Genomic DNA, 115343 nt, shown 5'->3' with positions numbered 1-115343 from the left:
CCTGAGATTTTTTGCGTGGGGTTCTGCTAGGCCATTTTCCCAGGCAGAGTACGTCTTTCTGGAAATTCCAAGCTCTTGGTAAATGGAAGACTGAGTCAGATTAAGCTCCAGCCGGCGTTTTTTTAATTTTTCATGCGAAAACATATCACACCTCCTATGTAACGTTTTGAAAGTTACGTATAGTATAACAGATGAAATCGAGAAAAGCAAGCTCTTTATTGAGTATTGTTATTTCTTGCAAGAGTGTGGTAAACTGTAGGGAGGAATATAACCTGGAGGTAGCGAGATGTTTCCTATGACAGCAAAAACGACCATGACAGAAGAAGCTTATCGCCGTTTCGCTTGGGCCAACTTTTGGTATCGAAAGACTGGGCTCTTTCCTCTAATCATTGGTGAAGTGGCTTTGTTAGCAGTGGATTTGTCTATTTTAAGAATGCTCTTGGTGTCAACATGACTGTCAACAAGCTTAAACAAGATGAACAGCTTGTCATTGAAACTGAGAATCTTGAAACAGACATAAAATAAAAGACAAATGTCTGTTGAGAATTTGTCTTTTTCGATTTAAATAGTTGCTGTTAATGTGTAGATAAAATTGAGATTTATTCTTCAGAGTCTTGTCTGAAGTGTTGGCCTTGAAGTTCTTGATAATCATACCCCTCAGGAATTTCAACTTTTTCACTTGGGAAACAATTTAGCATAATTAAAAGAAACCAGCCGATAAAGGGAATAAGTGGTAAGAAAATACAAATCGAGTGTTTACCAGCATCACGCAAGCGACGAACTTGAAGGGCAATGGATGGTAGAAATAATACTAAACCGAGAATGATGTAGAATCCACCAAAGGATGAAAGAGCTTGAAGAGCTTCTGCACTGTTGTTATTTGCTGCTGCACTAAAATATGAAAAGTTAAAAGGCAATAGAATAATATTGTGAATGAGAACAACCCACCAGTAATCGGAACGCGTTGAGCGACCAGAAAAGTTTAGGTAATTCTTCCAGAAATTTTTATAAGCTTGAATCATAATGATCTCCTTAATATTTTATACTTCTTATAATATACTATATTGTGAAAAAATACGCAATTCTTTCATTATTTTTTCATAATGATTTAAGATAGCTTTATTCCTTTGGGTATTGTTATTTTTAGCAAGAGTGTGGTAAACTGTAGGGAGGAATATAACCTGGAGGTAGCGAGATGTTTCCTATGACAGCAAAAACGATTATGACAGAAGAAGCTTATCGCCGTTTCGCTTGGACCAATTTCTGGTATAAAAAGAATGGCATCTTCTCACTGATTCTCCCTGAGATAGTGGTGCTGATATGCAGTGCAATCTGTTTTTTCATCGGGGAACCTTTGCCAGGCGTAGCTTTTCTTGTTACTGTGGCAGTCCTTCCTTTTCTTTACTATCTGTCCATGAATCGACATATTAAAAAGTTTTATAGAGGCAACCCCCTCTGGCATGATATAGAGCAGGAGTTTAGCTTCTATGAGACAGAATTTCGTGTCGTTAATCGGAATAACAATGCCAGATTTGACTATCAAGATATTGTGGCCATTATAGACAAGCCAGAAACTTTTTATATCATGGTTGGCCGGTCAATGGGACTGATCTTGGATAAGGCAGACTGTCAGCCTGAATTAATTGATTTTTTACTAAAACTAAAAGAAAGCAGAAGTCTCTAATTTGGGGGACTTCTGTTTTTTATCTGTCAAGTTTTCAAAAAATTGGCCTCTTGTGCGATGTGTGTTATAATGTTTTTTATGAGAGTTGTGGCAGGTAAATATGGGGGCAGGCCCCTCAAGACTTTGGACGGCAAGACGACTAGGCCTACGACCGATAAGGTCAAGGGGGCGATTTTTAATATGATTGGTCCCTATTTTGACGGCGGTCGGGTGCTGGATCTTTATGCTGGGAGCGGGAGTTTGGCCATTGAAGCTATTTCGCGAGGTATGGAGACAGCTGTCTTAGTCGAAAAGGATCGCAGAGCTCAGGCTATCATTTCAGAGAATATTCAGATGACCAAGGAGCCGGAACGTTTTGACTTGCTCAAGATGGAGTCTGGCCGAGCCCTAGAAATGTTGACGGGGGCTTTTGACTTAGTCCTCTTGGATCCGCCTTATGCCAAGGAGCAGATTGTGGCTGACCTTGAGAAGCTGGAGGAAGGCCAGCTCTTGAGCCAAGATGTCCTAGTAGTCTGTGAGACAGAAAAGGAAGTTGAATTACCTGAGGAAATTGCAGGGCTGGGCATTTGGAAGCAGAAGATATATGGAATTTCAAAGGTGACGGTGTATGTCAGATAAAATAGGACTATTCACAGGGTCTTTTGACCCGATGACCAAGGGCCATGTGGACCTGATTGAGCGGGCCAGCAGGCTCTTTGATAAGCTCTATGTAGGAATTTTCTACAATCGGGAAAAGTCTGGTTTTTTCACAATTGAAGCCAGAGAGCGCATGGTCAAAGAAGCTCTAGAACATTTGGATAATGTCGAGGTCATCATTTCGCAGAATGAGCTAGCAGTGACAGTGGCCAGAAGACTGGGAGCACAGGCCTTTGTGCGCGGTCTCCGAAATAGTCAAGATCTAGACTATGAAGCCAATATGAACTTTTTCAATCATGAACTAGCAGGAGAGCTGGAAACGATTTTCTTGCTCAGCAAGCCGGCCTATCAGCATATCAGTTCATCACGTATTCGTGAGCTGATTGCTTTTCAGCAGGATATCGCGGCCTATGTGCCTCAAAGTGTAATCAAAGAATTAGAAAGAATCAACAATGAAAAGAATTAAGAAGTTTATATTGCCGACGGTCATTGGCGTCACTATTGCCTTTTTTATAGCAGCTCTTTACGTTCGTCTGCCTTATTATATAGAAGTTCCTGGTGGTGCCGAGGATGTTCGTCAGGTCTTGCTGGTTGATAATAAGGCCGACAAGGAAGCGGGTTCCTACAACTTTGTGACGGTCGGAGTAGAGCAGGCAACCTTTGCTCATCTGGTCTATGCTTGGCTGACCCCTTTTACAGATATTTATTCTGCCAAGGATATGACGGGTGGCTCCACGGATGAGGAATTTAATCGGATCAACCAGTTTTACATGGAAACATCGCAAAATATGGCCAAATATCAAGGGTTGACGACAGCTGGTAAAGAGATTAAAATGGACTATCTAGGGGTTTATGTCCTGCAGGTGGCAGATAACTCAACTTTCAAGGGAGTTCTCAATATTGCTGATACGGTAACTGGTGTCAATGACAAGACATTTGAAAGTTCTGAGGAGCTGGTCAAGTATGTCAACTCGCAGAAGCTTGGGGATAAAATCAAGGTAACTTTCCAAGAGGATGGCCAGGAGAAATCGGCAACCGGCAAGATTATCAAGTTGGAGAACGGTAAGAACGGGATTGGGATTAGTCTGATAGACCGGACGGAAGTCAGCAGCAGTATTCCGATTACATTTTCAACTGAAGGTATTGGCGGTCCCAGTGCTGGTCTCATGTTCAGCCTAGCCATTTATACCCAGTTGGCTGATCCGACCCTTCGTGATGGCCGCGATATTGCAGGGACCGGCAGCATCAGTCGTGAAGGCGAAGTTGGTGAAATCGGCGGAATTGATAAGAAAGTTGTTTCAGCGGCCCAAAGCGGAGCAGATATCTTCTTTGCACCGAACAATGAACTGACAGAGGAAGAGAAGAAGCTTTCTCCTAATGGGAAAAACAACTACCAAACGGCTTTGGAGACAGCCAAGAAGATTAAAACGGATATGAAAATTGTTCCAGTTAAAACGCTGCAGGACGCCATTGACTATCTGAAAAAGAACAAGTAAGATCTTAGCTTTTGCTAAGATTTTTCTTGTGAAACAGACAAAATCAGCTGGTCTTCTCTGCTTTAAATCGTCTGACTTTTTTCAGAAAGATATTTTTGATGAAAAGTCCGCGAAATACTGGCTGATTTATGATAAAATAAAGTGTTGTAGATAAACTATCCAAGAGTGTTAAAGGAAGAGTATGCGTAAAGATATTTCACCTGAATTGTATAATTATAATAAATTCCCAGGACCGGAGTTTAAACAGATTGATAGCAAGATTGTTGCAGAAAAATTCGAGTTTGAATTGATTGAGAACTATAAGGAAGGCTTTGACTTGACTGCCTTTCATCAGCGTTTTTCAGAAATTCTCACCAAGTTTGACTATATTGTCGGCGACTGGGGCAATGAGCAGCTACGCCTGCGCGGTTTTTACAAGGACGAGCGGGCTAATGAAAACGATGAGAAGATCAGCCGCTTAGAAGACTATTTGCTGGAGTACTGCAGCTATGGCTGTGCTTATTTTGTCTTGGAAAATCCAAATCCCCAGCGCGCTTCCTTTGATAAAAAATCGCATGGCAAGAAAGAGTCAGAGGGGCGGTCAAAACGTTCTCGCAACAGCCGTTCAGGCGGCAACCGCAATCGCAGAAGCGAGCGAGACCGAGACAGCCGCTCTAAAAGGGACAATAAGCGCTCTCGCAACAATTCCCAGCAAGATAGGCAGAAAAAGCAAAAAGACAGCAATCGCCATTTTGTAATTCGTCAGAATAGAGGAGAAAAATGAAACCATCTATTTATAGCTTAACGCGTCAGGAAATGATTGAATGGGCGGAAGCTCAGGGAGAAAAGAAATTCCGTGCTGCCCAGATTTGGGAGTGGCTCTATCGTAAACGGGTTCAGTCTTTTGAAGAGATGACTAATCTGTCCAAGGACTTGATTGCCAAGCTAAATGATCAGTTTGTCGTCAATCCGCTTAAACAGCGCATTGTTCAAGAGTCGGCTGACGGTACGGTCAAGTACCTCTTTGAGCTGCCGGATGGTATGCTGATTGAGACGGTGCTCATGCGCCAGCACTATGGACTTTCTGTCTGTGTGACCACCCAAGTTGGCTGCAATATCGGCTGCACTTTCTGTGCCTCCGGCTTGATTAAAAAGCAACGCGACCTCAATAACGGTGAGATTGTAGCTCAGATTATGCTGGTTCAGAAGTATTTTGACGAGCGTGGCCAGGATGAGCGGGTCAGCCATATCGTGGTTATGGGAATCGGCGAGCCATTTGATAACTATGACAATGTGCTCAAGTTTGTCCGGACGGTCAATGATGACAAAGGTTTGGCTATCGGTGCCCGCCATATCACGGTTTCGACATCAGGGCTGGCTCATAAGATTCGTGACTTTGCCAATGAAGGTGTGCAGGTCAATCTAGCTGTATCCCTACATGCCCCAAATAATGATCTGCGGACTAGCATCATGCGAATTAACCGGTCCTTCCCTATCGAAAAGCTTTTTGCGGCTATCGAATACTATATTGAGACGACGAACCGTCGTGTGACCTTTGAGTACATCATGCTCAATGAAGTCAATGACGGGATAGAGCAGGCCAAGGAACTGGCAGAATTGCTGAAAAATATCAAGAAGCTATCTTATGTCAATCTCATTCCTTACAACCCCGTTAGCGAGCACGACCAATACAGCCGCAGTCCCAAAGAGCGCGTGATGGCTTTCTATGATACCCTCAAGAAAAACGGAGTCAACTGCGTGGTTCGTCAGGAACATGGAACGGATATTGATGCAGCCTGCGGTCAGCTGCGTTCCAATACTATGAAGCGTGATCGCGAGAAAGCATTGGTAGAAAATGTTCAGCCTTAAGAACTATCTGACTTCAGCTGGTGAGCTGACTGCTAAGGGACGGAAATTGCTGGTAGGGGGAAGCTGGCTCTATTTCTTGATGCTTTGCATCCTGTGCTTTATTCCTCAGGTTCCGGAGCCGGGAATGGAGACGCCGGGAGTCCAGTATTTTGGCCGAATAGTGGTTTTGTTAATCCCTTTTAACTCCTTTGTCAATATTGGAGAGATTACTTCTTGGATTCAGCTGGTCAAGGTCTTTATCCAAAATCTAGCCAATATCTTTCTGCTATCGCCCTTAATTTTTCAATTGCTTTGCCTCTTTCCGAAATTGCGGAAGACCAAGAAGATTGTATGGCTGAGCTTTGGGATGAGTCTGTCTATCGAAGTGACTCAGATTCTGCTGGATCTTCTTATCAACGCCAATCGAGTCTTTGAAATCGATGATCTCTGGACCAATACTTTGGGTGGTTATCTGGCTTGGCGGGCTTTTCAGCTTGGTCAAAAAATCTGGAAAAATCGTTAAGGCGACGCTTTCAAAAGAGACTAGCAAGAGAAAGGTTCGGATTTAGAAGAAAAAATAAAATTTTTTCTTGACAAGAAAAAGGGAAAGGCCTATAATAAAATAAATCATCAGAAAAGTAATAATTTTTTCTACTTTCAGGGAGCCTGTGGTTGGTGGAAACAGGCAGTGGAAGATTATGAAGTGGGCTGATGCAAAAAATGAATTTGAAGCAATAAAAATTCGGTGAGCACACCTTACAGTGCAGCTTGTTGTTAGACAAGACAGAGATATGGAGGCAGTCTATACTTTGCTCCATAATTGAGGTGGCACCGCGATTTTACGCCCTCACACAGATTTTTCTGTGTGTGGGCTTTTGTTTTGTTTGAAAATAAAGAAAAGAGGCAATCAAGATGACAGAAACTAAAGGATATTTTGGACAATTCGGCGGCTCCTTTGTACCGGAGCCTATCCAAGCCTTGCTGGATGAATTAGAAGCGACTTTTGAGAAGTATAAGGATGACCCAGAATTTTTAAATGAATACCGGCATTATTTGGCAGATTATTCAGGCCGGGAAACTCCGCTCTACTTTGCAGAAAGTCTGACTCAGCATCTGGGCGGAGCTAAGATTTATCTGAAGCGGGAAGATCTCAATCATCTGGGCTCTCACAAGCTCAATAATGTTTTGGGGCAGATTTTACTAGCTAAGCGCATGGGCAAGACCCGAGTCATCGCTGAAACTGGAGCTGGCCAACATGGTGTGGCAACTGCGGCAGCCGCAGCTAAGTTTGGTATGAAGTGCGATGTTTACATGGGTGCAGAGGATGTAGAACGCCAGCGCCTCAATGTTTTCCGCATGGAAATGATGGGAGCGACTGTTCATGCAGTGGAAACAGGCACCAAAACCCTCAAGGATGCTGTTGACGCAGCCTTTGGGGCTTGGATGAATGATTTGGAAGCCTTCTATGTTTTGGGTTCGGCTGTCGGACCTCATCCTTATCCGACGATTGTCCATGAGTTCCAAAAGGTGATCAGTGAAGAATCTCGCCAGCAGATTTTGGACAAGGAAGGCCGCTTGCCGGACTATGTTATTGCCTGCGTAGGTGGCGGCTCCAATGCTATCGGCGCCTTCTCTCAGTATGTGGCAGATGAAGAAGTTAAGTTAGTGGGAGTTGAAGCAGCTGGGCGTGGTCTTGATACAGACCAGCATGCAGCGACCATGACCAAGGGAAGTGTCGGAGTAGTGGATGGTATGAAGACTTACGCTGTCTTTGCTGAAGATGGTCAGGTGGCGCCGGTTTACTCGATTTCAGCAGGCTTGGACTATCCTGGAGTTGGTCCCGAACATGCTTTCTTTAAAGATTCTGGTCGAGTAGAATATGTAGCCGCGACAGATGATGAAGCTGTGGATGCCTTGCTCCTCTTGACACAAAAGGAAGGGATTTTGCCGGCAATCGAAAGCTCTCATGCCATTGCTGAAGCTATCAAGCGAGCTCCGCAATTGTCATCTGACCAAATCATCATTATCAATGTATCCGGTCGTGGAGATAAGGATGTGGCAGCCATTGCCGACTATCTAGAAAAACGAAAATAAAATACCCAGCAGAAGAGTAGTAACATCCCTCCTTTTAGAGAGTCTGTGGTTGCTGTAAACAGGCAGGAGAAGTTATGAAATGGGCTGCTGGAGTCAAAATTTAGTCCTTTAGTTGATCTTTTATCATTTTGTTAGCATGCTTTGCTGTAAAATAGTATGCTGCCTTCTACTAAAAGGAATCTAAATGACTGTAAATAAGTAAATGAGATGTGGAGCCTAAAAACTCCATAACTGAGGTGGCACCGCGATGATACGCCCTCACAGGATGAACTGTGCGGGCGTTTTTCTGTAGTTTTGGAGCAAGTTATGACCGTGGACAGGTGCTATCTGTTCTTGTGAATGCAGTCATGGCTAGCAGATTGTTCCTCCTTAAACGTTTTTGATTAAATAGAAAGAAACATTATGCAAAAGATTTTACCAGCTGATATTTTATCGCCGATTTTGGCTTATATGCGGATTCAGGGCGACCACAAGGTGATTTTGGAAAGTATTCCGAGAGATAGCGAGACGGCTCGCTTTTCTATCCTAGCCTATAACCCAGTCTTTGAAATCCGCTATGAAAATGGCCTGTTAACAAAGAACGGGCAAGTAATTGAGGCAGATCCATTGGACTATCTGCATGAGTTGGCAGTAAAGAAAAATCATCATTCAGACTTGCCTTTTGGTGGTGGAACCATCGGTTTTGTTGGCTACGATATGATTTCCCTCTATGAGGAGATTGGTCAGATTCCAGCTGATGTGATTGGGACGCCGGATATGCACTTTTTCGTCTATGAGAGTTACATGGTTTTTGATCATAAAAAAGACAAGGTCTATATCCTTGAGGAGGCGCTCTACAGCGACCGAAGCGAAGCTGATTTGGCTGCTAGTCTGGAGAGGATTATGGTTGAGCTGGCGCAGCCAGCGGTAGATGAATTTTCACCACTGGAACTGTCCAGTTTGAACTTCCAGAGTCACATCGAGCAGACCGCTTTTGAAAAAATGGTGGAAGAAGCGCGTAGCTTGATTCGGCAGGGAGACATGTTCCAATGTGTGCTCAGTCAGCGGTTTTCAGCAGAATATTCTGGTAGGCCGCTGGATTACTATCGCAATCTGCGTGTGACCAACCCTTCCAACTATCTCTACTTTTATGATTTCGGGGATTATCAGATTATCGGAGCCAGCCCAGAAAGTCTGGTCTCTGTCAAGCAGGGGCAGGTTACGACCAATCCTATCGCTGGGACCAGACCGCGCGGGCAGGATGAAAGAGAAGATAAAGCCTTGGCGAAGGAGTTGCTGGCTGACGAGAAGGAAGTGGCGGAGCACCGTATGTTAGTTGATTTGGGGCGTAATGATATCGGTAAAATTGCCCAGAATAACAGCGTGGAAGTCACTAAGTACATGGAGGTAGAGTATTTCCGCTATGTCATGCACCTGACCAGTGTGGTCCGTGGTCAGCTTCTGCCTCAACTGACAGCTATGGATGCGCTCAAGTCAACCCTGCCGGCCGGCACCGTCTCGGGTGCGCCTAAGATTCGAGCCATGAAGCGAATTTATGAGTTGGAGCAGGAAAAACGTGGCGTTTATGCGGGGGCTATCGGCTATCTGTCTGCGACAGGTGATATGGATTTTGCCATCGCTATTCGGACCATGATTTTGAAAAATGGCAGAGCTTACGTTCAAGCTGGAGCGGGTATTGTTTATGACTCGATCCCTGCTAATGAATACCAAGAAACCATCAATAAGGCCAAATCAATGACCAAGATAGGAGAGATGCAATGATTTTATTGATTGATAATTATGATTCTTTTACTTACAATCTAGCCCAATATATCGGCAATTTTGCAGAAGTTAGGGTCTTGCGAAATGATGATGCAGGTCTTTATCAAGCGGCAGAAGAAGCAGATGCTTTGGTTCTGTCTCCAGGTCCAGGCTGGCCAGCAGATGCAGGACGGATGGAAGAGCTTATCCGCGATTTTACTGGTAAAAAGCCGATTTTGGGGATTTGCTTGGGGCACCAAGCCATTGCAGAAGTATTTGGCGGCAAGCTAGGTTTGGCTCCTAAAGTCATGCACGGCAAGCAAAGTATTCTGCGCTTTGAGGGGAATTCTCCTATCTATGAGGGTCTAGAGGATGAGCAACCAGTCATGCGCTATCATTCGATTTTAATCGAAGAGATGCCGGAGGACTTTGAAGTGACGGCTCGGGCGGCTGATGATAACTCGATCATGGCTATCCAGCACAGGAGTCTGCCTATTTATGGTTTTCAGTATCATCCAGAAAGTATTGGCACGCCGGACGGCTTGTCGTCTATCAAGAATTTCATCGATTTAGTAAAATAAAGGAGTATGTATGAAAGAGATAATTGCAAAACTAGCTGATTTTAAGGATTTAAGCAGCGCTGAGATGACAGATGTGATTGAGCGTATTGTCACTGGACGGGTGACAGAGTCTCAAATTGTAGCTTTCTTGCTGGGGCTTAAGATGAAGGGGGAGACGATTGAGGAACGAACTGCTTTAGCTCAGGTAATGCGAGGCCATGCTAAGCAGATTCCGACCACTATTCGCACTGCCATGGACAATTGCGGTACCGGCGGAGACAAGTCTTTCAGCTTCAATATTTCGACTACGGCAGCTTTTGTACTGGCAGGTGGCGGGATTAAGATGGCTAAGCACGGCAATCGCTCCATTTCTTCTAAGTCAGGCTCAGCTGATGTCTTAGAAGCTCTGGGTATCAATCTAGACTTGGATGCTGCTAGCTTGGGCAAGGTTTTTGAGCAGACAGGTATCGTCTTTCTCTTTGCAAAGAATATGCACCCAGCAATGAAATATATCATGCCAGCCCGCCTTAGTCTCGGCATTCCCACTATCATGAATCTAACCGGTCCGCTCATCCATCCCATGAGTCTAGAAACTCAGCTTTTGGGAACCAGCCGGCCGGATATGCTAGAGAGCACAGCAGAGGTCTTGAAAAATATGGGCCGCAAACGTGCAGTAGTCGTGTCGGGGCCGGATGGTCTTGACGAGGCGGGTCTTCATGGTCGTACCCAGTATGCTCTGCTGGCAGATGGGCAAATCAGCCTGCACAGCTTTCTGCCGTCAGATATTGGCATGAAAGAGATACCTCTTGAAGCGATTCGTGGAGGCAATGCCAAGGAAAATGCAGAAATTCTGCTATCTGTCCTGCAAAATCAAGCCAGCCCCTATCTAGAAACGACAGTTCTGAATGCGGGAATGGGTTTCTACGCTAATGGAAAATCAGACAATATAGAAGCAGGAATAGCTTTGGCCCGCCAAGTGATCGCCAGCGGCGCAGCCTCTGAAAAACTCAAGCAACTACAGGAGTATCAAAAATGAGCAAAGAATTTCTCCCGACCATTCTAAAGCAAAAAGAGCAGGAAGTGGCTGCTATGTCCTATGAAGAGCTGCAACCTCTGCGCTCGACCTATTCCCTCTATGAATATCTTAAAAACCATCCTCAAGAGCTGCAGTTAATTGCTGAGGTCAAAAAAGCCAGTCCAAGTCTGGGAGATATTAATCTCGGTGTGGATATTGTTGAGCAGGCTCGCACCTATGAACGATGCGGTGCAGCTATGATTTCGGTTTTGACAGATGAGATTTTCTTCAAAGGACATCTGGATTACCTGAGAGAGATTTCCAGTCAAGTGACCATTCCGACCCTCAATAAGGACTTTATTATTGATGAAAAGCAGATTGTTCGTGCCCGCAATGCCGGAGCGACAGTTATTCTTCTGATTGTGGCTGCCTTGTCTGAAAAGCGGCTGCAAGAACTTTATGATTTTGCGGCAGGTTTAGGCCTGGAAGTTCTGGTCGAAACTCATAATCTGGCGGAGCTGGAAACTGCCCATAGAATAGGAGCTCGGATTATCGGTGTCAATAACCGCAATCTAGTCACTTTTGAGACAGATATCAATACAAGTCTTCAGCTATCTGCCCATTTCAAAGATGACAGGGTTTACGTATCAGAGTCAGCGATTTTCAGCAAGGAAGATGCTGAGCTAGTAGCTCCTTATTTCCATGCGGTTCTAGTCGGAACAGCCCTGATGCAGGCAGAGGATGTGGCAGAAAAAATTAAGGAGCTGAAAATTGACAAAGGTTAAGATTTGCGGCTTATCAACGGCTAGCGCTGTGGAAACAGCATGCCAGGCTGGTGCAGATTACATTGGCTTTGTCTTTGCTGAGAGCCGTCGGAGGGTCAGTTTGGAGCAAGCTCAGAAGCTAGCTGTCTTGGTGCCGCCTGCTGTCCGAAAGGTAGGAGTTTTCGTCTCTCCGAGCTTGGCAGAGCTACAGGAAGCTATTTCAGTGGCAAATCTCGATTTGGTGCAGATTCATGGCGATTTTAATGAAGATCTTCTGACTGAGATTGGCCGGCCGGTTATTCGAGCTTATCAGGTCAAGGGAGCGTTAAAAGATGTCAGCCAACAAGCGGACTACCTGCTCTTTGATGCACCTCTTGCTGGTAGTGGTCAGACCTTTGATTGGCAATCTTTTGACAAGAATCAAATCCACCAGCCCTTCTTTATTGCCGGTGGTTTGAATGCAGGAAATGTCCGAGAAGCGATTCAGCACTTTGCCCCTTACGCAGTTGATGTCTCAAGCGGGGTCGAAACTGACGGCCAGAAGGACTTAGAGAAAATAAAAGAATTTATAGAAAGAGTGAAACATGGCATATAATCAACCCAATCAAGAAGGATTTTACGGTGAGTTTGGTGGGCGCTTTGTTCCTGAAACGCTGATGACAGCAGTTTTGGAGCTGGATAAAGCCTACCGTGAGAGTAAAAAAGACCCAGCCTTTCAGGCTGAGCTGGACGAGTTGCTGAAGCAGTATGTAGGGCGAGAAAATCCTCTCTATTTTGCTAAAAATCTGACAGCCTATGCTGGCGGTGCTAAGATTTATCTGAAGCGGGAAGACCTCAACCATACCGGGGCACATAAAATCAATAATGCCCTAGGTCAGGTTCTATTAGCCAAGCGAATGGGCAAGAAGAAAATCATTGCGGAGACTGGTGCGGGTCAGCATGGAGTAGCTACAGCCACTGCTGCAGCCCTTTTCAACATGGACTGTACTATCTACATGGGCGAAGAAGATGTCAAGCGCCAAGCCCTCAATGTCTTTCGGATGGAACTTCTGGGAGCCAAGGTAGAGTCTGTGACCGATGGCTCTCGAGTCCTCAAGGATGCAGTCAATGCCGCCTTGCGAGCTTGGGTGGCTCAGGTTGATGATACTCACTATATTATGGGCTCAGCTTTAGGACCCCATCCTTTCCCAGAGATTGTCCGTGACTATCAGAGTGTGATTGGGCGTGAGGCCAAGCGCCAGTTTGCTGAGCAAAATGCAGGGGCATTACCAGATGCTTTAGTCGCCTGTGTTGGCGGTGGTTCTAATGCTATTGGACTCTTTTATCCCTTTGTAGACGATAGCTCAGTGGCTATGTATGGAACAGAAGCAGCTGGGCGAGGCATCGATACAGATGAACATGCTGCGACCTTAACCAAGGGCCGGCCGGGTGTTTTACACGGTGCCTTGATGGATGTCTTGCAGGATGAGCAAGGGCAGATTCTGGAAGCTTTCTCTATCTCTGCTGGGCTGGACTATCCGGGCATCGGTCCCGAACATTCTCATTTTAATGCTATTCAGCGCGCGACTTATGTCCCAGTCACAGATGAAGAAGCCTTGGAAGCCTTCCAACTTCTGTCTCGTATTGAAGGGATTATTCCTGCTCTAGAGTCTAGTCACGCTATTGCTTACGCAGTTAAGTTGGCTAAGGAGTTGGGACCAGATAAATCAATGATCGTCTGCCTATCCGGTCGTGGTGACAAGGATGTCGTTCAGGTAAAGGAACGCTTGGAAAGTGAAGCGGCTCAAAAAGGAGGTGCCCATGACTAAAACACTCACTCAGCATTTAGAAACCATCAAAAGAGAAGGCAAGGGAATTTTCCTTCCATATATCATGGCTGGTGATCACGAGAAAGGTTTGGCAGGATTACCAGAAACCATCTCATTTTTGGAAAACTTGGGTGTGTCAGCTATTGAAATCGGTCTGCCTTTTTCAGACCCTGTTGCAGATGGGCCAGTTATTGAAGAAGCCGGTCTGAGAAGCCTGGGTCACCATACTTCGGCTAAGTCTTTAATCGCAAGCTTGCAGAATTTGGACACTCAGCTTCCTCTCATTATCATGACCTACTTCAATCCTATTTTCCAGTACGGTCTCAAAGATTTCGTCAAGGACTTGGCTACGACGCCGGTTAAAGGATTGATCATTCCGGATTTGCCCTACGAGCACAGAAATTTCATCTTGCCTTTACTGGAAGATTCAGATCTTGCTCTTATTCCTTTAGTGAGCCTGACGACTGGACTAGAACGTCAGCAGGAGCTGATCAAGGAAGCTGAAGGTTTTATCTATGCTGTAGCCATCAACGGTGTGACAGGTAAGAGCGGAAGCTACCGCAATGATTTGGACCAGCATTTGAGCAAGCTCCATGATATTGCTGAGATTCCAGTGCTGACAGGTTTTGGCGTTTCAACTTTAGAGGATGTTGATCGCTTCAATCAAGTCTCAGATGGAGTCATTGTCGGATCTAAGATTGTCAAAGCTCTTCATGAAAAGGACGCCAGTATAGCAGGCTTTATTCAAGCAGCAGCAGCTTATAAGAAATAAGAACTACAACACCAAACAAAAGACAGGGTACAAATGCCAGCCTGTCTTTTTTCTTTTTAAAGCAGAAACAGGCGAGGCCAGAGAAACTAGCGATTTGGATCAGGATGAGAGTCTCCGTCAGGCTGAAAATGGCTGAGCAAGACGCCAGAAAGAGAAAGTCACCAGCTCCAATACGAAGATTATAAAAGAAGGCTAGAAGTCCTAAGGCTAAAAAGAAGAGCATGAGAAGGTTGACGCCTGCTGTCATCAGCAGCAAAAGCTGAAAAATCAGCCAGACCATCAGGGGATATTGCTGCTCTCTTTGATCGTAGATGGCCAGGGTCAAGCCCATGGTGAATAGTAGGAGTTGACTGATGGAAATCGTGCCAAGCGAAGTTGCTAGAGAAAGACCGCCCAAGAGACATTCAAAAAATAAATAGCGTAAGGGAATCTTGTCTCCACAGAAGCGGCAACGAAGACGGTTCATGACTTGAGAAAAAATAGGAATCAAATCACGCGGTGCCAATCTTTTCCCGCAGGCATTGCAATGGCTAGCGGGAGTGATGATAGACCGCTCTGGGAAGCGGTCGATGACCAAGCCTAGGAATGAGGCAAAGACAGTGCCAATAAGAAAAAAGTATAGATGAATCATACTTATTTATTCGTAATTTTAAACAGAAAAATTCTGAAATTTTGCAACTTTTCTAATAAAGTCTTTTTTTGAATCTTTTGTCTTGACTTTCTTATTTAGAAGCATTATAATTAAACCATAATCTAAAAAGATTAGAATCATTATAAATAAAAACGAGGTAAATACAATGACACAAGTAAAAAATGGTGCCGCAACTGACGTAGCAACTTTCAGCAATCAAAAGGCTTTGCCAAAGACTAAGGCTATTCTTAATCAAGTTGTGGCAGATCTTTATACAGCTCATATCGCTCTTCACCAAGTTCACTGGTATATGCGTGGCGCAGGCTTCATGGTTTGGCATCCAAAAATGGATGAATACATGGAAACTTTGGATACAACTTTGGATGAAGTCAGCGAGCGCTTGATTACACTAGGAGGCAAGCCTTATTCTACGTTGACCGAGTTTATCCAACACAGCAATATTGAAGAAAAAGCTGGTGAATTCAGCAAGGATGTAGAAGAAAGCCTGGCGCGTGTGATTGAGATTTTCCGTTATCTGACAGGGCTTTACCAAGAAGCTTTGGATGTAACAGACGAAGAAGGGGACGATGTAACCAATGATATCTTTGTCGGTGCCAAGGCAGACCTTGAAAAGACTATCTGGATGCTGACAGCTGAAATTGGTCAAGCACCAGGTTTATAAAAATGATCCATGCGAAGCAGAAAGGGAACAGGCTTTCCTTTCTGTTTTTTCATCTTGAAAAGCGCTGGAAAATCTGATAAAATATAGCTCATGAAAACCCTGTATGATGTTCAGCAATTTCTTAAAAGTTTCGGAATCATTATCTATATGGGCAAGCGCCTTTACGATATTGAGATGATGAAAATCGAGCTGAAGAGAATTTATGATGCTGGTCTAATGGATAAGCTAGCTTATTTTGAGGCAGAGGCAGTCTTGCGCCGAGAACATCGCTTAGAGTTAGAATATTTAGAAAAGAAAAAGGAGACTTGAGATGACAATTTGGATTTTGTGGGCGGTACTTTTGGGAATAATTGGCTGGATGGGCTTTAATTATCTACGCCTTCGTCAGGCGGCAAAAATCGTGGATAACGGAGAATTTGAAGACTTGATTCGCCAAGGGCAGTTGGTTGATCTGCGGGATCCATCTGATTTTCACCGGAAGCATATCTTAGGCGCTCGCAATATTCCATCTCAGCAGCTCAAGGAAAGTGTCGGTGCACTTCGCAAGGACAAGGCTGTTCTCCTCTATGAAAATAGTCGTGGTCAGCGCGTAACCAATGCGGCTCTGTATCTGAAAAAACAAGGATTTAAAGAAATCTATATTCTTTCTTATGGGTTGGATTCTTGGAATGGCAAGGTGAAGGCTAGTTAACATAAATCAAAAATTTGTCGCATTATATATACAAAGCCAGTTTCTTATGTTATAATAAATTAATATTAATTTTAAGGAGTTTTTAGAACATGCAAGAAAAGAAAAAATCTTCACTTGTTTTAGGTATCCTATCTATCATCTTTGGTTTTTTCATTCCATTGGTAGGTCTTATTTTGGGTATTATCGGTTTGGTGTTGGCTAATTCACACCAAAAAGAGTCTAAATTAGACTATAAAACAGAAAAAATTCTGGGTATCGTAGGGATTGTAATTTCCGTAATTGTTTGGATTCTAAATGTTATGGTACTTATGAATGGAGCAGGCTACTAACAAAAAAGCTTTATTATTTAAAGCTTTTTTGTTTTACCGACTTTTCTCTAAATATTCTTTAATGATCTCTAATTCTTCTTGGTTCAAAGCACGGTAATCGCCTTTTGCTAGATCTGGGTCTAATGTAAAATCTCCGAATTGAATCCGCTTGAGATAAATGACCTTGACACCAACTGCCAGAAACATCTTTTTAATCTGGTGGAATTTCCCCTCAGAAATCTTGACGGTAGCACGGCTCAGACTGGAGCTGCTGGAGAGGATAGAGAGCTGGGCGGGCTGACAGATGGTACCGTCTAAAAAACGAATGCCCTCTTGAAAGGAAGAACTGTCGTTAGGAGTTAAAGGTCCATTGACTTCTACATAGTAAGTTTTTTCAACGTGGTATTGAGGGTGCAGCAGCTGAAATCCCAGAGGGCCATTATCGGTAATCAGAAGAAGCCCCTCAGTATCTCTATCCAGCCGTCCAATAGAGTAAAGATTTTCTTTCTCTATCTCCTTATCCAGCAAATCCAGAACGGTCAATTTTTCAGCGTCGCGATTGGCAGTGACTGCACCTGCGGGTTTATTCAGCATGTAGTAACGGTGGGCAGGGCAGCTGACCTGCTTTCCTTGAAAAGTAATCTGCTGTAAGCCGGTATCAACATTTTGGCTGAGTTTGCAGGCGGGTTTACCATCCACTAAAATCTGTCTTTGTAAAAGGTTTTGTTTCATCTTTTTTCGGCTGATATGATTGGCAGCCAGCAGTTGGTCGAGGCGCATCTGTTTTCCTTGTTTTTTTCTAAATCATATCATAAATTTTCAGGATGGGAAATGCAAATACTCATGCAGCTCCCATATTTTTTAATGAAAACATTTACACTTATCAAAGCCGTGTTTTTTGCCTGCGTCTGTGGTATAATTGTTCAGTTAGAAATAAAATTTAAAAATTCAGAGGAAATCATGACAAAATTAAGAGAAGATATCCGTAACATTGCGATTATCGCCCACGTTGACCATGGGAAAACAACCCTCGTTGACGAATTATTGAAGCAGTCTGAAACTCTTGATGCTCGTACAGAGTTGGCAGAGCGTGCTATGGACTCAAACGATATCGAAAAAGAGCGCGGTATTACGATCCTTGCTAAAAATACAGCCGTTGCTTACAACGGGACTCGTATCAACATCATGGATACACCAGGACACGCGGACTTTGGTGGAGAAGTTGAGCGTATCATGAAAATGGTTGACGGTGTTGTTTTGGTGGTAGATGCCTACGAAGGAACCATGCCACAAACTCGTTTCGTATTGAAAAAAGCCCTTGAACAGAATCTTGTCCCAATCGTTGTTGTCAACAAAATTGACAAACCATCAGCTCGTCCAGCAGAAGTAGTGGACGAAGTATTGGAACTCTTCATTGAGCTTGGTGCAGATGATGACCAGCTTGATTTCCCAGTTGTTTATGCTTCAGCTATCAACGGAACATCTTCACTTTCTGATGATCCAGCTGATCAAGAAAAAACAATGGCACCAATCTTTGATACTATCATCGACCATATCCCAGCGCCAGTGGACAACTCAGATGAGCCTTTGCAGTTTCAAGTCTCACTCTTGGACTACAATGACTTCGTTGGCCGTATCGGTATCGGACGTGTCTTCCGAGGGACTGTTAAGGTTGGGGACCAAGTTACTCTGTCTAAACTAGACGGTACAACGAAGAACTTCCGTGTCACAAAACTCTTTGGTTTCTTTGGCTTGGAACGTCGTGAAATCCAAGAAGCCAAAGCGGGTGACTTGATTGCGGTATCAGGCATGGAAGATATCTTTGTCGGTGAGACGATTACACCGACAGATGCCATTGAGCCTCTTCCAATCCTTCACATCGATGAGCCAACGCTTCAAATGACCTTCTTGGTAAACAACTCACCATTTGCTGGCCGCGAAGGGAAATGGGTAACTTCTCGTAAGGTTGAAGAACGCTTGCAGGCCGAACTGCAAACAGACGTATCCCTTCGTGTTGACCCAACAGATTCACCAGACAAGTGGACAGTTTCAGGTCGTGGCGAATTACACTTGTCAATCCTAATCGAAACCATGCGTCGTGAGGGATATGAGCTGCAAGTATCTCGTCCAGAAGTTATCGTGAAAGAAATCGATGGCGTTAAGTGCGAGCCATTTGAGCGTGTCCAAATTGATACTCCAGAAGAATACCAAGGATCTGTTATCCAAAGCCTTTCTGAACGTAAGGGCGAAATGTTGGATATGATTTCAACTGGTAATGGTCAAACTCGTTTGGTCTTCCTCGTTCCAGCGCGTGGTTTGATTGGTTACTCAACTGAGTTCTTATCCATGACTCGTGGTTACGGTATCATGAACCATACCTTCGACCAATACTTGCCATTGATTCCAGGTGAAATTGGTGGACGTCACCGTGGTGCGCTTGTTTCCATCGATGCTGGTAAGGCAACGACCTACTCTATCATGTCTATCGAAGAGCGCGGAACTATTTTTGTCAACCCAGGTACTGAGGTTTACGAAGGAATGATCATCGGTGAAAACTCTCGTGAAAATGACTTGACTGTTAATATCACCAAAGCTAAACAGATGACTAACGTTCGTTCTGCAACCAAGGACCAGACAGCAGTTATCAAGACACCTCGTATCTTGACCTTGGAGGAATCTTTGGAATTCTTGAACGACGATGAGTACATGGAAGTAACGCCAGAATCTATTCGTCTGCGTAAGCAAATTTTGAACAAACAAGAACGCGAAAAAGCCAATAAAAAGAAAAAATCAGCTGCAGCTGAATAAGCAAAAGGGAAAGGAGCAGCAAGATGGTTTATCTTATCATTGGGATTTTAATCCTCTTTTTCTACATTTTTGCTGTTCCATCCAGTATTAAAGGGACTGTTAATGCAGTGACTATGGTGCTACTGATTGTAGCCTTAATTATCTTATTTGGCTTAGGCATTTTTAAAATTTTCCAGTTGCCAGCTGAATATTTTGTAGGTTTCGGCCTATCCGTAGTGACCGTCTTGGCTTTGCGGGACATTAACCGTCTAAAGCCGCCAAAGAAATCAAAAAAGAATTTTGATGAAGAATAATAAATGAGCAAAAACTTAGAAAGTCGGACAGACTTTTTGAGTTTTTGCTCTTTTTCTTTACAAAAACAATAGGTTTATGTTACAAAATATTTCAAATAGATGAAAACATATCATTTTTTTCAAAACTTGCTTACAGTCGAAAATAAAAGACTCCTATGTCTTTTTTATTTTCAAAAAAAAAGGTAAAATAGAATGAAGTATGAATGGAAGAGGTTGCTTATGAAAAATATAGCAAATTTTGCCAATAAGAAGGTCTTGGTCCTAGGATTGGCCAAGTCGGGTGAGTCAGCTGCTCGCCTTTTAGATAAATTAGGAGCTATCGTGACAGTTAACGACGGTAAACCTTTCGAGGAAAATCCTGCTGCTCAATCCTTGCTAGAAGAAGGTATAAAAGTGGTGACAGGAGGCCATCCTTTGGAGTTATTGGACGAAGACTTTGAATTGATGGTGAAAAATCCGGGTATTCCTTATGACAATGCCATGGTCGTTCGAGCTCTTGAAAAGAAGATTCCTGTTATCACTGAAGTAGAGTTGGCTTATCTAATTTCAGAAGCACCGATTATTGGTATTACGGGTTCAAATGGTAAGACGACGACCACAACCATGATTGCGCAAGTCTTGACGGCTGGCGGTCAAAACGGTTTGTTGTCTGGTAATATTGGCTTTCCTGCTAGTCAGGTAGCCCAAACAGCCAGCAGCAAAGATACGCTGGTCATGGAATTGTCTTCTTTCCAATTGATGGGGATTGAGGCTTTTCATCCACAAATAGCTGTTATTACCAACCTCATGCCGACTCATTTGGATTATCACGGATCTGTTGAGGAATATGCAGCAGCCAAGTGGAATATCCAGAAAAACATGACAGCTGATGATTATCTGGTTTTGAATTTCAATCAGGACTGGGCCAAGGAAATGGCTAGCCAAACTCAGGCAGCTGTTGTGCCTTTTTCAACGACTGAAAAGGTGGATGGTGCCTATTTAGAGGGTGATGTCTTGACCTTCCGTGGAGAAGCGATTATGCAGGCGGCTGAAATCGGCGTTCCTGGCAGTCATAATGTCGAAAATGCTCTGGCTACGATTGCTGTGGCCAAGCTGCGTGGCATTGACAATCAGACGATCAAAGAAGTCTTGTCTGCTTTTGGTGGTGTTAAGCACCGCCTCCAGTATGTGGGGCAGGTCAATGAGGTTGCCTTTTACAATGACAGCAAGTCTACCAATATCTTGGCAACCCAGAAAGCCCTATCTGGTTTTGACAATAGCAAGGTGATTCTGATTGCAGGTGGCTTGGATCGTGGCAATGAATTTGACGAGTTAGTGCCTGACCTCAAAGGTCTTAAGAAAATGGTTATCTTAGGACAATCAGCTGCGCGTGTAAAGAGGGCGGCTGATCAGGCTGGTGTTTCTTATCTGGATGCGACTGATGTCCGGGATGCGGCTCATAAGGCCTTTGCTCAAGCGGAGCCAGGAGACATTGTCTTGCTTAGTCCTGCCAATGCCAGCTGGGATATGTATAGTAATTTTGAAGTCCGTGGCGATGAGTTTCTCGCTGCATTTGAAGAATTAAAAGGTTAAAATGAAAAAGATTGTATTTACAGGCGGAGGAACGGTTGGGCATGTAACTCTCAACCTTCTCCTGATTCCGAAATTTATCAAAGAAGGCTGGCAGGTCCACTATATTGGTGATAAGCATGGTATTGAGTATCAGGAAATCCATAAGTCAGGATTGGACGTGACCTTCCATTCGGTAGCTACGGGTAAGCTTCGCCGCTACTTTTCTTGGCAGAATCTGTTGGATGGCTTTAAGGTCGTCTGGGGGATTTTCCAGTCGCTGGGCATCATGCTCAAGGTGCGGCCGCAGGCGCTCTTTTCTAAGGGAGGCTTTGTATCCGTTCCGCCCGTGATTGCAGCACGACTCTCCGGAGTGCCCGTCTATGTTCATGAATCAGATCTATCCATTGGCTTGGCCAATAAAATTGCTTATAAGTGTGCGACCAAGATGTATGCGACCTTTGAGCAAAGTTCCAGTCTGACCAAGATTGAGCATGTCGGAGCTGTAACCAAGGTCGGCAGTCAAGAGTCAGTCCTACCGCAGGAGTTAGAAGAAATCCGTCAGTATTTTGATAAAGAGCTGCCCACCCTGCTTTTTGTCGGTGGTTCTGCTGGTGCTAAGGTCTTTAATGACTTTGTCAGCAAAAATCAAGCTGCGCTGACCGAGCGTTATAATATCATCAATCTGACTGGTGATGAGAGTTTGGATGTTCTGTCTGACCGTCTCTTTCGCAGAGCCTATGTAACCAACCTCTACCAGCCTTTGATGGACTTGGCAGATGTAGTGGTGACACGCGGCGGTTCCAATACAATCTTTGAGCTCTTGGCCATGGCCAAGCTGCATATTATCGTTCCTCTGGGACGCGAAGCCAGCCGCGGCGATCAGATTGAAAATGCCGATTATTTTGTGAAAAAGGGATATGCCAAGCAATTGGCAGAGGAACAGCTGGATATGAGCAATTTACAGACAGCCCTTGATGACCTTTTGGCTAACCAAGCTTCTTATCATCAAGCTATGAAAAATTCTCAGGAAATCAAGTCTGTAGATGAATTTTATGCTTTATTGAAGGCGGATATTGACAAAGGAAAGAAATGAGCAAGAAAAACCACGATGAGCCAAAGGAAGAGGTAAGTGAGCCCCTCTCTGAATGGCAGAAACGCAACAAAGAATATCTTGAAAAGAAGGCTCAGGAAGAGGCCAGCAAACAAAAGGAGCTGGAAGAAGAGGAAGCAAAAGAAGCTGAAGCTGAAGACTCAATCGAAGGCGGAGAAATAGCTGAAGAGACGGAAGAAGATGACTCATCTTATGAAGAGGAAGAAACAGAATATTTGGAAGAAGACTCAACTGAAGCTGAGCTAGAGACTGAATTGAGCGAGAAAGAGCGCAAAAAACTGGAGAAACTTCAGAAAAAGGCAGAAAAAGAAGCTGCCAAGGTTCATATCTCGAGGATTCATATTTATCGAGCGCTGCCGGTTTTGCTAGGCAGTGGCTTGATTTTTCTCCTGTCAGTTTATTTTTTGACGCCACTAGCAACCATGAAGACAATCAAATTTTCAGGGAATCAAATGGTCAGTCAGGAAGACCTGCTCAAAAGCAGTAAGATTGATGAGAAGGACTATACTTTAACAACCTTTATCAATGGCGGTAATCATATCCGCAATATGAAAGCATCTAGTCCTTGGATTAACAATCTGGAGATGGCTTATCAGTTTCCGATTACTTTTCAGGTAAAGGTCAAGGAGTACGGAGTTCTGGCCTATCTGCATGAGGGTGGTCAGTATTATCCTATTCTGACAAATGGGCAGGTTATTTCGGACCCGACTGCTGCAGATTCTTTGCCAGAAACCCATATTTCGATAGAGTTTTCAGATAAAAAATTGATTAAGGAATTTGCCCTTCAAATTGAAAAGGTACCGGCTTCGGTTAAGAAAAATATTAAGACAGTTCAGCTGACTCCAAGCAAGGTGACACCGGACTTGGTTACGCTGACCATGCATGATGGCAATAAAATTTTGGTACCAATTTCGCATATTGCCAAAAAACTGCCATATTACAAGGGAATCCAATCGCAGCTGGAAGAGGGTGTACCTAGTGTTGTAGATATGGAAGCAGGGATTTTTAGTTATGTTGAAGGAGCTCAAAACGAGTCGTCTTCTTCTGACGAAGAAAAGCAAAAAACAGAAGAGGAACCGACGGGACGGCCAACAGAACAAGCGGCTGAGCAGGTGACAGAAAGTCCGGAAGAAGAACCTGCAGAGCCGCAAAATTCGACAGAAAACCCGGTAAATAACGAAAATCGCTAAATTATATGTAGAAAAACTGCACATTTTCATTTTCTTTATGTTATAATAAAGCTTGGATAACTCTAATTTTTAGCGTTATTAGTATAGACCGGAAACATGGAAGATAGAGAGGACTGGTGTAATGGCTAGAGACGGCTTTTTTACTGGATTAGATATAGGAACTAGCTCAATTAAAGTGTTGGTGGCAGAGCACATCAACGATGAAATGAATGTTATTGGAGTCAGCAACGCAAAAAGCGCTGGCGTTAAAGATGGAATTATTGTTGATATTGAGGCTGCTGCTGCTGCCATTAAGACAGCTATTTCTCAAGCAGAAGAAAAGGCAGGCATTTCAATTGGTTTAGTTAATGTCGGACTTCCGGCTAATCTCTTACAGATTGAGCCTACTCAGGGTATGATTCCTGTGACTAGTGATTCTAAGGAAATCACAGATACAGATGTAGAGAATGTTGTTAGATCTGCTCTGACTAAGAGTATGACTCCTGACCGCGAAGTGATTACTTTCATCCCAGAAGAGTTTGTAGTGGATGGTTTCCAAGGAATTCGTGACCCACGTGGTATGATGGGGATTCGCTTAGAAATGCGTGGACTTCTCTACACTGGACCACGGACTATTCTCCACAACCTCCGCAAGACAGTGGAGCGCGCGGGAGTTCAGCTTGAGAACGTTATTATCTCCCCATTGGCAATGACTAAGTCAATTTTGAACGAAGGGGAACGTGAGTTTGGCGCAACTGTTATTGATATGGGCGGCGGCCAAACTACAGTGGCTTCTGTTAGAGGTCAAGAACTTCAATATACGAATATATACCAAGAAGGCGGCGACTACGTAACCAAGGACATCTCCAAGGTTTTGAAGACTTCGCAAAAGTTGGCTGAAAGTCTCAAGTTTAACTATGGATCTGCTTATGTTCCTGAAGCTGGTACAGAGTCCTTCCAAGTAGAAGTGATTGGAGAGATTGAGCCGGTTGAAGTAACTGAAAAGTATCTGGCTGAAATTATTTCTGCTCGTATCCAACATATTTTTGAGCAAATCAAACGCGATTTGGATAGAAGGCATCTCCTCGAGTTGCCAGGCGGCATTGTGATTATTGGTGGAGCAGCTATTCTTCCAGGAGTGGTTGAGCTGGCTCAGGAAGTGTTTGGCGTGAATGTCAAGCTTTATGTGCCAAATCAAATCGGCATTCGCAATCCAGCCTTTGCACATGTTATCAGTTTGTCAGAGTATGCTGGAAACTTAACAGATGTGGATATGCTAGCTCAGGTTGCTGTTCATGGTGATGAGCAACTGCGCCATCGACCTGTATCCTTTGAGCGTCCTGCTCAGTCAGTACCACGCTTTGAACCTCAACCAGCTGATGAGATTCCTGAGGAGCCGGTCCAAGAAGTTCCAGTTGCCAGTGCTGATGTGCCAAATCAAGAACCAAAAACTGGTATTACAGATCGGATGCGCAACCTAATTGGCAAAATGTTTGATTAAGGAGAATACAGAGAATATGACATTTTCATTTGACGCTGCTGCTGCACAAGGCGCAGTAATTAAAGTTATTGGTGTCGGTGGAGGTGGCGGTAACGCCATCAACCGAATGATTGATGAAGGTGTTGCTGGTGTTGAATTCATCGCAGCAAATACAGATGTTCAAGCTCTTAGCAGTGCCAAAGCTGAAACAGTTATTCAGCTCGGTCCTAAGCTGACTCGCGGACTTGGTGCCGGAGGTCAGCCTGAAGTAGGTCGTAAGGCTGCTGAAGAAAGCGAAGAAGTCCTGACCGAAGCTCTGCAAGGAGCAGATATGGTCTTCATCACTGCTGGTATGGGTGGTGGATCTGGGACAGGTGCTGCTCCAGTGATTGCTCGTATCGCAAAAAATGTTGGTGCTCTGACTGTTGCTGTAGTTACACGTCCTTTCGGTTTTGAAGGAAGTAAGCGTGGAACATTTGCAGTAGAAGGAATCAACGAACTTCGCGAGCATGTAGACACACTCTTGATTATCTCAAATAACAACTTGCTTGAAATTGTAGATAAGAAGACTCCGCTCCTTGAAGCTCTTAGTGAAGCAGATAATGTTCTTCGCCAAGGTGTCCAAGGGATTACCGACTTAATTACCAGCCCAGGACTGATTAACCTTGACTTTGCCGACGTGAAAACAGTTATGGCAGACAAGGGTAATGCTCTGATGGGAATTGGTGTTGGTAGCGGTGAAGAACGCGTTATCGAAGCTGCTCGCAAAGCTATCTACTCACCTCTTTTGGAAACAACCATTGATGGTGCAGAGGACGTGATTGTCAATGTTACTGGTGGCTTAGATATGACTTTGATTGAAGCTGAAGAAGCTTCAGAAATTGTCAACCAAGCAGCAGGTCATGGTGTGAACATCTGGCTCGGTACTGCGATTGATGAGTCCATGAAGGATGAAATCCGCGTGACTGTTGTGGCTACTGGTGTACGTCAGGACAAGGTTGAAAAGGTCAGCGGTATTCGTCAGACACAGCAGCCTACTGGCCCAAGCCGTCCGCAGCAAGTTGAGCCAAATCGCGAAGTTCGCTCAGGACAGTTTGAACGAAACTTTGATATGACCGAAACAGTTGATATTCCTGCACCAAGCCGTCAAAGAACGGATACACCTAAAGGTTCAGCCTTTGGTGATTGGGATCTTCGCCGTGAAGCAATTGTTCGTCAGGCAGAACCAAGTTCCTCAGCCCGCGTAGAGCGCTATGCAGAAACTAATGAAGATGATGATGAGTTGGAAACACCTCCATTCTTCAGAAATCGTTAATCTAGATCATGAATTTGCAGAATAATAAAGAGTTGGTCTTTCAATCCGTCGCTCAGGCGGCGGAGCAAGCCCAGCGTTTGAATGATTCGGTAAATATCATTGCAGTCACTAAATATGTTGACTGCGAAACAACTCAGGAGCTTGTCCGTACAGGTATTCAGCATATCGGAGAAAATCGGGTAGATAAATTTCTAGAAAAGTACCGTGCTCTGAAAGATGAGAATCTGACCTGGCACCTGATCGGCAGTTTGCAGAGGAGAAAAGTCAAGGATGTGATTAACTATGTTGATTACTTTCATGCTTTAGATTCTGTGAAATTGGCCAAGGAGATTGACAAACGAGCCCAACATGTGATTAAATGTTTCCTGCAGGTGAATATTTCTAAAGAAGAGAGCAAGCATGGCTTTTTGGTTGAAGATCTAGAACTTGTCCTGCCTGAGCTTGAAAAATTAGAAAACATTCAAATTGTGGGATTGATGACTATGGCTCCGTTTGAAGCTAGTCATGAGGAGCTGAATCAAATTTTTGAAAAGGCTCAGCAACTACAAAAAGAACTAAAAAAGAAACAGTTAAATAATATGCCCTTTTCTGAGTTAAGCATGGGAATGAGCCGTGATTATCCAGAAGCAATTGCCCATGGCTCGACCTATGTCAGAATTGGTACAGCATTTTTTAAATAGGAAAGAAATATGTCATTAAAAGATAGATTTGATAAATTTATAGATTATTTTACAGAAGATGGAGATGAGACTGAGCTTCAGGAGAAGACGGTTAGTAGACCAGCAGTACCTGCCAAACAGAAGCCTGAGTTGGTTCAGTCTAAGCCAGTCAGAGAGAGCAAGCCAGCTCCTCGTCCGGTTGCTGCGGCCAAGCCACAGCCTAAACCACAGCCACAACAGAAATCTTCGACAGAGAATATTACCAGACTGCATGCACGTCAGCAGGAATTGGCTCAGCACCGTGCAAATGCGGATGAGAAGATTACGATTGATGTTCGTTATCCGAGGAGATATGAGGAAGCGACTGAAATTGTTGACCTGCTTTTGGCCAATGAAAGCATCCTGATTGACTTCCAGTATATGACTGAGGTACAGGCTCGTCGCTGTTTAGACTACCTAGACGGTGCGCGTTATGTCTTGGCTGGAAATTTGAAAAAAGTTGCAAGCACTATGTATTTGCTGACTCCGATTAATGTAGTGGTAAATGTGGAAGATATCCGCCTGCCAAACGATGTTGAAATCAGCGAATTCGACTTTGATATGAAGCGCAGTAGATAAGAGATATGTTATATTTTGTAATTCGTGCCATCTCTAATCTTTTCGATCTTTATAGCATTGCCTTGATTGTCTATGCACTTCTATCTTGGTTTCCAGGAGCCTATCAAACCAAATTCGGAGAGTTTCTAACACGAATTGTAGAACCGTATTTAAAACTTTTCCGCCGTCTTCCCTTGCAGTTTGCAGGGCTGGACTTTACCGTTTGGGTTGCAATTCTGGCTTTAAACCTTTTAAATCGTGTGGTCTTTTATTTAATAAGCGTCTTACTAATGTTATTATGATGAAAGATTTATATCAACATTTTTCGCATGAGGATCGAGAGTTTATTGATAGGAGTCTGGAGCTGCTTCAGCGGGTTCAAGATACCTATGCCTTTGAAACAACGTCTTTTCTGAATCCCCATCAGGTCTTAATCCTGAAGAATATTGGCAAGCAATATGATGTGCAAGTCTTTGCTAGTACGGATTTTTTTCCAAGTGAACTGGCAAGAGTTCTTGTGGCGCCTTCTTATTACCAACTGAATATGGATGATTTTGAATTGAGCTTGCTGGAAATTTCCTATGCAAGCAAATTTTATAAAATCAGTCATTCGCAGATTATGGGGACCTTGCTCAATCAATTAGGGATTGAAAGACGGACCTTTGGCGATATTCTTGTAGTTGGAGACCGTGCTCAGCTCTTTGTAGATAAGAGACTGGCCCAGTATTTTATTGATCATGTCTCTAAAATTGCAAAGATGCCTGTCAAACTAAAGGAAGTTTCCTTTGCGGAGCTGCTGAAAGAGCAGAAGCAGGCTGTCACCAGAGAAATTTTGGCATCTAGTCTTCGCTTGGACAAGTTGGTAGCCAGTACCTTTAAGTTATCAAGGAGCCAGGCCGCTCAGCTGATTTCTGGTAAGCATGTGAAAATGAACTACGCTGTTAATGACAATCCCAGCCAGCAGGTCGGGCTTGAAGACTTAATTAGCGTTAGACGATTTGGAAGATTTAAGGTTTTAAGAGAAAATGGCCTTTCCAAGAATGGAAAACATAAGTTAACCGTTGAATTATTAGCTAGTAAATGAGGAGGAACTATGACACTTACAGCATTAGAAATTAAAGATAAATCCTTTGGAACCAAGTTTAGAGGCTATGATGTTGAAGAGGTAGATGAATTCCTGGACATCGTTGTCCGTGATTATGAGGACTTGGTTCGTGAAAATCACGAAAAAGAAGCAAAAATTCGTAATCTGGAAGAACGTCTGACATATTTTGATGAGATGAAAGACTCTCTCAGCCAGTCTGTCTTGATTGCTCAGGATACGGCTGAGCGCGTTAAAGTGGCTGCTAACGAGCGGTCTACGAATATTGTCCGTCAGGCAGAGCAGGATGCGCAGCATTTGTTGGATGGAGCTAAGTACAAGGCTGATGAAATTTTGCGTCAGGCAGCTGACAATGCTAAGAAAGTAGCCATTGAAACAGAAGAACTGAAAAACAAAACACGTGTCTTCCATCAACGTTTGAAGTCAACCATTGAGAGCCAACTCAGCATTGTGGATTCGTCTGAATGGGAAGAAATCCTTCGTCCGACAGCTACTTATCTGCAAACCAGCGATGAGGCCTTCAAGGAGGTTGTATCGGAGGTCCTGGGAGAAGAAGCAGTTGTCCGCGAGGAAGAAGTGGATGTTACACGTCAATTTTCTCCAGAAGAAATGGCTGAGTTGCAAGAGCGCATTGAAGCTGCTAACCGTGAATTAGCTGCGACACAAGCTTTTTCTCCGCTCAGCGATGAAGATATAGAAGCTCACGCAGCTGAGGAAAACTCAGAAGCTGACCATCACGATGATGATACAAATGGGGAACAAAAAGTTCCAGTAAATATTTTATAATTTTTAAAGAAGCTAAGATTGTAAAAACACAGGCCAAGCAAAAATACTTTAAGCGAGCAGATGATGGTGAGAGATCTGCAGTCCATCTTGCTTGGGTTATCATTTTACAGAACTTTCGTCTGAAATCAGTAGGATGAGACGGCAGTCCACGTTACGGACAAAGAGGGGTAAGAGGAGCATTATGCTATTGTCTTGCCTAAACAAAGGTGGTACCGCGAATTTTCGTCCTTTTTGGAGAAGTTTGCGGTTTTTAATTTGTAATTTTAAAAATAAAGAGGAATACAATGAAACTGAAAGAAACACTTAATCTTGGGAAAACTGCTTTTCCTATGCGGGCTGGTCTTCCAAATAAAGAGCCAATTTGGCAGAAGGAATGGGATGAAGCTAAGCTATACCAACGCCGTCAGGAACTGAATGAAGGCAAGCCGCACTTTATCCTGCATGATGGCCCTCCTTATGCTAACGGCAACATTCATGTCGGGCATGCTATGAATAAGATTTCCAAAGATATCATTGTTCGCTCGAAGTCTATGGCTGGCTATTATGCACCTTACATTCCAGGTTGGGATACGCATGGTCTTCCGATTGAGCAAGTATTGGCAAAGCAAGGCGTTAAGCGTAAAGAACTGGACTTGGTTGAGTACCTCAACATGTGTCGGGACTATGCGCTTAGCCAAGTCGAAAAGCAAAAAGAAGACTTCAAGCGTTTGGGTGTTTCTGGTGACTGGGATAATCCTTATGTGACTTTGACTCCTGACTATGAAGCGGCTCAAATCCGTGTCTTTGGCGAAATGGCTAAGAAAGGCTACATTTACCGTGGTGCTAAGCCCGTTTACTGGTCTTGGTCTTCTGAGTCAGCTTTGGCTGAAGCAGAAATTGAATACCATGACTTGGTTTCCACCTCTCTCTACTATGCTAACCGCGTTAAAGACGGAAAAGGAGTACTGGACACAGATACTTACATCGTCGTATGGACAACAACTCCGTTTACTATTACAGCTTCTCGTGGTTTGACTGTTGGAGCAGATATTGATTACGTAGTCGTTCAGCCAGCTGGTGAATCTCGTAAGTTTGTGGTTGCTTCAGAATTGTTGAATAGTCTGTCTGAGAAATTTGGATGGGCTGATGTTCAAGTTTTGGCTACCTACCGTGGTCAAGAATTAAATCACATCGTGACAGTTCACCCATGGGATACTGCTGTAGATGAACTTATTATCCTGGGTGACCACGTTACGACTGACTCTGGTACTGGTATTGTCCATACAGCGCCTGGTTTTGGTGAGGACGACTATAATGTCGGTGTAGCTAATGGCTTGGAAGTATTTGTCACTGTTAATGAGCGCGGTATCATGATGGAAAATGCTGGTCCTGACTTTGCAGGCCAGTTCTATGACAAAGTTGCGCCAACAGTTATTGAAAAGCTTGGGGACTTGCTCCTTGCTCAGGAAGAAATCTCTCATTCCTACCCATTTGACTGGCGTACTAAGAAGCCAATTATCTGGCGGGCAGTACCACAGTGGTTTGCATCTGTTTCTAAATTCCGTCAAGAAATTTTGGACGAAATTGAAAAGGTTAAATTCCATTCTGAATGGGGGAAAGTACGTCTCTACAACATGATTCGTGATCGTGGTGACTGGGTTATCTCTCGTCAGCGGGCTTGGGGTGTGCCGTTGCCAATCTTCTATGCTGAAGACGGAACACCAATCATGACGGCAGAAACTATCGAACATGTGGCTCAGCTCTTTGAGGAGTACGGCTCTATCGTATGGTGGAAGCGTGAAGCCAAGGACTTACTCCCAACTGGCTTTACTCATCCAGGTTCTCCAAACGGTGAATTTACCAAGGAAACAGACATCATGGACGTTTGGTTTGACTCAGGTTCATCATGGAATGGGGTAGTGGTCAACCGTCCTGAGTTAACTTACCCAGCTGATCTTTATCTAGAAGGTTCAGACCAATACCGTGGTTGGTTCAACTCATCCCTCATCACATCAGTTGCCAACCATGGCGTAGCTCCTTACAAACAAATCTTGTCACAAGGATTTGCCTTAGATGGTAAGGGCGAAAAGATGTCTAAATCCCTTGGAAATACAATTGCTCCAAGTGACGTGGAAAAACAATTTGGTGCGGAAATCTTGCGTCTCTGGGTAACCAGTGTTGACTCTAGCAACGACGTTCGCATCTCTATGGATATCTTGGGTCAAGTTTCTGAAACCTACCGTAAGATTCGGAATACACTTCGTTTCTTGATTGCTAATACCTCTGACTTTAATCCAGTTGAGGATGCTGTAGCTTACGAAGAGCTTCGCTCCGTTGATAAGTACATGACTATCCGCTTCAATCAATTAGTAGAGACTATTCGCAAGGCTTATGCGGATTTTGAGTTTCTGACTATTTATAAAGCGATTGTCAACTTTGTGACTGTTGACTTGTCCGCTTTCTATCTGGACTTTGCCAAAGATGTCGTCTATATCGAAGCAGCTAAGTCATTGGAACGTCGTCAGATGCAGACTGTCTTCTATGATATTTTGGTCAAGATTACCAAGCTGTTGACACCAATCCTGCCTCACACAGCAGAAGAGATTTGGTCTTACCTAGAACATGAAGAGGAAGAATTTGTTCAGTTATCTGAATTGCCAGAAGCTCAGATTTTCCCAAATCAAGAAGAAATCTTGGACACTTGGTCTGCCTTTATGGACTTCCGCAGTCAAGCTCAGAAAGCCTTGGAAGAAGCCCGCAATGAGAAGGTTATTGGGAAATCGTTGGAAGCACATCTGACTGTCTATCCGAATGAAGTCATCAAGACCTTGCTGGAAGCAGTTAACAGCGATGTGGCACAGCTTCTTATTGTTTCACAATTAACGATTGCTGAAGGACCTGCTCCAGAAGGCGCTCTAGTCTTTGAAGATGTAGCTTTTGTTGTAGAGCATGCGCAGGGGCAAGTCTGTGATCGCTGCCGTCGCATCGATACAACAGTTAAAGAGCGCAGCTATCAAGCCCTTGTCTGTGACCACTGTGCAGAAATTTTAGAAGAAAACTTTGCTCAAGCTGTTGCAGAAGGTTTTGAGAGCAAGTAAGTTTCCAAAATGAAAAATGGCTTTGCCCTTTAATGGTAAGCCATTTTTTAGATAGATTGATTTGAAAATTTGTTAAATTAAAACTAAATTAGAAAAACCAAACAGTTGCATTTGCAACTGTTGTCTGTTATACTAGTTATAACTTAGGAGTGCTTATTTTAGCCAAAATGTTTTGGAGCTGAAAGAGCTCAGAGGAAGTCAGTTGCTGCAGAGCCTGACTGGCGTAGGTATTTTCAAAGCCAATCAGCTGGTCATAGAGTTTGAGAGCCTGACTGCTAGGATAGAGCTCTTTGAACTTCTTATTTTGAGCTTTGGTCTTTTTGATAATCAAGCCTCTATCTTCCAGCTTTCCTATAGAACGGCTGAGAGTAGTCTTGTCAATCTGCACCAGTTCTGCCAGTTGTGACTGGCTGAGACCTTCATTTTCGACGATACGAATGAGCAGTAGAAATAAATTATTGTCTAGGCCGTAGTTACTGGCTTTCTGATTCATTTTCATCATGGCTTGTCTAGAAATATAGCCCATTTGCCGGAAAAGTTGACGGTAATCCATAGGAACTCCTTGATAGTTGCATTTGCACTTATTATACATTAAAAAGATAGAGGAAACAAGTATGTGGTCTAGGAAAAAATTAACAGAGTTGACCCCGATAGAATTTTATCAAATCTTAAAATTGCGCATTGACACCTTTGTGGTGGAGCAGGAGCGCATTTATCATGAGCTGGATGAGAAGGACCTAGAAGCAGTGCATGTTTACCATGCTAGTGAACGAGGGGAAATTGATGCTTATGCCCGTGTCTTTGAAGAGGGAGAGCATTTAGTCTTTGGTCGAGTAGTCACAGCTCAGTCAGCACGAGGACAGGGTTTAGGAGGACAGCTTATCAGAGAAATCTTGCAATTATGTGCTGAGAAATGGCCAGGAAAGGAAATTGAAATAGAGGCTCAGGTTCAGGTGGCTGCTCTCTATGAAAAGTATGGCTTCAAATCAGTTGGCCAACCCTTTATTTTTGAATCGACACCTCACATTACCATGATCTATAAACAATAAAAAAACTAAGGCGATGGCCTTAGTTTTTACTGTTTCACAGGAATGGAAATTTCGATTAGATTATTAGCGTAAATCGTGCGGATAGCAGCTCTATCAATAGTATTTGCATCAATTTTTCTCTTCAAGAAAAATTCTCTGATTTTTTCGATTTCCTGTTCGCGTACAGCACGGTGCATGTTTGAAATCAAAATTTCATAGTGAAGAGGAGCTTGTGTAAAAACAACATCGCTGTTTCCAGCAGAATAAACTTCGACTAATATCGCATCGGTGCTTTCCAATTGGCTTTTGACAAGGTCAGCATGACTGTTTGTTGTATTAATAAGCTTCATACGATTTCCTCCTGCTTTATACCTGCTATTATTATAACATGTTTGCTATGAATTGTGAATGATTTCTTTAAGCTTTAAGTGTATTTTTCCAGGCTTGGATACCCCATTTATGGCTGCCGCGTTTTAGTGTTTCAATAGCTTCTTCGACTGGGAACCAGGCAAGCTGGTTGAAATCTTCCAGCGGTTTTTGGACTTCTTGGAAAGAGGTGACCTCATACAGGTAGGCCGGGTTGTAGAAATGGGTGTCGCGATGGCGGGAGTAAAAATATTCATCAGCTTGTCCAAGATAGCGTCCAAGCTGGGCCGTGAATCCAAGTTCTTCCATCAGCTCGCGTTCAAGCGCAGTCTGATGGTTTTCCCCCTCTTCAATCTCTCCACCGGGCAGAAACCAAGCCCCGTTAGGTGCCTGAACCAAAATAATCTTTTCTTTCTTTTCGTCTGGGATAACGGCATAGACTCCGTAGCGGGTCACATATTCTACATTTGCTTCCTTTTCACCAAAGGTTGGATTTGTCATTCTAATATCCTCAATCTCTAGTCAGTTTACTATCTATCATAATGGACTAAGGACCAGCTGTCAAGAATTTACTCGGTTTATTGGACAGAAAAAGAATGATAGTCCTTGAAAGAAATCCCCTTAAAATAATAAATTCCTTCTTCCGACCGTTTAAAAAAACTCTTCTTTATGGGAATAGTAAAACATTTATAGGAGAAATTGTTATAATAGGAGCGAGGTGGTTTTATGACAGAAAGCAGACTTTTTAAAATCTTATATCTTCTTTTAGAGCAAGGTCGCACAACAGCTCCCGAATTGGCCTCACTATTTGAAGTATCTATTCGGACCATCTATCGAGATGTGGACAAGCTGAGTTTGGCAGGAATCCCTATCTATTGCAGCCCAGGAAAGGGCGGGGGTATTTTTCTGATGAAGGATTTTGTCTTAGACAAGGCCTTGTTTTCAGAGTCTGAGAGGGATGAGCTATTAGCTGCTCTTCAAGGCTTCCAGATTTTAACAGATAGCGAGCAAGTAGAGACCCTGTCTAAGCTACAGTCCTTGTTTCAAGTTCAGGCAACTTCCTGGCTAGAGGTGGATTTCACTGACTGGCGCAAAAAAGCAGATCAGAAAGAACTGTTTGATACTATTAAGCAGGCAATCTTGCAAAGAAGAATCTTGTCTTTTTCTTATTTGAATGGGCGTGGAGAAAGAGAGCAGCGCAAGATAGAAGCGCTGAAGTTAGTATTTAAAAGCCAAAACTGGTATGTTGCTGGCTTTTGTCGCTTAAGACAAGCTCCGCGCTTTTTTAAACTCAGCAGAATGAGAGACTGTCAGATGTTAGAGGAACGATTTAAGCAGAGAGTCTTGGATGAGAAATTTAGCCCCGAGGAGTGGCTAGGAGATACTGTAAAAGTCCTCTTGAAATTTGACCGGAAGTATGCCTTTCGGGTGTACGAGGAGTTTTCAGAAGCAGAGCTAGAGGAGACTGATGGGAGCCTTTATGTCCAAACGCATTTGCCGAATCACGATAGTCTTTATACCTACTTGCTATCCTTTTTGGATGGAGTTGAAATCATGGAGCCACCTCGGTTACGGGAAGAATTCAAAGAAAAGTTAAAAGCTATTGCCGATATTTATAAAAGCTGACAGAGGTTGTCAGCTTTTCTTTGCTATATTGTTTGTAGTAAAGAAAGGAGGGCTATCTCATGAAGTATGAATGGAGAAAAGCCAATCGAGAAATATATCAAATCAATTCTAAACCCTGTCTTATAGATGTTCCTGCCCAGTCTTTTATCATGATTGACGGCAAGGGCGATCCTAATGCTGCTGACTTTTCGGAACGAGTTGGTGCTCTGTACAGTTTAGCCTATGCTATCAAGATGAACTACAAAAAGACAGCAGCCGAGCAAGAATTTACTGATTTTACAGTCTATCCCTTGGAAGGACTTTGGCAGCAAGAGCAAGCAGGAGAACTCATTAAAGAAGAATTGATTTATACTATTATGATTGGCCAGCCGGACTTTATCACTGGAGAGATGGTGAAAAAGGCTCTGGAGCAGATCCGTGTCAAAAAGCCTAATCCTCTCTATGACGAGATTCGTTTTGAAGAAATGACGGAAGGAGAGTGTGTCGCCATGCTGCATCTGGGTCCTTTTGACGAAGAACCTCAATCTTTCGCTAAAATGGATGCCTTTTGCCAGAGTCACCAGCTGACACGGATTTCAAATACTCATAGGGAAATCTATCTCAATAATCTGAATCGGACAGAACCTAGCAAGCTGAAAACAATTCTGCGCTACAAGGTTCAGAAGGATAAATAAAGAAATAGAGCAGAAAACTAACTGTTTTCTGCTCTATTTTGTCGAAATTCATTTTTCTTCTTGAGATGAATTAACGGGCTCTGTGCTTTCAGTTTTCTTTGCTGACTTGATGAGAATCTTGCCATTGCTGGTCATGACAGCTTTAAGCTCTTTTTCGCTTGGATTTTCCAGATAGAAGTCGGTAATAGCATCTTCGATATGTTCCTGAATGGTACGGCGCAGTGGGCGAGCGCCCATTTTTGGATCGTAGCCCAGGTCAACCAATTTTTCCTTGACCTTCTCCGTAACATCCAGATGAATGTCATTGGTTGCCAAACGTTGATTGACATCGTCCAGCATAAGGTTGACGATTTGCAGCAGATTGTCCTTGCTGAGAGCCTGGAATTCGATAATCCCGTCAAAGCGGTTCATAAACTCAGGACTGAAGAAGTTGCCCAATTCACCCAAGACGGAATTGGTGCGGCCTTCACGCGCGGCTCCAAAGCCAACGCTGGCTTCAGCTTTGCCAGTTCCAGCATTGGATGTCATGATGATAATGGTGTCCTTGAAGCTGACAGTTCGGCCTTGGCCATCAGTCAGGCGGCCATCATCTAGAACCTGTAGGAACATGTGCATAACATCAGGATGGGCCTTTTCCACCTCATCCAGCAGAATGAGCGAGTAGGGATTACGGCGGACGCGCTCAGTCAATTGACCAGCTTCATCATAGCCGACATAGCCCGGAGGAGCACCGACCAGCTTGGCCACGCTGTGTTTTTCCATATATTCACTCATATCAAAGCGAATCATGCTGTCAGCCGAGCCAAAGAGCTCAATGGCTAGTTGCTTAGACAGCTCAGTCTTACCGACACCAGTTGGTCCGACAAAGAGGAAACTGCCGATTGGGCGATTAGGACTTCCTAGTCCGACTCGGTTGCGGCGGATAGCCTTGGCAATCTTATCCACAGCATCGTCTTGGCCGATGACATGGGCCTTTAAGTCGCTGGCAAGATTGACCAGCTGAGACTGTTCCTTTTCTTTGAGATCGCCAACTGGGATATTGGTCTTTTGCTCTACGATGTGTTCAATCGTTTTCTCGCTGATAATCGGAGTATCCTTGTCTAGCACACTTGTCTGCTGGAGTTCCTTGTACTTGGCAATCTGATCACGGAAGTAAGCTGCTTTCTCGAAATCTTCGTCACGAGTTGCCTGAGCCTTGAGGTTTTCTGCTTCGATCAGACGTTGGTCAATGACCTTGGGATCAACAAAGTTGAGGGTCAGATTCATCTTGGATCCTGCCTCATCCAAAAGGTCAATAGCCTTGTCTGGCAAGAAGCGATCTTGGATGTAGCGGTTAGAGAGAAGGGCAGCAGCTTCAATAGCCGCATCCGTGTACTTGACGTGATGGTAGTCTTCGTATTTTTTCTGAATTCCTTTGAGGATGGTAATCGTTTCCTCTACCGTCGGCTCGTCTACCTTAACGGGCTGCATACGGCGCTCCAATGCAGCATCTTTCTCGATGATACGATATTCATTAAGGGTGGTTGCTCCGACCATCTGGAGTTCTCCGCGAGCCAGAGCTGGTTTGAGGATGTTCCCAGCGTCCATATTGCCATCGCCAGCAGAGCCTGCTCCGACAATTTCATGGATTTCATCAATAAAGAGAATGACATCCTGACGAGAACGAATCTCATCAATGAGCTTCTGCATCCGTTCCTCAAATTGGCCACGGATACCAGTTCCCTGTACTAAGCTGACAACGTCTAGGCGGATAACTTCCTTGCCTTGGAGTTTATGAGGCACATCACCATCAACAATTTTCTGGGCCAAGCCTTCCACCACGGCTGTTTTTCCGACTCCGGGCTCTCCTATGAGAACAGGATTGTTTTTGGTGCGGCGGTTGAGGATTTCAATGACACGGACGATTTCTTCATCACGGCCAATAACAGGATCAATCTCGCCTCGCCGAGCCAACTCAGTCACGTTGATACCAAACTCTTCCAGCAGGCCTTTTGGCTTTTGCGGACTTGGCTGAGGTTGACCACCCTTGCTAGGATTTGAACCGTAGCCGCCACCGCCCCCATAGGCTCCACCAGATTGGGTAGGAGGAGTAGTTGGTTCCTGAGGCTGTTGAAAATTGCTGAGGCTGTTGAAAAAGTCATCAATAGGATCTGTTCCGTGATTGTTGGTATTAGCAATTCCGCCGAACAAGGAATGTTCGGGGTCTGTTTTCATGATTTGGTAGCAGTTTTGGCACAAATCCACCTGCTGTTTATGGCCATTTACGTTGGTATAAAGGTGAATCGTAGATTCGTTGATTTTACAATTTTGGCAAAGCATGCAGATACCTCTTTTCTTTTAGTGTGCAAGCTATTTATAGAAATAATTAAAGGTCAAAAATAGTCAAAGTTTTATAATTTCATTATATCAGTATTCTCGAACTTTGCAAGAATTTACTACAAAATCCTCCCTCAGACCGAGCAGAATGAAAACAAATTCTTGAAAAATTACAAAAAATAGGCTTTTAGTGGTATTTCAGTCGCTATTTATGGTAAAATAAGAGGGAACTAAGTAAATAGGAGAAACAAAATGGAATCACATTTAGTTAGAATTATCAACCGCTTAGAAGCTATGGCTAAGGATGGCGGAAATTTAAAACGTAATTTTGAGCGTGAAGGAGTGGTTGTAGCAGAAGTAGCTTACAGTTACGACGAAGAAAATGGCTCTGTCTTCACCTTACGTGACGTTGCAGCGCGTGAGACCTATACTTTCGACAGCATCGATTTGATTGCAATGGAAATTTATGAATTACTCTACTAAAAAGCACTTAGCTGCTTTTTATTTTTACCCTTTTTATCTTATTTTGAAAAAGATTTAGTATGTCTGAAAATTTTACCACTAGCTGCCAATGAATCCCTACCTTATAACCTTGTATAAGAAAAATTTATAGGCTGGGCACAGATTTTTTTGGTATAATGAAAAAGATAATGAAAAAGAAATGAGAATGACATGGCGCAGATTATTGACGGTAGAGGTTTGGCAGAGAAGCTTCAGAAAAAATTAGCCGAAAAAACGGCTCGCCTCAAAGAAAAGACAGGTCAGGTTCCGGGCTTGGTAGTGATTGTGGTGGGAAATAATCCAGCCAGTCAAATCTACGTGCGTAATAAAGAGCGCTCGGCCTTGGCCTCTGGCTTTCGGAGTAAGATAGAACGTCTGCCAGAAGAGACTAGCCAAGAAGAGCTCTTGAACTTGATTGAAACTTATAATCAAAATCCTGATTGGCATGGGATTTTGGTCCAGCTGCCCTTGCCTGAACATATTGATGATGAAGCTGTACTGCTGGCCATTGATCCAGACAAGGATGTTGATGGCTTTCATCCGCTTAATATGGGCAAGCTATGGAGCGGCCATCCGGTTATGATTCCGGCTACTCCTGCAGGCATTATGGCAATGTTCCATGAATATGGCGTTGAACTGGAAGGCAAGCGAGCGGTCGTCATCGGGCGGAGTAATATTGTTGGTAAGCCCATGGCTCAGCTGCTTTTGGCTAAGAATGCGACGGTGACTCTGACGCATTCGCGGACCCACAATCTAGCCAAGACTGCTAAGCGGGCAGATATTTTGGTGGTGGCTATTGGACGTGGACATTTTGTGACCAAGGACTTTGTCAAGGAAGGGGCTGTTGTCATTGATGTCGGTATGAACCGAGATGAAAATGGCAAGCTGATTGGCGACGTTAAATTTGATGAAGTGTCTGAACTTGCCAGCCTGATTACCCCTGTACCTGGAGGTGTTGGGCCTATGACCATTACCATGCTGATGGAGCAGACCTACCAGGCCTTTAAACGGAGTCTTGAATCATGAAATTTGTTTTTGATTTGGATGGGACCTTGTCCTTTGATTATATGACGATTGATGAGGAGATTAAGCAGGTCCTGCTAACGGCTCCTCAGTTTGGGCATGAAGTTCTGTTTGCTTCGGCGCGCTCCTATCGGGATTGTCTGGGACTATTGGGTCCGGAACTGAGCCAGCAGATAGTGATTGGACTGAATGGCGGAGTAGCTTATCAGAAGGGGCAGCTGATGTTTGAGCGTCAGCTGCATCAGTCAAGTTACCAAGCCATTTTAAATACTTGTTTGACCTATAATTTGCCTTTTTTCGTTGATAATACTTTTGATTACAGCGGCCAGATTTTAGAAAAAATTCCTTTTATTGCCAGTGTAGATCCTCTCAAGCGGGCAAGACGGCTGGAACTAACTGAACTCCAGCATCCTATTAAGCTTGTTATTTACATGGGGAATCATGAGCAGCTCTTAGACGATTTACAGGCTCGTTTTGCAAACTTGCCTAATCTGAGTCTAGACTATCATGAACATGAGAAATGTTTTTATGTCAATCCGGCTGAAACCAATAAAGCTTCAACTGTAAAGGAACTCTGTGGTTCGGATTATGTGGCTTTTGGTAATGATCAAAATGATATCCAGCTCTTTAAGAATTCTCTCTACGCTGCGCAGGTTGGGGATTTCCCAGGCTTGAGCGATTATGCGGATGAGCAGGTCGCCTTTCAGGAAAATTTACCCAAGGCAGTCGCAGCAAGAATCTTACAAAAATTTGCAGATTTCCGGGAAAAATAACTTTCTTGCGATACGAGGCACCTTTTTAGGTGCCTTTTGGTGTATAATGAAGATAGGTTTGGTCATATTGAGACCAGTGCAGGATGAAGTTGGTCTAGGAGAATATCATGGCAAAAAACGCTGAAAATATTTTAAAAAAAGTCATTAGGGAACGTCCCTTGGATAGTCACAAGGGCAATTACGGCCGTCTTTTATTGATTGGGGGGACCTATCCTTATGGGGGCGCCATTATCATGGCAGCTTTAGCGGCGGTCAATAGCGGAGCAGGTCTGGTGACTGTTGCTACAGATAGAGAAAATATCGCCCCTCTGCATAGTCATCTACCGGAGGCTATGGCCTTTGACCTAGAGGAGCAAGACCGATTGACAGAGCAGCTGGTCAAATCAGATCTAGTTTTGATTGGTCCTGGCTTGGCAGAGAATCAACTAGGTCTAGATATTCTACAAAAGGTAGTCCAGATTGTGGCAGAGCAGCAGATTCTCATTATGGATGGCGGAGCTATCTCACTCTTTAGCAAAGGAGCTTTGCCATTTCCAAAAGCCCAAACAGTTTTTACCCCTCACCAAAAGGAGTGGGAAGGCTTATCGGGTTTGAGCTTGTCAGATCAGACAGCGGCAGCCAATCAGGCGGCGGTCAATCAGCTGCCTTTGGGCAGTATTGTCGTGCAGAAAAAGCATGGAACGACCATCTATCAAAGCGGACAAGAGCAAGTCTTTGAGCTGACAGTAGGCGGACCTTATCAGGCAACTGGCGGAATGGGGGATACGCTGGCTGGTATGATTGCCGCATTTGCAGGACAGTTCAAGTCAAGCAGCCTCTTTGAGCGAGTGGCGGCTGCAACTCTTCTTCATTCCCTTATCGCAGATGATTTGAGTCAGGAAGCTTATGTCGTCCTGCCAACGGCAATCAGCAGAGCCATTTCAAGGTGGATGAAGGAGATGAGTCAGTAGACATTTTCTTGGGTTTTAAGTCAGCTGGGTTTCTTTTGTGGAAGCCCAGTTTTTTTCTTGCTTTCAGGGAATTTTTAGACTTTGTAATCGGTTTTTTATGCAGTTTTTTGTTATAATAAAGGTCACGGAAAAACAAGAAAGGAAAAGGACATGCCAGAGTATTTGTCGGTTTCAACCTTGACTAAGTATCTGAAGATGAAGTTTGAGCGGGATCCTTATTTGGAGCGGGTCTATCTGACTGGTCAGGTGTCCAATTTCCGCCGGCGTCCCAATCATCAGTATTTCTCATTGAAAGATGAAAAGGCGGTCATTCAGGTCACGATTTGGTCTGGTGTCTACCAGAAGTTGGGCTTTGAGCTGGAAGAAGGCATGAAAATCAATGTCATTGGCCGGGTACAGCTCTATGAGCCGAGTGGTTCCTATTCTATTATCATTGAAAAGGCAGAACCGGATGGTATCGGAGCTTTGGCTATCCAGTTTGAACAGCTCAAGAAAAAATTGGGGGAAGAAGGGCTTTTTCAAGATAAATTCAAGCAAGTCTTGCCCCAATTTCCTAAGAAAATCGGTGTTGTAACCAGTCCCAGCGGAGCGGTCATTCGGGATATTATCACGACGGTCAGCCGTCGCTTTCCGGGAGTGGAGATTGTACTTTATCCGACAAAAGTGCAGGGAGATGGGGCTGCAGCTCAGGTTGCTGACCACATTAAACTGGCCAATGAGCGGTCCGATTTGGATGTGCTGATTATTGGTCGAGGCGGCGGTTCTATCGAAGATCTCTGGGCTTTCAACGAAGAGGAAACAGTTCGGGCTATTTTTGAGTCTCGGATTCCTGTTATTTCTAGTGTCGGCCATGAGACTGATACGACCTTGGCGGACTTTGTAGCAGATCGCAGGGCTGCCACTCCAACGGCTGCGGCTGAACTAGCCACACCAGTCACCAAGCTAGACCTGCTGGGACATTTGCAGCAGCAGGAAAACCGCATGTCTCGGGCGATGTCCAATCGCCTGAGCTATTATCGAGAGAGACTGAATAAACTGACCCAGTCGGTTATCTTCCGACAGCCAGAGCGGCTTTACGATGGTCATCTGCAGAAGTTAGACCAGCTCAACCTGCGACTGAAGCAAAAAATTCGCGAATATTATAGTGAAGAGCAACAGCGGGTCAAAATCTTGCAGCATCGTTTGGAAGCATTGAATCCGCTCAGTCGCGTTCAGCGTTTTCAAGAGCAGACTGCCCAGCTGGAGCGTTTGCTGCGCAGCAACATGGCGGTCATTTATGATAACAAGCTGGCTCAAGTCAGGAGATTGTCCGAGGCCTTGCTTATGCTGGATACCAGTCGAATCGTGGCGCGTGGCTATGCTATTGTCCAAAAGAATCAAAAGGTTGTTGAGTCAAGTGCAGGCATTGAAGAAAAAGATGAGCTGACCCTGCTTATGCGGGATGGGCAGCTGGAAGTAGAGGTAAAACATGTCCAAAGAAAAGAAATTTGAAGAAAACTTAGCAGACTTGGAAGTCATTGTCCAAAAGCTGGAAAATGGTGACGTAGCACTGGAAGAGGCGATTGCGGAATTTCAAAAGGGGATGAAGCTTTCAAAGGAACTCCAGGCTAGTCTGGACAAGGCTGAAAAGACCTTGGTTAAGGTCATGCAGGCAGACGGCACAGAAACGGAAATGGAATGACAAGAAACGAGAAACTGGAAAAAATTGGTCTGACGATTGAAGATTTTTATAGGTCTCAGCAAGTGTCGTCGGATTTATCAGAAGTTATTTTGTATTCGGTGCAGGCAGGCGGCAAGCGGATTCGTCCCTTATTGTTATTAGAGTTGATTCAAGCCTTTGGCCTAGAGCTGACTGAGGCTCACTATCAGGTCGCGGCGGCTCTTGAGCTGATTCATACTGGCAGCCTTATCCATGATGATTTGCCAGCTATGGATGATGACGACTATCGTCGCGGCCGCCTGACTAGCCACAAGAAGTTTGGGGAGGATATGGCTATTTTAGCGGGTGATTCTCTCTTTTTGGACCCCTATGGACTATTGGCAAGGGCCGAGCTGCCTAGTCAGGTCAAAGTGGACTTGATTTCTGAGTTGTCTCTGGCAGCGGGGAGCTTTGGTATGGTTGCGGGTCAAGTTCTGGACATGCAAGGCGAAGGCCAAGCAATTAGTTTAGAAGATTTAAAAATCATCCATGCCAATAAGACGGGTAAGCTACTGACGTATCCTTTTGTCGCAGCTGGTTTGATTGTTCAGGCTCAGCAGTCTGTTCAAGACAAGCTTCGTAGGATTGGAGAGCTCTTGGGCTTGGCCTTTCAAGTGCGGGATGATATTTTGGATGTGACGGCCAGCTTTGAAGAGCTGGGTAAAACGCCGCAGAAAGATTTAGCTGCGGCCAAGTCGACTTATCCAGCCTTTCTGGGACTGGATGGAGCTAAGAACTTTTTCAATCAGACCCTTGATGAAGCTGTGCTTATTCTGTCAGACTTGGAAGAGAAGACAGAGTTTTCAGGCGGAAAAATTCAAAAGATAATAGAAAGTTTGAGATTGAATGGCTAAGGAAAGAGTAGATGTGCTGGCCTACAGGCAAGGGCTCTTTGAGACCAGAGAGCAGGCTAAGCGTGGTGTAATGGCTGGACTGGTTATTGCTGCAGCCAATGGCCAGCGCTTTGACAAGCCGGGTGAAAAGATTGACACAGCCACAGAGTTGCGCTTAAAAGGCGAGAAACTCAGATATGTCAGCCGCGGCGGCCTCAAGCTAGAAAAGGCTTTGCAAGTGTTTGATATTTCGGTCACTGACCGAGTGACCTTAGATATCGGAGCTTCGACCGGCGGTTTTACAGATGTCATGCTGCAGCACGGAGCTAAGCTGGTCTATGCAGTAGATGTTGGTACTAATCAGCTGGCTTGGAAGCTCAGACAGGATGAGCGGGTTGTTAGCATGGAGCAGTATAATTTTCGCTATGCCCAAAGGACTGACTTTGAGCAGGAGCCGAGCTTTGCTAGTATTGATGTCAGCTTTATATCGCTGAGTTTGATTTTACCAGCTCTGCATGAGATTCTGGCTCGGGATGGCCAAGTGGTCGCCTTGATTAAGCCTCAGTTTGAAGCAGGCCGTGAGCAGATTGGGAAAAAAGGGATTGTCAAGGATAAAAAGGTCCATCTGGCAGTTCTGGAAAAGGTCACAGCATTTATGATGGAGACTGGCTTTTCTGTCAGGGGACTGGATTTTTCGCCTATTCAGGGCGGTCAGGGCAATGTGGAATTTCTGGCCTATTTAGAAAAGAGCATAGAGCCGCAGCCTCTTGATTCAGCTATGATGACAGCTGTTGTAGAGGCGGCACACAAGGAATTTAAGGATGAATAAGAAGGATAGATTAGAAAAGATTAGACGGTTTGTCAGTGACTATGACATTGGCACCCAGGAGGAAATCGTAGAACATCTCAGGGAGTCTGGGATTACAGCGACCCAGGCTACGGTCTCTAGGGATATCAAAGAGCTGGGCATTGTCAAGATACCGCTCAAGGACAACACCTATATCTACGAGCTGCCTAAGACCATGACTAGCAGTCTGGGCTTGGCTGAAAATAATATCCTGTCCTGTCAGGTCTTGAGAAACATGATCAATCTCAGTCTGGTTCCGGGGAGCACAGCACTGGTCAAGCGCCATCTTAGAAATGAATTTGCTGAGGATATTTTCAGTATCTTGGCAGACAACGACAGTATTTTGATGGTTATGATGACAGAGGAAGCAGCCGCAAGGGTTGCAACCATCATTCACCATTGGTAGGAAAGCCTATGTTATTAGAAATTTCGATTAAAAATTTTGCCATTATTGAGGAGATTTCCCTTAATTTTGAGCAAGGTATGACGGTGTTGACCGGGGAAACCGGAGCCGGCAAGTCTATTATTATTGATGCGATGAACATGATGCTGGGCAGCCGTGCTACGACGGATGTTATTCGTCATGGGGCGCCCAAAGCTGAGATAGAGGGACTTTTTTCGCTGGAGAATAGCAGAGCTTTGCGAGAGATTTTTGAGGAGCAGGGCTGGGAGCTGACCGATGAGCTGATTATCCGTCGGGAAATTCTGCAAAACGGCCGTAGTGTCAGCCGTATCAATGGCCAGATGGTGAATCTGTCTGTTCTAAAGGCTGTCGGCCAGCATTTGGTGGATATCCATGGTCAGCACGATCAGGAAGAGCTGATGAGACCCCAGCTTCATATTGCCATGTTAGACGAGTTTGGAACAGCAGACTTTTTGCATCTCAAAGGCCGCTATCAGGAGACCTTTGACCGCTATCGAAGCCTGCGCAAGCAAGTCCTGACTTTGCAGAAAAATCAGCAGGAGCATAAGTCCAGAATTGAGATGCTGGAGTTTCAGATGGCGGAGATTGAGAGCGCAGCCCTCAAAAGCGGTGAAGATACTGCCCTGCATCAGGAACGAGATCGTTTGCTCAACCACAAGTTCATTGCTGATACGCTGACGAATGCCTATACCATGCTGGATAATGAAGATTTTTCCAGTCTGACCAATGTCCGCTCAGCTATGAATGACCTTGAGTCTATCGAGGATTACGATCCAGCCTACAAGGAGCTTTCAGGCAACTTGTCAGAGACTTATTATGTCTTGGAAGATGTCAGCAAGCGCTTAGAGGACATTTTAGATGGACTGGATTTTGACGGAGATCGGCTGCTGCAGGTGGAGAGTCGCTTAGACTTGATTAACAGCATCACACGTAAATACGGCGGCCAAGTAGATGATGTGCTGGATTACTTTGCTCAGATTTCCAAAGAATACAGCCTTTTAACTGGAAGTAACTTGTCCTCAGAGGATATGGACCGAGAGCTGAAGGCCTTGGAGAGAGAGCTGGTAGAGCTGGCCCAGGAGCTGAGTCAGGCTCGTCACGGACTAGCAGCCCAGCTGGAAGCAGAAATCAAGCAAGAGCTGCAGGACCTCTACATGGAAAAGGCGCGCTTTAAAGTGCAGTTCAGTAAGGGCAAGTTCAACCGTGAAGGCAATGAACAAGTAGAGTTTTACATCTCGGCAAATCCAGGCGAGGATTTCAAACCTTTAGTGAAGGTTGCGTCTGGCGGCGAGCTCTCCCGTCTCATGTTGGCAATCAAGTCTGCTTTTTCTCGTAAGGAAGGCAAGACCAGCATTGTCTTTGATGAAGTGGATACGGGTGTTTCTGGCCGAGTGGCTCAGGCTATTGCTCAGAAGATTCACAAGATTGGCTCCAATGGCCAAGTCTTGGCTATTTCCCATCTGCCGCAGGTCATTGCGATTGCCGATTATCAGTTCTTTATTGAGAAGATTTCGGATGAGAATTCGACCGTCTCAACGGTTCGCCTGCTAACAGCTGACGAGCGCGTTCAGGAAGTCGCTAAGATGCTGGCTGGCGAAGATGTGACAGAGGCTGCCTTGACTCAGGCTAGAGAATTATTAAAAAAATAAACAAGCGAGGCTGAGACACTAGTGTTTCGGTCTCCTTTAGGAGGGGCGCATATGACAGAATATTTTGCAATTGGTGATGTCCATGGTAAGGCTAGTATGCTAGATGATCTGCTCCAGCACTGGGACGGTCGTAGCCAACTAGTCTTTCTAGGCGACTTGATAGATCGTGGTGAGGACAGCCGAGCAGTTTTGGAGCGGGTCAAGGACCTAGTGGATCAGAAAGGAGCTGTTTGTCTGTCTGGCAATCATGAGTATATGTTTCTGACCTGGCTGGACAATCCTGAAAAGTCTTATGACCACTACCGGCGTAATGGCGGAGATACGACGATTAATTCGCTTTTAGGTCGACCTCTCAATGCTCCTGTAGATGGAGTAGCAGACGCGGAACGTGTCAAGACGGAGGCGGCCAATTTAGTAGATTTTATTCGCCAGATGCCTTTCCTATTGGAGACGGAACAGTACATTTTTGTTCATGCTGGTCTAGATTTGGAGCTGAAAGACTGGCGAGAAACCAGTGATTATCAAAAGGTTTGGATTCGTGCTCCTTTTCACGAAGGCAGCAATCAGACTGGCAAAACGATTGTCTTTGGCCATACACCGACATTTTACCTCTTGCATAAGGCACTGGGAACTGATCAGCTATGGATGACTGAGGATGGCAAGATTGGTATGGATGGCGGAGCTGTCTATGGAGGAGTCCTCCACGGAGTTCTCTTTGGTCATAATGGCATCATAGAGCGGTATGCCATAAAAAATGATGGTTTGGTAGCCGAAGACTGAAAAAGATTGGATTTTCCCAATCTTTTTTTGCTGAGACTCTCTTTTAAGATCAGCATTTTCCTAAAATTTTCCCCAATAAAGCTAAAAAAAGCGGCATGTAAACACTTTTTCATCTAATTTTAAAGAAGCGCAAAAAGATTAAAAAACTAAAACAAGCAGATTAAATTTAGGAAACGCTTGGCCTGAGCTGTGATTTTAGCGAATATTCCCCCACAAAACCATAAAAATTTGGTATAATGTAGTGTAATAACAAGTTAAAATTTAGATACAGAGTAGGAAATCTATGACAAAAATAAAAATCGTAACAGACTCATCTGTAACCATTGAACCAGAGGTTGCTAAGGAATTAGACATTACAATTGTGCCTCTCTCTGTTATGGTGGACGGAGTGGTCTATTCGGATGCAGACTTAGAGGAAGGTGAGTTCCTTCGTCTTATGAAGTCTAGTCGCAATCTGCCTAAAACCAGCCAGCCGCCTGTTGGAGTTTTTGCTGATGTTTTTGAGCGCTTGGCAGAGGATGGAGCACAGATTATCTCCATTCACATGTCTCACGCCTTGTCAGGGACTGTCGAAGCAGCCCGTCAGGGAGCGACTTTGGCTAATGCGGATGTGACGGTTGTTGACAGCTCTTTTACTGATCAGGCTATGAAGTTCCAAGTCACTGAAGCAGCTAAACTGGCCAAAGAAGGGGCTGACCTAGAGGAGATTATAGCTAAAATTGAAGAAGTAAAGGAAAATACAGAACTCTATATCGGTCTCTCTACCTTAGAAAATCTGGTTAAAGGAGGCCGTATTGGCCGAGTTTCCGGTCTGATTAGCTCCTTGCTTAATATCCGGGTTATCATGCAAATGAAGGACCATCAGCTAGAGCCCATTGTCAAGGGGAGGGGAGCTAAGACCTTTAAAAAATGGTTGGATGATTTGACAGCAAGTCTGCAAAATAAGCAAGTGGCTGAGATTGGAATTTCCTATGCTGGAAGTCCAGAATTGGCACTAGAAATGAAGGAAAGTTTACAGCCATATGTCAAGAAACCTATTTCAGTGCTGGAAACGGGGTCTATTATTCAGACACATACAGGGGAAAATGCTTGGGCTGTGCTGATTCGTTACGAATAAAACCATAATAATTTAGAAAATAGCGGCTTAGTACTTGACCTGAAAGCTATTTTTAGATATGATAATATTTGTTAGGGTTATCAACCCAGAAAAAATTTGGAGGATTTGTTAAATGGCTAACAAACAAGATTTGATCGCAAAAGTAGCAGAAGCTACAGAATTGACTAAAAAAGATTCAGCAGCAGCAGTTGATGCTGTATTCGCAGCTGTAACTGAGTACCTTTCAAAAGGTGAAAAAGTTCAACTTATCGGTTTTGGTAATTTTGAAGTTCGTGAGCGTGCAGCACGTAAAGGCCGCAACCCACAAACTGGTAAAGAAATCAAAATCGCAGCTTCTAAAGTACCAGCTTTCAAAGCAGGTAAAGCTCTTAAAGACGCTGTAAAATAATTTTGGTTAATAAAGCCTGATACACTTGCCTCTGGCGAGTATGTCAGGTTTTTCTTTTTGCTTTCAGTTCTTGAGCTTAGCAAAGAAAGTTGGCTCTTCGAGAAAGTTCATTTATGTACTTCCTTGGAGTTTTTATTTTGCAAAGAAGTGAAGGAAATTGCCTCTAATCAAAAGAGAATGATAAAGGACAAACATTTTTAAAGACTTAAAATAAAAAGTTTAAAATTTTAGCAAAAGTGCTTTTAAATCATAGGTGTTTATGATAAAATGAAGGGAGCATTTCTTTTTGTGTAATGATTGCGAGATCATTGAAAAAGTTTAGGAGGTAAGAAATGAAATGGAAACCACTTCAGGGCTCATTGCGTCCTGTTAATCCTTATGGCAGCAAATTTCGCCTGCTGATGGGATTGTTTGTCGTTCTTTTTTCAATCTTTTTGCTCCCCATGCAGACATTGTCTGCCTTGGAGGAGCTGAAGGATGGAACGGATTTGTCCAAGTTGAATATTCATAAGTTTGACTTGAATGTTAACAATGTCAGTGTTCTTTCTAAGTCAGAGGCGATTGAACAGGTTCATCTGACTAATCCAAATTATGAGTATCTGGGAGCAGTTTATCCTGGAGAAATGGAAAATTTTACCATCAAAGTAGACAAGTCTCAAAAAGCAGATCAGGTCTTTAATAAGCCGCTTTCTCTTAAGTTCTCTAATGTTGGAACGGCTTATGGAAAACAAGTAGATGCCTATCTGACTTTTAATAAGGTAACACTCCACTATCTGAACTCATCTACAGCAGAAGCTCAGATGAATGATGCTCAAAAAAATGCAGTTGAATTTTTCTCTATTTCAGAGTTGTGGGAGAGAAGCGCTTTTGAGATTGGGAATATCCCATATGTGGATGCGGCCCATAATAACATTATGAACAAAGCTTTCTGGGTGGAGGCTGATGTTACAGCAGAGCTACGCTATGCGGATGGTTCGGATACAGATTTGAAGTTGGTTATGAAACCGACTGACATTGATGTAGTTGACGGCTTTGGTCTAAAAGAGTCTTTCTATATTAATGATTATAAAAATGCTGTTGATAAGCGTTTGATGAACAATGCCAATGCTTTGAATCAAACAGATCAGAGCGGTCGGACAATTTGGGAAGCAACGACTTCAACTAGCGGTGCTGCTAATGAAAACAACATCTCTGGTTTGGCCGTTCGTTCTGCAGATAACACGTTGAATTTCGGTTATTTATCAACAGAAGCTTGCTCGGCAGTCTTTGGTCTTTATATTGAAAAAGTTGATCCCAAGCCAGTCTTAGAAGTGGATCCAGTTAAGATTCCAGCTAAGGAAGGTCAAGAGGTGACTTATAAGGGAACCTTCAAGATTCCAGTTCCTGGTAAGGATATTTTGGCTACCCCGACTACTATTGAGATGACTGAAACCTTTGACGAGCGTCTGGATTACAAGGAGCTCAAGGTTGAGGCTGGCGGTAATGCCTTGCAGGAAGGTCGTGATTACACGATTGAAAAGAAAGGTCAGACCGTTATGGTCAAGATGACACCGGAGTATGTTAAAGCAAATTCTTCTCAGGATATTGTCATTACCTACAAGACTGCAACCAATCAAAAGGTAGCAGAAAAGGGTGCTGCAACGATTGCAAATACCGTGACTTTAAAAGTAGATAATCTTTCAGCACCATCTAATCAAGTTACTACTGACTTGCTCTATGAAAAGAAACATGAATTTGTCAGTGGCACTGCTGGTAAGGAACTCCCGCAGGAAATCAAAGACCTAACACCAGAAACAGAAAAGAATCTGGAGAATGGCACTAAGGCCACGCCGACACAACCGGCTAAGACGGAAGTGCAGACCGCCGATGGCACTTGGACCTTTAAGTCTTACGACAAGGCAGAAGAGACGATTAACGGAGCAGATGCGCACTTTGTTGGTACCTGGGAATTCACCCCAAATCCAACTTATAAGACGACACACGAGTTCGTTAGTGGTACAGCAGGTAAGGAATTGCCACAAGAAGTGAAATCCTTGCTTCCATCCGAAAAGCCTGATTTAGCAGATGGCACTAAGGCCACTCCAACCCAGCCGATGAAGACAGAAGTGAAGACCGCTGATGGTACTTGGACCTTCAAGTCTTACGACAAGGCAGAAGAAACTATCAATGGAGCGGACGCTCACTTTGTCGGCACTTGGGACTTTACACCAGCGCCAACTTATAAGGTGACCCATGAGTTCGTCAGTGGTACAGCAGGTAAGGAATTGCCACAAGCAGTGAAAGATTTGCTTCCAAGCGATAAATCTGATTTGGCAGATGGCACCAAGGCTACTCCAACACAACCAGTCAAGACGGAAGTGAAGACCGCTGATGGCACTTGGATCTTCAAGTCTTACGATAAGGCTGAAGAAACTATCAATGGAGCGGACGCTCACTTTGTCGGCACTTGGGACTTTACTCCAGCGCCAACCTATAAGGCTACCCACGAGTTTGTTAGTGGTACAGCTGGTAAAGACTTACCACAAGCAGTGAAGGATTTGCTTCCAGCAGACAAGCCTGATTTGGCCGACGGTACGAGAGCTACTTCAACGCAGCCAGTGAAGACAGAAGTGAAGGCCGCTGATGGCACTTGGACCTTTAAGTCATACGATAAGAACGAAGAGACCATTAATGGAGCAGATGCGCATTTTGTTGGTACATGGGACTTTACTCCAGCTCCAACCTATAAGGCAACTCACGAGTTCGTTAGTGGCACAGCAGGTAAGGAATTGCCACAAGAAGTGAAATCCTTGCTTCCATCCGACAAGCCTGATTTAGCAGATGGCACTAAGACCACTCCAACACAGCCAGTGAAGATAGAAGTTGAAACATCTGATGGCAGCTGGAGCTTCCAATCATATGACAAGAACGAAGCAACCATTAATGGTGCAGACGCTAAATTTGTTGGCACTTGGACGTTTGCGGCGAAGCCTAGTCCAGTACCAACTTACAAGTCTACACATGAATTTGTCAGTGGAACAGCAGGTAAGGAATTGCCACAAGCAGTGAAAGATTTACTTCCGGCCGACAAGTCTGATTTGGCCGACGGCACTAAGACCACTCCGACACAACCAGTCAAGACAGAAGTTGAAACATCTGATGGCACTTGGAGCTTCCAGTCATATGACAAGAACGAAGCAACTATTAATGGTGCAGATGCTAAATTTGTTGGAACTTGGACGTTTGTGGCGAAGCCTAGTCCGGCACCAACCTACAAGGCTACACATGAATTTGTCAGCGGTACAGCAGGTAAAGAATTGCCACAAGAAGTGAAAGCTTTGCTTCCAAGCGATAAATCTGATTTGGCAGACGGCACTAAGGCCACTCCAACCCAGCCATCAAAGACAGAAGTGAAAACAACCGAAGGTACATGGACCTTTAAGTCTTACGATAAGGCAGAAGAGACTATCAATGGAGCGGACGCTCGCTTTGTTGGAACATGGGACTTTACTCCAGCGCCAACTTATAAGGCTACTCACGAGTTCGTTAGTGGAACAGCAGGTAAAGAATTGCCGCAAGCAGTGAAAGATATACTTCCAAGCGACCAAGCAAACTTGTCAGATGGTACTAAAGCTACTCCAACACAGCCAGTCAAGACGGAAGTGAAGACAGCCGATGGCAGCTGGAGCTTCCAGTCATATGACAAGAACGAAGCAACTATTAATGGTGCAGATGTTCACTTTGTCGGTACTTGGACTTTCGCATCTGACTCAACTACGCTTACTGGCAGTGTGATCTGGATTGACAATGATAACGCTGCAGGTCGCCGACCAAAGAGTGTCCTTGTTCACTTACTCGCAGATGGACAGGATACAGGCATCAGCGTAACTGTTGATGAGGCGATGGGCTGGAAATACAGCTTTGAAAATCTGCCACGCTTCAAGGATGGAAAAGAAATCATCTATAGTGTCCGCGAGGACGAAGTGGAAGGCTACAGCAATCAAGCTGAAGGCATGAATGTAACCAACCGCTTGCTTGTAGATGCTCAAGTTAAAGAGATTGGCAAGAAACGAATTCTGCCTAAGACCGGCCAAGATACATCTATCTGGATGCTGATTCTTGGATTCTTGACTCTTGGAGGAGCAGTTGGCTTGACCAAACGTCAGTGTGACTAAGACCAAGCGTTAGTAAAAAGCTTTGAAAATCTAGAATATATGAAAAGTCTGTTATCTCAACTTTTGTTGGAAATAGCAGGCTTTTTATTTTTGGCAGGAAAATCAAGGCACTGATAGAATTAAAAAATTTTAGGTCTTATTTACAATCATTCTTAATAGCCAAGTAAGCCTAGTCATGGTATAATGGTAATGACTTAGATGAGAGGCTATAACGGAGTAAATAATGAAACAAGAACATCAGCATGACTTTGACCAAGTAATTGGCCATTTGCGCGCTAAGGGCGTGCGCATTACAGAAACGCGGAAGGCGGTGATTGACTATATTATCCAAAGTCATGACCATCCTAGCGCTGAAATGATATATCAGGACTTGAAGCCGAATTTTCCTAATATGAGTCTGGCAACAGTCTATAATAATCTCAAGGTTCTGATTGATGAGGGTTTTGTCGCTGAGCTCAAGGTTCGCAATGATACGACGACCTACTTTGACTTTATGGGCCATCAGCATCTCAATGTCATCTGTGAAAAATGCGGCCGTATCGCTGATATGGAGCTGGAACTTCCAGATGTGAAGCATGAGGCTGAAGTGCAGACTGGCTACCACATCACCCAAAGCCAAACGACTGTCTATGGACTATGCCCCCAATGCCAGCAAGAGGCGGTGTGACTGTGAGGATGATTAGCAGCTTTTTGGAGTCTAAAGACGAACAAAGTTGTGACTCGCTTCGCAAATTCAATCTGCAACTTCAAAGCAGTGCTTTGAGCCATCGGCTACTGCGCTAAGATTCTATTTCTAATAAAAAGCAAGGCTAGAACTTATGTCTCTTAGCCTTTTTCTATGTGTTTTAGCAAGTCATGTTCGCAGGACAAGGATATCATCTGAGCTTAGAGACATTGGTATCTAGTCAAGTATAGCACTTAGCAAGATCAGATATTTGGAGCACAACCCCTTATATACTTATGCTATTATTTTACAGGCCAATTCTCTTTTGATATAATGAAAGCAGAATAAAGCCTTGTACAAAGAGATTCAAAGAGTTCTGAAGGATTTACAATATAGATAAATTTGTCATAAGTCTGTAGTATTGAAATCTTTAAGGAGTATTACTTTGTGGGTAGGTTAGATTTTTAGGAGGTCTTATGTTCTGGTGGAGAAAGAAATGGTTGGATGAATTGCCAGACGGCGAAGAATCTCCTTTTTTTGAATGCCGACATCTTCTCTTTGAGGATGAGGCTGGCTATCCCATTTGTCCCTCTTGCAGCAAGCTAATAAAGAAAAATCTTCCTCAAAACAGTGTGGATCGCTCACGTCTTTATCTGATTTATCAAAAAGTGAAGCGAGTATGGAGTGTCAAAATTGGGATTACTTCAACACTGCTTATTATCATTCTATCTTATTGGTTGCCACAGGTTATAGGTGGCTGGTTTCTATGGACAGGCGACTATGGATTTAGTAGATTTATTCCTTCTAGTTCTCATAATCCCACCTTATTTAGTGTGACACTTTTTGGCTACATTCCCTTATTTATCCTTTTTGTAGCAAGAGAGCGTGTTAAGCGATTTTTTACCTTCTCTTTGAGGATTGAGCATTTTCATAAAATTCTTTATTCTTGGCCAGTTCAGCTTACTCTCTTTATCTTTGTTATCATCTTATTAAGTGCTTATATGCCTAAGTTTTACGAAATGGAAGGAGAATCGTTGATTGTCAAGCAAATTCAGCTAACTCCCGCCCAGCAGACTAAGGGAGTAGAGCTCTTTGTCTTTGTCAATATGCTTTGTAACTGGATAGTAGCAGGCTTGTTGGCCATTCATCAACTGATAGACAGGAGACGGACTTGGTGGCTTAAGGAAGCTAATGAGGCTTATCTGTCTGGCGGGTGCTAAGGCAAAGGTTTCTGCTAGGAAATACAAAAGCGCTTTCTTGCTGAAAAACGTCTGATTTGACGAAATAGGCTAGCTTTTTAGGCGAAAATTTTGTAAAATAGAATAGATAAACGGGGACTGCCTCGGAAAATAAAAGGAGAATCCATCTAATGGTAAAATTAGTTTTTGCTCGCCACGGTGAGTCTGAATGGAACAAAGCTAACCTTTTCACTGGTTGGGCTGATGTTGACTTGTCTGAAAAAGGTACACAGCAAGCAATCGACGCTGGTAAACTGATTAAGGAAGCTGGTATCGAGTTTGACCAAGCTTACACTTCAGTTTTGAAGCGTGCGATTAAGACAACTAACCTTGCTTTGGAAGCGGCTGATCAGCTTTGGGTACCAGTTGAAAAATCATGGCGTTTGAACGAGCGTCACTATGGCGGTCTGACTGGTAAAAACAAGGCAGAAGCAGCTGAGCAATTTGGTGATGAGCAAGTGCATATCTGGCGTCGTTCATACGATGTATTGCCTCCAGCAATGCCACGTGATGATGAATACTCAGCACACACTGACCGTCGTTATGCTTCACTTGACGACTCAGTAATTCCAGATGCTGAAAACTTGAAAGTTACGCTTGAGCGTGCCCTTCCATTCTGGGAAGACAAGATTGCTCCAGCTTTGAAAGATGGCAAAAATGTCTTTGTAGGTGCACACGGTAACTCTATCCGTGCCCTTGTGAAGCACATCAAACAATTGTCTGACGATGAAATCATGGATGTGGAAATTCCAAACTTCCCACCATTGGTATTCGAATTTGACGAAAAATTGAACGTAGTAAAAGAATACTACCTTGGAAAATAAGCTTAAAGGAATCTGAGATTATTCTCAGGTTCTTTGCTTTTCCAGAGAGGAAGAACAAGACTTTCTGTAAGCTTGGCTAGCAAGTCTTGTCGGTTCAGTGGTCTGACAGACTTTCTTTTAACTCGTCCATATTTTCAGATTTTCTATCAGTTTTGAAACATTCATCGAGCTGGATTTATGGTAAAATAAAGGTCAGAACTTTTACTAGAATGAGAGAGAAAATGGCAAGGAAGAAGAGAAAATTTGACAGTCATTCCATCACCAGAAGGCTTTATCTGCTGTTTGGAATCGTGATGCTTTTGTTTTTAGCCTTGATTGCCCGTCTAGGCTATATGCAGGTGGTCAATCAGGACTTTTACACGGATAAGTTGGCCAAGGCCAGCAAGACCAAGATTACCACTAGCTCAGTGCGTGGGCAGATTTATGATGCTACTGGCAAGCCCTTGGTGGAAAATACGACCAAGCAGGTGGTGACCTATACACGGGATAACCGGCTGACAGCTGGGGAGATTCGGGCCACAGCTCAAAAGCTCCTGACCTATGTCAGTGTCAGCGATACAGAGGTGACAGACCGCCAAGAGGTGGATTATTATTTGGCGGACAGCGCAGTCTATCAGGAAGTAGTAGAAAAGCTGCCCAAGGACAAGAAATTTGATACAGATGGCAACCGCCTGCCTGAATCCAAAATCTATAAGGCGGCAGCTGAGAGCATTGACCCTAAGCAGCTGGGCTATACGGATGAGGAAAAGAAGGCCATCGTTCTCTTTAGTCAGATGAATGCAATTTCCAACTTTGCAACGGGGACCATCCAGACAGATGCACTGACAACAGAGCAGGTGGCTGTATTGGCTTCCAGCAGCAAGGAGCTGCCAGGTATCAGTGTCTCAACGGGCTGGGATCGCAAGGTCTTGGATACCTCACTGGCTTCTATCGTGGGTAATATCTCGACAGAAAAGACTGGACTTCCGGCTGAGGAAGTGGATGATTACCTGAAAAAAGGCTACTCCCTCAATGACCGGGTGGGGACCTCCTATCTGGAAAAGCAGTATGAGTCAGTCCTGCAAGGCAAGCGAGCTGAGAAAGAGATTCATCTGGACAAAAATGGTAATATGGAGAGTGTGGAAAATATCTCTGACGGCAGCAAGGGCGACAATCTCAAGCTGACGGTGGATTTGAGCTTCCAGCAGGGAGTGGAGGACATTCTCAAAAACGCCTTTAATGCAGAGTTGGCTAGTGGCAATGCGACTTATTCTGAGGGTGTCTATGCTGTAGCTATGGATCCAAATACCGGCGCTGTCTTGGCTATGGCAGGCATCCAGCACGATCTGGAAACGGGAGAAAGCTCAGTCGATGCTCTGGGGACCATGACTAATGTCTTTGTTCCGGGATCTGTGGTCAAGGCTGCAACATTGACCTCGGGCTGGGAGAATAACGCCATTAGCGGCAACCAAGTCCTGACAGACCAGCCGATTAGCTTTGGGGGTACGGACAGTATCACTTCTTGGTTCACCCAGTATGGTTCACGTGCTATCACAGCACAAGAGGCTTTGGAATACTCTTCCAATACCTATATGGTGCAGGTGGCGCTGAAGATGATGGGAACGCCTTACTCAGCGGATATGAAACTGGATTTTGATGAGCTAGATCCGTCCATGAAAAAGCTGCGGTCGACTTTTGCAGAATATGGTCTGGGCACTTCGACAGGGATTGACCTGCCAAATGAGTCCACAGGCTATCTTCCAGACAAGTTTACCTTTGCCAACTATCTGACCAATTCTTTCGGCCAGTTTGACAACTATACGACGCTTCAGCTGGCTCAGTATGCCTCAACAGTAGCTAATAACGGCAAGCGTATAGCTCCGCATATTGTTGAAGGCATTTACGGCAACAGTGACCAAGGAGGACTCGGTGATTTGGTGCAGAAAATTGACACCAAGGAGCTGAACCAGGTTAATATCTCTGACGAGGATATGAGCATTATCAAGCAAGGCTTCTATCAAGTGGTTCATGGCAGCAGCGGCTTTACGACTGGCCGGACCATTTCCCAGGGAGAGAGCGTGCCAATCAGTGCCAAGACTGGTACGGCCGAGACCTTCGTGGACAAGGGCAAGAAAGAAGCCATCAATACCAATGTCGTGTCCTATGCACCGAGTGAGAAGCCGCAGATTGCGGTGGCGGTGGTGTTCCCTCACAATACGGACCTATCTTCTACTGTCAGCCACAGTATCACTCGTGATATTATCAATCTATACAATCAACAACACCCTATGAATTAGTGCTCAATGAAAATCATCAGCAAACATAGAAAGCTAAAGCTGTCAGTGCTCAAGTAGAGCAATCTGGTTTGAGGAGATTTTTTGAGAATAGAGAAAGGATTTTATGCTTTACCCAACCCCTATTGCCAAGCTGATTGACAGTTTCTCCAAGCTGCCCGGCATTGGCATTAAAACAGCCACTCGTCTGGCTTTTTACACCATTGGCATGAGTGATGATGATGTCAATGAATTTGCCAAGAATCTTCTGGCTGCTAAGCGTGAGCTGAGCTACTGCTCTGTCTGCGGCAACCTGACGGATGAAGACCCTTGTGCCATCTGTCAAGACCAGTCACGTGATCAATCAACTATTTTGATCGTTGAGGACAGCCGAGATGTGTCAGCCATGGAAAATATCCAAGAATACCATGGACTTTATCATGTCCTGCATGGCTTGATTTCGCCTATGAATGGCGTTGGACCGGACGATATCAATCTCAAAAGTCTGATCACTCGTCTGATGGATAGTGAGGTGACGGAAGTTATCGTCGCGACCAATGCGACTGCGGATGGCGAAGCGACTTCCATGTATATCTCACGGGTCTTGAAACCTGCTGGGATTAAGGTGACTCGCCTAGCACGTGGTTTGGCGGTTGGCTCCGACATTGAATATGCGGACGAGGTTACGCTGATTCGCGCTATCGAAAATCGGACGGAATTATAAACATCAAGGATTTTTCTGGCTCTAGCTGGCTGGAAGAGTCCTTTTTTCTGTTCAAAAATACTGGGAATTGTGATATACTAAAACGGACTGATACAGAAGCTCCTGCTTAGAAGAATCGACTAGCTAGGTAGATGCAAAACCAAGCTTTTGAACTTGATTCTTCTCGGGCTGGCAGCTTTTGTAAATTGTACTATTTTTAGAAAATGATAGGAAAAATCATGGCAAAACAAAGATTGATTTTATTGTATGGCGGACGCAGTGCAGAGCGGGAAGTTTCGGTTTTATCAGCTGAGAGCGTCATGCGGGCTGTCAATTATGATAGATTCTCGGTGAAGACTTACTTCATCACCAAGGATGGAGATTTTATTCAAACTCAGGAATTTGAAGCAACGCCAGCGGCTGATGAGAAGTTGATGACTAATGCCACAGTGGACATGTCTCGGAAGATTAAGCCCAGTGACATTTACGAAGAAGAAGCAGTGGTCTTTCCAGTCCTGCATGGTCCCATGGGCGAAGATGGCTCTATTCAAGGCTTCCTAGAAGTGCTCAAAATGCCTTATGTCGGCTGTAATATTTTATCTTCTGGCTTGGCCATGGATAAAATTACGACCAAGCGAGTGCTGGAATCGGCAGGTATTGCCCAAGTGCCTTATGTGGCGCTGGTCGATGGAGAGGATCTAGAGCAAAAAATCCAGGAAATCGAGGAGAAATTGACCTATCCAGTCTTCACCAAACCTTCCAATATGGGCTCCAGTGTAGGCATTTCTAAATCGGAGAACCAAGCAGAATTGCGTGCTTCTCTGGACCTGGCTTTCAAATATGACAGCCGGGTACTGGTTGAGCAGGGAGTAACGGCTCGCGAGATTGAGGTTGGGCTTCTAGGCAATGTGGATGTCAAGAGTACCCTGCCCGGAGAAGTCGTCAAGGACGTAGCCTTTTATGACTACGAAGCCAAATACATTGATAATAAAATTACTATGGATATTCCGGCCAAGATTCCAGAAGAAGTGGTGAGTTTGATGCGTCAAAATGCAGAGGCCGCTTTCCGAGCTCTGGGCGGTCTGGGGCTGTCCCGCTGTGATTTCTTCTATGCAGAAGATGGTCAGGTCTTCCTTAATGAGCTCAATACCATGCCAGGTTTTACCCAGTGGTCTATGTATCCACTACTCTGGGAAAATATGGGGCTGGCCTATCCTGACTTGATTGAGAAACTAGTTGGCCTAGCTGAAGAGGCATTTGCTAAGAGAGAGGCGCATCTTCTCTAAAATATGATATAATAGAGGGGCTGAAAATTTTCGGTCCTTTCTTTTTGTGAGCAAACCGAAAAACGAGGAAGAAGTATGAAATTAGATTTATATGAAATAGCAGAAGTCCTATCTGCGAAAAATGATGTGACTCAGTTTGAAAATGTTGCGCTTAGAAATGCTGAGTTTGACAGCCGTTTGATTGAGTCGGGTGACCTTTTTGTACCACTCAAGGGGGCGCGTGATGGCCACGAATTTATCCCAACAGCCTTTGCCCAGGGAGCTGCTGCCACCCTATCTGAGCGTCCAGTGGCAGAGGGGGCTTATATCTTGGTCGATGATGTCCTGACGGCCTTTCAGCGCTTGGCCCAGTATTATCTGGAAAAGATGCAGGTGGATGTGCTGGCGGTGACAGGTTCCAACGGTAAAACGACAACCAAGGATATGCTGGCACAGCTACTAACAACCACTTACAAGACCTATAAGACCCAGGGCAATTACAATAACGAAATCGGCCTGCCTTATACGGTTCTTCATATGCCTGAGGATACCGAGAAACTTGTCTTAGAAATGGGGCAGGATCACTTGGGCGATATCCATCTCCTGTCTGAACTTGCCAAACCTAAGACAGGCATTGTAACTCTGGTTGGAGAAGCCCATCTGGAATTTTTCGGCAGCCGAGCTGAAATTGCCCAAGGCAAGATGCAGATTGCGGACGGTTTGAGAAAAGATGGTCTCTTGATTGTTCCGGCAGATAAGATTGTCAATGAATTTCTGCCAGCAGACTGCAAACTGGTTCGCTTTGGTCCTGATGCGGATATCTTCCTGACGCGTCTGGAAGAGCGCAAGGACAGCTTGAGCTTTGAATGCAACTTTTTGGAGCAGAGGATTGACCTGCCTGTGACCGGTAAGTACAATGCGACCAATGCCATGATTGCATCCTATGCGGCTTTGCAGGAGGGTGTATCTGAGGCGGCTATTGCTCAAGCCTTTTCTGAGCTGGAGCTGACCCGCAATCGAACGGAGTGGAAGAAAGCTGGTAATGGCGCGGATATCCTATCGGATGTCTATAATGCCAATCCAACAGCCATGCGCTTGATTCTTGAGACCTTCTCGACCATTCCTGCTAATCCAGGCGGACGAAAATTAGCGGTGCTGGCGGATATGAAAGAGCTGGGAGCGGACTCTAAGTCCATGCATGGCTCTATGATTACCAGCCTCAATCCAGAAATTGTGACCGACCTTTTCCTCTATGGGCAGGATATGGAAGCCCTCTATGACTATGCCAAGGAGATTTACCCGCCAGGAAAGGTGCATTACTTTATCAAAAATGACGAGAAAGACCAGTTTGAACAGCTGAAACAAGCTGTCAGAGAGAAGCTGACTCCTGCCGACCAAATTCTTCTCAAAGGCAGCAATTCTATGAATCTGGCTAAGCTGGTAGAGGACTTGGAAGATGGAAACTAAAGAAATTGCAAAAACCATTCAACGTCTCCTTTCTATTACAGAGACAGGTCTAGCATTTAGTCGTGATGAATTTGATCGAGAGCGTTACTTAGAACTCCGTCAGCTTTTGGGACACCTCCTGGCTGATTGGTCAGATTTGGATGAGAAAGAATTGGCAGAGCTGTTGCGCCCAACGGATTTTTATGCCACTCCCTTGATTGATGTCCGAGCTGTACTGGTTCGAGACGGAAAAGTCTGTTTAGTCAAGGGTAAAAATGAGAAAACTTGGGCTTTACCAGGCGGCTTTTGTGAAGTCGGCCTATCTCCTAAGGAAAATATCGTCAAGGAAGTCCAAGAAGAAACGGGATTTAATGTTTCAGTTTCGCGTCTGCTTGCAATTTTTGATACTAATAAATTTCAATTTCAGAGTAAGCAATATGCTAAACTGGTCTTCGAGTGTCAGATAGAGGATGGAGATTTTCAGCCTAATACAGAAATAGAAGAGTTAGCTTTCTTTGATATCCAATCTTTACCAGAATTATCTTCTAAGCGGACGACAAAAGAACAGTTGGAAATCCTTTGGGAGATTTATCAAGGAGATAGAGGACAATATTTGGATTAGTTAAGTAAGTTTCTGGAATGCTTTTTGTCTGAAAATGCTAGAAATTATTGCAACAACAGGCAAACTCAACCTTGTTCAAACCTTATATTAGAATGGAAACCTAGGAGATGGGAATAAGAGATATGTTTACAACCTATAAAACCGAACCGCCTCAACTGGGGCTTTGGTATTTTGTTCTTTTGGGGCTTGTCTTTGCGATTATCTGGCTTTCCTATCGCTACTACAATCGGAAGCCTTACCAGCAGCTATTTGTCGGGATGCAAGCTTGCCAGCTGATAGGACTCTACTCTTGGTATATGCTGACTGCTGCCCCGCTGTCTGAGAGTCTGCCTTTTTATCATTGCAGAATGGCTATGTTTGCTTTGATGTTTCTGCCTAATCGCTCGGTGTATAAATTTTATTTTGCACTTTTGGGGACTTTTGGCTCGATTGTAGCCTTTATTTATCCGATTTTTGATCCTTACCCTTTTCCCCATATCACTATTTTGTCCTTTATCATCGGCCATCTAGCGCTTTTGGGAAATTGTTTGATTTATCTTTTCAGATATTATCATACTTTCTCTATGAGCTGGCAGCGAGTGGTGTGGACGACCTTTCTGATGAATGCTTTTTTGCTTGTTATCAATATGTTGACAAAGGGTTCTTATGGATTTCTCACAGATCCGCCGCTTGTTGGCAATCACGGACTCTTGCTCAATTATCTGCTTGTCTCAATCGTCTTAAGTGCAGCAGTCTGTTTGGTTTCTGATATTTTTAAGCGCGTGGAGCAGACCAAGACAGTCACCCTAACTTAATTATCTCATGGAGGATTTATGGAAGATTTTTTAACTACGACAAAAACGGTGGCACCGCCTATCTCGATTTTATGGTATGCTGTGATGATTGCTCTGGTCTTGCTGTCTATTTGGAGCTCGCTCAAATACCATGATAATCCGCGTTTTGTCAAGGCTTTTAAGTGGATTCAGATTGCCCAGCTGCTGATGCTTTATAGCTGGTATTTTGGTTTTCGGATTCCCTTTACCAACAGCTTACCCTTTTATCATTGCCGCCTGGCTATGTTTGCGGTGGTCTTTCTGCCAGACAAATGGCGCAGCAAGCAGTATTTTGCTTTATTAGGAGCCAGCGGAGCGGTCTTTGCCTTGGGCTATCCAGTCTTTGACCCCTATGATTTCCCGCATATTACAAGCTTTTCTTTCCTGATTGGCCACTATGCCCTCTTGGTTAATTCCTTGATTTATCTGATGAATCACTACGACAAGACCCTGCTCAAGAAATATATGATTGTAGCTTACACCTTTGGGCTCAATCTTTTCCTAGTCGGCGTTAATCAAGTGACCGGAGGTAATTACGGTCTGCTAAAAAGCCCGCCTTTTATCCCTAACGCACCCCTATGGATAAAGTATCTTCTTGTGTCGGTCATCCTTTCTCTGGCTCTGGTTCTCTTTGACATATTGTTTAAGATACGGTGGAAAAAGCAGTTAAGTTTGGTCCGCAGTTAATTCATCTCAAGTTTACAATTCCTGTCAAGTTAATGTGGCAGGATTTTTCTTAAATTAGAAAGTTTAATTATGACTTGCCTTGTTTGTAGTAACAAATGAACTGTTTGTCTATCAACTCTTTGAGCTGGTCGAGCTAGACGCTTTGTTCGTGAAATGAAATGCTTCAAATTTTGGGATTTCTTAAAGCTAACGGACAAAGGGAAGGAGACTTTGTCCTCTATCTCTTGAAACGGAATAAGGCCATTTTTCCATGACAGCTGAAGAGAAAGAAGAACTGGAAATCAGAAAATTGCCTGCTCTATTTACTAGTTTTAATCTTCATCTTTGCAGTTTTCCTCTTTAACAGTGTCATTGTTAGATTTTAAAGGAAATTTAGTTGACATGGGAGAATAGAATCGCTCGAAAGGGCGATTTTTATCTTCTTTAGATCATTGAAAAAAAGCGCTAAATCCGCTATAATAGGTAGGTTGAAAGGATTGAAATACTCCGATGTAAAATAAAAAATACTAAGATTCACCATTATCCTAAATAAAAGAAAGAGAAGAAAATGACTTTACAAGAAGAAATTAAGAAACGCCGGACCTTTGCCATTATCTCCCACCCGGACGCGGGGAAGACGACCATTACGGAGCAGTTGCTCTACTTCGGAGGCGAGATTCGTGAGGCTGGGACAGTCAAGGGGAAAAAGACGGGTAATTTTGCCAAGTCTGACTGGATGGATATTGAGAAGCAGCGGGGGATTTCAGTGACTTCCTCTGTCATGCAGTTTGACTACGATGGCAAGCGGGTCAATATCCTAGATACGCCTGGACACGAGGACTTCTCAGAAGATACTTATCGGACCTTGATGGCGGTGGATGCTGCGGTCATGGTTATTGACTCGGCTAAGGGTATTGAGGCCCAGACCAAGAAGCTCTTTGAGGTTGTCAAGCATCGTGGTATTCCAGTCTTCACTTTTATGAATAAGCTGGATCGTGATGGTCGCGAGCCCTTGGATTTGTTAGAAGAACTAGAAGATATTTTGGGCATTGCCAGCTACCCGATGAATTGGCCGATTGGCATGGGCAAGAGCTTTGAAGGTCTTTATGACCTCTACAATGAGCGCCTGGAACTTTATAAGGGCGAGGAGCGCTTTGCAACTCTGGCAGAAGGCGATCAACTGTTTGCTTCTAACCCTTTCTATGAGCAAGTTAAGGAAGATATTGAGCTCTTGAGCGAAGCTGGAAATGAATTCTCAGAAGAAGCGATTTTGGAGGGCAAGTTGACACCTGTTTTCTTTGGCTCAGCCCTGACCAACTTTGGCGTCCAGACATTCCTGGAAACCTTCCTCAAGTTTGCTCCGGAACCGCATGGCCACAAGAAGACAGATGGCGAGGTAGTCGAGCCACTCAGCCCAGACTTTTCAGGCTTTGTCTTTAAGATTCAGGCCAATATGGATCCGCGCCACCGCGACCGCATCGCCTTTGTTCGTATCGTTTCAGGCGAGTTTGAGCGCGGTATGAGTGTCAACCTGCCTCGCACTGGCAAGTCCGCCAAGTTGTCCAATGTTACCCAGTTTATGGCTGAGAGTCGGGAAAATGTGACCAATGCTGTAGCTGGTGATATTATCGGGGTTTATGATACGGGGACTTATCAGGTCGGCGACACCCTGACTGTAGGTAAGAATAAATTTGAATTTGAGCCTCTACCAACCTTTACTCCAGAGATCTTTATGAAAGTTTCGGCTAAGAATGTCATGAAGCAAAAATCCTTCCATAAGGGGATTGAACAGCTGGTACAAGAGGGAGCCATCCAGCTTTATACCAACTACCAGACGGGCGAGTACATGCTGGGCGCTGTCGGTCAGCTTCAGTTTGAAGTCTTCAAGCACCGCATGGAAAATGAATACAATGCTGAAGTGGTCATGAATCCTATGGGCAAAAAGACAGTCCGCTGGATTTCACCAGATGATTTGGACGAGCGTATGTCTTCTAGCCGTAATATCCTAGCCAAAGACCGCTTTGATCAGCCAGTCTTCCTCTTTGAAAACGACTTTGCCTTACGCTGGTTCGCGGACAAATATCCAGATGTTAAATTGGAAGAGAAGATGTAACTCAGTACCAATAATTGGAACTAAAGTTCCTAATTGTTGGACGCTAGGTGCTATTGTATAGACTAGCTAACTGCCTTACTAACTCATCGGCGAAAAAATAATCGTTTTCGCCTCTTCGTGTCGTAGTGAATGGGATTGTTATGATTGTATAACAAACTAAAGTTACTAATGCAGAGTTCTGTTGGCCCCTTGCTAGCCACTTGACTAATCTCGTCAGACGAGGCAGTTGATTTGATTGGTTTTGTGCTCCGACATTGCATATTTACTTGCAGGAAGAGTTTATGAAGTTTGGTGCTAGTTTATTAGAGAATCATTCTACCTCATAGAAAGGAGCTCCATGTTTCTGGAAAGAAAACTAAAAGATCAGTCTGTCTGGATCAACATTGACTCAGATAGTTTCAAAAAGAACGCCCGGATTTATCAGGATTATGAGATTGATAAAGAGACCATCGAGTATGCGCTTGATAAGAACGAGCGGGCTCACATGGACTACAATCGTGAGAATGGAACAGTTGTCTTTATCTACAATGTCCTTAATCTAGCGACAGATAAGGAATATTATGAAACGATTCCCATGACCTTTGTAGTGCAGCAGGGGCGGCTCATTACTATCAGCAACCAAGACAATGCCTATGTTGTGGACATGATGAAAGCCTATACTGAGTGCCATGAGCCAGTATCGGTCTATAAGTTTCTCTTTGCTAGTCTAGAGTTAATCTCCAATTCTTACTATCCGGTTGTTGAGCGGATGGACAAGCGTAAAGATGAGATTAATGCTCTCCTGCGTCAGACAACTACCAAAAAGCATCTTTTTGCTCTGTCTGACTTGGAAACTTCTATGGTCTATCTAGTTGCTGCAGCTAAGCAGAATCGCATGCTCCTAGAGCATATCAAAAGTCATGGCATTTACCGCCGTTTTGATGAATTAGAAACCGAGCAGTTTGAGGATGCTATGATTGAGGCTCGTCAGCTCGTTTCGATGACTGATCTGATTGCTCAAGTTCTCAGCCAGCTCTCTGGCTCCTACAATAATATCCTGAATAACAATCTGAATGACAATTTGACGGTCTTGACCATTATTTCGGTCCTTTTGGCAGTACTCGCAGTTATCACGGGTTTCTTTGGTATGAATGTTCCTCTGCCCTTGTCTAATGATAAAAACGCCTGGATTTATATTGTTGTCATTAGTTTGATCATCTGGGGACTTCTAACCAAGCTTCTTAAATGGTTAGCCAATAAGAAGTAAGCATTTGAAATTATTTTACCTATAACAAGCACCGAGAATGGTGCTTGTTTTTTCGTGCTTGGGAAAAATAATCATTAGTACAGTTTGCCTATATTTAAAAAACTGTTATTTTATGTTATAAAATATAACATAAAAATTATAATTTTTATTGCATAAAATTTCATAATAAAGTATAATATAAAACAATTTAAAATAAGTGAGGGGTAGAAATATGGCAGAATACCTAAACGATTTAAATTACAAAGGTAAAATATACCAATACATAGACCTTGGGAAAGCCTCGGCTCTACTAGGAGGGGATATAGAAAAACTTCCTTATTCTATACGAATATTATTAGAAAGTGTTCTTCGTAAGGAAGATGGTGTTGACGTAACAAAAGATAACATTAGCTCTTTAATGTATTATCAAGCTAAATCACCAAGCGGAGAAGTTCCTTTTAAGCCTAGTCGAGTCATTCTCCAGGATTTTACAGGTGTTCCTGTCGTAGTGGATTTGGCTAGTATGCGCGATGCTATTGTCGGGCAGGGAGGTCAAGCCGATCAGATTAATCCAGAGATTCCGGTTGATTTAGTTATTGATCACAGTGTTCAGGTGGACTTTTATGGCTGTGATACAGCTTTAGAGGCCAATATGAACCAAGAGTTTGTCCGTAACAATGAGCGCTACGAATTTCTCAAGTGGGCAGAAAAATCGTTCGATAATTATCGTGCGGTTCCCCCTGCTACTGGGATTATCCATCAGGTCAATATCGAATTTCTCAGTGATGTCATCATTGAAAAGGATGGCCAACTCTATCCGGACAGCATGTTTGGTACGGACAGTCATACGACTATGATTAATGGGATCGGTGTTCTGGGCTGGGGAGTCGGTGGGATTGAGGCCGAGGCTGCCATGCTGGGTGAGGCTTCATATTTCCCAGTTCCTGAGGTGATTGGTGTTCGCCTCTTGGGCAACCTACCTAAGATTGCGACAGCGACGGATTTGGCTTTAAGGGTCACGCAAATCTTGCGGCAGGAAAATGTTGTTGGTAAATTTGTCGAGTTCTTTGGGCCTGGTTTGTCTAATTTAAGTCTGGCTGACCGGGCAACAGTGGCCAATATGGCGCCGGAATACGGAGCTACCTGTGGGTATTTTCCAATTGATGAAGAAACGCTCAATTACATGCGTCTGACCAATCGGTCAGAAAATCATATCGAGCTGACCCGTCTCTACGCTCAAAAAAATCACCTCTTCTATGATGAAAAGGTTGAGCCGAACTATACCAAGGTAGTCGAAATTGATTTGTCCAACATTGTGCCAAGTATCTCAGGACCCAAGCGGCCCCAGGATTTGATTGAATTAACAGCTGCTAAGGAGGAGTTTCAAGCTAGTCTAGTCAGAGAAGCGGGGGTCCGAGGCTTTGGTTTAGATGAGAGCGAGCTGGAAAAGTCTGCAGTGGTCCAATTTTCTGATCATGAGGAGACGATTAAGACCGGTCATGTGGCTATCGCTGCCATTACTAGCTGTACCAATACATCCAATCCCTATGTCCTGATGGCGGCGGGGCTTTTGGCCAAGAAAGCAGTAGAAAAAGGCTTACGGGTTTCAAAGACAGTTAAGACTTCTTTGGCTCCCGGCAGCAAGGTGGTCACAGGCTATCTCAAGAAGAGTGGTCTTCAGTCCTATCTGGATCAGCTTGGTTTCAATCTTGTCGGCTATGGCTGCACCACTTGTATTGGAAATTCAGGAGATCTCCGACCGGAAGTGGCTCAGGCGATTACGAATACTGACTTGCTGGCTAGTGCTGTTCTTTCAGGAAATCGGAATTTTGAAGGACGGATCAATCCATTGGTCAAGGCCAATTTCCTAGCTAGTCCGCCCTTGGTAGTTGCCTATGCTCTGGCTGGAAATACCAATATCGATCTGACTAGTGAGCCGTTGGGTTATGATCAAAAGGGGCAACCTGTTTATTTGATGGATTTGATGCCGGAGCACGACTTGGTTGCAGACTATGTTCAAAAATATGTGACGCGCCAGCTTTTTGAAAAAGAATATGCTCATGTGTTTGATGACAATGAAAAATGGAATCAGATTCCGACAGCCTCTTCTCAAAATTATCAGTGGAACCAGGCTTCGACCTATATTCAAAATCCACCTTACTTTGATGGCTTAGCTGATGATTTAGCCATTCAGCCACTGAAAAATCTTGCTGTGCTGGCAAAATTTGGGGATACGGTGACGACAGACCATATCTCCCCAGCAGGAAATATTGCCAGAAACAGCCCAGCAGCTTCCTATTTGATGGAGCATGGAGTGGATTACCAAGAGTTTAATTCTTATGGCAGCCGTCGGGGCAATCATGAGGTCATGATGCGGGGGACTTTTGCCAATATTCGGATTAAAAATGAATTGGCGGATGGGAAAATTGGTGGTTACACAGATTATAAAGGAGAGTTGCTATCCATTTATGAGGCGGCCATGCGCTACAAAGAGGAGCAAATTGGCACCATTGTCCTAGCTGGCAAAGACTACGGTATGGGGTCCAGCCGTGATTGGGCAGCTAAGGGGGCTAATCTTTTGGGTGTCAAGGTGGTGCTGGCAGAGAGTTTTGAGCGTATCCACCGGTCCAATCTGGTCATGATGGGTATTATTCCTCTGCAGTATCTAGAGGGTGAAAATGCGGCTAGTCTGGGTTTGACAGGTAAGGAAAGTTTCGACATCAATCTGCCACAGGACCCACAAGTTGGTCAGCTAGTTGATGTAGTAGCTCGAAAGGGTGCTGAAGAAATAGCTTTTCAAGCTCGGCTGCGCTTTGATGCAGAGGCGGATATTCGTTACTACGAAAATGGAGGAATTTTACCCATGGTCGTTAGAAAGAAATTAGAGGAGGTGTGAGCATGAGTCAGACGGACGGTTTGAAAGATACCATTGCCTGTGATACCAGGATTAGCCAGATTGTTGATGATTCTTTGTCTTATGCAGGCTACAATATTTCTGAATTGGTAGAGCACCAAGCGAGTTTTGAAGAGGTGATTTATCTGCTGTGGTATTTGCATTTGCCGACTCAAATTGAGCTCAAGCATTTTGAAGAAGATCTGCGAGCTAATTATGCCATTAGCGATGCGGTGGAGCAGTGTATTCTCATCCAGTCCCGCAAGCACCTTCATCCCATGAGTGTCTTGCGCTCAACGGTCAGTCTTTTGGGCGTTTATAATGTCCATGCTGAGGAAGCGTCTCTAGAAGCGACCTATGAGCAGAGCATCCAGCTTATGGCAAAGATGCCGACCATTATTGCGGCTTTTGCAAGACTGAGGTCGGGTCAGACTCCAATAGAGCCGCGGGAGGATTTGGACTTTGCAGCTAATTTCCTCTATATGCTCAAAGGACAAGAGGCGAGTGAACTTGAGGTCAAAGCCTTCAACTGTGCCTTGGTGCTCCATGCCGATCATGAGCTCAATGCTTCAACCTTTGCGGCTCGAGTCTGCGCCTCAACCTTGACCGATATTTATTCCTGCGTGACAGCAGCTGTTGGAGCGCTTAAGGGTTCCCTTCATGGCGGTGCTAATGAATGTGTCTTTGATATGCTGAAAGAGATCAGAGAGGAAGGGGATTGCCAGGCCTACCTAGACCGTAAACTGGCCTCTCACGAGAAGATTATGGGCTTTGGCCATCGAGTTTACAAGACTCAAGATCCGCGTGAAAAATACCTGCGACAAATGGCCAAAGACTTGACGCAGGGAACCAAGGACGAAGTCTGGTATCAGCTTTCAGAAGAAATTGAAGCCTATATGAAGCATACCAAGCACCTGATACCGAATGTCGATTTTTATTCGGCTACGGTTTACCATGTGTTGGGCATTGACAGCAGTATTTACACCCTGATTTTTGCTATGAGTCGGGTGGCTGGCTGGATTGCCCATATTCAGGAACAGCGCAAGAACAATAAGCTGATTCGACCACGTTCTAACTATATCGGTGCTCAAGGTTTGGAGTATCTTCCCATCGGAAGGAGATAAAATGGCAGATAAGATTTTATTTGAGAAAGGGCAATTGCTGGTACCGGATGCTCCTATTATTCCTTACATCCAAGGTGACGGGATTGGAGTGGATATCTGGGAAAATGCCCAGCTGGTCTTTGATAAGGCTGTAGAAAAGGCTTATGGTGGCCAGAGAAAAGTTGTTTGGAAGGAAGTTTTGGCTGGGAAAAAAGCAGCAGACCAGACAGGTGACTGGCTACCGGACGAAACGTTGGCAACGATTAAGAGCCATCTAGTGGCTATTAAGGGGCCGCTAGAAACCCCAGTCGGAGAAGGGATTCGTTCCTTGAATGTGGCCCTGAGACAGGAATTGGATCTCTATGCCTGCCTGCGGCCGGTTCGTTATTTCAAGGGAGTTCCCAGTCCGCTCAAGCACCCAGAGAAGACAGAGATCACGATTTTTCGGGAAAATACAGAAGACATCTACGCAGGGATCGAGTGGGAGAGTGGAACGGCTGCAGTCCAAAAAGTTATCGCTTTCCTGCAGAAGGATATGCAGGTTGACAAGATTCGCTTTCCAGAAAGCTCTGCTATTGGGATTAAGCCTATCTCTAAGCAGGGCAGCGAGCGGCTGATACGGGCGGCCATTGACTATGCACTAGCCAAAGGACTAAGGCGGGTAACTTTGGTTCACAAGGGCAATATCCAGAAATTTACAGAGGGCGGTTTTCGGAAATGGGGCTATGAACTAGCTCAAAGAGAGTATGCGGACGAGCTGGCTTCTGGAAAACTAATCATCCAGGATGTGATTGCAGATAATTTTCTGCAGCAGATTTTGCTCTATCCCGAGAAATTTGATGTTGTCGCCTTGACCAATCTAAATGGTGATTATGCCAGCGATGCTCTGGCTGCTCAGGTGGGCGGGATTGGTATTGCGCCAGGAGCCAATATCAATTACGAGACTGGTCATGCTATTTTTGAAGCTACTCACGGTACGGCGCCAGATATAGCGGGTCAAAATAGGGCTAATCCTTGCTCTCTTCTCTTATCAGGGGCCATGCTCTTTGATTACATTGGTTGGTCGGAGGCATCTCATCTCCTGACTAAGGCTGTTGAGAAGGCTCTCTTTGAGCAAAAAGTGACAGGCGATTTTGCCAGTCAGCTGGAAGGAGTAGCAGCTTTGACCACTAGTCAATTTGCTGAGGAGCTAGTAGCTAATATAGAAAAGTGCCCATAATGAAGAAAAAAGCGATGAGGAAACTGCCTATCTAGACAGTCTCTTCATCACTTTTTTGTCTTTTTCGATATTCCAGTCCCCAGCCGATGATCCAACAGAAAACTAGCAGATAATTTTCAATCCAGCCCAGTAGGTTGGCTTGATTCGCCTTTTCCAGATAGCCTAGCAGATGGTTGGTGCCAAAGCCCAGTCCACCTAGAATCAGCGCTAGAAGGGTCATCCGCAGATAGAACCAATCATACTTTATGTTGGTGGCAATGACTAAAGGCAGAATAGCCAGATTCCAGAAACCAATTTCCCGCTGCCAGTAGAGAGCTAGACCATAGACGGACTCATTGCCCAAGAGCTGGGGCTGGAATATCTGGATTATAGCCGCGCCCAGCATAGCTAAGAATAGTAAGATGAAAGTCACTCGTAAAAATTTATTCATACTTATCTCCTTTCTTCTTTGTAGATTATAATGTTTTTGAAACTGATTTTCAAGTTTTCATTTTTTACAAAAGAAATCTCTAATAAAATATTTTACAGGCAAGTCCTATCTTTTTAGGTGCTTTTGTGGTATACTAGATTAGTTGCAGAAATACAGTTTTTCTATTCAGTGGGAGCTAGCGACCGAGTCGGCGCTTTTTTAGTGCCTGGACTTGAGAGCCCATATTTATGAAGAGAAGAGCGAATACTCTTAGAAAATCGAGATTTAGCAAGAGAAAAGCACTTGGTATGTTTCGATAGTTGAGTATCAAAAGCCTTATAAGGTGGCTTCGCACCGCCTTTAGAAAGAAGAAGAACATTGAAATTTAATGAATTACATTTATCTGCTGAATTACTAGCAGAGATTGAAAAAGCTGGCTTTGTAGAAGCAAGCCCTATTCAAGAGCAGACAATTCCACTTGCTATGGCAGGTAAGGATGTTATTGGTCAGGCCCAGACAGGGACAGGAAAGACAGCGGCCTTTGGCTTCCCGACTCTGGAGAAGATTGATACAGATAATCCTGCTGTTCAAGCCTTGATTATCGCTCCAACCCGTGAATTGGCTGTGCAAAGTCAGGAAGAGCTTTTCCGGTTTGGCCGTAGCAAGGGCATCAAGGTGCGTTCTGTCTACGGTGGCTCCAGCATCGAAAAGCAAATCAAGGCCCTCAAATCAGGTGCTCATATCGTTGTAGGAACACCTGGTCGTCTCTTGGATTTGATCAAACGCAAGGCGCTTAAGCTGAATCAGATTGAAACCTTAATCTTGGACGAAGCGGATGAAATGCTTAACATGGGCTTTTTGGAAGATATTGAGTCTATCATTTCCCGTGTGCCAGAAGAACGTCAGACCTTACTCTTTTCAGCGACCATGCCGGATGCTATCAAGCGTATCGGTGTCAAGTTCATGAAGGAACCTGAGCATGTCAAGATTGCTGCTAAAGAGCTGACGACGGAGCTGGTGGATCAGTATTATATCCGTGTCAAAGACAATGAAAAATTTGATACCATGACCCGCCTGATGGACGTGGAGCAGCCAGAGCTGTCAATCGTCTTTGGCCGGACCAAGCGTCGGGTGGACGAGCTGACTCGTGGCCTAAAAATTCGCGGTTTCCGAGCAGAGGGTATCCATGGTGATTTGGATCAAGGCAAGCGTCTTCGCGTTCTACGCGACTTTAAAAACGGGAATCTGGATGTCTTGGTGGCGACAGATGTGGCCGCGCGTGGTTTGGACATTTCTGGTGTGACCCACGTCTACAACTACGATATTCCGCAGGATCCAGAAAGCTATGTTCACCGGATTGGTCGGACTGGTCGTGCTGGTAAGTCAGGTCAGTCTATCACTTTCGTGGCGCCAAATGAAATGGGCTATCTGCAGATCATCGAAAATCTGACCAAGAAGCGTATGAAAGGCCTCAAGCCAGCTACGGCAGAAGAAGCTTTCCAAGCTAAGAAAAAAGTGGCTCTTAAGAAGATTGAACGCGATTTTGCGGATGATAGCATCCGTTCTAACTTTGAGAAATTCGGCAAGGATGCCCGCAAGCTGGCAGCAGAATTCAGCCCAGAAGAGCTGGCTATGTATATCCTCAGCTTGACGGTGCAGGATCCAGATGCCCTTCCTGAAGTAGAAATTGCCCGTGAAAAACCATTGCCATTTAAACCGTCTGGCGGAGGCTTTGGCGGAAAAGGCAAGGGCGGTCGTGGCGGAAATAGCAACCGTCGCAACAATGACAATCGCCGTGACCGAGGTGGCCGTCGCGACCAATTTAAGAAAGGTCGTAAAGAAGAGCGGTTTGATAAAGAAAATCGCTACCGCAAGGACCACAAGAAGCCACGCAATACTTCTAGCGAAAAGAAAACCGGCTTTGTTATCCGTAACAAGGGTGATAAATAAGGCGATTTGTTAACTAGAGTTGGCGGCAATTTTAGCGTCGAGAGAGAATGCAAGTTCTCTCTTTTCGTTTGTTCAATAAATCTTCTTATTCTCAGTCCTGCAGAAATATAAGTATGAGCCAATGTAGTTTCCTTAATCATGCTGATTGAAGCAGTCCTGTTTATCAAAGTAAATTATAGCCCCCTTATTTCCGCTGTGAACAGTTCTTGGTCTTCTTGCTATAGAACAGGATTCAAAGTATTTCAACTAATTTCGACATCAGAATTCAACATATCAGCTATTTAAAATAAAAAAATTCACAAATCTTTGTTTATATGCTGAAACTGTTGTATAATAAGGTGAAGGTGAGTCTGTAAGAAATTCAGGAGCAAAAGGAGAATGTAAAATGAAAGAAAGTAGACATAGAATCATTCTGCAAGAACTGGATCAAACAGGTGTGGTTGCTGTTAAAAACCTCAAGGAAATGCTGGGTGTCACGGATATGACCATCCGTCGGGATTTGATTGATTTGGAGAAGCAGGGCATGCTGACCCGCGTGCATGGCGGAGCCCATAAGAAGGTCAAGAATGCTCTCAACGAGATTTCCCACTCAGAAAAGCAAATGCTGAATGTTGAGGAGAAGAAGCAGATTGCCCGTAAATGTGCGGATTTGATTGCTGACGGGGATACGGTCTTTATTGGGTCAGGCACCACAACTGATTTTATAGGAGACTATTTGGATGGCAAAAATATCAGCATTGTCACCAATTCGCTGCCAATTTTTGAAAAGTTAAAAGAAAGGGCTAATTTAGATTTAATTCTGATTGGCGGACGCTATCGGGCCAAGACTCAAACCTTTGTTGGTCAGTTTGCTAATAATCTTTTGAAAGAAATCAAGGTTTCTAAGGCCTTTATTGGGGCGAATGGCATTGACGGTCATAATGTTACGACCAGCAATGAAGAAGAAGGCAATGGAGATGCGATTATCCTTAACAATGCCATCAGCAAATACATTGTAGCAGATAACAGCAAGTTTGACAGCTATTCTTTCTATTCTTTTTACCGGCTGGACAATCTCAGTGCAGTTGTGACGGACGATAATATCGCTCCGAAAGTCAAGGAAAAATACAGCACCTACGTTGAAATTCTATGATGTGTGGCCGGTGAGAGAAACTTGTTTCAAATGAATAATTTATAGAGGCTGTGACTGGGATTTTGTCTAGAAATTCTAGTCGCAGTTTTTTTATATCTTGGTCGATTTTGTAAACAACAGTCTTGACTTTGCTGCGGAATTCCTTATATAATAAAATGTATTATTAAATTTTAGGAGGTCTTATGACAATCATTATAGTGATTTTTGCAGCAGTGTCGCTTTTTCGTTTGGTGTTTTTGAGGAAATCCTCTCAGAATGAGCAGGATATTCTGGCTAAGGGTGGCATGGAGTACGGGGTGAAAAACTCAACTATCATGAAGTACCTGCACATGCTTTTTTATGCGGTTTGCTTTCTGGAATTGCTGCTGAAAAAGCCAGCTTTTGACTTTGTGAGCCTACTGGGAGCTGTCTTGTTGCTCTTTTCTATGTTTATGCTCTACCTTGTTGCCAAGCTCTTAGGGCCAGTTTGGACCATCAAGCTCATGCTGGTTAAGGATCATAAGTTTGTTGACCACTGGCTCTTTCGCAATGTCAAACATCCTAATTATTTCCTGAATGTTGTTCCAGAATTGGTGGGCTTGGCCCTGCTCAGTCATGCTTACTTTGCTCTGTTTATCCTCTTCCCACTCTACTGTATCACACTCTATGTCCGTATCAAGGAAGAAGAGCAGTTACTCAAGGAAGTTATCATTCCAAATGGAATTGCTGGTGAATAAAGTTAATAAAATGCATATCGACTGCAAAAGAAAGGCTAGGACGTTTATGTCCTAGCCTTTTCTTTCATTATTTCTCTTATTTCATCAACCATTTGCTGGGGTTGGTTCGCTTCAAAGAGTAAGCTATTTGCTTCAGGCTGGTGGGCAGTTTGGCTGAAAGCCAAAACTGGCTTTCCCTTGCTGATAGCCCTTTGGACAATTTGGTCGACTTCTCCCCAGTGATTAATATCCAAGTAAATATCCGCCCTATCGAGCAAATCCTCAATAAAGTCATCCTGGTGGATATTGGTGTAGAGGTTGATATTAGGATAGTCCTTAAAGCTGGCCAAATAAGGAGAAATATTGGTCTTAGCGGCTATGTGAAATTCCAAGTCTGGCAGATTTTCTGCTAAATAGGCCAATTGTTCCAAGGTATCAGAAGCTGTCAGCGTGAAGGCATGGAAATTGCCCTGCGGCCGCTCCTTGATGATAAGCTCTTCCTTGCTCATAGCGATAGAGTTACTGGGAATATCCTGGAAAATCAAGCTGTTGGCTCCAACGATGACATTATCGCCAATGGTCACACCTTTGAGGATTACAGTATTGGCTCCAATCCAGCAGTTAGCTCCAATCTTGACTGGCGCAACAGTAAAATCAATCTTCTCAATATGGTAATTAGAATACTGATGATTATGGTCAAAAATGCGGACCCCATCGCCAAACATGGTATCCTTGCCGATTTCGATAGAGTGTTGACAGCGGACAGTACAATGGTCGTTAAAGAAAACCCTGGTTCCTAGCTTGAATTGTGCGCCACTTGCTACATTCAAGCTGATAAAGGATTGGAAAATGACATCTTGGCCGATATCAAGCTGGGCATCTGGGGAAATTTCGATATGATGAAAGTCGCCTTTAAACTGGATTTCAGGCATGTTGAGTCCTTTCTTTGATGTAAGCCAGTTTGGCTTGTCTAGTTTTCTTTTTAAAGAGTGCTTCAGCCGACATGGCAGCCGGCTTGGTAGGGTGTTCTTCTTGGTAAAGTAAGGTAACTGGCAGCCGAGTGCGAGTGTATTTGGCACCTTTGCCAGCTTGATGTTTTTTGAGTCGGGCTTGGACATCCGTTGTGTAGCCGGTGTAGAGGGAGCCGTCCCCGCATTCAAGCACGTACATATAGGCTTTATTTTCCATAGTAAATCTCGTGAATCTCCGGAGTGTAACTGCCATCCTGATTGTGAATAAAGAGAGGGGGCAGGATTTTTAGACCGTCGCGGGAACCATCTTTAATCGCTTCGATAAGCAGCATATTGGCCTCTTTACCCAACTTTGGATAGACAAACTGAATGCGCTTGGGAGCCAGGTTGTGGGCTTGCATGGTATCTAAAATATCCAGAAAGCGTTCTGGTCGATGAACCATGGCCAACCGACCATTAGATTTGAGGACTCGTTGGGCAATCTTGCAAATCTCTTCCAGATTTGTTGAGATTTCATGGCGGGCTAATAGGTAGTGCTGGCTTTCATTGAGATTGGATTGCTTGTCCACTTTGAAATACGGGGGATTGCAGAGAATCATATCAACCTTGCTGCCAGTGATATAGAGTCCTAGGTTTTTCAGATCGTCCTGAATAACTTGCATTTGCTGGGTTAAATCATTGAGCTCAATGGAGCGCTCGGCCATGTCTGCCAGACGTTCCTGAATCTCGACTGCCAGAATCTTGGCCTTGGTGCGAGTGCTGGCAAAAAGTCCAACAGCGCCATTTCCAGCACAGAGATCGACAATCAACCCCCGCTGGGGCAGCTTAGGAAAGCGGGAAAGCAGTACGCTGTCTACCGAATAGCTGAAGACCTCACTGTTTTGAATAATCTTGACATCCGTTGAAAAGAGCTGGTTGACTCGTTCTCCGTCTTTTAGTTTTGCTTCGTTCATAAGTCAATTATAGCATGATTTAGCAAGGATTCCAAAGGGATATGGGAAGTTTTTGCACAATCAAAAAAACATGCGAGGGCTCTCGCATGTTTCCATGAGCTTAAATGATAATTCTTTTTTTAGCTAGCTCTTAATCAAATCTGTATTTCTGCTTGATGGTGCAGGCAACAAAGACAAGCCCGAAAACGACCATGAGAATCAGATAGACTGGTAAAGTTGCGGCTGTCAGCGTCGCAATTTCCAAAAGGTGCTGCAGGACAAAAGCTGATAGATAGAAGCCAAAGACAGAGAAGATAATAAGCAGGCTGCGCCAGAGGTTGAGTGGCAGACAGGCCCGGATGACTGACAGGAAGCTGATGCTGCCTAGCAAGTAATAGGTCAGGGTGGCCATTTCTATATCGCTCCAGCCATGACTGCTGCCCCAGATGCGCACAAATAGCACGCTGAAGACAATCATGAGGGAGCTTGGCAGAGCTAGCTGCAGGGAGCGTTTGAGGAAGTGCTTTTCAACCGGCTTAATATTGCGCTCAAAGGTGAGGACAAAGGGCGGGAAACCTTCGACAAACTGGTCAATCAAGGTGATCTGAATCGGGATGAATGGGAAAATCAAGAGGTATTCAGATTTTCCTAGCAGGATACTGGCGATACAGATGATAGCCAGGATAAAGGAATAAATCGTCTTGATGAAGAAAATCGGAGCAATCCGGCCGATATTGTTAACAACCCGGCGGCCTTCAAAAAGAATCTCGGGGACATCGTTAAAGTCGGAGTTAAGAAGGACCAAGTTGGCAATTTGCCGAGTTGCGGGGTCGCCCTCGGCCATGACGATGGAGCAGTCTGCTTCACGCAAGGCCAAGATATCATTAACCCCATCTCCGGTCATGGCTGTTGTCCGACCAGCGGCCTTAAGAGTCTGGATCAGCAGCTTTTTCTGATGGGGAGAAACACGGCCGAAGATGGCTGTTTCTTCTGCTTGCTCAACCAATTCTTGATCGCTGATTTTAGAGCAGTCGATGTAGCTGTTGTAGTTGGCAAATCCAGCCTGGCTAGCAATATGGGAAACGGTCACTGGATTGTCACCAGAGATGATTTTCAGATCAACATCCTGAGAGCGCAGGTAGTCCAGTGTCTCAGCCGCTCCCTCACGAATAGGATCAGTGATTTCCAGAACAGCTAAAGCGGTCATATCTTCAGGCAGTTGAATACTGTGTTTGTCTAGCACTTGGTTGCTGTGAGCTAGCACCAAAACCCGCGATCCGCGTTTTTGAGCCTCTCCAACCGCTGCAGGATTGCTGTCCAGCAGCATTTCGGGAGCCCCCAGAAAGATAGTTCCGACACTGGATAAATGCATAGCGCCCCATTTTCGGTCACTAGAAAATGGGATGACATTGTCGCTAGTATAGGCATGGTCCAGATGGCCGTAGCCCTTGCGAATAGCTTGGGCTGTTGGGTTATTATCCTCGCTGGTTTGAATGTAGGCTGCTAAGATTTGATCGACGGTCTCATCAGAAAACTTATCTGACAGGCTATGCAAGGCTTCAACAGTCATCTTACCTTGGGTAATTGTCCCAGTCTTGTCCAGGCAGAGAGTATCCACCCGAGCCAGAGTTTCAACTGAATACATTTCCTGAACAAGCACCTTGCGCATACCTAGCTTGATGACAGCTGTCAGGAGTGACGTGACTGTCAGCAGGGCGATTCCCTTAGGCAGCATACCCAAAAGAGCTGTTGAGCTGGTAATGACAGAGTTTTTGACAGGCAATCCCTTTATCATCAGGGCTTCAAAGAAGAGAGCCATTCCGAAAGGAATGATAATTTTTCCAGTAAAGCGGGAAATTTTCCCAAGATTGTATAGAATACGCGAGTTGATAGGCTTGAGGGTTTTAGCCTCAGTCATGAGCTTGTTGGCATAGTTGTCTGCTCCGACATGGTGCACCTCAGCATAGATCTGCCCACTGGCTAGAAAGCTACCAGACAGCAGCTCAGCGCCTTCTTCCTTGAGCACTAGGTCACTCTCCCCTGTTAACATGGCTTCATTGGCCTCGGCAACACCCTCTACTACACGGGCATCACTGGGAATTTGCTCGCCAGCTGACAGCTTGATCAGGTCACCCAGTACAATTTCTTCTGGCTGAATTTTGACTTCCTGGCCGTTGCGGATGACTGTGACCAGCTCTCGGCTGACCAGATTGAGCTTGTCAATCATGTGTTTGGCTCGCAGCTCTGTGATAATACCAGTGACGGCGTTAAAGCTGATTACTGCGAAGAAGACCAGATTGCTCCAGGCTTGGACAGAGACCAAGGCTAGAGCAATAACAAAGTTAAGGGCATTAAAAAGGGTGAAAACATTCCGCTTAACGATTTGCCAGTTACTAGTACTGGTGTCACTTGTAAAATCGTTGGTCAGGCCCTGCGAAATCTTTTCATCTACTTGGGTTTGGTTTAAACCGATTAATTCTTTCTTGTTCATGAGATTAATGATACCATTTTTTTATGGAAATGGCTATCAGAATCAGCTGTTACAGCCAAAGTTTGGAAAAATATTGCAGACTATAATGGGATAGGGTATAATGGGAAAGGATGTAATAAATTTCAAGTACAATCACAGTTTGAAATAAGGAGAGTTTATGTTTTATACCTATTTGCGAGGTTTAGTGATTTTTATCCTGTGGACCTTGAACGGCAATGCACACTACCACAATAAAGAAAAGATTCCTTCAAAAGATGAAAATTATATCTTGGTTGCCCCTCACCGAACATGGTGGGATCCAGTTTACATGGCTTTTGCGACCAAGCCCAAGCAGTTCATTTTCATGGCCAAGAAACAGCTTTTTGAAAATCGCGTATTCGGCTGGTGGATTCGCATGTGTGGTGCCTTTCCCATTGACCGGGAAAATCCTGGTCCGTCAGCTATAAAATACCCTGTCAATATGCTGAAAAAGAGCAATCGCTCTCTGATTATGTTCCCAAGCGGCAGCCGGCATTCTACGGATGTCAAGGGAGGAGTAGCAGTGATTGCTAAGATGGCTAAGGTCCGTATCATGCCAGTGGTCTATGCTGGTCCCATGAGCCTCAAAGGCTTAGCAGCTGGGGAGCGCGTGGATATGAATTTTGGTAATCCCATTGATATTTCAGACATTAAGAAGATGAATGATGAGGGAGTTGAGGAAGTGGCTCGCCGTGTTCATGCTGAGTTTGACCGTCTGGATGCTGAAGTAGCACCTTACCAGACACAAAAGAAAGGCAATATTTTCTTGCGGATTTTACGTGCCTTTGTCTTTATTCCTGCTATTTTGATTGGAATTTTGACCATCATTTTCAGCTTTTTTGCTAGCTTTGTCTGGGATCCAGATAAGCATAGAAAATAAAATACTAATCAGCTTGCTGAGCAATCTTGCTTGGGAGCTGATTTTTGTATGCAAGTGAGTTATAATGTTGCTATGTTTTATAAGGAGGATGCTATGTCTCTTGCTTTTTTATCTTTTGTAACCTTATCACTGTTTATGCTGCACGAGTTTGATGAGATTATCCTGGTTCGGCCTTGGATTTCTCAGAATCAAGACCATCAAGGCTATCAAAAGGAGATGTTCATTGCCAGAAGAGGAAGTTATCTTTCTGCTGAAAGCATTGCTCTGATGATTGCGGAGGAATTTTTGCTAGCTTTTATTCTCTTGCTGCTTGCGATTCTATTTCGCATTCCCGAGCTAGCTCTGGCTATTGGCTTCTGTCATACTCTTCATCTGCTGGGCCATATCATGCAAGTGTTTCGCTTTCGTCGTTGGGTACCGGGCGGCTTCACAGCTTTGACGACTTTTCCTATACTCATCTTAGTCTTCATCCTTTATCTATATCAGCAGTCAGTTTCTTGGCCGCTGCTTCTAATTCTAAGTGTGCTAATGATGGCTTTTCTTCTAGTAAACCTTGCTTTTTTACATAGCAAAGCTCAAAAGATAGAAACTTGGATATACAGGATAAGCAAAGCAGACTAATATTACAGCTCCTATTTTTATCAATGGCCTTTCTATCTACGATTACTTGCAAAATAAAGATTTTAAAATATGACAAGCTGAAAATATTCTCGGCTTGTTTTATTTTTTTAAATGTTTTACGAATAAAAAGACAAAGGAGAAAAATATGCTTGAAGAAATCATTGAGAAGCTTAAAGAATACAAGCTCTTTGTCGGTCTGGCAGTGGTTGGCGCTGTGCTAGGTGGCTTTTTCCTCATCAAAGGAAATCATCAACCGCAAAACCAGGTAGCCGCCTTAAGTCAAGAGGTAACTTCCTCATCCAGCTCAGCTGATGAAGAAAGCGAAAAGATTGTCTCTAAGGCCAAGGCGGACGAAGAGGAAAGCGAGCAGATTACTGTGGATATTAAGGGAGCAGTCAAGAATCCTGGTGTCTATGAGCTGAGAGCAGGAGCGAGAGTCCATGAAGCCATCCAAAAAGCTGGCGGATTGACAGCAGACGCCGAGGCTAAGTCCATCAATCAGGCACAAAAATTAACGGATGAAGCAGTAATCTATGTGGCAAAGATTGGTGAAGAAGGAGCTGATGTCACCCAGACTGGCCAGCGTCAAGCAGGAGCTTCTGATTCTGCTGGTGCCAGTGGTGGAAAGTCGGACAAGGTCAATCTAAATACGGCGACAGAGGCTGAACTGCAGACTATTTCAGGCATCGGACAGAAGCGGGCTTCTGACATTATCGCCTACCGCGAAAGCAGTGGCCGCTTTAAGTCAGTAGATGATCTGAAAAAGGTGTCAGGTATTGGAGATAAGACCTTAGAAAAGCTGAAAGAATATGTCACAGTGGATTAAAAAGTTACCCCTCACCCCTATCTATCTGGCTTTCATCCTTGTATGGGCCTATTTTGCAGTCTATTCTGGAAGTTCTTTGGCTTATTTTGGGCTGGGTGTCCTTCTGCTTCGTCTCTTTTTCAGCTATCCCCTCAAAAAAAGTCTAGCTGCTTTGGCATTCCTGTCCCTTTTTGTCTTCTTTTTCTTGCTTCGTCGGGAAATGGCAGAGCAGGCCTTTAGGCAGGAAGCTCCGTCAACTAGCTCGGTTCAGGTCTTGCCAGATACGATCAAAGTCAATGGAGACTCCCTATCCTTTCGAGGGCGAACCAACGGTCGACTTTATCAGGTCTTCTACAAGATCAAATCAGCCAGTGAAAAGGAAGATTTTCAGCAACTGACAGATTTGGTCGTACTTGATATTGAAGGAGAGTTTGAACAGGCTCAGCAGCAACGAAATTTTTCGGGCTTTGACTATCAGGCTTATTTAAAGAGTCAGGGGATTTACCGTATCTTAAAAATCAATAAGATTAAGTCACTAAGACCAATTTCCAGCCTGAATCCACTGGATTGGCTGTCTGTTTGGCGGAGAAAAGCGCTGGTCTATATTCGAAGTAATTTTCCCAGCCCGATGAGTCATTATATGACTGGACTCTTGTTTGGTGACCTGGATACGGAGTTTGCGGAAATGAGCAATCTGTATTCTAGCTTGGGTATCATCCACTTGTTTGCCTTGTCTGGTATGCAGGTAGGTTTCTTTTTGGATGGTTTTCGCAGGATTCTTCTACGTTTGGGGATGAAGAGGGAGACAGTAAACGCCTTGCAGCTGCCTTTTTCATTTATCTACGCTGGACTGACAGGCTTTTCTGTTTCTGTTGTCAGAAGCTTAGTTCAGAAGTTATTGGCCCAGCAAGGATTGACCAGACTTGATAATTTTGCCCTGACACTGATGGTTCTCTTTATCATCATGCCCAATTTTCTTCTGACAGCTGGCGGTGTCTTATCCTGTGCTTATGCTTTTTTGATTTCTATGATGGATTTTGAGAAGTTGTCGCCGTTTCGGAAGCTTTTAGCGGAAAGTCTGACTATTTCATTGGGGATTTTGCCTATACTAATCTACTATTTTTCTGAATTTCAGCCTTGGTCCGTGATTTTAACTTTTCTATTTTCACTACTCTTTGATCTGCTGATGCTGCCAGGCTTAACCCTCATTTTTATTTTGTCGCCACTTTTAAAAATCACTCAAGTCAATTTTTTCTTTGAGTTACTAGAAGATGTGATTCGTTGGGTAGCTGATTTTGCTCCGCGCCCTTTGATTTTTGGAAAGCCCAACCTCTGGTTACTGTTCGCTCTGCTTTTGGTTTTGGCTTTAATCTATGACTTTCGGAGAAAGAAAAGCTGGCTTTTATCTTTTAGTTTGCTAGCTCTTCTCTTATTTTTCCTAACAAAGCATCCGCTGCAAAACGAGATCACAGTAGTGGATATTGGTCAGGGAGATAGCATTTTTCTCAGGGACTGGCGAGGCAGGACGGTTTTGATTGATGTAGGAGGACGAGTCGAGATAGGAAAGAAAGAGGCTTGGCAGGAGCGACAGACTTCATCCAATGCAGAAAAGACCTTAATTCCCTATCTCAAAAGTCGTGGCGTTGCTAGTCTGGATGTATTGGTCCTGACTCATACCGATACCGATCACATGGGAGATATGCTGGAGGTAGCTAAGCATTTTTCCATCAAGGAAATCTATGTTTCTAAAGGAAGTCTGACTCAGCTTGATTTTGTTCAAAAACTGGAGCAGATAGAAACTTCTGTCCATGTCGTAGAAGTAGGAGATGAGATTCCGGTATTTGACTCAGTTTTGCAGGTTCTCTATCCTAGCGGAACAGGAGACGGTGGAAATGATGATTCAATTGTACTCTACGGGGAGTTCTTTCAGACAAAATTTTTGTTTACAGGTGATTTGGAAAGACAAGGAGAAACCGAACTGCTGCAGCGCTTCCCTCAGCTGAAAGCGGATGTCTTAAAAGCAGGGCACCATGGTTCCAAAGGCTCGTCCAGTCCAGAGTTTTTAGAGCAAATTCAGCCGAAACTGGCCTTGATATCAGCCGGTCAGAATAATCGTTATCGTCATCCGCATCAGGAAACTTTGCAAAGATTTGAGAAGTTTAATACAGCCATCTATCGAACTGACCAGCAGGGGGCCATTCGGTTGACTGGTTGGAATTCCTGGAGGATTGAAACAGTTCATTGATAGCCGCGCTAAAGATGCCAACTCATACTTTGTAGACTGCTTAGCTTCAGTCAGGAAGTCATATTGATTTATTTATGCATTTGTGATAAGATAATGGGTATAAAAAATTATAGAGGAGAATTTTATGTTTGCTGCATATAAAAAATTCTGGACACATTATGCTGATTTTTCAGGTCGTTCAAGTCGATCAGACTATTGGTGGGTAGTTTTGTGTCATGTTATTGTTACTGCACCGCTATTTATCATTTTTTGGGCATCTGCTTTTGGAAGTATTCTTTCAGCAGCAGTTCAAGACTCAACTTATGGATATGAATCAGATCCATCAGCAATCTTGGCTGGAGCAGGATTCGCTGTAATCTTTATTTTCATCTTAATTCTCTATGCTCTGGCAACTTTTGTACCTAATTTAGCTATCATTGTCCGTCGTTTACGTGATGCTGGTTATCATTGGGCATTTCTTTTCTTGTATGTTGGTCCTTTTTTACTATCATTTATTCCAGTTCTAAATATTATTGCAGGAATAGTATCTCTTCCATGTAGTATTGCTTTGATTGTTTTGCTTTGTCAAGGATCTAAGCCTGAAATGGTTGGAAATTCATATGGTCAGCAAAACTTCCAAGGCCAACAGTTTGGCCAACAGCCATACAATCAAGGTTTGAACTATGAAAAACAACCGCAACAAGGTGGTTTCCAAAGTCAACCATTTGGTCAACAGCCACAGCAAGGCGGTTTCCAAGGCCAACAGTTTGGTCAGTCACAACAACCTGTTCAAAATCAACAGTTTGGCCAACAGTCACAGCAAGGTGGTTTCCAAGGACAACAATTTGGTCAACAACCACAGCAACCAGTCCAAAACCAATCATTTGGTCAACAACCACAACAACCTGTTCAAAATCAACCATTTGGCCAACAGCCTCAACAAGGTGGTTTCCAAGATCAGCAGTTTGGTCAACAGCCACAACAACCTGTTTCTGATCAAAGTCAGGCAGTGGAGCAAGCAGAACCAGTTCAAAATCCATTTACTGCTGAAACACCTGAGCAGTCAACACCTCAAGATTTTGGAACTCAGGCACCTGTTGAGGATAATCCTTTTGTTTCACCAATTCAAGAGGAGCAAGCTTCTACACCAGTTGAAAACAGTGTAGATGATGCAACTGAAAACCAAGAATAAACAAAGAAAGAGTTGGAATTTTTCCAGCTCTTTTTGTTCTATCGCTCGTAGAAAAGTTTTAACAGAACGCAGATCTATTCAAAAATTAGATTTCGTTTGCAAAGAAAAAAACAGACTTTCCGACTCTTTTTTGTTACAATCAATACATGAAAAAAATTGACAAGAAATATAAAGTAGGGGAGACTTTCGGTGTTAGCTATTGAGGAAATTAAAAAAATCACGCCAAGCAACCTTCCTGCTTTGACCATTTTGGCTGGAGATGACTTGGGTCAGTTTGAGTTGTTGAAGGAGCAGTTTCTCCGCCAGATTCAGTTTCAACCGGGCGATTTGAACACTGCTATTTTTGATATGAAAGAAGCAAACTATCAGGATGTGGAGTTGGACTTGGTCAGTCTGCCTTTTTTTGCGGATGAAAAAATCGTAATTTTGGACCATTTTGCTGATTTGACAACAGCCAAGAAGCGCTATCTGACTGATGAAGAACTCAAATCTTTTGAAAATTATCTGGAAAATCCAGCGGATACAACTCGTCTGGTTATCTTTGCAGAAGGCAAATTGGATAGCAAGCGCCGTCTGGTCAAACTGCTGAAACGGGACGGGAAAATTTTTGAGGCTGCAGAACTCAAGGAAGCAGATCTACAGGCTTATTTCAGCAAGGAAGCGCAGGCAGAAGGATTACAATTTGCTCCGACAGCTTTCGATCAGTTGCTGCTGAAATCAGGTTTTCAGTTCAGTGAAGTTAGTAAAAATTTAGCCTTTCTGAAAGGTTATAAAGAGTCCGGTCAGATTGGTTTAGAAGACATTGCCGAGGCCATTCCCAAGACTCTTCAGGACAATATTTTTGACCTGACCCAGCTTATTTTGCAGCAGAAGATTGATGAGGCCAGAAGCTTGGTCCGAGATTTGACTCTTCAAGGTGAGGATGAAATCAAGCTTATTGCCATTATGCTGGGGCAGTTTCGTATCTTTACGCAGGTTAAGGTTTTAGCGGAAAATGGCAGAGCTGAGAGTCAGATTGTGTCTGATTTGTCCGACTATCTAGGCCGCAAGATCAATCCTTATCAAGTCAAGTTTGCCTTAAAGGATGCTCGCTCACTGAGTTTAGCCTTTCTTAAAAAGACTATGGCCTGTTTGATTGAAACGGATTTTCAGATTAAGTCGGGGCTGTATGATAAAGATTACCTGTTTGATTTGGCTCTGCTCAAGATTGCGACGGGTGAGCTACAAGCAAAATAGTTGAAAAATTCTAATGATTGCGTTATCATTTTTATAATCATATAGAAAAAGAGGTCTATCAAATGGCAATTATCTTACCTGATCTTCCTTACGCTTACGATGCGTTAGAGCCTTACATTGATGAAGAAACAATGCACTTGCATCATGACAAGCACCACAATACCTATGTAACGAATGTTAATGCTGCGCTTGAAAAACATCCTGAAATTGGTGAAGACTTGGAAAAATTATTGGCTGATGTGGAGTCTATCCCAGCTGATATCCGTCAAGCAGTCATCAACAACGGTGGTGGTCATCTTAACCACGCTCTTTTCTGGGAATTGATGACACCAGCAGAAACATCACCATCTGCAGAGTTGGCAGCGGATATCGAAGCTACTTTTGGATCATTTGAAGACTTTAAAGCATCTTTCACTGCAGCGGCTACAACTCGTTTTGGTTCTGGCTGGGCTTGGTTGGTTGTCAACAAAGAAGGCAAGTTGGAAGTAACTTCAACAGCAAATCAGGATACTCCTATTTCAGAAGGTAAAACTCCAATCTTGGGACTGGATGTTTGGGAACATGCTTACTATGTGAAATACCGCAATCTTCGTCCGAACTACATTCAAGCTTTCTTCTCAGTTATTAACTGGAAAAAGGTTGACCAACTTTACGCTGCTGCGAAATAAACAGGCAGTTTCAATATATAAAAAGGCGAATCGATTAAAGATTTGCCTTTTTTAATGCTTAAAATGCCTTTTTTCTGGATTTCACTTGTTATTTTCCTCATAATTTTTTATAATACAAATGCTAGGAGAAATGTTTTGAGTAAAAAAATTGTAACGATTATCGTAGCTGTCCTTTCTTGTCTTTGTCTGCTGGGCTTCATCTTCCTTTTTATAACCCAACGAAATAAGGCTATTGAAAAGAAAGCACAAGAGGCTGCCCAACTTGCAAAGTCTGGCGAGCAAGAACAGGAAGAAGAGAAAGTCAAGCCTGATTCCAAACCAGTTGAAGAAAAGCCGAAGCCTGTTGAGAAAAGTCTAGAGGAAAAGCAGAAGGTCATGGAGGCGGATGGGCCGACTATGGATGCCTTGGGGCTGCGATTTGACTATGCAAATTTGGATTTGACTCAGGTCATTCAGGCTTATATGACCGAAATGGGAATTGAACCCTCCCAGGTTGCATTTTCATATAAGGATTTGACGACTGGCAAGACCTTTGCCATGAATGATACCCAGCCTATGACTGCGGGATCGACCTACAAGCTCCCTCTCAATATGCTGGTAGTAGATGAGGTTGCTGCCGGCAAACTTTCTATGGACGAGCGGTTTGATATTACCAATACAAACTATGAATATAGGGGCGAGCATGATAACTATGTTGGTGCTTTCAATGGTGCTATGAGAATATCAGACATGCAGGAATATTCCTTGGTTTATTCTGAAAATACTCCAGCCTACGCTTTAGCAGAGCGTCTAGGCGGCATGGAAAAGGCCTATGATATGTTTAGTCGCTACGGTCAGTCCAAGGCTGATATTAAGACGATCAGCCGTGAGAATAATAAGACCACGACGGACTACTATATTCAGGTCCTTGAGTATTTGTCTAAAAATCAGGAAAAGTACAAGGATATCCTTTATTATATAGGCGAATCCTTCCCAGGTGAATACTATAAGCGCTATCTACGTGACATTACCATCTATCAAAAGCCTGGATATGTTCGTGAGGCGCTCAATGTGGATGCATTAGTTATGGAAGAGAAGCCCTATATTATAGCTCTCTATACGGCTTATTTAGGTGGTAGCACCGAGGCCAGTGATGAGATCAGTGGTGTCGGAATTGAGCAAGTTGGTCAGTTAGCCTACGTCATCAATGAATGGCATCGGGTTAATATGAACTAATCTAATAGAAATCAAAAAAATATGCTTTAGGTGAAAATCTGGGCGTATTTTTGTTTTTTTATTGCAGTAAAGCTTGATGATTTTTAGATAGAATACTATTTAGAAAAAAATCAAAATAGATTTGACAGAAAGAAAAGAAAGATGTATAATCTATTTAGAAAAAAATCTAAACAGTTCAGGAGAAAAAACGATGATTTCCATTCATATCTTGATTGCTATGCTGCTTATTTTAGGAGCAGTCCTTGTTCCTTTGGTTTATTTTAAAAAGACCAAGCACATTTCTCTATTAGTCTTCCTTTTAGGGGGAGTTGGCTTTTATCTGTCTAGTCAGGTTCTGGAAAATATCTTGCACCGTATCGTCTTACAACCTCAGGCTGATGGGACTATCGCTTTGCGGACGGAAAATCCTTGGCTATACGTTCTTTATGCTATTGCTGCGGCAGCTATTTTTGAAGAAACAGCCCGCTGGGTCATCTTTTACTGGCTGCAGAAGAAGCGCCCACTGACCTTTAGGGATGGTATAGCCTATGGCTTGGGGCATGGTGCTATTGAGGCTCTGTTTGTTGGTATTGTCAGTCTCTTAAACTTTTGGGTTATAGCTCAAGTAGTGACTCAGGGGAATGCTCAGACGCTGGCTCAAATTCCTCAAGCAGTTATTGACAATGTCCGCTCTATGAGCGCTGGCAGCATCTATCTTTTGGCTCTTGAGCGGATCTTGGCTATTCTCATCCAAATCTTGCTGACTTTCTGGGTTTGGAAGGCGGTCAAGGAGAAGGCTCCAGTGTATTTTTTAGCCGCTCTAGGACTTCATGCCCTGATTGACTTAGCGCCTGCTCTGGCTCAGGTAGGTGTTCTTCCGCCGCTTGCAGTTGAAGCTTTGCTCTTGGTAGAAGTAGTGGCACTAGTCTTTCTGACCAAGAAAATCTTGAAAGTTTACCTGAAAGAAAGGTCTAATCATGGGGATCAGTCAAACGCTTAAAGCTCTAGCTGACCCAGTTCGAAGAGGGATTCTGGAAATGCTCAAGCATGGTCCGAAGTCTGCTGGGGAGATTGCTCAAGCTTTTGAGCTGACCCCTGCGACGGTATCCTACCACCTCTCTCAGCTAAAGAAAGCTGGTCTGCTCATAGAAGAAAAGCAGAAGAACTATATTTATTACAGCTTAGATGTCACTGTTTTTGAAGAAATTCTTGCCTGGTTTCAATCTCTTGGAGGAGGAAACGAAAATGAAAAAAAATAGTTTACAAGAATTAGGTTGGGCGCTTGGCGTCATGCTCTTGCCAGTTTTATATTCCATCTGGGTCTATCAAACATTACCAGAAAACTTGGCTATTCACTTTGACTTATCTGGAAAAGGAAATGCTTTTTTACCTAAGTTTTTAGTAGTTTCGGCTTTTCCAATTGTCATGATGCTGCTAGAAGTTATGATTTACTGGATAACCATTGCCAAAGATATCTTAAATAGAACCTTTAAGCACCTTATTCGCTGGATATTTCCTTTTACCTTTGTTTCGCTGTATCTAGCTACCATTTATCGGGGGTTAAATGAGGAATTTGATATCCGTAAAACAGCAGCAATGGTGGTTGCTTTGGTTTTCATAATTGTAGGCAATTACTTGCCCAAAAAAGTACAGGCTGACAGAGAGCCCATGAATAGAAAATGGGCATACCTCTTTGTTTTGTTAGGATTTATTGCTTTTATAGTCAGCATTTTCTATTTGTAAGCGGATTTATGCTATAATGGTATCAAGTATCAAATAAAAGGGTTATCATGATTACCAAGGAGCATTATCAATTTATCCGGCAGCACCCTGCCTTTGTCAATCTGCCAGTGGAGCTTTTCGATAAATTAGCAGTGGAGATTCAGTATCGCAAGATTCCAAAAGGGCAAATTATCTTTTTTGCAGGAGACCGACGAGAGCGTCTTTTTCTCTTGTCTCAAGGCTATGTTCGGATTGAGCAATATGATTCGACAGACACATTTTCTTATATGGATTATGTCAAGAAAAACAGTGTTTTCCCCTATGGAGGTATGTTTTTTGATGAGTGCTATCATTACACAGCCAGCGCTGTCACCAATGTCGAATATTTCTCCATTCCTATTGATTTGTTTGAAGACTATTCAAAGAAGAGTGTGGATCAGCTTTTGTTTATTACCAAGCGGCTGTCGCAAATTCTGGAATTTCAGGAACTTCGTTTGCGCAATGTCGTAGCAGCCAGTGCCAGCGAGCGTGTGGTTCAGTCCTTGTCTCTGCTCTGCATGGATTTGTGCAAGGTAGGAGATAGCCTGCCCTTTCCTATCAGCATGAAAGAACTGGCTAAGCTAGGAGCCACAACTCGGGAAACGGTCAATCAAGTTCTGAAAAAGCTCTTAGATGAAGGTCGGATTGAATACCAACATAAAAAATTAACTTTTAAAGAGAAAGAGTATTTCATGAAATACCTTGCTGGAAGCTAATCGGTTCTGATTGGCTTCTTTTTTGCTTAATAAATTCAAAATATTCTAATATTAACCGTGTATTGATTTTATTTTAAAAAATAAATATTCACAAAAATAATATAATATGTAAAATATTCAAAGAAAACGCTTTAAAGAAGAATATTATAAAAATAAAAATAGAAAAAAGCAAAGGATTTGGCATTTGTAATGTTGGCTTTTTCTTGAAAGCGGTAGCATTAAATGCTAGAATAGTACACGTAAACGGGCTTAGAAAAACCTAAACCGCAAAGAAAAAGGAGGATAGTAGATGTCTACACATCCAATTCGTGTTTTCTCAGAAATTGGAAAACTGAAAAAAGTTATGTTGCACCGTCCTGGCAAGGAGTTGGAAAACTTGCAGCCGGACTACTTAGAACGTCTTCTTTTTGATGATATTCCTTTCTTAGAAGATGCACAAAAAGAACATGATAACTTTGCTCAAGCGCTTCGCAATGAAGGAGTTGAGGTGCTCTATCTTGAGCAGTTGGCTGCTGAGTCACTGACTTCTCCAGAAATCCGCGAGCAATTCATCGAAGAATATCTGGAAGAAGCCAATATTCGCGGACGTGAAACCAAGAAGGCTATTCGTGAACTGCTCCGTGGTATCAAAGATAACCGAGAGTTGGTTGAAAAAACGATGGCAGGGGTTCAAAAAGTTGAATTGCCAGAAATTCCTGAAGAAGCAAAAGGCTTGACGGACTTGGTGGAATCTGATTATCCATTCGCTATTGATCCAATGCCAAACCTCTACTTCACACGTGACCCATTTGCTACAATTGGTAATGCTGTATCGCTCAACCACATGTATGCAGATACTCGTAATCGTGAAACTCTCTACGGTAAATACATCTTCAAACATCACCCAGTATACGGTGGAAATGTTGAACTTGTTTACAACCGTGAAGAAGATACACGTATTGAAGGTGGGGACGAGTTGGTTCTTTCAAAAGATGTGCTGGCAGTTGGGATTTCACAACGTACAGACGCAGCTTCTATCGAAAAACTCTTGGTCAATATCTTCAAGAAAAATGTTGGTTTCAAGAAAGTTTTGGCTTTTGAATTTGCCAACAACCGTAAGTTCATGCACTTAGACACTGTCTTCACTATGGTTGACTATGACAAGTTCACGATTCACCCAGAAATCGAAGGCGATCTTCGCGTTTACTCTGTAACTTATGTTGATGATAAACTTAAGATTGTTGAAGAAAAAGGTGATTTGGCAGAAATCTTGGCAGAAAACCTTGGTGTAGAAAAAGTTCATCTGATTCGCTGTGGCGGTGGCAATATCGTAGCTGCTGCGCGTGAGCAGTGGAATGACGGTTCTAACACCTTGACCATTGCACCTGGTGTAGTAGTAGTGTATGATCGTAATACAGTTACTAACAAGATTTTGGAAGAATACGGCTTGCGTTTGATTAAGATCCGCGGAAGTGAATTGGTTCGCGGTCGTGGTGGACCACGCTGTATGTCTATGCCATTTGAACGTGAAGAAATTTAAGCATACAAGTGCTAACAAATACATAAAGAATAGAAAGAGGAAATAATAGAATGACACATTCAGTATTCCAAGGACGTAGCTTCTTAGCAGAAAAAGACTTTAGCCGTGCTGAGTTAGAATACCTTATCGGTCTTTCAGCTCACTTGAAAGATTTGAAAAAACGCAATATTCAACACCACTATCTTGCTGGCAAGAATATCGCTCTCTTGTTTGAAAAAACATCTACTCGTACTCGGGCAGCTTTTACAACAGCAGCCATTGACCTGGGAGCACATCCAGAATACCTTGGTGCAAATGATATCCAGCTTGGTAAGAAAGAATCTACAGAAGACACTGCTAAAGTATTGGGCCGTATGTTTGATGGGATTGAATTCCGCGGCTTCAGCCAACGCATGGTAGAAGAATTGGCAGAATTCTCAGGTGTTCCAGTATGGAATGGTCTGACAGACGAATGGCATCCAACTCAAATGTTGGCTGACTACTTGACTGTTCAAGAAAACTTTGGCCGTCTGGAAGGCTTGACATTGGTATACTGTGGTGATGGACGTAACAACGTTGCCAACAGCTTGCTGGTAACAGGAGCTATCCTTGGCGTCAACGTTCATATCTTCTCACCAAAAGAACTCTTCCCAGAAAAAGAAATCGTTGAATTGGCAGAAGGCTTTGCGAAAGAAAGCGGCGCACATATTCTCATCACAGAAGATGCTGACGAAGCAGTTAAAGGTGCTGATGTTCTTTACACAGACGTTTGGGTATCTATGGGTGAAGAAGACAAGTTTGCAGAACGCGTTGCCCTCCTCAAACCTTACCAAGTAAACATGGATTTGGTGAAGAAAGCTGATAACGAAAACTTGATTTTCTTGCACTGCTTACCAGCATTCCACGATACAAATACTGTTTACGGTAAAGATGTCGCTGAAAAATTCGGCGTAGAGGAAATGGAAGTAACAGACGAAGTCTTCCGCAGCAAATATGCTCGTCATTTTGACCAAGCAGAAAACCGTATGCACACAATTAAAGCGGTTATGGCTGCAACTCTTGGAAACCTCTACATTCCAAAAGTATAATCTTACATAAGAAACCGTCTACCAACAGCTATGAGGGCTGCGACTAATAGCTTTAGTCCGGCCCTCTTTTATATGATAAGGAAAGCTCATTTTCTTATTGAAAATTAAAAAATCTACTAAAATAAATTGGAAGCGCATTCATTAGAGCGCAATTAAGGAGAATTTAATGGGAAATCGTAAAATCGTTGTAGCCTTGGGAGGAAATGCCATCCTTTCATCTGACCCATCAGCGAATGCACAGCAGCAAGCCTTGGCGGAAACTGCAAAACACTTGGTAAAATTGATTAAAAACGGGGATGACCTTATCATTACCCATGGAAATGGTCCACAGGTAGGGAACTTGCTGCTGCAACACTTGGCAGCAGACTCTGAAAAGAATCCTGCCTTCCCACTAGACTCTCTTGTGGCTATGACAGAAGGCAGCATAGGCTTCTGGCTGCAGAATGCTTTGCAAAATGCTCTCTTGGATGAAGGTATCGAAAAGAATGTTGCTTCTGTTGTGACGCAAGTAGTAGTTGATAAGAACGATCCAGCTTTTGTCAATCTCAGCAAGCCAATCGGACCTTTCTACTCAGAAGAAGAAGCCAAAGCAGAAGCTGAAAAGAGCGGAGCGACTTTCAAAGAGGATGCTGGACGTGGTTGGCGTAAGGTTGTTGCTTCACCAAAGCCAGTGGATATCAAGGAAATTGAAACGATCCGTACGCTTTTGAATCAAGGTCAAGTAGTAGTAGCTGCGGGCGGCGGCGGGATTCCTGTCATCAAGGAAGACAATGGCCATCTTACGGGTGTTGAAGCCGTTATTGACAAGGACTTTGCTTCTCAGCGCTTGGCAGAGTTGGTTGATGCAGACCTCTTCATCGTCTTGACGGGTGTGGACTATGTCTTTGTTAACTACAACAAACCAGACCAAGCTAAGCTGGAACATGTGAATGTTGCTCAGTTGGAAGAATACATCAAGCAAGAACAATTTGCACCAGGCAGCATGCTTCCAAAAGTAGAAGCAGCTATCGCCTTTGTCAATGGCCGTCCAGAAGGCAAAGCAGTTATCACATCTCTGGAAAATCTGGGCGCTCTGATTGAGTCTGAGAGCGGTACGATTATTGAAAAAGGCTAGGCATAGAACTGATTGAAAGTCGATAGCAGCTGAACTCTGTCGCTGCTGCAAGTCTTTTCCTGAAAATCTTTGATTATTTTCAAAAACACTGGCTTTTTCAATGTTAATATGGTAAAATAAAAACAAAGTAAGCGTTTTCTTGTTTGCTCATACAGGGGAATGCAGGTTCGTAACCTCGTTAAAAAATTTTTAGGAGGGAATACAAATGAGTGAAAAAACAAAAAAAGGGTTTAAGATGCCTTCATCTTACACCGTATTGTTGATAATCATTGCCATTATGGCAGTGCTGACTTGGATTATCCCAGCAGGGGCTTTTGTAAAAGGTGTTTATCAGCCTCAGCCACAAAATCCACAAGGGATTTGGGATGTCCTGATGGCACCGATTCGTGCAATGCTGGGTACGCATCCAGAAGAAGGCTCCTTAATCAAGGAGACGAGTGCAGCGATTGATGTTGCCTTCTTCATCCTCATGGTTGGTGGTTTCCTTGGCGTTGTCAATGAAACTGGCGCTTTGGATGTAGGGATTGCCTCCATCGTTAAGAAGTACAAGGGTCGCGAAAAGATGCTGATTGTTGTCTTGATGCCTCTCTTTGCCCTCGGTGGTACTACCTATGGTATGGGTGAGGAAACCATGGCCTTCTATCCGCTTTTGGTGCCGGTGATGATGGCAGTTGGTTTTGACAGCCTGACAGGGGTGGCTATTATCCTGCTTGGTTCGCAAATCGGATGTTTGGCTTCTACGCTAAATCCATTTGCAACGGGTATCGCTTCAGCAACTGCTGGTGTTGGTACTGGTGAAGGGATTGTCCTTCGTCTTATCTTCTTGGTTGTTCTGACAGCTCTCAGTACTTGGTTTGTATACCGCTATGCGGATAAGATTCAAAAAGATCCGACCAAGTCATTGGTTTACAGCACTCGCGAAGAAGATTTGAAACACTTTAACGTTGAGACTTCTTCATCTGTTGAGTCAACTCTGAGCAAAAAGCAAAGAACAGTTCTATTCCTGTTCATCATGACATTTGTCCTTATGGTATTGAGTTTCATTCCTTGGACAGATCTCGGTATTACTATCTTTAAGGATGTCAATACCTGGCTGACAGGTCTTCCAGTACTCGGTAAGATTATTGGTTCGTCTACTTCTGCACTGGGTACTTGGTACTTCCCAGAAGGAGCTATGCTCTTTGCCTTCATGGGAATCTTGATTGGCGCTGTTTACGGTCTCAAGGAAGACAAGATTATCTCAGCCTTTATGAACGGTGCAGCTGACCTGCTTAGCGTAGCCCTAATCGTAGCAATCGCTCGTGGTATCCAAGTTATCATGAATGACGGTATGATTACAGACACTATTCTCAACTGGGGTAAACAAGGACTCAGCGGTCTGTCATCACAAGTATTTATCGTCTTGACCTACATTTTCTACCTGCCAATGTCCTTCCTTATCCCATCATCATCAGGTCTGGCCAGTGCGACTATGGGAATCATGGCTCCGTTGGGAGAATTTGTCAATGTCAAGGCAAGCTTGATCATCACAGCTTACCAGTCTGCTTCAGGTGTGCTGAACCTGGTTGCTCCAACTTCTGGTATCGTTATGGGGGCTTTGGCACTCGGACGTATCAATATTGGTACTTGGTGGAAATTTATCGGTAAGCTGATTGTAGCTATCATTGCGATCAGTATTGGTCTCTTACTCCTAGGAACTTTCTTACCGTTCCTATAAGCTAGAAGCTGAGGTGATTCCATGAAAAATTTTATAACGGAAAAAGTTAAAGAAGATTTTCTTGAATCTTTGAAAGCAATCGTTTCTTATCCTTCAGTACTGAAGGAAGGTCAAAATGGAACACCTTTTGGACAAGCTATCCAAGATGTCCTAGAAAAAACTTTAGAAATCTGTCGGGAGCTAGGTTTTACAACCTACCTCGACCCTAAAGGTTATTACGGATATGCAGAAATCGGTCATGGAGCTCAGCTCCTGGCCGTTCTCTGTCATTTGGATGTTGTTCCATCAGGTGATGAGTCGGACTGGCAGACGCCGCCTTTTGAAGCCACTGTCAAAGATGGCTGGATTTTTGGTCGTGGGGTGCAGGACGACAAGGGACCTTCCATGGCCGCTCTTTATGCTGTAAAAGCATTGCTGGACAGTGGAGTGGAATTTAAAAAGCGGGTTCGCTTTATCTTTGGTACAGATGAGGAGACACTTTGGCGTTGTATGGGTAGATACAACCAGCTAGAAGAGCAGGCTACAATTGGCTTTGCACCAGACTCTTCCTTCCCTTTGACCTATGCTGAGAAGGGGCTTCTGCAGCTTAAGCTAGAAGGACCTGGCTCTGATACTTTAGAGCTCGAAGCTGGTCAAGCTTTTAATGTCGTTCCTGCCAAGGCTTCCTATTCAGGCAGCCTACTAGAGTCAGTCGTTGCTGGCTTGGAAGGTTTAGGCTATGAATATGAGCGAACGGCAGAAAAAGTAACGGTTATCGGCTTGCCCAAGCACGCTAAGGATGCCGCTCAAGGAGTCAATGCTATTATTCGATTAGCTAAGGTTTTGCAGCCCTTGGATTCGCATCCGGCTCTTGCCTTTCTGGATCAGGCGGTTGGTGAAGATGCGACAGGCAGCCATCTCTTTGGTCCTGTGTCTGATGAACCGATGGGCTTTCTTTCCTTTAATGTTGCCGGTCTGACTTTAACCTCTGATCGCTCTGAGATTCGGATTGACATGCGGATTCCGGTCTTGGCAGACAAGGATAAGTTGGTTGAAAATCTAGCAGAAATAGCCAGTCAATACGAGCTGACCTATCAGGAGTTTGACTACTTGGCTCCGCTCTACGTACCTTTGGACAGTGAGTTGGTTAGCACCCTGATGGAAATTTATCAGGAGAAAACAGGAGACGACAGTCCAGCTATGTCTTCTGGCGGAGCGACCTTTGCTCGTACTATGCCTAACTGTGTTGCCTTCGGCGCTCTCTTTCCGGGAGCTGATCAGACAGAGCATCAGGTCAATGAACGATTCCGCCTAGACGATCTGTATGAGGCAATGGATATTTACGCGGAAGCCATTTATCGTTTGGCTACAACACCTTAAATGCTGACTTTTTGAAACTATCTTCGGTAATGCATTGCTCTAGTCAATTCTGGCTTTCTGGTTTGCTGATGATTTTCATTGAGGCAAAAATTGTAAATAGAAAAAGCTGAGGCAAATTTTGTCTCAGCTTTTATTTACTAAAGAAGAATGGTGGGGTGAATTCTTTGAGCTTCTCAAAGCAGTCAAGGGCCCCTTGATCATCCTCGCAGATAATCAGACAGACGTCATCACCGCAGACAGTAGCAACAATCTGTGGCAGCTCTAGAGCGTCTAAGATTGCACCGAAAGACTGGGCCAGACCAGGCAGAGTTTTCATAACGACTTGGTTTTTAACTGGCCGCAGCATGACCAAAGCATCCTCCATATAGAAACGAAGGCGTTTTTCCCAACGGGATGGTGCAATGCTATTGATGATATAGTAGGAAGTATCGTTCTCACTGACCTTGACCAGATTGAGTGCTTTCATATCTCGTGAAAGAGTGGACTGGGTTACAATGACGCCGTTGGCTTCCAGATGCTCCTGAAGTTCTTGCTGGGTATGGATTTTCTTTTCCATGATTAAGGAGCGGATGAGACGGTGTCTGCTTTCAATTTTATTCATAAATTTTCACCTATAGTTATTTGATAAACATAGCATCACCAAAACTGAAGAAGCGATAGCGCTCAGCAATAGCGTGCTCATAAGCTTCAAGCGTTAAGGAACGTCCGGCAAAGGCAGAGACTAACATGACCAGAGTTGACTTGGGCAGGTGGAAGTTGGTTGAAAAAGCATCAACGACCTTCCAATCGTATCCCGGCTTGATAAAAATATTGGTCCAGCCAGAGTCAGCCTGAATCTGCCCCTGGAATTTACTGCCAATTGTCTCTAAGGTGCGGATAGATGTCGTGCCGACTGCAATGACACGGCCTCCCTTAGCCTTGACCTGACGGAGTATCTGGGCAGCTTCCTCGGACAGGCTGTAAAACTCGGAGTGCATCTCGTGATCATCTAAGCTGTCTACAGAAACCGGTCGGAAAGTTCCCAGTCCGACATGAAGGGTGAGATAGACCAGTTTGACTCCCTTGGCTGAAATCTGTTCCAATAGCTCTTCTGTGAAATGAAGTCCAGCAGTTGGCGCAGCGGCAGAGCCGTTTTCTTTAGCGTAAACAGTCTGGTAGCGTTCGCGGTCTGCCAGTTTTTCGTGGATATAAGGCGGCAGCGGCATTTCTCCCAAACTTTCCAAGACTTCTAGGAAAATCCCTTCATAGCCAAAGCGTACGATTCGACCACCATGGTCAAGCTCCTCTACCACAGTAGCAGTTAAGCGGCCATCACCAAAGGAAATCTGAGCACCTACTCTGAGGCGCTTGGCTGGCTTGGCTAGCACTTCCCAGTCATCGCCTTGGATATTTTTCAGCAACAGCAGCTCGACATGGCCCCCTGTCTCAGGCTTGATACCATAAAGGCGGGCAGGAAGGACACGTGTATTATTCATAACAAGGGCATCGCCGGGCTGGAGCTGATCAATAATCTGGTCAAAATGCTGGTCGGAGAAGGCTCCCGTTTCTTTATCAACCACTAACAAGCGGGAAGCATCCCTTTTCTCTAAAGGTGTCTGAGCAATCAGCTCTTCGGGCAAGTCAAAATCAAAATCAGCGGTATTCATTGTATCTCCTTATATTGTTTTCATCAGCCAGAGTAGATAGGCGGCCAGTAGGAAGGGGCTAGCAGTAAGCAAGCCGCCCAAAATCAAACTTACAATCTGCCAGCCTGGTTGTTTTTTCATGAGGAAACTCAAGCTGCAGAGTAAGACTCCGACTAAAAATAAAATCAATAAAACAATCAGTAAAAACATGTCTCTATTATAACACGATTTGCTGCAAAAGGAAGCGAGCATGACTAAAAAGTATGTCTATTTTACAGACTTTTTCTTGACAAAAATTGGTCTATACCATATAATGAAATTAAGAAAAGAAGTGGAGGTAAAAAATGAAAATTATTCAAGTGGAAAACCAAGTAGAAGGTGGCAAAGTGGCTCTCGAGCTGCTCAAAGAAAAGCTGGCTCAGGGGGCAAAAACTTTAGGCTTAGCTACAGGCAGCAGCCCTGAAGGATTTTACAAGCAGATCGTTGAGAGCGACCTTGATTTTTCAGAGATGTTCAGTGTCAATCTGGATGAATATGTTGGTTTGCAGGAGGACGATCCTCAGTCTTATCGCTATTTCATGAATCAGCACCTCTTTAACCAAAAGCCTTTTAAAGAAAGCTTCCTGCCTAATGGCGCAGCGAAAGATTTAGAAGCAGAAGTGGCGCGCTACAATCAGCTTCTTGCAGAGCATCCGGCTGATTTGCAGATTTTGGGAATTGGTACGAATGGCCATATCGGCTTTAATGAGCCGGGAACTAGTTTTGACAGTCAGACTCACTTAGTGAATTTGACACCGTCCACCATTCAGTCAAATGCTCGATTCTTCGACAAGATGGAGGATGTTCCGACTCAGGCTATTTCCATGGGAATTGGCAATATCCTAAATGCTAAGTCCATCATCCTCTTTGCTTATGGTTCTGCTAAGGCCAAGGCCATAGCAGGGACTGTTGAGGGGGAAGTGACGGAGGAGCTGCCAGGCAGTGCTCTCCAGAAGCATCCAGATGTTGTGATTATCGCTGATAAGGAAGCGCTTAGCCTGTTAAAACACTAAGATTTTGATGTTGTGCTATAAAACTGGCTTTGCCAGATAAAAGTCTCTTAATTTCCTATCTATTTTTTAGGTAGGATTTTTAGATTTATGGTTGACTTTGCGTAAAATATGATATACTAGATAGGTATAATTGTTCTTTGGAGGATCCTGTGAAGAAAAAGCTTTTGTTATTGGGAATTGTGTTCCTGACCTCGTTAGCGCCGTTAGCTGCTAGGGCTGATGAATTGGTGGATATGGCTAAAAAGATGTATCCGCATGATAATGTTCAGGCGATTAATCGTCCCAAGTCTTCTCTCGTTATTGACGGCAGTACAGGTGATGTTGTCTGGGAGGATAATGTCGATGAGGTGCGTGATCCCGCTAGTATGAGTAAGCTCATGACGCTTTACTTGGTCTTTGAAGCGATTAAGGAAGGAAAAATCAGCGAAAAGACGGTCATTACAGCTACACCTCAGGATCAAGCCACTGCTAATATTTATGAAATTTCTAATAATAAAATTGTCGCTGGTGTGGACTATACCGTATCTGAGTTGATTACCATGACAATCGTGCCGTCATCCAATGCGACAACCGTTATGCTGGCCAATTATTTATCGGACAATGACCCAGATGCGTTCTTGGATCGGATGAATGCTAAGGCTCAAGAGCTGGGCATGACGAATACCAAGTGGTTCAATGCCAGCGGTGCAGCAGCGGTTTCTTTTAAGGGCTACTATAACCCTCAAAACTACGATAATTATGCCAGCAATCAGACAACAGCCCGTGATTTGGCGATTCTGGCCTATAACTTTGTCAATCATCATCCTGAGATTCTAAACTATACTAATAAAGCCAAGGTTACGGTTAAAGCTGGAACTCCTTACGAGGAGACCTTTGAAACCTATAATTACTCCCTACCGGGTGCTAAATACGCACTCAAGGGCGTAGATGGCATGAAGACAGGCTCTAGTCCTAACGGTGCTTTCAACTATATCGCGACCATTAAACGTGGAGATCAGCGCATGATTGCTGTGATTATGGGAGTCGGTGACTGGTCTGACCAAGACGGTGAGTATTACCGCCATCCTTTTGGTAATGCTTTGATTGAGAAGGCTTATGCGGATTATGAGTACAAAAAACTCTTATCCAAGGGTGAGCAGGAGATTGATGGACAGAAGTATAAGCTTCCTGAGGATTTTTACGCTACTGTTAAAAAGGGAACCAAGCCTAAAGTCAAAGTTGAAAACAATGTTCTCAAGGCTGAAAATGGCTTGAAGACCTTGTCTAGCAAGATCTCCGATGAAATGAAAGTCGAGAAAGTTGAGAATCCAGTTGCTCAGGCTATTGAAAATGTGACTGGCAGCAAGTCGGAAAGCAAGCCTTGGTATGGTGTGTTTTTCAGTGATAAGATGTTGATTCTGCTGCCTGTTGGCATCCTGTTAATCATTCTGTACTTTGAATACCGCAGTCGTCAAAAACGTAAGGCTGCAAAGCAGGAACGTCGTAGAAATACAGATGTTGAATAAAGGGAATGTCCTCTGTCACATACGAACGGAATGACTTTCCAAGCTAAAACTCAGTTCTTTTGCTGAGTTTTCTTTCTGTCTTAAGGAGATTTCGATGCGAAAAAAGTTTCACAACAGCTATCTGGCTCATTTTTTACTCTTTAATTTTTTCTTCTTAGCCTACTCTCTTTTTTCGACCCTGATATCAGTCTATATGCAGGACTTAGGCTATTCAAATGCACAAGTATCGATGGTAGTGTCAGCTTCCTTCTTTGCTTCTATGTTGGCTCAGCCAATCTTCGGAGTTCTCAGCGATGCTTTGGGAATTAAAAAGATCTTCCTTTTTAGCTTTCTAGTTATGATGGTTGGGGCTGTATTTTTCATGAAAGCGACTCAGCTTTGGCAGTTACTGGTCTGGTATAGCCTAGTTCTCATGTTGGTTAACGGGGTCAATCCAGTCATGGATGTTCTGGCGGCTCAAAGTCCTTATACTTATGGCAAGATTCGGATTTGGGGAACCATTGGATATGCACTAGGCTCTCAGCTGGCAGGATTGATTTATCAAAGAGTCGCACCACAGGCTATTTTCCCAGTCTTTATTGGCATGATGCTTATCAGCAGCATAGGACTTTTGGGAATCCAGCCCAAGCACGACCGAGCAGCCCTAGAAAGCAGGAATACCCGCAAGCAGACAGGTCTGGGGAAGCTCTTGACCAACAAAACCTATCTCTTTTACCTGCTTTTGGTCGCCCTTTACTCTGGAGTGGGGAATACTGGTCATACCTATATCCCTGCCATGCTACAGCATAGTGGCTTAGAGGTGGATATGGCTTCGACTGTCGTTGCCTTATCAGTTCTGGTTGAAGCGCCTTTTATCTTTTATTCCTATCTCTTTATGGACAAGATTTCGATGAAAAAGCTTCTTTATATTTGTCTGGGAATCGTCTTTCTCCAGTATAGCGTCTATGCTTTAGACCTAGGTTTGATTTCGAAAATCGGGATGACTCTCCTTTCCAAGCACGTGACGGGCATGGTTTTGATAATGGTGACCCTGAAAATCGTAGCTAGCTTGGTCGATGAAAAATACCTGGTTACAGCCATTGCTCTGGTCCAGACAGCCCGCAGTCTAGGAACCATTCTCATTCAAAATCTTGCGGGTCACTTTTTGGACAGTTGGGGCTACGAAGGAATGCACCTCTTTCTAGCAGCTATTATCTGCTTAGTCTGTCTCCTGGCCCTCTTTCTAAAATTGCCAGAACGAAAAGGAAACCAATTATTTGGATAATGAAAAACGAGTCGGAGAGATGTTCTCTCGACCCGTTTTTTGATGGTGTAGATAGTTTCTCTTTTCTTTTGCGAATATTTTAGTAAATGAGATAAATTTTAGAGGGGATAGAATATGTTTGTGGCGCGAAATCATAAGGGACTTTTGTGTAATGCACTGGAGGAGAAGATTGAGAAAGGGGCTGATTTCGTCTGCCCAGCTTGTTCAGGGGCAGTCCGTTTTAAAAAAGGGAAAGTTATGCAGCCGCATTTTGCGCATGTTTCGCTAGAGCAGTGCCACTTTTACAGGGAAAATGAGAGCGCTGAGCACCTGAACCTTAAGGCGGAGCTTTTTCGCTGGGCTGTCCAGACAGAAGAAGTTGAGGTGGAGGCTTTTTTGCCTGCTCTGCAGCAGATTGCTGATTTGCTGGTTGATAAAAAATTGGCTCTTGAAGTCCAGTGCAGTTCTCTAAGAATAGAACGACTGCAGGAACGGACGCTTTCTTACCGCCAGCATGGCTATCAGGTCCTCTGGCTCTTGGGGCGAAAACTTTGGCTCAAGGATTCCCTAACTCGCCTGCAGAAGGATTTTCTCTATTTTAGTAAAAATATGGGCTTTCATCTCTGGGAGCTGGATCAAGAAAAGCAAGTTCTGCGTCTTAAATACCTGATTCACGAAGATCTGCATGGAAAAGTCCAGTACAAGACCAAGAACTTTCCCTTTGGTCACAGTCAGCTTTTGGATATTTTGCGTTTGCCCTTTCAAAAGCAGGAGATGAACAGCTTTCTGGCCCAGCAAGATCCGCAGATCTGCAATTATATCCGCCGTCAGCTTTATTACCAGCAGCCTAGATGGATGCGGCTGCAGGCTCAGCTCTATCAGAATGGCGATAATCTCTTGACTAAGACTGCAGAGGATTTTTATCCACAGGTTCGGCCGATACAGGCTGCCTCCTTCTGTCAGATAACTACTGACCTGACTGACTATTACCAGCAGTTTGAGAACTATTATGCCAATCTCCAGCAAAAAAATCTGCAAATTGTTTATTCACCGGCTTTTTATACAAGGATTTTACGTTGATTTGTGATAGAATAGGGGAGTCGGAGGATTTTTTTATGGCAAAACAAAGAAATGAAATTGAAGAAAAATATACTTGGGATTTGAGTACCATTTTCCCAACAGATGAAGCCTTTGAAGAGGAATTGGCTCAGGTTTCAGAAGAAGTGAAGAAAGCAGCTGGTCTGGCTGGGCATTTGCTTGATTCAGCGGACAGTCTCTTAACAACGACTGAAGTGCAGTTGGACTTGATGCGTCGTATTGAAAAGCTTTATTCTTATGCTCACATGAAGAATGACCAAGATACACGTGTGGCTAAGTACCAAGAGTATCAGGCTAAAGGCATGACTCTTTACAGCGACTTTGGCCAAAGCTTTGCTTTCTATGAGCCAGAATTTATGGCGATTACAGAAGAGCAGTACCAAGCTTTCTTGGCTGAGCAGCCAGCCTTGCAGCAGTATCAGCATTATTTTGACAAGCTTTTGAAAAAGAAGGCTCACATCCTGACACAGCGTGAAGAGGAGCTATTGGCGGGTGCTGGTGAAATTTTTGGTGCAGCGGGCGAAACCTTTGCTATCTTGGATAATGCGGATATTGTCTTTCCGATGGTGCATGATGAAGATGGAAATGAAGTTCAGCTCAGCCACGGTAACTATATCACCCTGGTCGAGTCTAAGAACCGAGAGGTCCGCAAGGAAGCTTACGAGGCTCTCTACAGCGTCTACGAGCAGTATCAGCATACCTATGCTAAGACTCTGCAGACCAATGTCAAGGTTCACAACTACAATGCGAAAGTCCGCAAGTTCTCATCTGCCCGTGAAGCAGCCTTATCAGCTGACTTTATTCCAGAAAGTGTTTATGACAGCTTAGTTTCAGCTGTCAATAAGCATTTGCCTCTCTTGCAGCGTTATATCGCTTTGCGAGCGAAGATTTTAGGCATTTCTGACTTGAAGATGTATGATATGTACACACCTTTGTCAGAGACAGACTACAAGTTCACTTATGAGGAAGCCTTGGCTAAGTCTGAGGAAGTCTTGGCTATTCTGGGTGAGGATTATTTGAGCCGAGTGAAGACAGCCTTCTCAGAGCGCTGGATTGATGTTCATGAGAATCAAGGCAAGCGCTCAGGGGCATACTCAGGTGGTTCTTATGATACTAATGCCTTTATGTTACTCAACTGGCAGGATACGCTGGACAATCTCTTTACCTTGGTGCACGAGACAGGACACAGTATGCATTCCAGCTACACCCGTGAGACTCAGCCTTATGTCTACGGAGACTATTCTATCTTCCTAGCTGAGATTGCTTCAACGACTAATGAAAATATCCTGACAGAGAAGCTCTTGGAAGAAGTAGAAGACGATGCTACCCGCTTTGCTATTCTCAACCACTTTTTGGACGGCTTCCGAGGTACGGTCTTCCGTCAAACCCAGTTTGCGGAGTTTGAGCACGCTATCCACAAGGCTGACCAAGAAGGTCAAGTTTTGACCAGCGAGTTTCTCAATGAGCTCTACGCTGATTTGAACGAGAAATACTATGGACTGAAAAAAGAAGATAATCCGCAGATTCAGTACGAATGGGCTCGGATTCCACATTTCTACTATGATTACTATGTTTTCCAATATTCGACAGGATTTTCAGCGGCTTCTGCCCTGGCTGAAAAGATTGTCCATGGTAGTCAGGAAGACAAGGACAAGTATCTGGACTATCTCAAAGCTGGGAACTCTGACTATCCGCTCAATGTCATCAAAAAAGCAGGTGTAGATATGGAAAAAGAAGACTACCTAAATGCTGCTTTTGCTGTCTTTGAACGTCGCTTGGACGAATTCGAAGCCTTGGTGGAAAAGTTGGGATTAGCATAAGATGGTCGATACTTATAACCAAAACTCTAATCCCAATATGCGTCGACCAGTGGTCAAAGAAGAAATCGTTGACTTTATGAGACGGCGTCTCCAGCCGGTCACTGGTGGCCTCAAGGAATTGGAGGATTTTGCCAGAGCTGAAAATGTGCCCGTGATTCCCCATGAGACAGTGGCTTACTTCCGCCTGCTACTCGAAAGTCTGCAGCCTGAGAAGATTTTAGAAATCGGGACGGCTATTGGATTTTCGGCCCTTTTGATGGCAGAACATGCTCCTCAGGCTCAGATTACGACTATTGACCGCAATCCAGAGATGATTGAGCTTGCCAAGGCTAATTTTGTCAAGTATGACAGCCGTCAGCAGATCACCCTGCTGGAAGGTGATGCGATGGATTTGCTTGAGACACTAGAGGATTCCTACGACCTTGTCTTTATGGACTCTGCCAAGTCCAAGTATGTGGTCTTTCTGCCCCATGTCCTCAAGCGCCTCAATCCTGGTGGTCTGGTCCTCATTGATGATGTCTTTCAAGGTGGCGATGTTGCCAAGCCTTTTGAGGAAATTAAGCGTGGTCAACGAGCTATTTACCGTGGCTTGCACAGCCTGTTTGACGCAACTTTGGACAGTTCAGATTTAACTTCCAGTCTGCTTCCCTTGGGAGATGGACTGCTTATGATTAGAAAAAAATGACATCTCTGATTTTTTCCTAATTTCCAAAAATTTTTAGTAAAATTTAAGATATCAATTCAAATTTGTGCTACAATAGAAAACATGAACTTTTAAGAATAAGGAGTCAATATAAAATGAAGAAAAAAATATTTGCAGGAGCTGTGACACTCTTGTCAGTCGCTGTATTAGCAGCATGTTCTAACTCAGAAGGCAAGGACATCGTGACCATGAAAGGAAACACGATTACTGTCAATGAGTTCTACGATCAAGTGAAAAACAATGGTGCAGCTCAGCAGGTCTTGCTACAGATGGCTATCAAAGACATCTTTGAAGAAAAATACGGCAAAGATGTCAAAGACAAGGACGTTAAGGATGCTTTCGAAAAGTCTAAAACTGCTTACGGTACAGCTTTTGCCCAAGTCTTGGCTCAAAATGGATTGACCGAAGATGCCTACAAGGAGCAAATCCGCACCAATATGCTGGTAGAGCATGCCGTTAAGAAGGCTGCTGAAAAAGAGCTGACTGATGAAAACTACAAGGCTGCCTTTGAAAACTACACGCCAGAAGTAACAGCTCAAATCATCAAGGTTGACAGCGAAGACAAAGGTAAGGAAGTTCTTGAAAAAGCTAAAGCAGAAGGAGCCGACTTCAGTCAAATCGCTAAGGAAAACTCTACCGATGCTACCACTAAGGAAAAAGGCGGAGAAATCAAGTTTGACTCTGGCTCTACTGATGTTCCAGATGCTGTCAAAAAAGCTGCCTTTGCTTTGGAAGAAAATGGCGTTTCAGACCTTGTGACTGTGCCAGATTCACAGTACTCAGCAAGCTACTATATTGTTAAGCTGGTCAAGAAGTCTGAGAAATCTTCTAACTGGAAAGACTACAAAGACAAGCTGAAAAAGATTATCATTGCGCAAAAAGAAAAAGATACTAGCTTTATCCAAAGCGTTGTGGCGAAAGAGCTGAAAGATGCCAACATCAAGGTTAAGGATAGTGCATTCCAATCTGTCTTTGCTCAGTATATCGAAACGACAGGCTCTTCAACTTCTTCATCAAGTGCTGCCAGCAGCTCAAAGACATCTGAGTCTAGCTCAGTAGCTGAAAGCAGTTCAACAGAAGCTTCATCCTCAGCCGCAGAATAAGGTTGACGAAAAGAGAATAAGCAAGTATAATAAGACTGGTGAGAATTGATTTTTCAAGTTCTTAGTTCAGAGAATTGGCGGTGCTGCGAGCCATCTAAGACGGGGAATCATGCTACTCATCTAGCAAAATATAATACGAAATGAGAATGACAAGTTCATTGAATGAAGGTGGTACCGCGGTTTTTCGCCCTTCGGACAAGGAACTTGTCTTTTATGTTGACTGTGGAGGTAACATAATGAAAACCTATCTTGTCAAACAGAAATTTCGCTTAGGCGGCGAACGCTTTGATATCAAGGACGATCGAGGAAATGTGGATTACCAAGTGGAAGGCTCTTTCTTTCAGATTCCTAAGACCTTTACTATCTATGATAGTCAAGGACAAATCGTCAGTCAAATTACCAAGACCCTTTTAACCCTCCTGCCCCAGTTTGAAATCAAACTCAGCAGCGGGCATAGCTTTTATATTCGTAAGAAATTCTCTTTTTTGCGTGATAAGTATAAATTTGATAATTTGGGTCTTCGAGTTGAAGGGAATATCTGGGATTTAAACTTTCGTCTGCTGGATGACAGCAATCAAGTCGTTGCAGAGATTACCAAGGAGCTCTTCCATCTAACCTCTACTTATCAGGTGAGTGTCTATGATGTGACTTATTCAGATTTGGTGATTTCCCTCTGTGTCGCTATTGATTATGTTGAAATGCTGGAAAGTTCGTCGTCATAATGCAATTATTTTTAGAAAAACATTAAGGAGAAAAAGAAATGAAACAAATGTCAAGTGCTCAGGTTCGTCAAATGTGGCTGGATTTTTGGGCAACTAAAGGTCATGCAGTAGAACCATCTGTTAGCTTGGTGCCGGTCAACGATCCAACCTTGCTCTGGATTAACTCTGGTGTAGCAACCCTCAAGAAATACTTTGACGGAACCATTATTCCAGAGAATCCTCGGATTACCAATGCTCAAAAGGCCATTCGAACCAATGATATTGAAAATGTCGGAAAAACTGCCCGCCACCATACTATGTTTGAAATGCTGGGCAATTTCTCTATCGGCGATTATTTCCGTGATGAAGCGATTGAGTGGGCTTACGAGCTTTTGACTAGCCCTGAGTGGTTTGATTTTCCCAAAGACAAGCTCTACATGACCTACTACCCAGACGATAAGGACTCTTACAACCGCTGGATTGCTATGGGCGTTGAGCCTAGTCATTTGATTCCGATTGAGGACAACTTCTGGGAAATCGGTGCGGGACCTTCTGGGCCGGATACAGAGATTTTCTTTGACCGAGGTGAGGCTTTTGATCCAGAAAATATTGGGGTCCGTCTCTTAGAAGAAGATATTGAAAACGATCGCTATATCGAAATCTGGAATATCGTCTTGTCACAATTCAATGCTGACCCTGCTGTACCACGTAGCGAGTACAAGGAATTGCCACATAAGAACATTGATACGGGCGCTGGTTTGGAGCGTTTGGTCGCTGTTATCCAAGGAGCTAAGACCAACTTTGAGACTGACCTCTTCATGCCAATTATTCGTGAAGTAGAGAAGCTGTCTAGCAAGGTCTATGACCAAGATGGCGACAATATGAGTTTCAAGGTTATCGCAGACCATATTCGTTCGCTTTCCTTTGCCATTGGTGATGGGGCTCTTCCTGGAAATGAAGGCCGTGGCTATGTCCTTCGTCGTCTACTCCGTCGTGCTTCAATGCATGGTCAAAAGCTGGGGATCAATGAGCCTTTCCTTTACAAACTGGTTCCAACTGTGGGCAAGATTATGGAAAGCTACTACCCAGAAGTTCTTGAAAAGCAAGACTTTATCGAAAAGATTATCAAGAGTGAGGAAGAATCTTTTGCTCGTACTCTGCACTCTGGTCAACACTTTGCAGAAACAATCGTGGCAGATTTGAAAGCTAAGGGACAAACTGTTATTGCTGGTCAAGATGCCTTTAAACTCTACGATACTTACGGTTTCCCGCTGGAGTTAACCGAAGAAATCGCTGAAGAAGCAGGCATGACTGTGGACCGTGCTGGCTTTGAAGCGGCTATGAAAGAGCAGCAGGATCGAGCGCGTGCTTCTGTCGTCAAGGGCGGCTCAATGGGCATGCAAAATGAAACCTTGCAGGCCATCACCGTAGAAAGTTCCTTTAATTACGAAAAAGAAGAGCTGACAGCTGAACTTCTTGCTGTCGTGGCGGATGATGCAGCAGTGGAGTCTGTTGAGACAGGATCAGCTGCCCTCATCTTTGCAGAAACGCCATTCTATGCAGAAATGGGTGGTCAGGTAGCTGACCACGGTCAAATCTTTGATGGAGCAGGCAATCTGGTAGCGCAAGTTACGGATGTGCAAAAGGCACCAAATGGTCAGCCTTTGCATACTGTAGAAGTTTTGGCTCCTCTGGCTCTCGGTCAAAGCTATAAACTGGAAATTGACCACAGCCGTCGCCATCGTGTGATGAAAAATCATACGGCAACTCACCTTTTACATGCAGCCCTGCATAATGTTCTTGGTAACCATGCAACCCAAGCAGGCTCTCTGAACGAAGTAGAATTCCTGCGCTTTGACTTTACGCATTTCCAAGCGGTGACAGCAGAAGAGCTGCGCGCTATTGAGCAAGAAGTCAATGAGAAAATCTGGGAAGCCCTTGCTATCGAGACAGTAGAGACAGATATTGACAAAGCTAAGGAAATGGGTGCCATGGCGCTCTTTGGAGAAAAATATGGTAAAGAAGTTCGTGTCGTAACCATCGGCGACTACTCTGTCGAGCTTTGCGGAGGAACCCACGTAGGCAACACTTCTGAAATCGGTATTTTCAAGATTGTCAAAGAAGAGGGGATCGGCTCTGGAACTCGTCGTATCTTGGCAGTCACCAGCAAGGAAGCTTTTGAAGCTTACCGTGAGGAAGAAGAGGCGCTCAAGGCTATCGCAGCGACACTCAAAGCACCGCAAATCAAGGAAGTGCCTCACAAGGTAGAAGCGCTGCAAGAGCAGCTGCGTCAACTGCAAAAAGAGAATGCAGAGCTCAAGGAAAAGGCAGCAGCAGCGGCCTCTGGTGAAGTCTTCAAGAATGTTCAAGAAGCAAATGGACATAGCTTTATTGCTAGTCAGGTCTCTGTTTCTGATGCAGGTGCCCTGCGTACCTTTGCGGACACTTGGAAGCAGAAGGACTATTCAGATGTTCTTATACTGGTCGCAGCAATTGGTGACAACGTCAATGTTCTTGCAGCCAGCAAGACCAAGGACATCCATGCTGGTAATCTGATTAAGGAATTGGCACCGATTGTAGATGGTCGAGGCGGCGGTAAGCCAGACATGGCTATGGCCGGCGGCAGCAAGCAATCAGCTATTCCAGCCCTGCTAGCAGCAGTTGCTGAGAAGTTGTAATATTAGATAACAGATAGATGAAAAGGTCTGCTCTTTGGGCAGATCTTTTTTTGTACTCTTAGCTCTCTTACTTCTCTATATGAGAAGCAAATAGGCCGCTTTTCGGCAAGAAAGTATGAATTGTTTTAGAATAAATAATGATATTTTCAAAAATATTGCATAAAAATACAGAAAATACTTGACAAAGGGAAAATATACGAGTAAAATAAAATGCATATTTATACGGAGGTGTTTTAAAAATATGCGAATTTCGATTGTAGGAATTACTGGTTACTCAGGAATGGAACTCCTCCGTATTTTACTGCAACATCCGCAGGCAGAAGTCGTTTCCCTTCATGCCAGTCAAGATATGGAGGCTCCTGTGTCAGAGTTATATCCTCATTTGAAGGGGATTTGCGACTTGAAAATAGAAGCTTTCGACAGTCAGGAAATAATGCGACGAGCAGATATTGTTTTCTTTGCAACGTCAAGTGGAGTGGCTAAAGATTTGTCAAAAGACTTTGTAGAAGCAGGATTTCCAGTCATTGACCTATCTGGCGATCATCGCTTGCCAGAGAATATTTATAAAAAATGGTATCAGAAAGAGCCGGCTGAAGACTATGTTCAAAAAGCGTTTATTTATGGGCTGTCTGAGTTTACAGATATCAGAGGGAAGCGATTTATTGCTAATCCCGGCTGCTATGCGACGGCTACAGAGTTGGCCTTGATTCCCTTGCTGACGGCTCGGGCTATTGAGCTGGACTCCATTATTGTTGATGCCAAGAGTGGCTTGACAGGAGCTGGGAAAAATCCAGCTGCATCCAGCCATTTTGTCCATGTGCACGACAACTATGTGACTTACAAGCTGAATCAGCATCAGCATATTCCAGAGATTGTGCAGCAGTTGCAGCGTTTTGATGAGAGATTGCAACAGATTCAGTTTTCAACATCCCTCATTCCACTCAATCGTGGTATCGTGGCGACAGTTTATTGCAAGTTAAAAGAACCTTTGACTCGAGAAGAGTTGGCTGCTATTTACCAGGAATGCTATCAGGATAAGCCTTTTGTCCGTATCCAAGCTACTCTGCCGAATCTGCATCAGGTTGTCGGTACTAATTATATAGATATTGGTTTTTGCTATAATCCTGTGACAAATATTTTAACTGTAGTGGCTGTGCTGGATAACCTGATTAAGGGGGCTGCTGGTCAGGCGGTTCAAAATATGAATCTGATGCTGGGCTTTCCTGAAACAGATGGCCTGCTCAGTCAACCGTCCTATGTCTAGATGAGAAAGGGTTAGATATGAAGATTATTGATGGAACGATTGCCAGTCCGCTAGGCTTTTCGGCTGACGGTTTACACGCTGGCTTTAAGAAAAAGAAGTTGGATTTTGGCTGGATTGTATCAGAAGTGCCGGCCAGTGTGGCAGGGGTCTATACGACTAATAAAGTCATTGCTGCTCCGCTTCTAGTGACCAAAGCAGCGATCCAAAAGAGCCAGAAATTGCAGGCAATAGTGGTTAATTCTGGTGTTGCCAATTCCTGTACAGGTCAGCAGGGACTGGACGCTGCCTATGAGATGCAGCGATTGACTGCCCAAAAGCTGAAGATTGAGCCTGACTTAGTAGGTCTGGCTTCTACAGGAGTCATCGGCGAGCAGCTTCCAATGAATGCTCTGAAAAATGGTCTGTCACAGATTCTGGTGAGTGGCAAGGCAGAAGATTTTGCTGAGGCTATCTTGACGACGGATACTTGTACCAAGACCTGTGTAGTCACAGAAGAGTTTGGCTCAGACCTGGTGACTATGGCGGGAGTAGCCAAGGGCTCGGGCATGATTCATCCGAATATGGCGACTATGCTGGCCTTTATCACTTGTGATGCTAATATTTCTAGTGCTACCTTGCAAGCGGCTCTCAGTCAGCATGTGGAGACGACTTTCAACCAAATCACGGTGGATGGAGATACATCGACCAATGACATGGTATTAGTCATGGCAAATGGCTGCCGACAAAACGAAGAAATTCTACCAGATACGGAAGAATTTGAAAAGTTTTCTAAGATGCTCCGCTATCTTATGGCTGACTTGGCTAAGAAAATTGCCAAGGATGGCGAGGGAGCGACCAAGCTGATTGAAGTTCATGTGCGGCATGCCAAGGATGAACAGAGCGGCCGTATGATTGCTAAGAGTGTCGTTGGCTCTAGCTTGGTCAAAACGGCTATTTTTGGTCAAGATCCCAATTGGGGCCGAATCTTAGCGGCTATCGGCTATGCGGGAGCAGATGTCTCGGTGGATAATATTGATATTTGGATTGAGGGG

Annotated in this window: 111 protein-coding genes, 2 pseudogenes and 1 other annotated feature (2 of these 114 cut by a window edge); of the genes and pseudogenes, 97 read left to right on the top strand and 16 right to left on the bottom strand. The window is 44.0% G+C overall.

The genetic code is table 11. The annotated features are described in order from the left end of the window. Positions 1–144, bottom strand: the beginning of a protein-coding gene (locus DQM55_RS08600) for a helix-turn-helix domain-containing protein (protein WP_111676205.1). The gene continues 534 nt to the left of window position 1, outside the view; 144 of the gene's 678 nt are visible here — the first part of the coding sequence; its start codon is at positions 142–144; the stop codon falls past the left edge of the window. A 142-nt stretch (positions 145–286) separates the two neighbouring features. Here DQM55_RS08600 and DQM55_RS08595 point away from each other — a divergent pair. After that, a pseudogene (locus DQM55_RS08595) lies at positions 287–409 on the top strand (YcxB family protein); the annotation flags it as partial. A gap of 190 nt (positions 410–599) precedes the next feature. On the opposite strand, the gene DQM55_RS08590 reads toward DQM55_RS08595, so the two are convergent. Continuing rightward, positions 600–1022 carry a DUF805 domain-containing protein gene (locus tag DQM55_RS08590; RefSeq protein ID WP_111676203.1) on the bottom strand — a complete coding sequence of 141 codons (423 nt, stop codon included), beginning with the start codon at positions 1020–1022 and terminating at the stop codon, positions 600–602. A 173-nt stretch (positions 1023–1195) separates the two neighbouring features. On the opposite strand from DQM55_RS08590, the gene DQM55_RS08585 reads away from it, so the two are divergent. From DQM55_RS08585 to trpA, 15 genes are all read left to right on the top strand, one after another. After that, positions 1196–1684, top strand: a complete 489-nt coding sequence (locus DQM55_RS08585; protein WP_111676201.1) for a YcxB family protein — start codon at positions 1196–1198, stop codon at positions 1682–1684. Between the two features lie 69 nt (positions 1685–1753). Continuing rightward, on the top strand, positions 1754–2302 hold the full coding sequence (gene rsmD / locus DQM55_RS08580) for a 16S rRNA (guanine(966)-N(2))-methyltransferase RsmD (RefSeq protein ID WP_172454750.1): 549 nt from the start codon (positions 1754–1756) through the stop codon (positions 2300–2302). Continuing rightward, entirely contained in the window at positions 2292–2786 is a 495-nt protein-coding gene (coaD, locus tag DQM55_RS08575) for a pantetheine-phosphate adenylyltransferase (RefSeq protein WP_002902590.1), read from the top strand. Before rsmD ends, coaD begins: the two co-directional genes overlap by 11 nt. Beyond that, positions 2773–3816 (top strand): SepM family pheromone-processing serine protease, encoded by a 1044-nt coding sequence (locus DQM55_RS08570; RefSeq protein ID WP_111676199.1) that lies wholly within the window; start codon positions 2773–2775, stop codon positions 3814–3816. The genes coaD and DQM55_RS08570 overlap by 14 nt, the downstream gene beginning before the upstream one ends. A 181-nt stretch (positions 3817–3997) precedes the next feature. Further along, positions 3998–4579 carry a YutD family protein gene (locus DQM55_RS08565; RefSeq protein ID WP_111676197.1) on the top strand — a complete coding sequence of 194 codons (582 nt, stop codon included), beginning with the start codon at positions 3998–4000 and terminating at the stop codon, positions 4577–4579. After that, positions 4576–5664, top strand: a complete 1089-nt coding sequence (rlmN, locus tag DQM55_RS08560) for a dual-specificity RNA methyltransferase RlmN (RefSeq protein ID WP_111676195.1) — start codon at positions 4576–4578, stop codon at positions 5662–5664. The genes DQM55_RS08565 and rlmN overlap by 4 nt, the downstream gene beginning before the upstream one ends. Then, positions 5651–6166: a VanZ family protein gene (locus DQM55_RS08555; protein ID WP_111676193.1), complete on the top strand. Its 516-nt coding sequence runs from the start codon at positions 5651–5653 to the stop codon at positions 6164–6166. The genes rlmN and DQM55_RS08555 overlap by 14 nt, the downstream gene beginning before the upstream one ends. 99 nt (positions 6167–6265) lie before the next feature. Beyond that, positions 6266–6495, top strand: a binding site (T-box leader). A 60-nt stretch (positions 6496–6555) separates the two neighbouring features. Continuing rightward, a complete protein-coding gene (gene trpB / locus DQM55_RS08550) occupies positions 6556–7737 on the top strand; it encodes a tryptophan synthase subunit beta (RefSeq protein ID WP_111676191.1) in 1182 nt (393 codons plus the stop codon). Between the two features lie 402 nt (positions 7738–8139). Continuing rightward, a complete protein-coding gene (gene trpE, locus DQM55_RS08545; RefSeq protein WP_111676189.1) occupies positions 8140–9498 on the top strand; it encodes an anthranilate synthase component I in 1359 nt (452 codons plus the stop codon). After that, a complete protein-coding gene (locus DQM55_RS08540; RefSeq protein WP_111676187.1) occupies positions 9495–10058 on the top strand; it encodes an aminodeoxychorismate/anthranilate synthase component II in 564 nt (187 codons plus the stop codon). The genes trpE and DQM55_RS08540 overlap by 4 nt, the downstream gene beginning before the upstream one ends. Before the next feature lie 10 nt (positions 10059–10068). Further along, positions 10069–11073, top strand: coding sequence for an anthranilate phosphoribosyltransferase (gene trpD, locus DQM55_RS08535; protein ID WP_111676185.1), 1005 nt, complete (start codon positions 10069–10071; stop codon positions 11071–11073). Next, positions 11070–11837, top strand: a complete 768-nt coding sequence (trpC, locus tag DQM55_RS08530; RefSeq protein ID WP_023915878.1) for an indole-3-glycerol phosphate synthase TrpC — start codon at positions 11070–11072, stop codon at positions 11835–11837. The genes trpD and trpC overlap by 4 nt, the downstream gene beginning before the upstream one ends. Then, complete coding sequence (locus DQM55_RS08525) at positions 11824–12411, top strand: phosphoribosylanthranilate isomerase (RefSeq protein WP_111676183.1); 588 nt, start codon at positions 11824–11826, stop codon at positions 12409–12411. Before trpC ends, DQM55_RS08525 begins: the two co-directional genes overlap by 14 nt. Continuing rightward, positions 12401–13624 (top strand): tryptophan synthase subunit beta, encoded by a 1224-nt coding sequence (gene trpB / locus DQM55_RS08520; RefSeq protein ID WP_111676181.1) that lies wholly within the window; start codon positions 12401–12403, stop codon positions 13622–13624. The genes DQM55_RS08525 and trpB (DQM55_RS08520) overlap by 11 nt, the downstream gene beginning before the upstream one ends. Next, positions 13617–14396 (top strand): tryptophan synthase subunit alpha, encoded by a 780-nt coding sequence (gene trpA, locus DQM55_RS08515; protein WP_111676179.1) that lies wholly within the window; start codon positions 13617–13619, stop codon positions 14394–14396. Before trpB (DQM55_RS08520) ends, trpA begins: the two co-directional genes overlap by 8 nt. Here the strand turns inward: trpA and DQM55_RS08510 are convergent. Continuing rightward, positions 14365–15027: a prepilin peptidase gene (locus DQM55_RS08510; RefSeq protein WP_111676177.1), complete on the bottom strand. Its 663-nt coding sequence runs from the start codon at positions 15025–15027 to the stop codon at positions 14365–14367. The genes trpA and DQM55_RS08510 overlap by 32 nt on opposite strands. 166 nt (positions 15028–15193) lie before the next feature. Here DQM55_RS08510 and DQM55_RS08500 point away from each other — a divergent pair, with 166 nt between their 5' ends. From DQM55_RS08500 to DQM55_RS08485, 4 genes are all read left to right on the top strand, one after another. Further along, positions 15194–15709, top strand: coding sequence for a Dps family protein (locus DQM55_RS08500; protein ID WP_111676175.1), 516 nt, complete (start codon positions 15194–15196; stop codon positions 15707–15709). Between the two features lie 90 nt (positions 15710–15799). Beyond that, positions 15800–16018 (top strand): YqgQ family protein, encoded by a 219-nt coding sequence (locus DQM55_RS08495; protein WP_002898045.1) that lies wholly within the window; start codon positions 15800–15802, stop codon positions 16016–16018. A gap of 1 nt (position 16019) precedes the next feature. Beyond that, positions 16020–16400: a rhodanese-like domain-containing protein gene (locus tag DQM55_RS08490; protein WP_002898044.1), complete on the top strand. Its 381-nt coding sequence runs from the start codon at positions 16020–16022 to the stop codon at positions 16398–16400. Positions 16401–16489: 89 nt separating this feature from the next. Continuing rightward, the gene (locus DQM55_RS08485; RefSeq protein WP_002896181.1) at positions 16490–16729 is read left to right on the top strand and encodes a DUF4190 domain-containing protein; all 240 of its coding nucleotides are present in this window, start codon (positions 16490–16492) and stop codon (positions 16727–16729) included. 33 nt (positions 16730–16762) lie between these two features. On the opposite strand, the gene DQM55_RS08480 is transcribed toward DQM55_RS08485, so the two are convergent. Further along, positions 16763–17488: a pseudouridine synthase gene (locus DQM55_RS08480; RefSeq protein WP_111676173.1), complete on the bottom strand. Its 726-nt coding sequence runs from the start codon at positions 17486–17488 to the stop codon at positions 16763–16765. Positions 17489–17668: 180 nt separating this feature from the next. On the opposite strand from DQM55_RS08480, the gene typA reads away from it, so the two are divergent. From typA to ileS, 13 genes are all read left to right on the top strand, one after another. Next, the gene (gene typA / locus DQM55_RS08475) at positions 17669–19516 is read left to right on the top strand and encodes a translational GTPase TypA (RefSeq protein ID WP_111676171.1); all 1848 of its coding nucleotides are present in this window, start codon (positions 17669–17671) and stop codon (positions 19514–19516) included. A 23-nt stretch (positions 19517–19539) separates the two neighbouring features. Continuing rightward, positions 19540–19809 carry a DUF3165 family protein gene (locus DQM55_RS08470; RefSeq protein WP_002898040.1) on the top strand — a complete coding sequence of 90 codons (270 nt, stop codon included), beginning with the start codon at positions 19540–19542 and terminating at the stop codon, positions 19807–19809. Between the two features lie 219 nt (positions 19810–20028). Then, positions 20029–21381, top strand: a complete 1353-nt coding sequence (gene murD / locus DQM55_RS08465) for a UDP-N-acetylmuramoyl-L-alanine--D-glutamate ligase (RefSeq protein WP_111676169.1) — start codon at positions 20029–20031, stop codon at positions 21379–21381. Between the two features lies 1 nt (position 21382). Next, entirely contained in the window at positions 21383–22453 is a 1071-nt protein-coding gene (locus tag DQM55_RS08460) for a UDP-N-acetylglucosamine--N-acetylmuramyl-(pentapeptide) pyrophosphoryl-undecaprenol N-acetylglucosamine transferase (protein ID WP_049539956.1), read from the top strand. Then, the gene (locus DQM55_RS08455) at positions 22450–23661 is read left to right on the top strand and encodes a cell division protein FtsQ/DivIB (RefSeq protein WP_111676167.1); all 1212 of its coding nucleotides are present in this window, start codon (positions 22450–22452) and stop codon (positions 23659–23661) included. The genes DQM55_RS08460 and DQM55_RS08455 overlap by 4 nt, the downstream gene beginning before the upstream one ends. 121 nt (positions 23662–23782) lie before the next feature. Beyond that, positions 23783–25141, top strand: a complete 1359-nt coding sequence (gene ftsA / locus DQM55_RS08450) for a cell division protein FtsA (RefSeq protein WP_002904044.1) — start codon at positions 23783–23785, stop codon at positions 25139–25141. A 16-nt stretch (positions 25142–25157) separates the two neighbouring features. Further along, the gene (gene ftsZ, locus DQM55_RS08445) at positions 25158–26435 is read left to right on the top strand and encodes a cell division protein FtsZ (RefSeq protein ID WP_032906435.1); all 1278 of its coding nucleotides are present in this window, start codon (positions 25158–25160) and stop codon (positions 26433–26435) included. Between the two features lie 8 nt (positions 26436–26443). Beyond that, a complete protein-coding gene (locus DQM55_RS08440) occupies positions 26444–27115 on the top strand; it encodes a YggS family pyridoxal phosphate-dependent enzyme (RefSeq protein WP_111676165.1) in 672 nt (223 codons plus the stop codon). Between the two features lie 9 nt (positions 27116–27124). Beyond that, positions 27125–27712: a cell division protein SepF gene (locus tag DQM55_RS08435; protein ID WP_111676163.1), complete on the top strand. Its 588-nt coding sequence runs from the start codon at positions 27125–27127 to the stop codon at positions 27710–27712. 5 nt (positions 27713–27717) lie between these two features. Continuing rightward, positions 27718–27993 carry a YggT family protein gene (locus DQM55_RS08430; protein WP_002896162.1) on the top strand — a complete coding sequence of 92 codons (276 nt, stop codon included), beginning with the start codon at positions 27718–27720 and terminating at the stop codon, positions 27991–27993. Further along, positions 27990–28775: a YlmH family RNA-binding protein gene (locus DQM55_RS08425; protein ID WP_111676161.1), complete on the top strand. Its 786-nt coding sequence runs from the start codon at positions 27990–27992 to the stop codon at positions 28773–28775. Before DQM55_RS08430 ends, DQM55_RS08425 begins: the two co-directional genes overlap by 4 nt. 9 nt (positions 28776–28784) lie before the next feature. After that, positions 28785–29579 (top strand): DivIVA domain-containing protein, encoded by a 795-nt coding sequence (locus DQM55_RS08420; protein ID WP_002907042.1) that lies wholly within the window; start codon positions 28785–28787, stop codon positions 29577–29579. A 284-nt stretch (positions 29580–29863) separates the two neighbouring features. Beyond that, positions 29864–32656: an isoleucine--tRNA ligase gene (ileS, locus tag DQM55_RS08415; RefSeq protein ID WP_111676159.1), complete on the top strand. Its 2793-nt coding sequence runs from the start codon at positions 29864–29866 to the stop codon at positions 32654–32656. Between the two features lie 136 nt (positions 32657–32792). Here the strand turns inward: ileS and DQM55_RS08410 are convergent, their stop codons facing one another. After that, positions 32793–33248, bottom strand: a complete 456-nt coding sequence (locus tag DQM55_RS08410; RefSeq protein ID WP_111676158.1) for a MarR family winged helix-turn-helix transcriptional regulator — start codon at positions 33246–33248, stop codon at positions 32793–32795. Positions 33249–33270: 22 nt separating this feature from the next. On the opposite strand from DQM55_RS08410, the gene DQM55_RS08405 reads away from it, so the two are divergent. Then, positions 33271–33705, top strand: a complete 435-nt coding sequence (locus DQM55_RS08405) for a GNAT family N-acetyltransferase (protein WP_111676156.1) — start codon at positions 33271–33273, stop codon at positions 33703–33705. Positions 33706–33731: 26 nt separating this feature from the next. Here DQM55_RS08405 and DQM55_RS08400 read toward each other — a convergent pair whose 3' ends face one another. Together DQM55_RS08400 and DQM55_RS08395 are read right to left on the bottom strand one after the other, a co-directional pair. Next, on the bottom strand, positions 33732–34034 hold the full coding sequence (locus DQM55_RS08400) for a DUF1827 family protein (protein ID WP_002898025.1): 303 nt from the start codon (positions 34032–34034) through the stop codon (positions 33732–33734). 67 nt (positions 34035–34101) lie between these two features. After that, complete coding sequence (locus DQM55_RS08395; protein WP_002896150.1) at positions 34102–34551, bottom strand: NUDIX hydrolase; 450 nt, start codon at positions 34549–34551, stop codon at positions 34102–34104. A 225-nt stretch (positions 34552–34776) separates the two neighbouring features. On the opposite strand from DQM55_RS08395, the gene DQM55_RS08385 reads away from it, so the two are divergent. Beyond that, positions 34777–35676 (top strand): helix-turn-helix transcriptional regulator, encoded by a 900-nt coding sequence (locus tag DQM55_RS08385; protein WP_111676154.1) that lies wholly within the window; start codon positions 34777–34779, stop codon positions 35674–35676. A 59-nt stretch (positions 35677–35735) separates the two neighbouring features. After that, positions 35736–36350 carry a GyrI-like domain-containing protein gene (locus tag DQM55_RS08380; RefSeq protein WP_111676152.1) on the top strand — a complete coding sequence of 205 codons (615 nt, stop codon included), beginning with the start codon at positions 35736–35738 and terminating at the stop codon, positions 36348–36350. Positions 36351–36398: 48 nt separating this feature from the next. Here the strand turns inward: DQM55_RS08380 and DQM55_RS08375 are convergent, their stop codons facing one another. Continuing rightward, the gene (locus DQM55_RS08375) at positions 36399–38669 is read right to left on the bottom strand and encodes an ATP-dependent Clp protease ATP-binding subunit (RefSeq protein WP_111676150.1); all 2271 of its coding nucleotides are present in this window, start codon (positions 38667–38669) and stop codon (positions 36399–36401) included. Positions 38670–38918: 249 nt separating this feature from the next. Between DQM55_RS08375 and DQM55_RS08370 the strand changes: the two genes are divergently transcribed. From DQM55_RS08370 to icd, 30 genes and pseudogenes are all read left to right on the top strand, one after another. Beyond that, positions 38919–39149: a DUF1797 family protein gene (locus DQM55_RS08370; RefSeq protein ID WP_002896146.1), complete on the top strand. Its 231-nt coding sequence runs from the start codon at positions 38919–38921 to the stop codon at positions 39147–39149. A gap of 189 nt (positions 39150–39338) precedes the next feature. Continuing rightward, positions 39339–40193: a bifunctional methylenetetrahydrofolate dehydrogenase/methenyltetrahydrofolate cyclohydrolase gene (locus DQM55_RS08365; protein ID WP_111676148.1), complete on the top strand. Its 855-nt coding sequence runs from the start codon at positions 39339–39341 to the stop codon at positions 40191–40193. Then, positions 40190–40963, top strand: a complete 774-nt coding sequence (locus tag DQM55_RS08360; protein WP_111676146.1) for an HAD hydrolase family protein — start codon at positions 40190–40192, stop codon at positions 40961–40963. Before DQM55_RS08365 ends, DQM55_RS08360 begins: the two co-directional genes overlap by 4 nt. 107 nt (positions 40964–41070) lie before the next feature. Beyond that, positions 41071–41913: an NAD(P)H-hydrate dehydratase gene (locus tag DQM55_RS08355; RefSeq protein ID WP_111676144.1), complete on the top strand. Its 843-nt coding sequence runs from the start codon at positions 41071–41073 to the stop codon at positions 41911–41913. Further along, positions 41889–42098: pseudogene (locus DQM55_RS11890) on the top strand (initiator RepB protein). Before DQM55_RS08355 ends, DQM55_RS11890 begins: the two are co-directional and overlap by 25 nt. Then, positions 42064–43404, top strand: coding sequence for an exodeoxyribonuclease VII large subunit (gene xseA / locus DQM55_RS08345; protein ID WP_111676143.1), 1341 nt, complete (start codon positions 42064–42066; stop codon positions 43402–43404). The pseudogene DQM55_RS11890 and the gene xseA overlap by 35 nt, the downstream one beginning before the upstream one ends. After that, entirely contained in the window at positions 43382–43594 is a 213-nt protein-coding gene (locus DQM55_RS08340; protein ID WP_002896137.1) for an exodeoxyribonuclease VII small subunit, read from the top strand. Before xseA ends, DQM55_RS08340 begins: the two co-directional genes overlap by 23 nt. Further along, on the top strand, positions 43591–44466 hold the full coding sequence (locus tag DQM55_RS08335; RefSeq protein WP_111676141.1) for a polyprenyl synthetase family protein: 876 nt from the start codon (positions 43591–43593) through the stop codon (positions 44464–44466). Before DQM55_RS08340 ends, DQM55_RS08335 begins: the two co-directional genes overlap by 4 nt. Beyond that, positions 44459–45274, top strand: a complete 816-nt coding sequence (locus DQM55_RS08330; RefSeq protein WP_111676139.1) for a TlyA family RNA methyltransferase — start codon at positions 44459–44461, stop codon at positions 45272–45274. The genes DQM55_RS08335 and DQM55_RS08330 overlap by 8 nt, the downstream gene beginning before the upstream one ends. After that, a complete protein-coding gene (locus DQM55_RS08325) occupies positions 45267–45698 on the top strand; it encodes an arginine repressor (protein ID WP_011836656.1) in 432 nt (143 codons plus the stop codon). Before DQM55_RS08330 ends, DQM55_RS08325 begins: the two co-directional genes overlap by 8 nt. An 8-nt stretch (positions 45699–45706) precedes the next feature. Then, a complete protein-coding gene (gene recN, locus DQM55_RS08320; RefSeq protein WP_111676137.1) occupies positions 45707–47365 on the top strand; it encodes a DNA repair protein RecN in 1659 nt (552 codons plus the stop codon). A gap of 51 nt (positions 47366–47416) precedes the next feature. Beyond that, positions 47417–48145: a metallophosphoesterase gene (locus DQM55_RS08315; RefSeq protein ID WP_111676135.1), complete on the top strand. Its 729-nt coding sequence runs from the start codon at positions 47417–47419 to the stop codon at positions 48143–48145. A 283-nt stretch (positions 48146–48428) separates the two neighbouring features. After that, on the top strand, positions 48429–49262 hold the full coding sequence (locus DQM55_RS08310) for a DegV family protein (RefSeq protein WP_111676133.1): 834 nt from the start codon (positions 48429–48431) through the stop codon (positions 49260–49262). A 112-nt stretch (positions 49263–49374) separates the two neighbouring features. Further along, on the top strand, positions 49375–49650 hold the full coding sequence (locus DQM55_RS08305; protein WP_002896125.1) for an HU family DNA-binding protein: 276 nt from the start codon (positions 49375–49377) through the stop codon (positions 49648–49650). 332 nt (positions 49651–49982) lie between these two features. After that, positions 49983–53804 carry an LPXTG-anchored SHIRT domain periscope protein gene (locus DQM55_RS08300; protein WP_009659934.1) on the top strand — a complete coding sequence of 1274 codons (3822 nt, stop codon included), beginning with the start codon at positions 49983–49985 and terminating at the stop codon, positions 53802–53804. Positions 53805–54027: 223 nt separating this feature from the next. Then, entirely contained in the window at positions 54028–54471 is a 444-nt protein-coding gene (locus DQM55_RS08295; protein WP_002896119.1) for a Fur family transcriptional regulator, read from the top strand. A gap of 473 nt (positions 54472–54944) precedes the next feature. Next, on the top strand, positions 54945–55688 hold the full coding sequence (locus DQM55_RS08290; RefSeq protein WP_009659913.1) for a hypothetical protein: 744 nt from the start codon (positions 54945–54947) through the stop codon (positions 55686–55688). A gap of 149 nt (positions 55689–55837) precedes the next feature. Then, entirely contained in the window at positions 55838–56530 is a 693-nt protein-coding gene (locus DQM55_RS08285) for a phosphoglycerate mutase (protein WP_002896114.1), read from the top strand. A gap of 209 nt (positions 56531–56739) precedes the next feature. Then, entirely contained in the window at positions 56740–58806 is a 2067-nt protein-coding gene (pbp2b, locus tag DQM55_RS08280; RefSeq protein ID WP_111676131.1) for a penicillin-binding protein PBP2B, read from the top strand. 103 nt (positions 58807–58909) lie between these two features. Further along, positions 58910–59506 (top strand): recombination mediator RecR, encoded by a 597-nt coding sequence (gene recR, locus DQM55_RS08275; RefSeq protein ID WP_002897999.1) that lies wholly within the window; start codon positions 58910–58912, stop codon positions 59504–59506. Positions 59507–59724: 218 nt separating this feature from the next. After that, positions 59725–60771 (top strand): D-alanine--D-alanine ligase, encoded by a 1047-nt coding sequence (locus DQM55_RS08270; RefSeq protein ID WP_172454749.1) that lies wholly within the window; start codon positions 59725–59727, stop codon positions 60769–60771. A gap of 75 nt (positions 60772–60846) precedes the next feature. Beyond that, on the top strand, positions 60847–62217 hold the full coding sequence (locus DQM55_RS08265) for a UDP-N-acetylmuramoyl-tripeptide--D-alanyl-D-alanine ligase (protein WP_111676127.1): 1371 nt from the start codon (positions 60847–60849) through the stop codon (positions 62215–62217). Continuing rightward, on the top strand, positions 62207–62818 hold the full coding sequence (locus DQM55_RS08260) for an NUDIX hydrolase (RefSeq protein WP_002907020.1): 612 nt from the start codon (positions 62207–62209) through the stop codon (positions 62816–62818). The genes DQM55_RS08265 and DQM55_RS08260 overlap by 11 nt, the downstream gene beginning before the upstream one ends. 107 nt (positions 62819–62925) lie before the next feature. Next, positions 62926–63612, top strand: a complete 687-nt coding sequence (locus DQM55_RS08255; RefSeq protein ID WP_002907018.1) for a YwaF family protein — start codon at positions 62926–62928, stop codon at positions 63610–63612. An 18-nt stretch (positions 63613–63630) separates the two neighbouring features. Then, positions 63631–64317 carry a YwaF family protein gene (locus tag DQM55_RS08250; RefSeq protein ID WP_002907017.1) on the top strand — a complete coding sequence of 229 codons (687 nt, stop codon included), beginning with the start codon at positions 63631–63633 and terminating at the stop codon, positions 64315–64317. Positions 64318–64864: 547 nt separating this feature from the next. Next, positions 64865–66409, top strand: a complete 1545-nt coding sequence (locus DQM55_RS08240; RefSeq protein WP_002897991.1) for a peptide chain release factor 3 — start codon at positions 64865–64867, stop codon at positions 66407–66409. A gap of 337 nt (positions 66410–66746) precedes the next feature. Beyond that, positions 66747–67655, top strand: coding sequence for a magnesium transporter CorA family protein (locus DQM55_RS08230; RefSeq protein WP_002907013.1), 909 nt, complete (start codon positions 66747–66749; stop codon positions 67653–67655). A gap of 211 nt (positions 67656–67866) precedes the next feature. Next, positions 67867–70530, top strand: coding sequence for an aconitate hydratase AcnA (gene acnA, locus DQM55_RS08225; protein ID WP_111676125.1), 2664 nt, complete (start codon positions 67867–67869; stop codon positions 70528–70530). Between the two features lie 2 nt (positions 70531–70532). Next, on the top strand, positions 70533–71651 hold the full coding sequence (locus DQM55_RS08220; RefSeq protein ID WP_111676123.1) for a citrate synthase: 1119 nt from the start codon (positions 70533–70535) through the stop codon (positions 71649–71651). 1 nt (position 71652) lies between these two features. Further along, a complete protein-coding gene (gene icd, locus DQM55_RS08215) occupies positions 71653–72849 on the top strand; it encodes an NADP-dependent isocitrate dehydrogenase (RefSeq protein WP_111676121.1) in 1197 nt (398 codons plus the stop codon). A 31-nt stretch (positions 72850–72880) separates the two neighbouring features. Here icd and DQM55_RS08210 read toward each other — a convergent pair whose 3' ends face one another. Continuing rightward, positions 72881–73279 carry a hypothetical protein gene (locus tag DQM55_RS08210; RefSeq protein WP_111676119.1) on the bottom strand — a complete coding sequence of 133 codons (399 nt, stop codon included), beginning with the start codon at positions 73277–73279 and terminating at the stop codon, positions 72881–72883. Positions 73280–73636: 357 nt separating this feature from the next. On the opposite strand from DQM55_RS08210, the gene DQM55_RS08195 reads away from it, so the two are divergent. The 3 genes from DQM55_RS08195 (at position 73637) to DQM55_RS08185 (ending at position 77056) form a co-directional block, all read left to right on the top strand. Continuing rightward, the gene (locus DQM55_RS08195; RefSeq protein ID WP_111676115.1) at positions 73637–75208 is read left to right on the top strand and encodes a DEAD/DEAH box helicase; all 1572 of its coding nucleotides are present in this window, start codon (positions 73637–73639) and stop codon (positions 75206–75208) included. Positions 75209–75593: 385 nt separating this feature from the next. Beyond that, positions 75594–76340, top strand: coding sequence for a DeoR/GlpR family DNA-binding transcription regulator (locus DQM55_RS08190; RefSeq protein ID WP_002897983.1), 747 nt, complete (start codon positions 75594–75596; stop codon positions 76338–76340). Between the two features lie 182 nt (positions 76341–76522). Beyond that, positions 76523–77056, top strand: a complete 534-nt coding sequence (locus DQM55_RS08185; protein WP_111676113.1) for an isoprenylcysteine carboxyl methyltransferase family protein — start codon at positions 76523–76525, stop codon at positions 77054–77056. 44 nt (positions 77057–77100) lie between these two features. Here DQM55_RS08185 and DQM55_RS08180 read toward each other — a convergent pair whose 3' ends face one another. The 4 genes from DQM55_RS08180 to DQM55_RS08165 all read right to left on the bottom strand — a co-directional run bounded on the left by DQM55_RS08180 (position 77101) and on the right by DQM55_RS08165 (position 81429). Next, a complete protein-coding gene (locus tag DQM55_RS08180) occupies positions 77101–77967 on the bottom strand; it encodes a DapH/DapD/GlmU-related protein (protein WP_111676111.1) in 867 nt (288 codons plus the stop codon). Further along, entirely contained in the window at positions 77960–78223 is a 264-nt protein-coding gene (locus DQM55_RS08175; RefSeq protein ID WP_111676109.1) for a GIY-YIG nuclease family protein, read from the bottom strand. Before DQM55_RS08175 ends, DQM55_RS08180 begins: the two co-directional genes overlap by 8 nt. Then, positions 78213–78959: a tRNA1(Val) (adenine(37)-N6)-methyltransferase gene (locus DQM55_RS08170; protein WP_111676106.1), complete on the bottom strand. Its 747-nt coding sequence runs from the start codon at positions 78957–78959 to the stop codon at positions 78213–78215. The genes DQM55_RS08175 and DQM55_RS08170 overlap by 11 nt, the downstream gene beginning before the upstream one ends. A gap of 130 nt (positions 78960–79089) precedes the next feature. After that, positions 79090–81429 carry a cation-translocating P-type ATPase gene (locus tag DQM55_RS08165; protein WP_111676104.1) on the bottom strand — a complete coding sequence of 780 codons (2340 nt, stop codon included), beginning with the start codon at positions 81427–81429 and terminating at the stop codon, positions 79090–79092. Positions 81430–81586: 157 nt separating this feature from the next. On the opposite strand from DQM55_RS08165, the gene DQM55_RS08160 reads away from it, so the two are divergent. The 17 genes from DQM55_RS08160 to DQM55_RS08080 all read left to right on the top strand — a co-directional run bounded on the left by DQM55_RS08160 (position 81587) and on the right by DQM55_RS08080 (position 99520). Then, a complete protein-coding gene (locus tag DQM55_RS08160) occupies positions 81587–82327 on the top strand; it encodes a lysophospholipid acyltransferase family protein (protein WP_002900842.1) in 741 nt (246 codons plus the stop codon). Positions 82328–82399: 72 nt separating this feature from the next. After that, a complete protein-coding gene (locus DQM55_RS08155; protein ID WP_172454787.1) occupies positions 82400–82948 on the top strand; it encodes an HXXEE domain-containing protein in 549 nt (182 codons plus the stop codon). Positions 82949–83093: 145 nt separating this feature from the next. Then, on the top strand, positions 83094–83774 hold the full coding sequence (locus DQM55_RS08150) for a helix-hairpin-helix domain-containing protein (protein ID WP_111676100.1): 681 nt from the start codon (positions 83094–83096) through the stop codon (positions 83772–83774). Then, positions 83758–85998 (top strand): DNA internalization-related competence protein ComEC/Rec2, encoded by a 2241-nt coding sequence (locus tag DQM55_RS08145; protein ID WP_111676099.1) that lies wholly within the window; start codon positions 83758–83760, stop codon positions 85996–85998. The genes DQM55_RS08150 and DQM55_RS08145 overlap by 17 nt, the downstream gene beginning before the upstream one ends. A gap of 124 nt (positions 85999–86122) precedes the next feature. After that, complete coding sequence (locus DQM55_RS08140) at positions 86123–87169, top strand: DUF805 domain-containing protein (RefSeq protein ID WP_111676097.1); 1047 nt, start codon at positions 86123–86125, stop codon at positions 87167–87169. Between the two features lie 189 nt (positions 87170–87358). Next, positions 87359–88405 carry a DNA polymerase III subunit delta gene (gene holA / locus DQM55_RS08135; protein WP_111676095.1) on the top strand — a complete coding sequence of 349 codons (1047 nt, stop codon included), beginning with the start codon at positions 87359–87361 and terminating at the stop codon, positions 88403–88405. Between the two features lie 62 nt (positions 88406–88467). Further along, positions 88468–89073 carry a superoxide dismutase SodA gene (gene sodA, locus DQM55_RS08130; RefSeq protein ID WP_009659917.1) on the top strand — a complete coding sequence of 202 codons (606 nt, stop codon included), beginning with the start codon at positions 88468–88470 and terminating at the stop codon, positions 89071–89073. Positions 89074–89208: 135 nt separating this feature from the next. Beyond that, the gene (locus DQM55_RS08125; protein WP_009659969.1) at positions 89209–90288 is read left to right on the top strand and encodes a serine hydrolase; all 1080 of its coding nucleotides are present in this window, start codon (positions 89209–89211) and stop codon (positions 90286–90288) included. A gap of 190 nt (positions 90289–90478) precedes the next feature. After that, entirely contained in the window at positions 90479–91267 is a 789-nt protein-coding gene (locus DQM55_RS08120) for a YhfC family glutamic-type intramembrane protease (RefSeq protein WP_111676093.1), read from the top strand. Further along, entirely contained in the window at positions 91245–91526 is a 282-nt protein-coding gene (locus tag DQM55_RS08115) for an autorepressor SdpR family transcription factor (protein ID WP_032905516.1), read from the top strand. Before DQM55_RS08120 ends, DQM55_RS08115 begins: the two co-directional genes overlap by 23 nt. Beyond that, on the top strand, positions 91513–92010 hold the full coding sequence (locus tag DQM55_RS08110; RefSeq protein ID WP_009659858.1) for a DUF1648 domain-containing protein: 498 nt from the start codon (positions 91513–91515) through the stop codon (positions 92008–92010). Before DQM55_RS08115 ends, DQM55_RS08110 begins: the two co-directional genes overlap by 14 nt. Before the next feature lie 47 nt (positions 92011–92057). Next, entirely contained in the window at positions 92058–92744 is a 687-nt protein-coding gene (locus DQM55_RS08105) for a Crp/Fnr family transcriptional regulator (RefSeq protein WP_009659907.1), read from the top strand. A gap of 289 nt (positions 92745–93033) precedes the next feature. Continuing rightward, a complete protein-coding gene (gene arcA / locus DQM55_RS08100; RefSeq protein WP_002897955.1) occupies positions 93034–94263 on the top strand; it encodes an arginine deiminase in 1230 nt (409 codons plus the stop codon). 50 nt (positions 94264–94313) lie between these two features. Next, the gene (gene argF / locus DQM55_RS08095) at positions 94314–95330 is read left to right on the top strand and encodes an ornithine carbamoyltransferase (RefSeq protein ID WP_002897953.1); all 1017 of its coding nucleotides are present in this window, start codon (positions 94314–94316) and stop codon (positions 95328–95330) included. 166 nt (positions 95331–95496) lie between these two features. Continuing rightward, positions 95497–96444 carry a carbamate kinase gene (gene arcC / locus DQM55_RS08090; protein WP_111676091.1) on the top strand — a complete coding sequence of 316 codons (948 nt, stop codon included), beginning with the start codon at positions 95497–95499 and terminating at the stop codon, positions 96442–96444. Between the two features lie 205 nt (positions 96445–96649). Next, complete coding sequence (locus tag DQM55_RS08085; protein ID WP_111676089.1) at positions 96650–98161, top strand: YfcC family protein; 1512 nt, start codon at positions 96650–96652, stop codon at positions 98159–98161. 21 nt (positions 98162–98182) lie between these two features. Continuing rightward, positions 98183–99520, top strand: coding sequence for a dipeptidase (locus tag DQM55_RS08080; protein WP_111676087.1), 1338 nt, complete (start codon positions 98183–98185; stop codon positions 99518–99520). 130 nt (positions 99521–99650) lie between these two features. On the opposite strand, the gene DQM55_RS08075 is transcribed toward DQM55_RS08080, so the two are convergent. Genes DQM55_RS08075 through DQM55_RS08065 form a run of 3 tightly spaced genes read right to left on the bottom strand, consistent with a single transcriptional unit; the run spans position 99651 to position 101355 of the window. Further along, the gene (locus DQM55_RS08075) at positions 99651–100121 is read right to left on the bottom strand and encodes an arginine repressor (RefSeq protein ID WP_002917512.1); all 471 of its coding nucleotides are present in this window, start codon (positions 100119–100121) and stop codon (positions 99651–99653) included. 16 nt (positions 100122–100137) lie between these two features. Further along, positions 100138–101166: a tRNA preQ1(34) S-adenosylmethionine ribosyltransferase-isomerase QueA gene (queA, locus tag DQM55_RS08070; protein WP_002917511.1), complete on the bottom strand. Its 1029-nt coding sequence runs from the start codon at positions 101164–101166 to the stop codon at positions 100138–100140. Between the two features lie 9 nt (positions 101167–101175). After that, positions 101176–101355, bottom strand: coding sequence for a hypothetical protein (locus DQM55_RS08065; RefSeq protein ID WP_002897949.1), 180 nt, complete (start codon positions 101353–101355; stop codon positions 101176–101178). Between the two features lie 134 nt (positions 101356–101489). Between DQM55_RS08065 and nagB the strand changes: the two genes are divergently transcribed. From nagB to argJ, 11 genes are all read left to right on the top strand, one after another. Then, complete coding sequence (nagB, locus tag DQM55_RS08060; RefSeq protein WP_002917509.1) at positions 101490–102197, top strand: glucosamine-6-phosphate deaminase; 708 nt, start codon at positions 101490–101492, stop codon at positions 102195–102197. Positions 102198–102346: 149 nt separating this feature from the next. Further along, on the top strand, positions 102347–103702 hold the full coding sequence (locus DQM55_RS08055; protein WP_111676085.1) for a DUF1958 domain-containing protein: 1356 nt from the start codon (positions 102347–102349) through the stop codon (positions 103700–103702). 94 nt (positions 103703–103796) lie between these two features. Next, positions 103797–104966, top strand: a complete 1170-nt coding sequence (locus tag DQM55_RS08050) for an MFS transporter (protein ID WP_111676083.1) — start codon at positions 103797–103799, stop codon at positions 104964–104966. Positions 104967–105080: 114 nt separating this feature from the next. Then, the gene (locus tag DQM55_RS08045; protein ID WP_111676081.1) at positions 105081–106025 is read left to right on the top strand and encodes a competence protein CoiA; all 945 of its coding nucleotides are present in this window, start codon (positions 105081–105083) and stop codon (positions 106023–106025) included. 35 nt (positions 106026–106060) lie between these two features. Next, entirely contained in the window at positions 106061–107863 is a 1803-nt protein-coding gene (gene pepF, locus DQM55_RS08040) for an oligoendopeptidase F (protein WP_002912044.1), read from the top strand. A gap of 1 nt (position 107864) precedes the next feature. Next, the gene (locus tag DQM55_RS08035) at positions 107865–108548 is read left to right on the top strand and encodes an O-methyltransferase (protein ID WP_111676079.1); all 684 of its coding nucleotides are present in this window, start codon (positions 107865–107867) and stop codon (positions 108546–108548) included. A 113-nt stretch (positions 108549–108661) separates the two neighbouring features. Further along, positions 108662–109669 (top strand): peptidylprolyl isomerase PrsA, encoded by a 1008-nt coding sequence (prsA, locus tag DQM55_RS08030; protein ID WP_002912047.1) that lies wholly within the window; start codon positions 108662–108664, stop codon positions 109667–109669. A 140-nt stretch (positions 109670–109809) separates the two neighbouring features. Beyond that, complete coding sequence (locus DQM55_RS08025; protein ID WP_172454747.1) at positions 109810–110391, top strand: LURP-one-related/scramblase family protein; 582 nt, start codon at positions 109810–109812, stop codon at positions 110389–110391. Between the two features lie 38 nt (positions 110392–110429). Then, positions 110430–113048 (top strand): alanine--tRNA ligase, encoded by a 2619-nt coding sequence (alaS, locus tag DQM55_RS08020; protein ID WP_111676077.1) that lies wholly within the window; start codon positions 110430–110432, stop codon positions 113046–113048. A gap of 241 nt (positions 113049–113289) precedes the next feature. Further along, positions 113290–114312, top strand: coding sequence for an N-acetyl-gamma-glutamyl-phosphate reductase (gene argC, locus DQM55_RS08015; protein WP_111676075.1), 1023 nt, complete (start codon positions 113290–113292; stop codon positions 114310–114312). A gap of 17 nt (positions 114313–114329) precedes the next feature. Then, positions 114330–115343, top strand: the 5' portion of a protein-coding gene (argJ, locus tag DQM55_RS08010; RefSeq protein ID WP_111676073.1) for a bifunctional glutamate N-acetyltransferase/amino-acid acetyltransferase ArgJ. It continues 180 nt past the right edge of the window; only the first 1014 of its 1194 coding nucleotides appear in the window; it begins with the start codon at positions 114330–114332; its stop codon lies off the right edge, out of view.

It is taken from the genome of Streptococcus sanguinis (genome assembly GCF_900475275.1).
GTDB lineage: Bacteria > Bacillota > Bacilli > Lactobacillales > Streptococcaceae > Streptococcus > Streptococcus sanguinis_N.
The sequence above is the reverse complement of the archived record's forward strand: the minus strand, read 5'-3'. Positions and strand labels throughout refer to the sequence as shown.

What these genes read in the sequence shown, in the direction of transcription:
- nagB (WP_002917509.1), top strand. Translation starts at nt 101,490, where the DNA reads ATGAAAATTATTCAAGTGGAAAACCAAGTAGAAGGTGGCAAAGTGGCT.
- DQM55_RS08170 (WP_111676106.1), bottom strand. Translation starts at nt 78,959, where the DNA reads ATGAACGAAGCAAAACTAAAAGACGGAGAACGAGTCAACCAGCTCTTT.
- DQM55_RS08295 (WP_002896119.1), top strand. Translation starts at nt 54,028, where the DNA reads ATGAAACAAGAACATCAGCATGACTTTGACCAAGTAATTGGCCATTTG.
- DQM55_RS08110 (WP_009659858.1), top strand. Translation starts at nt 91,513, where the DNA reads ATGAAAAAAAATAGTTTACAAGAATTAGGTTGGGCGCTTGGCGTCATG.
- ftsA (WP_002904044.1), top strand. Translation starts at nt 23,783, where the DNA reads ATGGCTAGAGACGGCTTTTTTACTGGATTAGATATAGGAACTAGCTCA.
- DQM55_RS08585 (WP_111676201.1), top strand. Translation starts at nt 1,196, where the DNA reads ATGTTTCCTATGACAGCAAAAACGATTATGACAGAAGAAGCTTATCGC.
- DQM55_RS08025 (WP_172454747.1), top strand. Translation starts at nt 109,810, where the DNA reads ATGAGAATGACAAGTTCATTGAATGAAGGTGGTACCGCGGTTTTTCGC.
- DQM55_RS08085 (WP_111676089.1), top strand. Translation starts at nt 96,650, where the DNA reads ATGAGTGAAAAAACAAAAAAAGGGTTTAAGATGCCTTCATCTTACACC.
- DQM55_RS08230 (WP_002907013.1), top strand. Translation starts at nt 66,747, where the DNA reads ATGTTTCTGGAAAGAAAACTAAAAGATCAGTCTGTCTGGATCAACATT.
- DQM55_RS08470 (WP_002898040.1), top strand. Translation starts at nt 19,540, where the DNA reads ATGGTTTATCTTATCATTGGGATTTTAATCCTCTTTTTCTACATTTTT.
- trpD (WP_111676185.1), top strand. Translation starts at nt 10,069, where the DNA reads ATGAAAGAGATAATTGCAAAACTAGCTGATTTTAAGGATTTAAGCAGC.
- DQM55_RS08300 (WP_009659934.1), top strand. Translation starts at nt 49,983, where the DNA reads ATGAAATGGAAACCACTTCAGGGCTCATTGCGTCCTGTTAATCCTTAT.
- trpB (WP_111676191.1), top strand. Translation starts at nt 6,556, where the DNA reads ATGACAGAAACTAAAGGATATTTTGGACAATTCGGCGGCTCCTTTGTA.
- DQM55_RS08375 (WP_111676150.1), bottom strand. Translation starts at nt 38,669, where the DNA reads ATGCTTTGCCAAAATTGTAAAATCAACGAATCTACGATTCACCTTTAT.
- DQM55_RS08075 (WP_002917512.1), bottom strand. Translation starts at nt 100,121, where the DNA reads ATGAATAAAATTGAAAGCAGACACCGTCTCATCCGCTCCTTAATCATG.
- DQM55_RS08260 (WP_002907020.1), top strand. Translation starts at nt 62,207, where the DNA reads ATGGAAACTAAAGAAATTGCAAAAACCATTCAACGTCTCCTTTCTATT.
- DQM55_RS08155 (WP_172454787.1), top strand. Translation starts at nt 82,400, where the DNA reads ATGTTTTATAAGGAGGATGCTATGTCTCTTGCTTTTTTATCTTTTGTA.
- pepF (WP_002912044.1), top strand. Translation starts at nt 106,061, where the DNA reads ATGGCAAAACAAAGAAATGAAATTGAAGAAAAATATACTTGGGATTTG.
- rlmN (WP_111676195.1), top strand. Translation starts at nt 4,576, where the DNA reads ATGAAACCATCTATTTATAGCTTAACGCGTCAGGAAATGATTGAATGG.
- alaS (WP_111676077.1), top strand. Translation starts at nt 110,430, where the DNA reads ATGAAACAAATGTCAAGTGCTCAGGTTCGTCAAATGTGGCTGGATTTT.
- trpA (WP_111676179.1), top strand. Translation starts at nt 13,617, where the DNA reads ATGACTAAAACACTCACTCAGCATTTAGAAACCATCAAAAGAGAAGGC.
- DQM55_RS08410 (WP_111676158.1), bottom strand. Translation starts at nt 33,248, where the DNA reads ATGTATAATAAGTGCAAATGCAACTATCAAGGAGTTCCTATGGATTAC.
- DQM55_RS08565 (WP_111676197.1), top strand. Translation starts at nt 3,998, where the DNA reads ATGCGTAAAGATATTTCACCTGAATTGTATAATTATAATAAATTCCCA.
- DQM55_RS08495 (WP_002898045.1), top strand. Translation starts at nt 15,800, where the DNA reads ATGAAAACCCTGTATGATGTTCAGCAATTTCTTAAAAGTTTCGGAATC.
- DQM55_RS08185 (WP_111676113.1), top strand. Translation starts at nt 76,523, where the DNA reads ATGACAATCATTATAGTGATTTTTGCAGCAGTGTCGCTTTTTCGTTTG.
- DQM55_RS08035 (WP_111676079.1), top strand. Translation starts at nt 107,865, where the DNA reads ATGGTCGATACTTATAACCAAAACTCTAATCCCAATATGCGTCGACCA.
- DQM55_RS08555 (WP_111676193.1), top strand. Translation starts at nt 5,651, where the DNA reads ATGTTCAGCCTTAAGAACTATCTGACTTCAGCTGGTGAGCTGACTGCT.
- DQM55_RS08330 (WP_111676139.1), top strand. Translation starts at nt 44,459, where the DNA reads ATGGCTAAGGAAAGAGTAGATGTGCTGGCCTACAGGCAAGGGCTCTTT.
- DQM55_RS08285 (WP_002896114.1), top strand. Translation starts at nt 55,838, where the DNA reads ATGGTAAAATTAGTTTTTGCTCGCCACGGTGAGTCTGAATGGAACAAA.
- prsA (WP_002912047.1), top strand. Translation starts at nt 108,662, where the DNA reads ATGAAGAAAAAAATATTTGCAGGAGCTGTGACACTCTTGTCAGTCGCT.
- DQM55_RS08460 (WP_049539956.1), top strand. Translation starts at nt 21,383, where the DNA reads ATGAAAAAGATTGTATTTACAGGCGGAGGAACGGTTGGGCATGTAACT.
- trpC (WP_023915878.1), top strand. Translation starts at nt 11,070, where the DNA reads ATGAGCAAAGAATTTCTCCCGACCATTCTAAAGCAAAAAGAGCAGGAA.
- DQM55_RS08180 (WP_111676111.1), bottom strand. Translation starts at nt 77,967, where the DNA reads ATGCCTGAAATCCAGTTTAAAGGCGACTTTCATCATATCGAAATTTCC.
- DQM55_RS08420 (WP_002907042.1), top strand. Translation starts at nt 28,785, where the DNA reads ATGACACTTACAGCATTAGAAATTAAAGATAAATCCTTTGGAACCAAG.
- DQM55_RS08050 (WP_111676083.1), top strand. Translation starts at nt 103,797, where the DNA reads ATGCGAAAAAAGTTTCACAACAGCTATCTGGCTCATTTTTTACTCTTT.
- DQM55_RS08435 (WP_111676163.1), top strand. Translation starts at nt 27,125, where the DNA reads ATGTCATTAAAAGATAGATTTGATAAATTTATAGATTATTTTACAGAA.
- DQM55_RS08305 (WP_002896125.1), top strand. Translation starts at nt 49,375, where the DNA reads ATGGCTAACAAACAAGATTTGATCGCAAAAGTAGCAGAAGCTACAGAA.
- DQM55_RS08220 (WP_111676123.1), top strand. Translation starts at nt 70,533, where the DNA reads ATGAGTCAGACGGACGGTTTGAAAGATACCATTGCCTGTGATACCAGG.
- DQM55_RS08165 (WP_111676104.1), bottom strand. Translation starts at nt 81,429, where the DNA reads ATGAACAAGAAAGAATTAATCGGTTTAAACCAAACCCAAGTAGATGAA.
- DQM55_RS08340 (WP_002896137.1), top strand. Translation starts at nt 43,382, where the DNA reads ATGTCCAAAGAAAAGAAATTTGAAGAAAACTTAGCAGACTTGGAAGTC.
- recR (WP_002897999.1), top strand. Translation starts at nt 58,910, where the DNA reads ATGCTTTACCCAACCCCTATTGCCAAGCTGATTGACAGTTTCTCCAAG.
- icd (WP_111676121.1), top strand. Translation starts at nt 71,653, where the DNA reads ATGGCAGATAAGATTTTATTTGAGAAAGGGCAATTGCTGGTACCGGAT.
- pbp2b (WP_111676131.1), top strand. Translation starts at nt 56,740, where the DNA reads ATGAGAGAGAAAATGGCAAGGAAGAAGAGAAAATTTGACAGTCATTCC.
- DQM55_RS08160 (WP_002900842.1), top strand. Translation starts at nt 81,587, where the DNA reads ATGTTTTATACCTATTTGCGAGGTTTAGTGATTTTTATCCTGTGGACC.
- rsmD (WP_172454750.1), top strand. Translation starts at nt 1,754, where the DNA reads ATGTTTTTTATGAGAGTTGTGGCAGGTAAATATGGGGGCAGGCCCCTC.
- DQM55_RS08590 (WP_111676203.1), bottom strand. Translation starts at nt 1,022, where the DNA reads ATGATTCAAGCTTATAAAAATTTCTGGAAGAATTACCTAAACTTTTCT.
- DQM55_RS08440 (WP_111676165.1), top strand. Translation starts at nt 26,444, where the DNA reads ATGAATTTGCAGAATAATAAAGAGTTGGTCTTTCAATCCGTCGCTCAG.
- DQM55_RS08365 (WP_111676148.1), top strand. Translation starts at nt 39,339, where the DNA reads ATGGCGCAGATTATTGACGGTAGAGGTTTGGCAGAGAAGCTTCAGAAA.
- DQM55_RS08115 (WP_032905516.1), top strand. Translation starts at nt 91,245, where the DNA reads ATGGGGATCAGTCAAACGCTTAAAGCTCTAGCTGACCCAGTTCGAAGA.
- DQM55_RS08570 (WP_111676199.1), top strand. Translation starts at nt 2,773, where the DNA reads ATGAAAAGAATTAAGAAGTTTATATTGCCGACGGTCATTGGCGTCACT.
- ftsZ (WP_032906435.1), top strand. Translation starts at nt 25,158, where the DNA reads ATGACATTTTCATTTGACGCTGCTGCTGCACAAGGCGCAGTAATTAAA.
- sodA (WP_009659917.1), top strand. Translation starts at nt 88,468, where the DNA reads ATGGCAATTATCTTACCTGATCTTCCTTACGCTTACGATGCGTTAGAG.
- DQM55_RS08270 (WP_172454749.1), top strand. Translation starts at nt 59,725, where the DNA reads ATGGCAAAACAAAGATTGATTTTATTGTATGGCGGACGCAGTGCAGAG.
- DQM55_RS08315 (WP_111676135.1), top strand. Translation starts at nt 47,417, where the DNA reads ATGACAGAATATTTTGCAATTGGTGATGTCCATGGTAAGGCTAGTATG.
- DQM55_RS08290 (WP_009659913.1), top strand. Translation starts at nt 54,945, where the DNA reads ATGTTCTGGTGGAGAAAGAAATGGTTGGATGAATTGCCAGACGGCGAA.
- DQM55_RS08045 (WP_111676081.1), top strand. Translation starts at nt 105,081, where the DNA reads ATGTTTGTGGCGCGAAATCATAAGGGACTTTTGTGTAATGCACTGGAG.
- arcC (WP_111676091.1), top strand. Translation starts at nt 95,497, where the DNA reads ATGGGAAATCGTAAAATCGTTGTAGCCTTGGGAGGAAATGCCATCCTT.
- DQM55_RS08425 (WP_111676161.1), top strand. Translation starts at nt 27,990, where the DNA reads ATGATGAAAGATTTATATCAACATTTTTCGCATGAGGATCGAGAGTTT.
- DQM55_RS08455 (WP_111676167.1), top strand. Translation starts at nt 22,450, where the DNA reads ATGAGCAAGAAAAACCACGATGAGCCAAAGGAAGAGGTAAGTGAGCCC.
- argF (WP_002897953.1), top strand. Translation starts at nt 94,314, where the DNA reads ATGACACATTCAGTATTCCAAGGACGTAGCTTCTTAGCAGAAAAAGAC.
- typA (WP_111676171.1), top strand. Translation starts at nt 17,669, where the DNA reads ATGACAAAATTAAGAGAAGATATCCGTAACATTGCGATTATCGCCCAC.
- DQM55_RS08175 (WP_111676109.1), bottom strand. Translation starts at nt 78,223, where the DNA reads ATGGAAAATAAAGCCTATATGTACGTGCTTGAATGCGGGGACGGCTCC.
- DQM55_RS08380 (WP_111676152.1), top strand. Translation starts at nt 35,736, where the DNA reads ATGAAGTATGAATGGAGAAAAGCCAATCGAGAAATATATCAAATCAAT.
- arcA (WP_002897955.1), top strand. Translation starts at nt 93,034, where the DNA reads ATGTCTACACATCCAATTCGTGTTTTCTCAGAAATTGGAAAACTGAAA.
- DQM55_RS08500 (WP_111676175.1), top strand. Translation starts at nt 15,194, where the DNA reads ATGACACAAGTAAAAAATGGTGCCGCAACTGACGTAGCAACTTTCAGC.
- DQM55_RS08190 (WP_002897983.1), top strand. Translation starts at nt 75,594, where the DNA reads ATGAAAGAAAGTAGACATAGAATCATTCTGCAAGAACTGGATCAAACA.
- DQM55_RS08120 (WP_111676093.1), top strand. Translation starts at nt 90,479, where the DNA reads ATGATTTCCATTCATATCTTGATTGCTATGCTGCTTATTTTAGGAGCA.
- DQM55_RS08140 (WP_111676097.1), top strand. Translation starts at nt 86,123, where the DNA reads ATGTTTGCTGCATATAAAAAATTCTGGACACATTATGCTGATTTTTCA.
- recN (WP_111676137.1), top strand. Translation starts at nt 45,707, where the DNA reads ATGTTATTAGAAATTTCGATTAAAAATTTTGCCATTATTGAGGAGATT.
- trpE (WP_111676189.1), top strand. Translation starts at nt 8,140, where the DNA reads ATGCAAAAGATTTTACCAGCTGATATTTTATCGCCGATTTTGGCTTAT.
- DQM55_RS08105 (WP_009659907.1), top strand. Translation starts at nt 92,058, where the DNA reads ATGATTACCAAGGAGCATTATCAATTTATCCGGCAGCACCCTGCCTTT.
- DQM55_RS08065 (WP_002897949.1), bottom strand. Translation starts at nt 101,355, where the DNA reads ATGTTTTTACTGATTGTTTTATTGATTTTATTTTTAGTCGGAGTCTTA.
- DQM55_RS08335 (WP_111676141.1), top strand. Translation starts at nt 43,591, where the DNA reads ATGACAAGAAACGAGAAACTGGAAAAAATTGGTCTGACGATTGAAGAT.
- queA (WP_002917511.1), bottom strand. Translation starts at nt 101,166, where the DNA reads ATGAATACCGCTGATTTTGATTTTGACTTGCCCGAAGAGCTGATTGCT.
- DQM55_RS08080 (WP_111676087.1), top strand. Translation starts at nt 98,183, where the DNA reads ATGAAAAATTTTATAACGGAAAAAGTTAAAGAAGATTTTCTTGAATCT.
- DQM55_RS08540 (WP_111676187.1), top strand. Translation starts at nt 9,495, where the DNA reads ATGATTTTATTGATTGATAATTATGATTCTTTTACTTACAATCTAGCC.
- argC (WP_111676075.1), top strand. Translation starts at nt 113,290, where the DNA reads ATGCGAATTTCGATTGTAGGAATTACTGGTTACTCAGGAATGGAACTC.
- DQM55_RS08430 (WP_002896162.1), top strand. Translation starts at nt 27,718, where the DNA reads ATGTTATATTTTGTAATTCGTGCCATCTCTAATCTTTTCGATCTTTAT.
- xseA (WP_111676143.1), top strand. Translation starts at nt 42,064, where the DNA reads ATGCCAGAGTATTTGTCGGTTTCAACCTTGACTAAGTATCTGAAGATG.
- DQM55_RS08145 (WP_111676099.1), top strand. Translation starts at nt 83,758, where the DNA reads ATGTCACAGTGGATTAAAAAGTTACCCCTCACCCCTATCTATCTGGCT.
- DQM55_RS08405 (WP_111676156.1), top strand. Translation starts at nt 33,271, where the DNA reads ATGTGGTCTAGGAAAAAATTAACAGAGTTGACCCCGATAGAATTTTAT.
- DQM55_RS08510 (WP_111676177.1), bottom strand. Translation starts at nt 15,027, where the DNA reads ATGATTCATCTATACTTTTTTCTTATTGGCACTGTCTTTGCCTCATTC.
- DQM55_RS08400 (WP_002898025.1), bottom strand. Translation starts at nt 34,034, where the DNA reads ATGAAGCTTATTAATACAACAAACAGTCATGCTGACCTTGTCAAAAGC.
- DQM55_RS08360 (WP_111676146.1), top strand. Translation starts at nt 40,190, where the DNA reads ATGAAATTTGTTTTTGATTTGGATGGGACCTTGTCCTTTGATTATATG.
- DQM55_RS08240 (WP_002897991.1), top strand. Translation starts at nt 64,865, where the DNA reads ATGACTTTACAAGAAGAAATTAAGAAACGCCGGACCTTTGCCATTATC.
- DQM55_RS08255 (WP_002907018.1), top strand. Translation starts at nt 62,926, where the DNA reads ATGGGAATAAGAGATATGTTTACAACCTATAAAACCGAACCGCCTCAA.
- DQM55_RS08490 (WP_002898044.1), top strand. Translation starts at nt 16,020, where the DNA reads ATGACAATTTGGATTTTGTGGGCGGTACTTTTGGGAATAATTGGCTGG.
- DQM55_RS08265 (WP_111676127.1), top strand. Translation starts at nt 60,847, where the DNA reads ATGAAATTAGATTTATATGAAATAGCAGAAGTCCTATCTGCGAAAAAT.
- DQM55_RS08370 (WP_002896146.1), top strand. Translation starts at nt 38,919, where the DNA reads ATGGAATCACATTTAGTTAGAATTATCAACCGCTTAGAAGCTATGGCT.
- DQM55_RS08210 (WP_111676119.1), bottom strand. Translation starts at nt 73,279, where the DNA reads ATGAATAAATTTTTACGAGTGACTTTCATCTTACTATTCTTAGCTATG.
- DQM55_RS08310 (WP_111676133.1), top strand. Translation starts at nt 48,429, where the DNA reads ATGACAAAAATAAAAATCGTAACAGACTCATCTGTAACCATTGAACCA.
- trpB (WP_111676181.1), top strand. Translation starts at nt 12,401, where the DNA reads ATGGCATATAATCAACCCAATCAAGAAGGATTTTACGGTGAGTTTGGT.
- acnA (WP_111676125.1), top strand. Translation starts at nt 67,867, where the DNA reads ATGGCAGAATACCTAAACGATTTAAATTACAAAGGTAAAATATACCAA.
- ileS (WP_111676159.1), top strand. Translation starts at nt 29,864, where the DNA reads ATGAAACTGAAAGAAACACTTAATCTTGGGAAAACTGCTTTTCCTATG.
- DQM55_RS08355 (WP_111676144.1), top strand. Translation starts at nt 41,071, where the DNA reads ATGGCAAAAAACGCTGAAAATATTTTAAAAAAAGTCATTAGGGAACGT.
- coaD (WP_002902590.1), top strand. Translation starts at nt 2,292, where the DNA reads ATGTCAGATAAAATAGGACTATTCACAGGGTCTTTTGACCCGATGACC.
- DQM55_RS08325 (WP_011836656.1), top strand. Translation starts at nt 45,267, where the DNA reads ATGAATAAGAAGGATAGATTAGAAAAGATTAGACGGTTTGTCAGTGAC.
- DQM55_RS08250 (WP_002907017.1), top strand. Translation starts at nt 63,631, where the DNA reads ATGGAAGATTTTTTAACTACGACAAAAACGGTGGCACCGCCTATCTCG.
- DQM55_RS08485 (WP_002896181.1), top strand. Translation starts at nt 16,490, where the DNA reads ATGCAAGAAAAGAAAAAATCTTCACTTGTTTTAGGTATCCTATCTATC.
- DQM55_RS08395 (WP_002896150.1), bottom strand. Translation starts at nt 34,551, where the DNA reads ATGACAAATCCAACCTTTGGTGAAAAGGAAGCAAATGTAGAATATGTG.
- DQM55_RS08150 (WP_111676100.1), top strand. Translation starts at nt 83,094, where the DNA reads ATGCTTGAAGAAATCATTGAGAAGCTTAAAGAATACAAGCTCTTTGTC.
- DQM55_RS08480 (WP_111676173.1), bottom strand. Translation starts at nt 17,488, where the DNA reads ATGCGCCTCGACCAACTGCTGGCTGCCAATCATATCAGCCGAAAAAAG.
- murD (WP_111676169.1), top strand. Translation starts at nt 20,029, where the DNA reads ATGAAAAATATAGCAAATTTTGCCAATAAGAAGGTCTTGGTCCTAGGA.
- DQM55_RS08385 (WP_111676154.1), top strand. Translation starts at nt 34,777, where the DNA reads ATGACAGAAAGCAGACTTTTTAAAATCTTATATCTTCTTTTAGAGCAA.